Annotated in this window: 91 protein-coding genes; 40 read left to right on the forward strand and 51 right to left on the reverse strand. The window is 72.0% G+C overall.

What is annotated here, in order from left to right; translation table 11 throughout:
- Positions 1-67: 67 nt before the first annotated feature.
- From ACWC1K_RS09030 to ACWC1K_RS09040, 3 genes are read right to left on the reverse strand one after another with little or no spacing between them, the layout of a single operon-like run.
- Positions 68-2,437 carry a glycoside hydrolase family 65 protein gene (locus ACWC1K_RS09030; RefSeq protein WP_450829682.1) on the reverse strand — a complete coding sequence of 790 codons (2,370 nt, stop codon included), beginning with the start codon at positions 2,435-2,437 and terminating at the stop codon, positions 68-70.
- Entirely contained in the window at positions 2,434-3,333 is a 900-nt protein-coding gene (locus tag ACWC1K_RS09035; protein WP_450829684.1) for an HAD family hydrolase, read from the reverse strand. The genes ACWC1K_RS09030 and ACWC1K_RS09035 overlap by 4 nt, the downstream gene beginning before the upstream one ends.
- A complete protein-coding gene (locus ACWC1K_RS09040; protein ID WP_450829686.1) occupies positions 3,330-4,205 on the reverse strand; it encodes a universal stress protein in 876 nt (291 codons plus the stop codon). The genes ACWC1K_RS09035 and ACWC1K_RS09040 overlap by 4 nt, the downstream gene beginning before the upstream one ends.
- 236 nt (positions 4,206-4,441) lie before the next feature.
- Here ACWC1K_RS09040 and ACWC1K_RS09045 point away from each other — a divergent pair, with 236 nt between their 5' ends.
- A complete protein-coding gene (locus ACWC1K_RS09045; protein WP_450829687.1) occupies positions 4,442-4,663 on the forward strand; it encodes a hypothetical protein in 222 nt (73 codons plus the stop codon).
- A gap of 48 nt (positions 4,664-4,711) precedes the next feature.
- Here the strand turns inward: ACWC1K_RS09045 and ACWC1K_RS09050 are convergent, their stop codons facing one another.
- The 5 genes from ACWC1K_RS09050 to ACWC1K_RS09070 form a co-directional block, all read right to left on the reverse strand.
- A complete protein-coding gene (locus tag ACWC1K_RS09050) occupies positions 4,712-5,782 on the reverse strand; it encodes a zinc-dependent alcohol dehydrogenase family protein (RefSeq protein ID WP_450829689.1) in 1,071 nt (356 codons plus the stop codon).
- Between the two features lie 112 nt (positions 5,783-5,894).
- Entirely contained in the window at positions 5,895-7,331 is a 1,437-nt protein-coding gene (locus tag ACWC1K_RS09055) for an MBL fold metallo-hydrolase RNA specificity domain-containing protein (protein WP_450829691.1), read from the reverse strand.
- Positions 7,332-7,475: 144 nt separating this feature from the next.
- The gene (locus ACWC1K_RS09060) at positions 7,476-8,045 is read right to left on the reverse strand and encodes a hydrogenase maturation protease (RefSeq protein WP_450829692.1); all 570 of its coding nucleotides are present in this window, start codon (positions 8,043-8,045) and stop codon (positions 7,476-7,478) included.
- Between the two features lie 89 nt (positions 8,046-8,134).
- A complete protein-coding gene (locus ACWC1K_RS09065) occupies positions 8,135-8,557 on the reverse strand; it encodes an Hsp20/alpha crystallin family protein (RefSeq protein WP_450829694.1) in 423 nt (140 codons plus the stop codon).
- A gap of 139 nt (positions 8,558-8,696) precedes the next feature.
- Positions 8,697-9,419: a CBS domain-containing protein gene (locus ACWC1K_RS09070; protein ID WP_450829695.1), complete on the reverse strand. Its 723-nt coding sequence runs from the start codon at positions 9,417-9,419 to the stop codon at positions 8,697-8,699.
- 285 nt (positions 9,420-9,704) lie between these two features.
- Between ACWC1K_RS09070 and ACWC1K_RS09075 the strand changes: the two genes are divergently transcribed.
- The 5 genes from ACWC1K_RS09075 to ACWC1K_RS09095 are packed head-to-tail and all read left to right on the forward strand — an operon-like array spanning position 9,705 to position 15,070.
- Complete coding sequence (locus ACWC1K_RS09075; RefSeq protein ID WP_450829697.1) at positions 9,705-10,595, forward strand: universal stress protein; 891 nt, start codon at positions 9,705-9,707, stop codon at positions 10,593-10,595.
- Positions 10,596-10,637: 42 nt separating this feature from the next.
- Positions 10,638-11,216: a 2-oxoacid:acceptor oxidoreductase family protein gene (locus tag ACWC1K_RS09080; RefSeq protein ID WP_450829698.1), complete on the forward strand. Its 579-nt coding sequence runs from the start codon at positions 10,638-10,640 to the stop codon at positions 11,214-11,216.
- Positions 11,200-12,441 carry a pyruvate ferredoxin oxidoreductase gene (porA, locus tag ACWC1K_RS09085; protein ID WP_450829699.1) on the forward strand — a complete coding sequence of 414 codons (1,242 nt, stop codon included), beginning with the start codon at positions 11,200-11,202 and terminating at the stop codon, positions 12,439-12,441. Before ACWC1K_RS09080 ends, porA begins: the two co-directional genes overlap by 17 nt.
- Positions 12,438-13,448: a thiamine pyrophosphate-dependent enzyme gene (locus ACWC1K_RS09090; RefSeq protein ID WP_450829701.1), complete on the forward strand. Its 1,011-nt coding sequence runs from the start codon at positions 12,438-12,440 to the stop codon at positions 13,446-13,448. Before porA ends, ACWC1K_RS09090 begins: the two co-directional genes overlap by 4 nt.
- Positions 13,445-15,070 carry an NAD(P)-binding protein gene (locus ACWC1K_RS09095; protein WP_450829702.1) on the forward strand — a complete coding sequence of 542 codons (1,626 nt, stop codon included), beginning with the start codon at positions 13,445-13,447 and terminating at the stop codon, positions 15,068-15,070. The genes ACWC1K_RS09090 and ACWC1K_RS09095 overlap by 4 nt, the downstream gene beginning before the upstream one ends.
- A 78-nt stretch (positions 15,071-15,148) precedes the next feature.
- On the opposite strand, the gene ACWC1K_RS09100 is transcribed toward ACWC1K_RS09095, so the two are convergent.
- The 11 genes from ACWC1K_RS09100 to ACWC1K_RS09150 all read right to left on the reverse strand — a co-directional run bounded on the left by ACWC1K_RS09100 (position 15,149) and on the right by ACWC1K_RS09150 (position 26,413).
- A complete protein-coding gene (locus tag ACWC1K_RS09100; protein ID WP_450829704.1) occupies positions 15,149-15,376 on the reverse strand; it encodes a hypothetical protein in 228 nt (75 codons plus the stop codon).
- 47 nt (positions 15,377-15,423) lie between these two features.
- On the reverse strand, positions 15,424-16,836 hold the full coding sequence (locus ACWC1K_RS09105; protein ID WP_450829852.1) for an NAD(P)(+) transhydrogenase (Re/Si-specific) subunit beta: 1,413 nt from the start codon (positions 16,834-16,836) through the stop codon (positions 15,424-15,426).
- Positions 16,837-16,841: 5 nt separating this feature from the next.
- Positions 16,842-17,162, reverse strand: coding sequence for an NAD(P) transhydrogenase subunit alpha (locus ACWC1K_RS09110; protein WP_450829706.1), 321 nt, complete (start codon positions 17,160-17,162; stop codon positions 16,842-16,844).
- Positions 17,159-18,274 (reverse strand): NAD(P) transhydrogenase subunit alpha, encoded by a 1,116-nt coding sequence (locus tag ACWC1K_RS09115; RefSeq protein WP_450829707.1) that lies wholly within the window; start codon positions 18,272-18,274, stop codon positions 17,159-17,161. The genes ACWC1K_RS09110 and ACWC1K_RS09115 overlap by 4 nt, the downstream gene beginning before the upstream one ends.
- A 40-nt stretch (positions 18,275-18,314) precedes the next feature.
- Positions 18,315-19,328 (reverse strand): zinc-dependent alcohol dehydrogenase, encoded by a 1,014-nt coding sequence (locus ACWC1K_RS09120; RefSeq protein WP_450829708.1) that lies wholly within the window; start codon positions 19,326-19,328, stop codon positions 18,315-18,317.
- Between the two features lie 11 nt (positions 19,329-19,339).
- Positions 19,340-19,708 carry a DUF779 domain-containing protein gene (locus tag ACWC1K_RS09125; protein WP_450829710.1) on the reverse strand — a complete coding sequence of 123 codons (369 nt, stop codon included), beginning with the start codon at positions 19,706-19,708 and terminating at the stop codon, positions 19,340-19,342.
- Between the two features lie 14 nt (positions 19,709-19,722).
- Complete coding sequence (locus ACWC1K_RS09130) at positions 19,723-21,246, reverse strand: aldehyde dehydrogenase family protein (RefSeq protein ID WP_450829854.1); 1,524 nt, start codon at positions 21,244-21,246, stop codon at positions 19,723-19,725.
- A gap of 41 nt (positions 21,247-21,287) precedes the next feature.
- The gene (locus ACWC1K_RS09135; RefSeq protein ID WP_450829711.1) at positions 21,288-22,586 is read right to left on the reverse strand and encodes a GAF domain-containing protein; all 1,299 of its coding nucleotides are present in this window, start codon (positions 22,584-22,586) and stop codon (positions 21,288-21,290) included.
- Positions 22,587-22,730: 144 nt separating this feature from the next.
- Complete coding sequence (locus tag ACWC1K_RS09140; protein WP_450829712.1) at positions 22,731-24,458, reverse strand: GAF domain-containing protein; 1,728 nt, start codon at positions 24,456-24,458, stop codon at positions 22,731-22,733.
- Positions 24,459-24,575: 117 nt separating this feature from the next.
- Positions 24,576-25,604, reverse strand: coding sequence for a type I glyceraldehyde-3-phosphate dehydrogenase (gene gap / locus ACWC1K_RS09145; protein WP_450829713.1), 1,029 nt, complete (start codon positions 25,602-25,604; stop codon positions 24,576-24,578).
- A gap of 119 nt (positions 25,605-25,723) precedes the next feature.
- A complete protein-coding gene (locus ACWC1K_RS09150) occupies positions 25,724-26,413 on the reverse strand; it encodes a response regulator (RefSeq protein ID WP_450829715.1) in 690 nt (229 codons plus the stop codon).
- Between the two features lie 242 nt (positions 26,414-26,655).
- On the opposite strand from ACWC1K_RS09150, the gene ACWC1K_RS09155 reads away from it, so the two are divergent.
- The 4 genes from ACWC1K_RS09155 to ACWC1K_RS09170 all read left to right on the forward strand — a co-directional run bounded on the left by ACWC1K_RS09155 (position 26,656) and on the right by ACWC1K_RS09170 (position 28,343).
- Positions 26,656-27,156 carry a pyridoxamine 5'-phosphate oxidase family protein gene (locus ACWC1K_RS09155; RefSeq protein WP_450829716.1) on the forward strand — a complete coding sequence of 167 codons (501 nt, stop codon included), beginning with the start codon at positions 26,656-26,658 and terminating at the stop codon, positions 27,154-27,156.
- 135 nt (positions 27,157-27,291) lie between these two features.
- Positions 27,292-27,966, forward strand: coding sequence for a DUF4389 domain-containing protein (locus ACWC1K_RS09160; protein WP_450829717.1), 675 nt, complete (start codon positions 27,292-27,294; stop codon positions 27,964-27,966).
- Positions 27,963-28,118, forward strand: a complete 156-nt coding sequence (locus tag ACWC1K_RS09165; RefSeq protein WP_450829719.1) for a hypothetical protein — start codon at positions 27,963-27,965, stop codon at positions 28,116-28,118. Before ACWC1K_RS09160 ends, ACWC1K_RS09165 begins: the two co-directional genes overlap by 4 nt.
- A gap of 12 nt (positions 28,119-28,130) precedes the next feature.
- Entirely contained in the window at positions 28,131-28,343 is a 213-nt protein-coding gene (locus tag ACWC1K_RS09170; RefSeq protein ID WP_450829721.1) for a hypothetical protein, read from the forward strand.
- 22 nt (positions 28,344-28,365) lie between these two features.
- On the opposite strand, the gene ACWC1K_RS09175 is transcribed toward ACWC1K_RS09170, so the two are convergent.
- The 7 genes from ACWC1K_RS09175 to ACWC1K_RS09205 all read right to left on the reverse strand — a co-directional run bounded on the left by ACWC1K_RS09175 (position 28,366) and on the right by ACWC1K_RS09205 (position 34,895).
- Positions 28,366-29,280: a universal stress protein gene (locus ACWC1K_RS09175; RefSeq protein ID WP_450829723.1), complete on the reverse strand. Its 915-nt coding sequence runs from the start codon at positions 29,278-29,280 to the stop codon at positions 28,366-28,368.
- 137 nt (positions 29,281-29,417) lie between these two features.
- Positions 29,418-30,341, reverse strand: coding sequence for a carbamate kinase (locus ACWC1K_RS09180; protein ID WP_450829725.1), 924 nt, complete (start codon positions 30,339-30,341; stop codon positions 29,418-29,420).
- A 3-nt stretch (positions 30,342-30,344) separates the two neighbouring features.
- Complete coding sequence (gene argF, locus ACWC1K_RS09185; RefSeq protein ID WP_450829727.1) at positions 30,345-31,346, reverse strand: ornithine carbamoyltransferase; 1,002 nt, start codon at positions 31,344-31,346, stop codon at positions 30,345-30,347.
- A 23-nt stretch (positions 31,347-31,369) separates the two neighbouring features.
- The gene (locus tag ACWC1K_RS09190) at positions 31,370-32,584 is read right to left on the reverse strand and encodes an arginine deiminase (protein ID WP_450829729.1); all 1,215 of its coding nucleotides are present in this window, start codon (positions 32,582-32,584) and stop codon (positions 31,370-31,372) included.
- Positions 32,585-32,607: 23 nt separating this feature from the next.
- Positions 32,608-34,086 (reverse strand): APC family permease, encoded by a 1,479-nt coding sequence (locus ACWC1K_RS09195; protein ID WP_450829731.1) that lies wholly within the window; start codon positions 34,084-34,086, stop codon positions 32,608-32,610.
- A 204-nt stretch (positions 34,087-34,290) separates the two neighbouring features.
- Complete coding sequence (locus ACWC1K_RS09200) at positions 34,291-34,566, reverse strand: DUF1775 domain-containing protein (RefSeq protein ID WP_450829733.1); 276 nt, start codon at positions 34,564-34,566, stop codon at positions 34,291-34,293.
- Positions 34,563-34,895: a hypothetical protein gene (locus tag ACWC1K_RS09205; RefSeq protein ID WP_450829735.1), complete on the reverse strand. Its 333-nt coding sequence runs from the start codon at positions 34,893-34,895 to the stop codon at positions 34,563-34,565. The genes ACWC1K_RS09200 and ACWC1K_RS09205 overlap by 4 nt, the downstream gene beginning before the upstream one ends.
- 239 nt (positions 34,896-35,134) lie before the next feature.
- On the opposite strand from ACWC1K_RS09205, the gene ACWC1K_RS09210 reads away from it, so the two are divergent.
- The 5 genes from ACWC1K_RS09210 to ACWC1K_RS09230 all read left to right on the forward strand — a co-directional run bounded on the left by ACWC1K_RS09210 (position 35,135) and on the right by ACWC1K_RS09230 (position 40,837).
- Positions 35,135-36,178 carry a YncE family protein gene (locus ACWC1K_RS09210; protein ID WP_450829737.1) on the forward strand — a complete coding sequence of 348 codons (1,044 nt, stop codon included), beginning with the start codon at positions 35,135-35,137 and terminating at the stop codon, positions 36,176-36,178.
- 547 nt (positions 36,179-36,725) lie between these two features.
- Positions 36,726-36,965 carry a hypothetical protein gene (locus ACWC1K_RS09215; RefSeq protein WP_450829739.1) on the forward strand — a complete coding sequence of 80 codons (240 nt, stop codon included), beginning with the start codon at positions 36,726-36,728 and terminating at the stop codon, positions 36,963-36,965.
- 497 nt (positions 36,966-37,462) lie between these two features.
- The gene (locus ACWC1K_RS09220; protein WP_450829740.1) at positions 37,463-38,668 is read left to right on the forward strand and encodes a globin domain-containing protein; all 1,206 of its coding nucleotides are present in this window, start codon (positions 37,463-37,465) and stop codon (positions 38,666-38,668) included.
- Between the two features lie 33 nt (positions 38,669-38,701).
- Positions 38,702-39,079: a hypothetical protein gene (locus tag ACWC1K_RS09225; protein ID WP_450829742.1), complete on the forward strand. Its 378-nt coding sequence runs from the start codon at positions 38,702-38,704 to the stop codon at positions 39,077-39,079.
- A gap of 183 nt (positions 39,080-39,262) precedes the next feature.
- A complete protein-coding gene (locus tag ACWC1K_RS09230) occupies positions 39,263-40,837 on the forward strand; it encodes an oleate hydratase (protein ID WP_450829856.1) in 1,575 nt (524 codons plus the stop codon).
- An 81-nt stretch (positions 40,838-40,918) separates the two neighbouring features.
- Here the strand turns inward: ACWC1K_RS09230 and ACWC1K_RS09235 are convergent, their stop codons facing one another.
- Positions 40,919-41,518: an Rv1733c family protein gene (locus ACWC1K_RS09235; RefSeq protein WP_450829743.1), complete on the reverse strand. Its 600-nt coding sequence runs from the start codon at positions 41,516-41,518 to the stop codon at positions 40,919-40,921.
- Positions 41,519-41,739: 221 nt separating this feature from the next.
- Between ACWC1K_RS09235 and ACWC1K_RS09240 the strand changes: the two genes are divergently transcribed.
- Positions 41,740-42,192, forward strand: coding sequence for a universal stress protein (locus tag ACWC1K_RS09240; RefSeq protein ID WP_450829745.1), 453 nt, complete (start codon positions 41,740-41,742; stop codon positions 42,190-42,192).
- A gap of 8 nt (positions 42,193-42,200) precedes the next feature.
- Here the strand turns inward: ACWC1K_RS09240 and ACWC1K_RS09245 are convergent, their stop codons facing one another.
- From ACWC1K_RS09245 to ACWC1K_RS09265, 5 genes are all read right to left on the reverse strand, one after another.
- Positions 42,201-42,857, reverse strand: coding sequence for a potassium channel family protein (locus ACWC1K_RS09245; protein WP_450829746.1), 657 nt, complete (start codon positions 42,855-42,857; stop codon positions 42,201-42,203).
- On the reverse strand, positions 42,854-43,513 hold the full coding sequence (locus ACWC1K_RS09250; RefSeq protein WP_450829748.1) for a potassium channel family protein: 660 nt from the start codon (positions 43,511-43,513) through the stop codon (positions 42,854-42,856). Before ACWC1K_RS09250 ends, ACWC1K_RS09245 begins: the two co-directional genes overlap by 4 nt.
- Positions 43,510-46,269: a cation-translocating P-type ATPase gene (locus tag ACWC1K_RS09255; RefSeq protein WP_450829750.1), complete on the reverse strand. Its 2,760-nt coding sequence runs from the start codon at positions 46,267-46,269 to the stop codon at positions 43,510-43,512. Before ACWC1K_RS09255 ends, ACWC1K_RS09250 begins: the two co-directional genes overlap by 4 nt.
- A 262-nt stretch (positions 46,270-46,531) precedes the next feature.
- Positions 46,532-47,485: a pyridoxamine 5'-phosphate oxidase family protein gene (locus ACWC1K_RS09260; RefSeq protein WP_450829752.1), complete on the reverse strand. Its 954-nt coding sequence runs from the start codon at positions 47,483-47,485 to the stop codon at positions 46,532-46,534.
- A gap of 24 nt (positions 47,486-47,509) precedes the next feature.
- The gene (locus ACWC1K_RS09265; protein WP_450829754.1) at positions 47,510-48,382 is read right to left on the reverse strand and encodes an alpha/beta fold hydrolase; all 873 of its coding nucleotides are present in this window, start codon (positions 48,380-48,382) and stop codon (positions 47,510-47,512) included.
- A gap of 84 nt (positions 48,383-48,466) precedes the next feature.
- Between ACWC1K_RS09265 and ACWC1K_RS09270 the strand changes: the two genes are divergently transcribed.
- The 8 genes from ACWC1K_RS09270 (at position 48,467) to ACWC1K_RS09305 (ending at position 55,064) form a co-directional block, all read left to right on the forward strand.
- Positions 48,467-49,024, forward strand: a complete 558-nt coding sequence (locus ACWC1K_RS09270) for a CGNR zinc finger domain-containing protein (RefSeq protein WP_450829756.1) — start codon at positions 48,467-48,469, stop codon at positions 49,022-49,024.
- A 274-nt stretch (positions 49,025-49,298) separates the two neighbouring features.
- The gene (locus ACWC1K_RS09275; protein WP_450829758.1) at positions 49,299-50,003 is read left to right on the forward strand and encodes a response regulator transcription factor; all 705 of its coding nucleotides are present in this window, start codon (positions 49,299-49,301) and stop codon (positions 50,001-50,003) included.
- Positions 50,000-51,412, forward strand: a complete 1,413-nt coding sequence (locus tag ACWC1K_RS09280; RefSeq protein ID WP_450829759.1) for a sensor histidine kinase — start codon at positions 50,000-50,002, stop codon at positions 51,410-51,412. Before ACWC1K_RS09275 ends, ACWC1K_RS09280 begins: the two co-directional genes overlap by 4 nt.
- 107 nt (positions 51,413-51,519) lie before the next feature.
- Entirely contained in the window at positions 51,520-51,894 is a 375-nt protein-coding gene (locus tag ACWC1K_RS09285; protein ID WP_450829761.1) for a hypothetical protein, read from the forward strand.
- Positions 51,891-52,850, forward strand: coding sequence for an FAD:protein FMN transferase (locus ACWC1K_RS09290; protein ID WP_450829763.1), 960 nt, complete (start codon positions 51,891-51,893; stop codon positions 52,848-52,850). Before ACWC1K_RS09285 ends, ACWC1K_RS09290 begins: the two co-directional genes overlap by 4 nt.
- Positions 52,847-53,533: a ferric reductase-like transmembrane domain-containing protein gene (locus tag ACWC1K_RS09295; RefSeq protein ID WP_450829765.1), complete on the forward strand. Its 687-nt coding sequence runs from the start codon at positions 52,847-52,849 to the stop codon at positions 53,531-53,533. The genes ACWC1K_RS09290 and ACWC1K_RS09295 overlap by 4 nt, the downstream gene beginning before the upstream one ends.
- Positions 53,530-54,855, forward strand: coding sequence for an NADH-ubiquinone oxidoreductase-F iron-sulfur binding region domain-containing protein (locus ACWC1K_RS09300; protein ID WP_450829767.1), 1,326 nt, complete (start codon positions 53,530-53,532; stop codon positions 54,853-54,855). Before ACWC1K_RS09295 ends, ACWC1K_RS09300 begins: the two co-directional genes overlap by 4 nt.
- Positions 54,852-55,064: a ferredoxin gene (locus tag ACWC1K_RS09305; RefSeq protein WP_450829769.1), complete on the forward strand. Its 213-nt coding sequence runs from the start codon at positions 54,852-54,854 to the stop codon at positions 55,062-55,064. Before ACWC1K_RS09300 ends, ACWC1K_RS09305 begins: the two co-directional genes overlap by 4 nt.
- A gap of 26 nt (positions 55,065-55,090) precedes the next feature.
- Here ACWC1K_RS09305 and ACWC1K_RS09310 read toward each other — a convergent pair whose 3' ends face one another.
- From ACWC1K_RS09310 to ACWC1K_RS09330, 5 genes are all read right to left on the reverse strand, one after another.
- Complete coding sequence (locus ACWC1K_RS09310; protein ID WP_450829770.1) at positions 55,091-55,228, reverse strand: hypothetical protein; 138 nt, start codon at positions 55,226-55,228, stop codon at positions 55,091-55,093.
- 121 nt (positions 55,229-55,349) lie between these two features.
- A complete protein-coding gene (locus ACWC1K_RS09315) occupies positions 55,350-55,790 on the reverse strand; it encodes a pyridoxamine 5'-phosphate oxidase family protein (RefSeq protein WP_450829772.1) in 441 nt (146 codons plus the stop codon).
- A gap of 115 nt (positions 55,791-55,905) precedes the next feature.
- Positions 55,906-56,580, reverse strand: coding sequence for a pyridoxamine 5'-phosphate oxidase family protein (locus ACWC1K_RS09320; RefSeq protein ID WP_450829773.1), 675 nt, complete (start codon positions 56,578-56,580; stop codon positions 55,906-55,908).
- 275 nt (positions 56,581-56,855) lie between these two features.
- Positions 56,856-57,482 carry a hypothetical protein gene (locus ACWC1K_RS09325; RefSeq protein ID WP_450829775.1) on the reverse strand — a complete coding sequence of 209 codons (627 nt, stop codon included), beginning with the start codon at positions 57,480-57,482 and terminating at the stop codon, positions 56,856-56,858.
- 160 nt (positions 57,483-57,642) lie between these two features.
- A complete protein-coding gene (locus ACWC1K_RS09330) occupies positions 57,643-58,473 on the reverse strand; it encodes a universal stress protein (protein ID WP_450829777.1) in 831 nt (276 codons plus the stop codon).
- Between the two features lie 218 nt (positions 58,474-58,691).
- On the opposite strand from ACWC1K_RS09330, the gene ACWC1K_RS09335 reads away from it, so the two are divergent.
- On the forward strand, positions 58,692-59,084 hold the full coding sequence (locus tag ACWC1K_RS09335) for an STAS domain-containing protein (protein ID WP_450829778.1): 393 nt from the start codon (positions 58,692-58,694) through the stop codon (positions 59,082-59,084).
- A 196-nt stretch (positions 59,085-59,280) separates the two neighbouring features.
- On the opposite strand, the gene ACWC1K_RS09340 is transcribed toward ACWC1K_RS09335, so the two are convergent.
- From ACWC1K_RS09340 to ACWC1K_RS09350, 3 genes are read right to left on the reverse strand one after another with little or no spacing between them, the layout of a single operon-like run.
- Positions 59,281-60,240, reverse strand: coding sequence for a hypothetical protein (locus ACWC1K_RS09340; protein WP_450829780.1), 960 nt, complete (start codon positions 60,238-60,240; stop codon positions 59,281-59,283).
- Complete coding sequence (locus tag ACWC1K_RS09345) at positions 60,237-60,890, reverse strand: cytochrome b N-terminal domain-containing protein (protein ID WP_450829781.1); 654 nt, start codon at positions 60,888-60,890, stop codon at positions 60,237-60,239. Before ACWC1K_RS09345 ends, ACWC1K_RS09340 begins: the two co-directional genes overlap by 4 nt.
- On the reverse strand, positions 60,887-61,072 hold the full coding sequence (locus ACWC1K_RS09350; RefSeq protein WP_450829783.1) for a hypothetical protein: 186 nt from the start codon (positions 61,070-61,072) through the stop codon (positions 60,887-60,889). The genes ACWC1K_RS09345 and ACWC1K_RS09350 overlap by 4 nt, the downstream gene beginning before the upstream one ends.
- A 404-nt stretch (positions 61,073-61,476) precedes the next feature.
- On the opposite strand from ACWC1K_RS09350, the gene ACWC1K_RS09355 reads away from it, so the two are divergent.
- On the forward strand, positions 61,477-64,128 hold the full coding sequence (locus tag ACWC1K_RS09355) for a LuxR C-terminal-related transcriptional regulator (protein WP_450829785.1): 2,652 nt from the start codon (positions 61,477-61,479) through the stop codon (positions 64,126-64,128).
- Positions 64,129-64,229: 101 nt separating this feature from the next.
- On the forward strand, positions 64,230-64,427 hold the full coding sequence (locus ACWC1K_RS09360; protein WP_450829786.1) for a hypothetical protein: 198 nt from the start codon (positions 64,230-64,232) through the stop codon (positions 64,425-64,427).
- Positions 64,428-64,476: 49 nt separating this feature from the next.
- Here ACWC1K_RS09360 and ACWC1K_RS09365 read toward each other — a convergent pair whose 3' ends face one another.
- From ACWC1K_RS09365 to ACWC1K_RS09380, 4 genes are all read right to left on the reverse strand, one after another.
- Positions 64,477-64,770 (reverse strand): SHOCT domain-containing protein, encoded by a 294-nt coding sequence (locus ACWC1K_RS09365; protein ID WP_450829788.1) that lies wholly within the window; start codon positions 64,768-64,770, stop codon positions 64,477-64,479.
- Between the two features lie 45 nt (positions 64,771-64,815).
- Entirely contained in the window at positions 64,816-65,265 is a 450-nt protein-coding gene (locus ACWC1K_RS09370) for a DUF6325 family protein (RefSeq protein ID WP_450829790.1), read from the reverse strand.
- Positions 65,266-65,340: 75 nt separating this feature from the next.
- Positions 65,341-66,726 (reverse strand): anaerobic sulfatase maturase, encoded by a 1,386-nt coding sequence (locus ACWC1K_RS09375; protein ID WP_450829791.1) that lies wholly within the window; start codon positions 66,724-66,726, stop codon positions 65,341-65,343.
- Positions 66,727-68,091: 1,365 nt separating this feature from the next.
- Positions 68,092-68,523 (reverse strand): DUF7144 family membrane protein, encoded by a 432-nt coding sequence (locus ACWC1K_RS09380; protein WP_351463879.1) that lies wholly within the window; start codon positions 68,521-68,523, stop codon positions 68,092-68,094.
- 161 nt (positions 68,524-68,684) lie between these two features.
- On the opposite strand from ACWC1K_RS09380, the gene ACWC1K_RS09385 reads away from it, so the two are divergent.
- Together ACWC1K_RS09385 and ACWC1K_RS09390 are read left to right on the forward strand one after the other, a co-directional pair.
- Entirely contained in the window at positions 68,685-71,036 is a 2,352-nt protein-coding gene (locus ACWC1K_RS09385) for an arylsulfatase (protein WP_450829793.1), read from the forward strand.
- 39 nt (positions 71,037-71,075) lie between these two features.
- On the forward strand, positions 71,076-72,386 hold the full coding sequence (locus ACWC1K_RS09390) for a cation:proton antiporter (protein ID WP_450829794.1): 1,311 nt from the start codon (positions 71,076-71,078) through the stop codon (positions 72,384-72,386).
- Here the strand turns inward: ACWC1K_RS09390 and ACWC1K_RS09395 are convergent.
- Positions 72,376-73,788: a DUF2252 domain-containing protein gene (locus ACWC1K_RS09395; RefSeq protein WP_450829796.1), complete on the reverse strand. Its 1,413-nt coding sequence runs from the start codon at positions 73,786-73,788 to the stop codon at positions 72,376-72,378. The genes ACWC1K_RS09390 and ACWC1K_RS09395 overlap by 11 nt on opposite strands.
- Positions 73,789-74,202: 414 nt before the next feature.
- Here ACWC1K_RS09395 and ACWC1K_RS09400 point away from each other — a divergent pair, with 414 nt between their 5' ends.
- Entirely contained in the window at positions 74,203-74,418 is a 216-nt protein-coding gene (locus tag ACWC1K_RS09400; protein ID WP_450829798.1) for a hypothetical protein, read from the forward strand.
- Between the two features lie 27 nt (positions 74,419-74,445).
- Here ACWC1K_RS09400 and ACWC1K_RS09405 read toward each other — a convergent pair whose 3' ends face one another.
- The gene (locus ACWC1K_RS09405) at positions 74,446-75,447 is read right to left on the reverse strand and encodes an Acg family FMN-binding oxidoreductase (RefSeq protein ID WP_450829799.1); all 1,002 of its coding nucleotides are present in this window, start codon (positions 75,445-75,447) and stop codon (positions 74,446-74,448) included.
- A 320-nt stretch (positions 75,448-75,767) separates the two neighbouring features.
- On the opposite strand from ACWC1K_RS09405, the gene ACWC1K_RS09410 reads away from it, so the two are divergent.
- The 5 genes from ACWC1K_RS09410 (at position 75,768) to ACWC1K_RS09430 (ending at position 80,868) form a co-directional block, all read left to right on the forward strand.
- Complete coding sequence (locus ACWC1K_RS09410; protein WP_450829801.1) at positions 75,768-76,340, forward strand: Rv1733c family protein; 573 nt, start codon at positions 75,768-75,770, stop codon at positions 76,338-76,340.
- A 173-nt stretch (positions 76,341-76,513) separates the two neighbouring features.
- The gene (locus tag ACWC1K_RS09415; RefSeq protein ID WP_450829803.1) at positions 76,514-77,968 is read left to right on the forward strand and encodes an MFS transporter; all 1,455 of its coding nucleotides are present in this window, start codon (positions 76,514-76,516) and stop codon (positions 77,966-77,968) included.
- Positions 77,969-78,823: 855 nt separating this feature from the next.
- Positions 78,824-79,816 carry a dihydroxyacetone kinase subunit DhaK gene (dhaK, locus tag ACWC1K_RS09420; protein ID WP_450829805.1) on the forward strand — a complete coding sequence of 331 codons (993 nt, stop codon included), beginning with the start codon at positions 78,824-78,826 and terminating at the stop codon, positions 79,814-79,816.
- Positions 79,817-79,862: 46 nt separating this feature from the next.
- A complete protein-coding gene (dhaL, locus tag ACWC1K_RS09425) occupies positions 79,863-80,465 on the forward strand; it encodes a dihydroxyacetone kinase subunit DhaL (RefSeq protein WP_450829806.1) in 603 nt (200 codons plus the stop codon).
- Positions 80,458-80,868 (forward strand): PTS-dependent dihydroxyacetone kinase phosphotransferase subunit DhaM, encoded by a 411-nt coding sequence (locus tag ACWC1K_RS09430; RefSeq protein WP_450829808.1) that lies wholly within the window; start codon positions 80,458-80,460, stop codon positions 80,866-80,868. Before dhaL ends, ACWC1K_RS09430 begins: the two co-directional genes overlap by 8 nt.
- A 506-nt stretch (positions 80,869-81,374) precedes the next feature.
- Here ACWC1K_RS09430 and ACWC1K_RS09435 read toward each other — a convergent pair.
- A complete protein-coding gene (locus ACWC1K_RS09435; protein WP_450829858.1) occupies positions 81,375-82,070 on the reverse strand; it encodes a glycoside hydrolase family 75 protein in 696 nt (231 codons plus the stop codon).
- A 413-nt stretch (positions 82,071-82,483) separates the two neighbouring features.
- Here ACWC1K_RS09435 and ACWC1K_RS09440 point away from each other — a divergent pair, with 413 nt between their 5' ends.
- Positions 82,484-83,473 (forward strand): fibronectin type III domain-containing protein, encoded by a 990-nt coding sequence (locus tag ACWC1K_RS09440; protein ID WP_450829810.1) that lies wholly within the window; start codon positions 82,484-82,486, stop codon positions 83,471-83,473.
- 176 nt (positions 83,474-83,649) lie between these two features.
- The gene (locus ACWC1K_RS09445; protein ID WP_450829812.1) at positions 83,650-84,219 is read left to right on the forward strand and encodes a hypothetical protein; all 570 of its coding nucleotides are present in this window, start codon (positions 83,650-83,652) and stop codon (positions 84,217-84,219) included.
- A 27-nt stretch (positions 84,220-84,246) separates the two neighbouring features.
- Here ACWC1K_RS09445 and ACWC1K_RS09450 read toward each other — a convergent pair whose 3' ends face one another.
- On the reverse strand, positions 84,247-84,798 hold the full coding sequence (locus ACWC1K_RS09450; RefSeq protein ID WP_450829813.1) for a PadR family transcriptional regulator: 552 nt from the start codon (positions 84,796-84,798) through the stop codon (positions 84,247-84,249).
- Positions 84,799-84,830: 32 nt separating this feature from the next.
- Positions 84,831-86,846, reverse strand: coding sequence for an FAD-dependent oxidoreductase (locus ACWC1K_RS09455; protein WP_450829815.1), 2,016 nt, complete (start codon positions 86,844-86,846; stop codon positions 84,831-84,833).
- A 115-nt stretch (positions 86,847-86,961) separates the two neighbouring features.
- On the opposite strand from ACWC1K_RS09455, the gene ACWC1K_RS09460 reads away from it, so the two are divergent.
- Positions 86,962-88,158 carry a M20 family metallopeptidase gene (locus ACWC1K_RS09460; protein WP_450829817.1) on the forward strand — a complete coding sequence of 399 codons (1,197 nt, stop codon included), beginning with the start codon at positions 86,962-86,964 and terminating at the stop codon, positions 88,156-88,158.
- A gap of 56 nt (positions 88,159-88,214) precedes the next feature.
- Here the strand turns inward: ACWC1K_RS09460 and ACWC1K_RS09465 are convergent, their stop codons facing one another.
- Positions 88,215-88,583 (reverse strand): hypothetical protein, encoded by a 369-nt coding sequence (locus tag ACWC1K_RS09465; RefSeq protein WP_115912086.1) that lies wholly within the window; start codon positions 88,581-88,583, stop codon positions 88,215-88,217.
- Positions 88,584-88,686: 103 nt separating this feature from the next.
- Positions 88,687-89,562 carry a hypothetical protein gene (locus ACWC1K_RS09470; RefSeq protein WP_450829819.1) on the reverse strand — a complete coding sequence of 292 codons (876 nt, stop codon included), beginning with the start codon at positions 89,560-89,562 and terminating at the stop codon, positions 88,687-88,689.
- Positions 89,563-89,834: 272 nt separating this feature from the next.
- Here ACWC1K_RS09470 and ACWC1K_RS09475 point away from each other — a divergent pair, with 272 nt between their 5' ends.
- Positions 89,835-91,901, forward strand: a complete 2,067-nt coding sequence (locus ACWC1K_RS09475) for a SpoIIE family protein phosphatase (protein ID WP_450829821.1) — start codon at positions 89,835-89,837, stop codon at positions 91,899-91,901.
- Positions 91,902-92,029: 128 nt separating this feature from the next.
- Positions 92,030-92,758 carry a hypothetical protein gene (locus ACWC1K_RS09480; protein WP_450829860.1) on the forward strand — a complete coding sequence of 243 codons (729 nt, stop codon included), beginning with the start codon at positions 92,030-92,032 and terminating at the stop codon, positions 92,756-92,758.
- Positions 92,759-92,958 lie beyond the last annotated feature (200 nt).

Raw genomic sequence — 92,958 nt, forward strand, 5'->3', positions numbered from 1 at the left:
CCAGCGGGTATGGGCCGCCCGGTGACGACCCGGGACCATCCGGCCCAAGCCCGGGCCCCGTTCGCCCTCAGTCCCCGAGCAGCAGCCGGGCCGTCTCCCCCGGCTGCAGGCAGACCGCCCGGTCCGGCAGCCGGACGTCGATGGGCGTGCCGTCGGACGACGGCACCGCGATCTCCAGCAGCCCGCGCTCCAGCCTCAGCCGTACGCCCCAGTGCTCGTGGTAGCGCAGCGCGAACCCGTACGAGGACAGCTCGGGCAGCGGCACCGGATCGAGCCACAGCGCGCCGCCCCGCGTCTCCAGGCCGGTCAGTCCGCGCTGGACGAGGTCGAGGGTGCCCGCCATGGCGCCCAGGTGGATCCCCTCACCGGTGGTGCCGCCCTGGACGTCGGCGACGTCGCCGCGGAGGGCTTCCAGGCAGAACTTCCACGCCTCCGCCCGCCGGGCCCGGGCCAGGACCCAGCCGTGGACCAGCCCGCTGAGCGTGGAGCCGTGGCTGGTGCGCTGCAGGTAGTGGTCGACGGTGCGCCGCCACATGTCCTCGTCGAGCCGCAGGCCCAGCCGGCGGAACAGGCCCCGCAGTTCGGCCGGTGCGAAGAGGTAGCCGAGCATCAGGACGTCGGCCTGCTTGGAGGCCCGGTAGCGGTTGACGGTGTCGCCCTCCGCCTCCAGGATCCGGTCGAGGCGCCGGATGTCGCCGTAGCGCTCGCGGTAGCCGTCCCAGTCGAGTTCGGCGAGGTCGCCGTAGCCCTCGAACTGGCTGATGACACCGTCGTGGAAGGGCACGTGAAGGGTGCGGGAGACGTCCTCCCACTGTTCGAGTTCGCCACCGTCGAGCCCGGTGCGTTCGACGAGTTCGCGCCGCCGCGGCTCGGGCAGTGACTGCATCAGTTCGAGCGTGCGCGCGAGCACCCAGGCGGCCGTGACGTTCGTGTAGGCGTTGTCGTCGAGGCCGGGCTGCGAGGCGCCGGGGTAGGCGTCGTGGTACTCGTCGGGGCCGACCACGCCCTTGATGCGGTGCCGTCCGAGCCTCTCGTCGTAGACGGCCGAGTCGGCCCAGAACCGGGCGATCTGCAGCAGCATCTCGGCGCCCTTGGTGGTGCGGAACTCGGCGTCCCCGCTGGCCTCGCAGTACTGCCACACGTTGTACGCGATGGCCGAGCCGACATGGTGCTGGAGCCGGGAGTGGTCGGGCAGCCAGCGTCCCGAGCGGGGGTTGAGGTGCAACTGCTGCGTCTCCTCGCGTCCGTCGCTCCCGCTCTGCCAGGGGTACAGCGCACCCCGGCGACCCACCGACCGCGCGGCGGTGCAGGCCTGTTCGAGGCGGCGGTGGCGGTAGCGGAGCAGGGCGCGGGAGACCTCGGGGAAGTGCAGGTTGAGGTAGGGCAGGACGAACAGTTCGTCCCAGAAGACGTGTCCGCGGTAGGCCTCACCGTGCAGTCCGCGGGCGGGTACGCCGACGTCGAGATCGGCGGTGTGCGGAGAGAGCGTCTGCAGGACGTGGAAGAGGTGCAGCCGCAGGATGCGACCCGCGTCCCCGTCGACCTCCAGGTCGGCGCGGCGCCAGAGCTGGTCCCATACCGTCAGGTGCGATTCGAGGAGTTCGTCGAAGCCGGGCGCCCGGCTCACCCGGTCGACGGCGGCGAACAGCGGGTCGCTGATCGCCGGGTCGCGCGAGGTGTGCAGAGCGACCGTCTTGTCGACGACGGCGGTGTGGCCGGTGGCCAGGTCCAGGGTCAACCGCTGGATGGCGCGCGGCATTTCGTGGCTGATCGTGGCGGGTGTGTCGGCGGTGAGGCGGGCCGCCATGCCGATGCGGATGTCCGACGTGCGGGTACGGCAGCGCAGCCACACGGTGTCGGGGGCGGCGGTTCCCGTGTGGACATGGGTGAGGTGGTGGCCGTCGAGGTCCCGGTAGCGGGGCACGCCGCTGTTGGTGACGCCGCCGTCGAGGGCCGCCTCCACGTCGAGGCGGCCGACCCGTCCTTGGGCGGTGAACTCGGTGCGCAGGGTGGCCAGATGGGGGTCGGCCATGTGCACCAACCTCTGCTGACGCACCGTCAGTGACCGGTCCTCGCCGAGGTCGTACGTCGTCCGGCGCTCCAACAGCCCGGAGGACAGGTGCAGGGTCTCCCGATGGTCGAGCACGGTCGCGCTGTCAGGGGTGAGCCACCGCCCGCCGGGGAGGCGGAAGCGCAGCGGCAGCCAGTTCGGCAGGTTGACCATGTCCTCGTTCTCGACCTGGCGGCCCGCCACGTCGGAGATGAGCCGGTTGTAGCAGCCCGCCACATACGTGCCCGGGTAGTGCACTTCGTCGGCGGCGCATTCGGGCAGCGCTCCACGGGTGGCGAAGTAGCCGTTGCCCAGCGTGCACAGCGCCTCCCTCAGGCGTGCGTCGGCCGGCTCGTAGCCCTCGTACTCCCAGGTCCAGCCCGTCACTTCGGCTCTCCTTGTACGACCAGTTCGGCGAGGTCGGACACGACGATGTCGGCGCCGTGCTGCAGCAGCCGCTGCTCGGTGTCCGGGCCGTCCGTGCGGTCCACACCGATCACCAGGGCGAACCCGCCCCGGCGGCCCGCCTCCACGCCCGCCAGGGCGTCCTCCACGACGGCGGCGCGTGCTGCGGGAACGCCGAGCCGGCGGGCCGCTTCGAGGAAGAGGTCCGGCCGTGGTTTGCCGGGCAGCCCCAGCCGGGCCGCCTCGCCGCCGTCCACGAGCACGTCGAAGAGATCGAGCACCCCCGCCCGGTCGAGCAGCTCACCGGCGTGGCGGGACGCGGAGGCCGCGGCCCGGGGTATCCCGGCGCGGCGGAGGGCCTGCACCAGCCGTACCGTTCCCGGGTACGCGTCGACGCCGTGGGCGCGCAGCCGCTCGGTGAACAGGCGCTCCTTGTCCGCGGCGACGGCACGCACGGTCTCCTCCGACGGGTCGACGCCGCGTGCGCGGAGGAAGGCCGCGGCGCCGTCGAGCCGGGACTTGCCGTCCACGTGGCGCAGGTAGTCCTCGCGCACGTCGAAGGGGCGGCGCAGCGCCGGATCCCGGGGCGGGTGGGCGCGCAGGAAGGCGTCGAAGGCCGTCTTCCAGGCGGCGGCGTGCACCCGCGCCGAGTCGGTGATGACGCCGTCGGTGTCGAAGACGACGGCGCGCACGTCGCGCAGCACCGGTGCGGGGCGCTCCGCGGGGTGCGGCGATGTGCGGCTCCGTCGCGGGGCCCTGTGCCGTCGGTCGTCCGCGGCGTCGTCGTGGCTGGTCGCGCCGTTACCCGCACCCCTGTGGGGCGCTGTCGAGCCGGCGCGGACCTCGTTGAGGTCGCCGAGGGACCGGTGCACGGTCATACCTGCTGGGGCACGACCGCCACCGGGCAGTTGGCGTGGTGCAGCAACGTGTGTGCCACCCTGCCGAGTTGGAGGCCGCCGTGGCCGGTGCGGCGCCGCGCTCCGACGATCACGAGGTCCGCGGCGGCCGAGCGGTGCAGCAGCACCTTGCGGGCCGGCCCCTCGACCGTGACGCGGCGCACCAGGACCCTCGGGTGGTCGGCGATCGCGTCGGCGAGCAGGGCGTCGAGCAGCGCGGCCGCCTGCTCCTCGTGGCGGTGCGCGGGGTCCGCCGCCAGCCGGGGGTCGTCGGCGGTCTCGTGTGCGGGGCAGCGCCAGGTGCGCACGACGTCGAGGGGGCATCCGCGCGCCTCGGCCTCGCGGAAGGCGAACCGCACGGCCGCGCCGCCGGTCGCCGGCTCCCCCGCGCCGAGCAGGATCCGCTCATGGGTGCCCGCGAGGCCGGCCTTGTCGCCGCGGACGACGATCACCGGGCCGTGGGCGCGGGCGGCCACGGCCAGTCCCACCGAGCCGAGCAGCAGGCCCGCCAGCTCACCGCGCCCGCGCGAGCCGGTCACCAGTACGGAGGCGTTGTTGCCCTCGTGCAGGAGCGCTGCGACCGCATCCTCGGGGTACACCTCGGTGGTGACCTTCACGTCGGGGTTACGCCGCCCGGCACGCTCCGCGGCGGAAGCGACGATATGTTCCGCCATCACTTGCTCGGACGGACGTTCCAGGCTGTTGGACGGCACGGTGCCCTCGTAGCGTTCCCACAGCGAGGCGTACACCAGACGCAACGGCAGCCCGTGCCGGGCCGCTTCGTCCACGGCCCAGTCGACCGCGGCGAGGCTCCCGTCGGATCCGTCGACGCCCACGACCAGGGGCAGCTCCATCTTCCCCACCGCCTTTCGTCGGTCTGTGCGGAAGCTCGGCGCGGAGCTCCACTCCCACCGTGGCACTGGCAGCCCGGCCTCAGCAGGGGTGGTTCGGCCCCCGCTCGGGGCCACTCGGCCCAGGCCCGTGCCCTCTCAGCCTCTGGGCCGGTCACCGCCCCTCACGGACACTGAGAGTGACCGGACCGTGTCTCCGGGTCCGGCCGAGGTGCACCGCCGACCGAAGGAAGGCAGTCATGGTCCCTCTCATACTGATCGGTGCGGCCGTACTGGGCGCGTGCCTGATCTTCGGGTACAGCTCGTTCGTCGTCGGCTTCGTCCTGTTGGCGGCCGGTATCCTGGGCCTGATCGTCTTCATGAACACGCCCGGGGCGGTCAGTCGGCCCGGTGAAGGCGAGACGATCATCGAAAAGCACTTCATGGGCGATGCCGATCACCACCGGCACTACCGGACGTGAACCATGAACAGCGTTGCCCCGGCCGGGGCGGCTCCGGCCGGGGCTCCGTCATGCCGCCTGCACGGGGACGACCTCGCGCTGCGGCCCGCCGAGTACCACCTTGAGCGCGCCGGTCTCACCGGCGCGGGCGAAGACCTCGTACGCCTCCTCCATGCGGTCGAGCGGGAAGCCGTGCGTGACCAGTTGTGAGGTGGGCAGTCGTCCGGCTGCCGCCATCCGCAGCAGCGTGGGGGTGGAGCGTGTGTCGACGAGCCCCGTGGTGATGGTCACGTTCTTGATCCACAGGTCTTCCAGGTGCAGGGTCGCGGGCTTGCCGTGCACACCGACGTTGGCCACGTGCCCGCCGGGGCGCACCATGCGCGTGCACAGCTCGAAGCTCTCCGGCACGCCGACCGCCTCGATGACCACGTCAGCACCGAGCCCGTCGGTGAGGTCGGCGATCAGCTGCTCCGGGGCCTCGCTCGCGTCGGCCACCGCTTCGGCACCGAGTTTCCTGGCCGCCTCCAGGCGGGAGGCGGCCAGGTCCACGGCGAGGATGCGCTCCGGGGCGAACAGCCGGGCCGTGGCGATCGCAGCCAGGCCGATCGGCCCCGCCCCGACCACGGCGACGGTGTCTCCGGGACGTACCCGGCCGTTGAGCACGCCCACCTCGTAGGCCGTCGGGAAGATGTCGGCCAGCAGCACGGCGTCCTCGTTGTCCACGGCGCTCGGCAGCGGGTGTACGGAGAGGTCTGCGTAGGGGACCCGGACGTACTCGGCCTGGGTGCCGTTGACCAAGTGGCCGAGGATCCAGCCTCCGCCGCCCCGGCACTGGCCGTACATGGCCTCGCGGCAGTAGCGGCAGCGTCCGCAGGCGCTGATGCAGGAGATCAGGACCCGGTCCCCGGGCCGTACGGTCCGCACGTCGCCGCCGACCTCGACGATCTCACCGACCGCCTCGTGCCCCAGCACCGTGCCCGGGCGCACCTCGGGCACATCGCCCTTGAGGATGTGCAGATCCGTGCCGCAGATGGTGACGGCGTCGACCCGCACGATCGCGTCGGTGGCCTCCTCCAGGCCCGGGTCTGCGACCTCTTCCCAGGCCGCCTGTCCTGGGCCGTGGAACACGTAGCCCTTCATGACCGACCTCACCCTCTTGATGCAAGGATCTTCGAATTGCCGGAAACACCCCACAGCTCCAGCTTGGCCGGAGTTCATGGGATGCGCATGGGCCGGTCGGCCCCGCGGCCTGTCACCGGACGAGTACGCGCTCCCCGGCGCGAGGCACGACGGCGCTCCAGCCCAGGGTGCGGTCGATGCGGTCACGCAGGGCGTTCGCCGCGTCGGGTTCGCCGTGCACCAGGTAGGTGGTGTGCGGGGCGGGGGCGCCGTGCAGCCAGTCGATGATCTGGGCGGCATCGGCGTGTGCCGAGAAGTGGGGTACGTCGGCCACCTGGGCACGCACCGGGACGTATTCGCCGAACATCTTCAGGGCCTTGGCGCCGTCGACGAGGTCCCGGGCACGTGTGCCCCGGGCAGCGAAGCCGACCACGACCACGGCGTTGCGCGGATCGGGCAGCAGGCGCCTGAGGTGGTGCATGACGCGGCCGCCGGTGGCCATACCGGAGGCGGAGACGATGACGGCCGGGCCACCGGACCGGCCGATCTCGACGGACTCCTGGATGGAGCGAGCCGTCAGGAACGGCTCGGGGCTCAGCGCGGCCGTGCCTGCGGCCGTGACCTCGGGGCGCAGTTCGGCTGCTCCGGCCCGCACGGCGTCCCGGTAGACGTCCAGGGCCGCCAGCGCCATCGGGCTGTCGACGTACACCGGCACCGCGGCGGGCAGGCGGCCCTGCCGGCGGAGTTCGGCGAGTTCGTGCAGGACGACCTCGGTGCGGTCGAGGGCGAACGCGGGGATCACGACGGTGCCGCCACGGGCGAGCGTGCGGGTCAGCACGTCCGCGAAGTGGGTCCGTCCTGCCTGTTCCTCGTGGCGCCGGTTGCCGTACGTCGATTCCATCAGCAGCACGTCCGCCCCGGAGAACGGCTCCGCGGGGCGCAGCAGCGGGTGCCCCGGTCGGCCCAGGTCGCCGCTGACGGCGAGGGTGCGGCCGTCCTCCAGGGTGAGCCTGGCCCAGGCCGAGCCGAGGATGTGGCCGGCCGGGTGCAGTGTCAGGGTGGTGCCGGTGGCGATCTCGGCGGGTGTGCCCACGGGTACGGTGTCGACGAGTTTGAGTGTGCGGTCGACCTCCGCGTCGTCGTACAGCGGTTGCGCGGGCCGGTGTTTGGACCAGCCGTGCTCGTTGGCGTGCTGAGCCGCCTCGAGTTGGAGTTTTGCGCTGTCCCGCAGCACGATCTCCATGAGTCGTGCGGTGAACTCGGTCGTCACGATCCGTCCCCGGAACCCGTGGCGCAACAGCCGCGGCAGGTACCCGCAGTGGTCCAGATGTGCGTGAGTGACCACCACCGCCTCGATGTCGGCGGCGTCGCACGGTAGGCCGCGCCAGTTGAGCCGGCGCAGGTCGGCCAGGCCCTGGAAGAGCCCGCAGTCGACGAGGACGCGGGCGTGGTCGCTCTCGACGAGGAACTTGCTGCCGGTGACGGTTCCCGCGCCGCCCAGGAAGGTCAGCAGTGCGGGCCGGGGGTGGCCCGGGGTGGTGTCGGCCGGGCGCGGTTCGTCGGCGGTCATGGCGTCCTTCTCCTCATCGGCATGGGCCGGGATTCGGGGCCGATCGGCCCTGTTGTGTCCGGTGTGCACGTGGTGTGCTGGAGGTGACGGGAAGAGCCCCCCGACAAGACGCGGGGAAGCGGCCGGTGGCCGCGCACCGTGCAATCAGGATCCGCGAGAAGCGGATGGGCCTTCCCGTCCTTCATGGCCGGGCCCGCCCTTGCTGCCGGATGTGCCGGCCAGCTTCTGTGCGGCCTCCGCACGATGGCGAGTGATCTCCCCCTCGACGCAGGTGACGAGCTGCCCGACCGTCGCCGTGACGGGTTCGGAAAGCCCCTGGCCGAGCGAGGTGTCCGCACCGTCCACGGCGTACGCCACCAGGTGGCCGGGCAGTCGCCCGAGCGCCCTGCCCACGTTGACGGCTTCGCCCAGGCCGTGCGAGCGCATCGTGCCGGGCCGCCACAGCGCCGCGGTGTCCAGTTCGAGGCGGTAGATGCGGCCGGGGTGGCTCGGTCGGGCGTGGGCGGGCTCCAGCACGACGGCCAGCTCCGTGTTCTCCCACAGCCGGATCAGACGTGCCGGGTCGGGGTCGCATGCCGCGAGCAGCGTGCCCGGAGGCAGTGGCCTTTCAGTGGCCCGCTCCCGCAGCCGGGAGAGCACCGCTCGGGGCACACCGTCGTCGTGCCGGTCCGGGTCGCCGATGGCGATGATCGCGATACGGGTGGAGACCGTCATGGTTCCTCTCCCTCCACTGCGGGTGCCAAAGGTGTGCGCGGCCGGCGCACCGGCCGCGCACCGCGGGTGTGGCCGAGTGGAACCCGCACTCAGCCTTGCCGCACCGGGATGGTCTTCGTGCCCGTCTTGGTCTCGGGCACCGGGATCGTGACGGTCAGGACGCCGTCCTTGTACTCGGCAGCGGCCTCCTCGCCCTTGGCCCCGGCCGGCAGCCGGACGGAGCGGGCGAAGGTGCCGTAGCGGAACTCCGTGCGGTGCTTCTGTGTCGTCTCCTCACTGCGCTCCGCTCGCAGGGTCAGAACGCCTTCCGCGACGGTGATTTCGACATCCTTGGCGGGGTCGATGCCCGGGAGCTCCGCCCGCAGCACGTACTTCTCGTCCGCCAGGTGTTCTTCGATGCGTATGGCGTGCAGTCCGGGGAGCGTGTGCGCCCCGGGGAAGCCGGATTCGACCCAGCCGAACAGGTCGGGCAGGGTCGGCCAGCCCGGCAGCCGTTCGATCATGCCAGTCATGTCTCCCTCCTCCTTTTCTTCGCCGCTTCCAGCGTCCCGCGCCGGGGCGGGACGCGCGTGGGCCGACCGGACCCGTACCGGGCCCGGTCGGCCCTGGCGCTTCAACGTCCCCCCGGCACTCGCCGGTTGGGGAGCCGCCTCAAGGCGCGCCGCCCACTCCCGACGGCGGCGAGGCCGTCTCGGTGTCCGGCAGGTCCGGGTCGAGGTCCGGACGCCGGCGCGGTCCAAGCAGCGCGCAGTCCACGTCCACGACGCCCTCGACGGCCCGCACCAGCCGTGCGGCGATGGGCACCAGGGCGGTGTCGCCGGTCCTTCCGGTGAGCCTCACGACGCCTTCGCGCACCTCGACCCGGATCGCTTCGGCCTCGTCGGGGAACAGGTGCTCCACGACGTCGCGTCGCACCTCCCCGGCGATGTCCTCGTCGCTGCGCAGGAAGACCTTCAGCAGGTCGGCCCTGCTGACGATGCCCCGCAGCATGTCTTCGTCGTCGACGACCGGCAGCCGTTTCACCTTGTGGAGCGCCATGATCCGGGCGGCCTGTGCGAGCGAGGCGTGTGCCGGGACGGTGACGGCCGGTGCGCTCATCAGTTCCTCGGCGGTCACGGCACCGGCCTTGACCAGGTCGGCCAGCCGGCGCAGTTGGGTGTAGCGGTCCGGGTCGCCGTCGCGGAACTCCTCCTTGGGCAGCAGATCGGCCTCGGAGACGACACCGACCACCCGGCCCTCGCCCTCCACCACGGGCATGGCGCTGACCTTCCACTGCTGCATGGTCTTCACGATCTCCTTGAACGTCGCTCCGCGGCCGAGGGCGACGACGGTGCGGGTCATCACATCGCTGACGATGTGCGGAGTGCCGTGCATGGCGTCCTCCCTGGTGCTCGCGGCGCGCGACGTGCTCGTGTCGCACGACACCTTCAGCGTCGGGCACCTGCCCGATCTCGACATGGGCCGAGTGGCCCCGTACCGAGTTCCGGTGGGCTCTGTTTGTGCTGCGGGCCCGCCCGGCCCGAGCAGCACATCCCAGGGCCGTTCGGCCCGTTCCGCAGGCCACGCAGCCCCTGCCCGGGCGGGCGGCTTCCCGGAGACGCTGGAGATGCAGAGGGCCGCCCGGAGCCAGGCGGCCGACGAGCCGGGGAGGTGGTGACCGTGCTTCGCCCCGTGGTCGTGGGCCTGGACGGTTCACGTGAGAGCCTCGCCGCCGCCGAGTGGGCGGCCGGGGAGGCATTGCGGCGCGGCCTTCCGCTGCGCCTGGTGCACGCGTGGGAGGGACTGGAGCCCGGCACGTCGCAGTTGCCCGAGCTGGAGGCGCCCCGTTACTGGGCGCGGCGGATCCTGCGCGGAGCCATGGACCAGCTCAATGAGCGTCACCCGCAGGTGTATCTCAGCGCCGAGCAGATCGCCCGTCCCGCGGCGGACGCACTCGTCGAGGCGGGCGCCGAGGCCGAGCTGCTGGTCCTGGGCAGCCGGGCGTTCAGCGGGTTCGGCGGCTTCATGGCCGGTTCGGTGGCGCTCGCGACGGTGGCCCGCGTGGCACGGCCCGTGGTGCTCGTGCGGGCCGACCGGACCGCAGAGGACGACCATCTGCCGGACGCGGAGGGCGGGCCGTCGCTGCGCACGCCGTATCGCGACGTCGTGGTCGGTGTGGACATCGCGCACCCGTGCGAGGAACTGCTCGCGTTCGCCTTCGAGAGCGCGGCCCTGCGTTCCGCGCAGCTGCAGGTGCTGCACGCCTGGCACGTGCCGTACGCCCCGCCCGCCGCGGCGGCCACGATGAGTGCCGCCGCACAGCAGGCCGCCGAAACCGCACTGGACGGCGCCCTTCAGCCATGGCGGGAGAAGTACCCGGCGGTGAAGGTCCGGACGCTGCTGGAGAACGGCCGCCCGGCCCAGCAACTGTTGCACGCCACACAGGACGCCGGGCTGCTGGTCGTGGGCCGCAGGAACCGTCCGGCCAGGCTGGGCGCGCACACCGGGCCGGTCACGCACGCGGTGATGCACCACGTGCGCTGCCCGGTGGTGATCGTCCCGCACGACTGACTCGCCCGAAGACACGAGGGCCCGTGTGGAAGGGAAGGTGCCGTGTTCCAGGTTCGCATCCACGGCCGTGGCGGCCAGGGAGCCGTCACGGCCGCCGAGCTGTTGTCGGTGGCGGCGTTCATGGAGGACCGCCACGCGCAGGCGTTCCCGAGCTTCGGGTCGGAGCGGACGGGGGCGCCGGTGGTGGCGTTCTGCCGGATCGACGACCGGCCGATCCGGGTGCGGGAGCCGGTCATGCGGCCCGATGCGCTGGTGGTCCAGGATCCCACGCTGCTGCACCAGGTGAACGTCTTCGAAGGGCTGCGGGCCGGCGGCGCCGTGCTGATCAACTCGCCGCGGTCCGTCGCCGAGCTGGGCCTCGGCGAGCTTGCCGGCCATGCCCTCACCGTCCCGGCCACCGCACTGGCCGTGCGCCACTTCGGCCGACCCGTGCCGAACGCCGTCCTGCTCGGCGGGCTCGCCGCGCTCACCGGCTGCGTGGGCATCGACTCGCTCACCGCCGCCGTCCGCGAGCGTTTCCCCGGAGAGCTGGGGCAGGCCAACGCTGCCGCGGCCCGGGAAGCGTACGACCACGTCCACAAGGCCCAGCGGGAGGAGCGGGCGCATGCTCAAGCAGACTGAGGGGTCGCGTGCGGTCGCCGAAACCGTCGCCTGCTGCCGGCCCGAAGTGATCGCCGCGTATCCGATCTCGCCGCAGACGCACATCGTCGAGGAGCTCAGCCGCCTGGTGAAGTCCGGTGTGCTGAAGCCGTGCGAGTACGTCAACGTCGAGTCGGAGTTCGCCGCGATGTCGATGTGCATCGGGGCCTCGGCCGCGGGCGCCCGCACCTACACGGCGACCGCGAGCCAGGGCCTGCTGTACATGGTGGAGGCGCTCTACAACGCCTCCGGGCTGGGTCTGCCGATCGTGATGACGGTCGCCAACCGGGCCATCGGCGCGCCCATCAACATCTGGAACGACCACAGCGACACCATGTCGCAGCGCGACTCCGGCTGGATCCAGCTGTACGCGCGCGACAACCAGGAGGCCGCCGACCTGCATCCGCAGGCGTTCCGGCTGGCCGAGGAGCTGTCGCTGCCGGTGATGGTGTGCATGGACGGCTTCGTGCTCACCCACGCCTGGGAACGGATCGAGGTACCGGAGCAGGCGCAGGTCGACGCGTTTCTGCCGCCGTACGAACCCCGGCAGGTCCTGGACCCGGACGAGCCGGTGTCGATCGGTGCGATGGTCGGCCCGGACGCCTTCACCGAGGTGCGCTATCTGGCGCACGCCAAACAGATGCAGGCGCTGGACACGATTCCGCGGGTGGCCGACGAGTTCCGGGCGGTCTTCGGGCGGGCCAGCGGTGGCCTGGTCCACCCGTACGCCTGTGAGGACGCCGACACGATCGTCGTGGCCCTGGGCTCGGTGTTCGGAACGGTGTGCGACGTGGTCGACGAGATGCGTGAGTGCGGGGTCCGCATCGGGGCTCTGGCCATCACGTCGTTCCGGCCCTTCCCGCTCAACGCGGTGCGCACCGTGCTCGGCAGGGCACGCCAAGTCGTCGTTCTCGAGCGGGCGTTGGCGGTCGGTATCGGCGGGATCGTGTCGGCGAACGTGCGCACCGCGCTGTCCGGCATCCAGTTGGACGGGCACACCGTGGTCGCCGGGCTCGGCGGTCGCGCGATCACCAAGGAGTCCCTGCACCGGTTGTTCGACGACGCGATCGCCGGGCGGCTGGGGCAGTTGACCTTCCTCGACCTCAACACCGAGCTGGTGGAGCGGGAGTTGGCGCGGATGGCGCAGACCAGGCGGTCCGGGCCGTCCGCGGAGAACATCCTGCGTGATGTGGGGAGCAACCGATGAGTGCCGCGCCGCAGGTCAAGTTCTACCAGGTGGGCAGCTTCGCGGCCGGGAACCGGCTGCTGGGGCCCGAGCAGCAGTCCGACCAGGCCGATCCGGGTCGCGCCAACGCGCTGACCTGCGGCCACCGCGCCTGCCAGGGCTGCGGCGAGGCGCTCGGCGCCCGTTACATCCTGGATGCGGCCCAGCGGGCGGCCGGCGGCAAGGTGATCGCGGTGAACGCGACGGGCTGCCTGGAGGTGTTCTCGACGCCGTATCCGGAGACGTCATGGCAACTGCCCTGGCTGCACTCGCTGTTCGGCAACGCGCCCGCGGTCGCCGCGGGTGTCGCCGCCGCACTGCGCGCCAAGGGCCGCACCGACATCCGCGTGGTCGGGCAGGGCGGCGACGGCGGCACCGTCGACATCGGCCTCGGCTGTCTGTCCGGCATGTTCGAGCGCAATGACGACGTCCTGTATGTCTGTTACGACAACGAGGCCTACATGAACACCGGTGTGCAGCGCTCCGGAGCCACTCCCCCGACCGCGCGCACCGCCACCACCCAGGCGGTGGGCGAGGAGCCCGGCGCCCCCTTCGGGCAGGGCAAGAACCTGCCGCTGATCGCGATGGCGCACGAGATCCCGTACGTCGCCACGGCCACCGTCGCGGGGCTGCGCGACCTGGAGGCCAAGGTGCACCGGGCGATGGGGATGCGCGGCGCCCGCTATCTGCATGTGCTGGTGCCCTGCCCGCTGGGCTGGGGCACGGCGTCCCACGACACGGTACGCATCGCCCGGCTGGCCAAACAGACCGGGCTGTTCCCGGTGTTCGAGGCCCTCGACGGCGAGGTCACCGACGTCACACCGATCCGGCGGCGCCTGCCGGTCGAGGAGTACCTGCGCCCGCAGAAGCGCTACGCGCACCTCTTCCGGCCCGAGCTGCGTACGGATGTCATCGCCCGCCTGCAGCGGACCGCCGACCGCAACATCGCCCGCTTCGGGCTGCTGGCCCCTGAGGAGGTGTCGTCGTGAAGGACAAACCGTTCGCGATCACTCTCAATGTCGGCTCCAGCCTGGCCAACCACACCGGTGCCTGGCGCACCGAACGTCCCGTCTACGTCGACCGGATGCCGCCGTGCAACCAGGCCTGCCCCGCCGGGGAGAACATCCAGCAGTGGCTGTTCCACGCGGAGAGCGGCGACTACGAGTCCGCGTGGCGGCAGCTGATGCGGGACAATCCGCTGCCCGCCGTGATGGGACGCGTCTGCTACCACCCCTGCGAGACCGCCTGCAACCGGGTCCAGGTCGACAACGCGGTCGGCATCAACTCGATCGAGCGGTTCCTGGGCGACGAGGCGATCAGGCGGGGCTGGAGGGTGCCCGTGCCGGAGACGACCTCGGGCAAGCGAGTCCTGGTCGTCGGCTCCGGCCCCGCCGGGCTGTCGGCCGCGTACCACCTGCGGCTGCTCGGCCACGAGGTGACGATCCGCGAGGCACAGGAGCAGCCCGGCGGGATGATGCGCTACGGCATCCCGCGCTACCGGCTGCCGCGTGAGGTACTGGACGCCGAGATCGGCCGGATCACGGCGCTGGGCGTCGGGCTGGAGCTCGGCACGAAGGTCGACGACGTGCTCGCCGCGCAGCGGGACGGCGGTTTCGACGCCGTGTTCCTGGCGGTGGGTGCGGGCATCGGCAAGCGTGCCTACATCCCGGCCGGTGACAGCGCCCGCATCCTCGACGCGGTGACGCTGCTGGGCAGCATGGAGGGCGAGGACCGGCCGCTGCTGGGCCGCAGGGTCGCCGTCTACGGCGGCGGCAACACGGCCATGGACGCGGCCCGCACCGCCCGCAGGCTCGGCGCGACCGACGCCGTGGTGGTCTACCGGCGTACCCGCGACCGTATGCCCGCGCACGACATCGAGGTCGAGGAGGCGCTGGAGGAGGGCGTGCGGATGAAGTGGCTCTCCACGATCAAGCACGCCGACGAGGGACGGCTGACCATCGAGCGGATGGAGCTCGACGAGACCGGATTCCCGCAGCCCACCGGCGAGTTCGAGGAGCTGGAGGCGGACAGCGTGGTGCTGGCGCTCGGCCAGGACTCGGACCTGTCCCTGCTGCGGGACGTGCCGGAGCTGACTGTGGACCACGGCATGGTGCAGGTGGCCGACGGGCTCATGACCGGCCACGAGGGCATCTTCGCGGGCGGCGACATGGTGCCCGCCGAGCGCACGGTCACGGTGGCCGTGGGACACGGCAAGAAGGCTGCCCGGCACATCGACGCGTATCTGCGCGGCACAGCGTACGACCCCGCCCCCAAGCACGGCCTCGCGTCGGCCGACCGGCTCAACACCTGGTACTACTCCGACGCCCCGGCCTCCGTACGGCCGACACTCGAACTCGCCCGCCGCGTCTCGACGTTCGACGAGGTGGTGCAGGGACTCGACGAGTCCACCGCACTGTTCGAGGCCCGGCGCTGCATGTCCTGCGGCAACTGCTTCGAGTGCGACAACTGCTACGGCGTCTGCCCCGACAACGCGATCATCAAGCTGGGGCCGGGCAAGGGGTTCACCATCGACCTCGACTACTGCAAGGGGTGCGGGCTGTGCGCGGCGGAGTGCCCTTGCGGGGCGATCGACATGGTGCCGGAGGAGTGAGCCGGACACACCGGATTACTCACGCAGCACGAGATCGCGGCGTGGCAGCCGTGCGCCTCGACGAACTGGTCGAACTGGTCAGGCTCGGCTGGAGGTCGTGTGCGCCGTGGCCGGCGAGGTGGTCCGCACCGGTCCGCCGAGAGCGGTTTCGACGGTCACCGGATCGGCCGGCGGGAACGCCTCCCGTCGCAGCTCCGCGAGCGTCACCTCCACGGCGCCGGCGAGGGTCGTCACGGTCGTCATCTCCTGCGCGCCCTGGACGATCGCCGACCTGATCCCGCTGCTGCGGGCACCGTGACCGGGCATGCCGGCCGGGGCCGCCCGCAGAGCGGCCCCGGCGTGCGGACCGTGGGTCAGCCGACGAACTCGCCCACGGCCGTCTTCAGTTCGCTCAGTCCCTTCTTCGCGTCGGTGAAGAACATCCCGGTCTTCGGGTCGGTGTAGAGCTCGTTGTCGATGCCGGCGTAGCCGTGGCCCATCGAGCGTTTGATGACGACGACGCTCTTGGCCCGGTCGACGTCGAGGATCGGCATGCCCGAGATCGCGTTGCCGGGACGGCGGGCGATCGGGTTGGTCACGTCGTTGGCGCCGATGACGAGAGCGACGTCCGCCTGCGGGAACTCGGGGTTGACCTCGTCCATCTCCTTCAGCTGGGGGTAGGGGACGTTGGCCTCGGCCAGAAGCACGTTCATGTGTCCGGGCATGCGGCCCGCGACCGGGTGGACGGCGTAACTGACGTCGACGCCGTGGTCGGTGAGCATCTTGGCGAGGTCGCCGAGTTCGTGCTGGGCCTGGGCCGCGGCGAGGCCGTAACCGGGGACGAAGATGACCTTGCTCGCGTACGCCAGCTGGATCGCCACGTCGTCCGCGGAGACCGACCGCACCTGGGCGGGAGCTCCATCGACAGCGACCGGGGCGCTGTCGCCGGTCCCGAAGCCGCCGACCATGATGCCCGCGATCGACCGGTTCATGGCGTCGGCCATCAGCTTGGTGAGGATGCCCCCCGACGCACTGACCAGCATGCCCGCGATGATCAGCGCGGTCTCGTTCAGGACGAAGCCCGCCATGGCGACCGCGGAGCCGGTGAAGGCGTTCAGCAGGGCGATGACCACGGGCATGTCCGCGCCGCCGATGGGCAGCACCATCGTCACGCCGAAGAGCAGGGCGACGGCCACCAGTCCATACAGGGCGACAAGGGAGTCCGGAGCGAGCACCAGCCAGATGGTGCCGATGACGAAGGAGGCCGGCAGCACCACGTTCAGCAGCCGGGCTCCCGGGAAGACCGCCGGCGCCCCGGAGACGACGCCCTGGAGCTTGCCTGCCGCGATCAGCGATCCGGAGAAGGTGACCGCGCCGATGACGATGTCCAGGGCGCCCGGCAGGGAGACCCGTGCCCCGAGTGCGGCCGGCTGGTCGGCCTGGAGGAGGTCGTTGACCGCGATGAGCGCGGCCGCCCCGCCGCCGACCGCGTTGAAGAGGCTGACCAGTTGGGGCATGGCGGTCATCTTGACCTCGCGTGCCGCGTACAGACCGAGCGCGGCGCCGACGAGGCCGCCGGAGGCCAGCACCAGCCAGCCGGTCGTGCTGATGGTGCCCTCGTGGGCCACCAGCCACACCGTGGCGGCGATCGCGACGGCCATGGCCCCGGCGGACAGGGTGTTGCCGCGGCGGGCCGTGCGCGGGTGGTTCATCAGGTGCAGGCCGAGGACGAAACAGGCGGCCGTGGCCAGGAAGACGTAGTGGACGGCGTTGGAGACGGTGTCCATGGTGCTCACACCTCCGCCTTGTCACGCGTGCCGGAAGGGGCGGGCCTGGCCTTGAACATCTCCAGCATGCGGTCGGTGACGACGTATCCACCGACGACGTTCATCGCTCCGAACACCATCGCCGCGAAGGCGAGGACGTAGCCGAGCCAGGTGTGCGACTCGGCCGCGATCAGCATGGCGCCGATGACGACGATGCCGTGCACCGAGTTGGAACCGGACATCAGGGGGGTGTGCAGGGTCGCGGGGACCTTGCTGATGACCTCGACGCCGACCAGGACGCTCAGCACGAAGACGGTGATCGCGGTGAGGAGATCGAGGTTGTTCATGAGAGGGCTCCTCCCGTGAGCGCGGCCGTGATCTCGTCGGCCGGGTCGAAGAGCAGTTCGCCGTCGTGCACGAGGTGGCGCAGCAGCGCGACCAGGTTGCGGGCGTAGGCCGTGGAGGCGGCGGTCGCCATCGCGGACGGCAGGCGTCCGGCGCCGATGACGGTGACGCCGCCCGCCAGGACCTGCGTCTTGTCGGGTTCGGAGACCTCGACGTTTCCGCCGAGTTCGCTCGCGGCGAGGTCGACGACCACCGAACCGGGCTTCATGGCCTCGACGGCGTCGGCGGTGACCAGCAACGGCGGCTTGCGGCCCGGCACCTGGGCCGTGGTGATCACGATGTCGGTACGGCCGATGTGCGCGTCCAGCGCCGCTCGCTGGGCCTGCTGCTCCGCCTCGGTCAACTCCCGTGCGTAGCCGCCCTGTCCGGCGCCCGATCCGGTGCCTGGCGGGTGCTGGATGTCGAGGAATCGGGCGCCGAGCGACTCCACCTCCTCCCGTGCTGCGGGGCGTACGTCGTAGGCCGTGACCACGGCGCCGAGGCGGCGGGCGGTGGCGATCGCCTGCAGTCCGGCCACTCCGGCGCCGAGGACGAGGACCTGCGCGGGGCGCATGGTGCCCGCCGCGGTGGTCAGCATCGGGAAGAACCGGTCGTACGAGTCGGCCGCGAGCACGGCCGCCTTGTAGCCGGCGACGTTGGCCTGGGAGGTCAGCGCGTCCATGGACTGGGCGCGGCTGAGGGTGCGCGGCAGCAGGTCGAGGCTCACGGTGCGCACTCCGCGCTCGGCCAGTTGTCCGGCCAGGGCGGGGTGGCGCGGCAGTTCGAGCAGGCCGATCAGGGCCTGCCCGGCACGCAGCGACTCGGCGGTCTCCGGGTCCGGCGGGCCGACGCACAGGACGGCGTCCGCGCGTGCGTACAGCTCTTCCGGGGGCACGACGGTCGCGCCGGCGGCGGTGTAGTCGGCGTCGGTGAACCAGGCACCGGAGCCTGCCCCGGTTTCGATCAGGACGTCAAGTCCGGCTCGGATCAGGAGCGTTACCGCCTCGGGGACGAGGGCGACACGGCGTTCGCCGGGCGCCCGCTCCCGTACGGCGCCTACGGTGACGGTGGGCATGATCTGCTGCCTCTCCCTGTGGTCCGCTGGGTCGCGGACCTCAGAACTCGAAGACGAGCCGGGCTTCGGCCCGTCCGCCGAGGACCTCGTCGAAGGAGTCGTTGACCTCGTCCAGGCGGCGCGTTTCGGCGATGACCTGGGTGCGTCCGGCCGCATGCAGCGCGAACACTTCGGCGAGGTCCTGGCGGGTGCCGACGATGGAGCCGATGACGGAGATGCCGCCGAGGACGGTCTCGAAGATCGGCACGTTGATCGCGGCGTTGTCGGCGGGCAGGGCGACCATGACCAGGCGTCCGCCGCGGTTGAGTGACCTGTACGCCTGCTCGAACGCCTTCGGGGCGGCGGCGAGTACGACCGCGACGTCCGCTCCGCCGGCCTTCTTGATCTCCTCGACCGGGTCGTGTGTGCGGGCGTTGACGGTCTGGTCGGCGCCGAGCCGGTGGGCCAGGCCCAGCTTCTCGGGTTCCACGTCGACGGCGGTGACCAGGCCGCCGACCAGGCGCGCGTACTGCAGGGCCAGGTGGCCGAGGCCGCCGATGCCGAAGACCGCGACCCGTTCGGCCGGGACCACCTTCGCGACCTTGATCGCCTTGTACGTGGTGACGCCCGCGCAGGTCAGCGGTGCCGCGTCGAAGGAGCTGACACCCTCGGGCACCTGGACCACCGCGCCCGCGTTCGCGAGAGCGTACTCGGCGTAGCAACCGTCCACGGAGTAGCCGGAGTTGACCTGGCTCTCGCACAGGGTCTCCCAGCCCGAGACGCAGTAGCGGCAGGTGCCGCAGGACGAGCCGAGCCACGGTATGGCGACCCGCTTGCCGGCCAGGTCGGCCGACACACCGGCGCCGACGGCCTGTACGGTGCCGATGCCCTCGTGGCCGGGAACGAACGGCGGCTGCGGCTTGACGGGCCAGTCGCCGTGGGCGGCGTGGATGTCGGTGTGGCAGAGGCCGGAGGCCTCCATCTTGACGAGCACCTGGCCGGGGCCGGGCTCGGGGACGGGCAGGTCCTGGATCTCCAGGGGCTTGCCGAAGTCGGTGACCACTGCTGCCTTCATCGATCTGCTCCTCAACTCGTCCTGTTCCCGGGCGCCTTGACCCGGGTCACGAAGTGCAGCCCGTCCCCGGCTGCGAGGGAGAATCCGCCCGGTGTGCCCTCTTCGACGTCCAGGACGTAGAAGGGGCGGCCGAACGCCTCGTACTGTTCGGCGTCCATGTGGAACGTGCAGCCGTCCACGACGCCGACGAGCATGTCGCCGTTTCCCAGGGCGAATTCGCCGCCGCGGAAGCACATCGGGTCGCTTCCGTCGCAGCAGCCGCCCGACTGGACGAACATCACCGGCCCGCCCTGGGCGGCGCACAGGGCCGCGATGGCCCTGCGTGCCGCCCGCGTGGCGGTGACGCGCCCGACGGTGCCGTATTCGACCTTCTCGGACATGTCGCCGCACTCCTCTAGAACAGCCCGAGCGGCTTGGTGCCGTAGCTGACCAGGAGGTTCTTGGTCTGGCTGTAGTGCTCGAGCATCATCTTGTGCGTCTCGCGGCCGATGCCGGAGACCTTGTAGCCGCCGAACGCCGCGCCTGCCGGGTACTGGTGGTAGCAGTTCGTCCAGACCCGGCCCGCCTTGATCGCGCGGCCCATGCGGTAGGCGAGGGCGCCGTCGCGGCTCCACACGCCGGCTCCGAGGCCGTAGAGCGTGTCGTTGGCGATCTCCAGTGCCTCCGCCTCGTCCTTGAACGTGGTGACGGCGAGAACGGGTCCGAAGATCTCCTCCTGGAAGACCCGCATCTTGTTGTGGCCCTTGAGGACGGTCGGCTCGTAGAAGTAGCCGTCCGTGAACTCGCCGCCCAGGGCGGGCCGGTGGCCGCCGGCCAGCAGTTCGGCGCCCTCCTTCAGGCCGATCTCGACGTACGAGGCGATCTTCTCGATCTGCTGCTTCGACACCTGGGGACCGATCATGGTCGCGGTGTCGAGCGGGTCGCCCTGCTGGATGGCGCGGATGCGCTCCAGGCAGCGGCCCATGAACTCCTCGTAGATGTCCTCCTGGATGAGTGCGCGGGAGGGGCAGGTGCAGACCTCGCCCTTGTTGAACGCGTACAGGACGAGTCCCTCGACGGCCTTGTTCAGGAAGTCGTCGTCCTTGGCGGCCACGTCGTTGAAGAAGATGTTCGGCGACTTGCCGCCCAGCTCCAGGGTGACCGGGATGATGTTCTGGGACGCGTACTGCATGATCAGGCGGCCCGTGGTGGTCTCGCCGGTGAAGGCGACCTTGGCGATGCGCTTGTTGGTGGCGAGCGCCTTGCCGATCTCGGCTCCGGGCCCGTTCACGACGTTGACCGCGCCGGGCGGCAGGATGTCGCCGACGACCTCCATCAGCTTCAGGATCGACCACGGGGTCGGCGAGGCGGGCTTGAGCACCGAGGTGTTGCCCGCGGCGAGCGCCGGGGCCAGCTTCCACGCGGCCATCAGCAGCGGGAAGTTGAAGGGGATGATCTGGCCGACCACGCCCAGCGGCTCGTGGAAGTGGTAGGCGATCAGGTCCTTGTCGATCTCGGTGATCTCGCTCTCCTCGGCGCGGATCGCGGACGCGAAGTAGCGGAAGTGGTCGGCGGCCAGGGGGATGTCGGCGGCCAGGGTCTCGCGGACCGGCTTGCCGTTGTCCCAGCTCTCGGCGACGGCGAGTTCCTCGCGGTGGGCGTCGATGGCGTCGGCCACCTTGTTCAGGACGGCGGCGCGCTCGGCCGTGGAGGCCTCTCCCCAGGCGTCCTTGGCGGCGTGGGCGGCGTCCAGGGCGAGTTCGATGTCCTCGGCGCCCGACTTCGGGACCTCGCAGACCGGCTTCGCGGTCGCGGGGCACAGGTTGACGGAGTACTGGCCGGTGCTGGGCGCCTGCCACTTGCCGCCGATGAAGTTCTCGTACCGGGGCGCGACGTCCACGGGACTGCCGGGCCTGCCGGGAGGCTCGTACTTCATGATCGTCCCCTTTCCGGACACGACGATCGGGTCATGCTCGAACGCTAGGAGCGGGAACGCTGCAACCACGCTGCATGCGGCGCGACCTGCGGCGGGACGGCCAGGCGGGAGTCCAGCGCACGGGCGCGGGCCGCGGCGGCCGCACGCTGTGCCGAGCCGCCCGGCAGCCGGTGGGCGAGGGTCAGCCATGCGCGGGCGTCGGCGGCTCCCCATTCGGCGCCCACCCAGCGGCGCAGCAGCGCCGTGTCGCCCGCGGCCAGCACGGCACCACGCAACTGCTGTTCCAGGCACCGCCGTTGCTCCACCACGACGGGTGCGTCGGAACGCGGCAGGAGCGGACCGGGGTAGCGGGTCAGGGCCTCGGCGACCCGTCCCGCCGCGAGCAGGTCGGCGACGTCGCCGAAGTCGGTGTGAGCGGTGCACAGGAGCGCGTACGGGCGTGAGCCGAGCAGGTCGGGGCCGAGGACCGCGCGCAGCCGGGTCATCTCGGCGCGCAGCGTGGAGGCGGGCACCTCGTGCTCGGACAGGTCGACGGCGAGCCGTTCCCCGCTGACGCCGTGACCCGCCAGGGCGAGCGCGACGACGATCTCGCTGTGCCGCGGACTGAGCTGGAGCACGCGTCCGTCGGTCTCGAGCACGGCGCTGTCCCGGCCGAGAGCTCTCAGGCGGGCCCCGGGCATCCCTGCGTCGGTGCCGAGCAGCGCCGACGGCCGGTGCGCGAGCTCCGCCTGTGCCGCCAGCGCGGCCGCGCGCACCGCGGCGAACGCGGGCGGGGTGGCGATGCTCGCGCCGCCGGTGAGGTCGACGACGCCGAGGACGCGGCCGGTGGCGGGGTCCCGCACGGGCGCTGCGGCGCACGACCAGGCGTGTGCGGCGGCGCTGTAGTGCTCGCCGGTGACGATCTGCACGGGGCGCGCCAACTCCAGCGCGGTGCCCGGGGCGTTCGTCCCCGCCTGTGGCTCGGACCACAGGGCGCCCTCGGCGAAGTGCATGGTCTCGGCGCGCCCGAGGGTGGCGCGGTCGCCCTCGACCCACAGCAGGGTCCCGTCCGCGTCCCCGACCGCGAAGATGTGCCCGTCGTCCGCGGCCCCGGTCCCCAGCAGCTCCCGGAACAGGGGCAGCACCCCGGCCAGCGGGTGGGTGCGGCGGTAGGCGGCGAGTTCCTCGGATGTGGTGCGCAGGGACGGGAGCCGGCCGCCGTCGGCCCGTACGTCGGTGGCGGCGCAGCGCCGCCATGACTCGGCCACCAGACCGCGCACGCCCGGCGGCGCCTGGGGCGCGGTGACGAATCGCTCGTGCGCGGCGCGCAGCGCGGGCACCGAGGCCACGGTGGAAGCGTCCATGCCACCTCCTGTATGCCGTCCTCCCGGTCCGGCCCCACCAGCCTCACCCGCGCGGCGGGCAGGGGTGCAGAGGCCGAAGGGCCCCTGTGACAGGGCCTGCTGGGCTCACGTCAGGAGGCAGTCATCGCGAGGAGGTGCGGGCCGCTATTCCCGGGACAGCGGTACGTGCCAGGCCAGTACGGTGCCGCTTCCGTGCCCGGTGCCCAGGTCCAGCGCTCCGCCCAGCTGCTCGGCCCGTTCGGCCATGTTCCGCAGACCGCTGCGGCGGCCCCCGGGCGGGATGCCCACGCCGTTGTCCGTGACCGTCAGCCGGACCTCACGGCCGTCCGTCTCCAGGACGACGTCGGCACGGTCGGCGCCGGCGTGCCGGGCGATGTTGGTCAGGGCCTCGGAGAGGACGGCCTCGACATGGGCGGCGATTTCCTGTGGCACGTCCGTGTCCAGCAGGCCTTCCATCCGCACGCTGGGCGCGAAGCCCAGCACCGGGGCCGCCTCGCCGGCCACACGCACCACCCGCGCCCGCAGCCCGGTTCCGGCACCGCCCTCGCGGGCCCGCAGACCGAAGATCGTCGACCTGATGATCTTGATGGTCTCGTCCAGGTCGTCCACCGCCCGGACCACGCGTTCGGCGGCCTCCTGGTGCTCGATGAAGCGGCCCGCGCTCTGCAGGGTCATGCCGGTGGCGAACAGCCGCTGGATCGCCAGGTCGTGCAGGTCGCGGGCGATCCGGTCACGATCCTCGAGCACCGCGATCTGCTCGGCGTCCTGTCGGCGTTCGGCCAGTTCCATCGCGATGGCGGCCTGCGCGGCGAAGGCCTGCAGGGGCACGGTCTCCATGTCCGTGAACATCGGCTGGCCGGCCTTGCGCGCCAGCAGGACCACGCCGCGCGGTCCTGGCTCGCCCGTGCCGATGGGCACGGCCACAGCGGGGCCCAGCCCCTCGAAACGCGGCGGCTCCCGCGAGATCCTTTCGTCATGAGCGGCATCCTCGCTGGTCACCGGGGCGACCTCGGCGAACGCCAGACCCATCAGGCTCCGGTTCAGGGGCAGTACAAGGCCGCGATGCGCCTCGGCATCCATCCCGACGGCGATCTCCACGGCGAGCGAAGCGGTGTCCTCCATGGGCAGTGCGACGACCGCCAGGGCCGACCCCGTGATCTCCCCGGCCCGCTCCGCGATGAGACGCAGGACGTCGGAGCGCACTCGGCCGGACATCAGGTCGTGGGTGATCTCCGCGTTGGCCTGCAGCCAGCGCTCGCGCAGCCGGGACTCCTCGTACAGGCGGGCGTTGTCGATGGCGACACCGGCCGCCACGGCCAGCGTCGCCAGGACCGACTCGTCCTCCTCGTCGAACTGCACGCCCCCACGCTTCTCGGTCAGGTACAGGTTGCCGAACACCTGGTCGCGCACCCGGATGGGAACCCCGACGAAGGTGTTCATCGGCGGGTGGTGGGCCGGGAAGCCGTAGGACTCGGGATGCTGGGAGATCTTGGCCAGCCGCAGCGGCTCGGGGTGGCGGATGAGCTCCCCGAGGATGCCGTGGCCCTCGGGGAACGGGCCGATCCTGGCGATCTGCTCCTCGGTGACCCCGATCGTGTGGAAGGCCGACAAGCGCTTGCCGTCCGGGCCGATCACGCCGAGGGCGGCGTACTCCGCGTCGACCAGCGTCGCCGCGGCCTCCACGATGCTGCGCAGCGCCTGCTCCAGGTCGAGCTCCCGGCCCACCGAGAGCACGGCCTCCAGGAGGCTGTGCACCCGGTCGCGGGTCCCGCGCGCCGCGTCCAGGCGTGCCTGCAACTCCTCCAGGAGCTCGTCCAGCCTCAGCTGCGGCAGCCGTACCCGCGCAGTCCGGGACTCCTCAGGGCTTCCCACCAGCTCCTCCAGCTCCCCTTGCCGCACCGGCGGCAGACCGCCCGGTCATGTGCCACGGTAACGGTCCAGGGCAGCGGACGGTACGGCATCGGCCAGGTTGGCGGGCGCCGTCGCCGGTCAGGCGCGCGGCAGGCGGGCGGCGACGTACTCGGTCAGGTCGAGGAGCCGGTTGGTGTAACCCCACTCGTTGTCGTACCAGCCGAAGACCTTGACCAGCTCGCCGTTCGCCTGGGTCAGCGGGGCGTCCAGGATGCACGAGGCGGGGTCGCCGACGACGTCGCGGGAGACGATCGGCGCGTCGGAGACCCGCAGGACGCCCTTCAGGGGGCCGTCCGCGGCCTCCCGGTATGCGGCGTTGATCTCGTCCGCGGTCACCGGCCGTTCCAGGACCACGCTCAGGTCGGTCAGCGAGCCGTCCTCCACGGGCACGCGTACGGCGATGCCGTCCAGGGTGCCGGCCAGCTCCGGCAGGACGAGGCCGACGGCCCGTGCGGCCCCGGTGCTGGTGGGGATGATGTTGACGGCGGCGCTGCGGCCGCGGCGCAGGTCCTTGTGCGGGCCGTCCAGGACCACCTGGTCGTTGGTGTAGCCGTGGATGGTGGTCATCAGGCCCTTGACGATGCCGAAGTGCTCGTCGAGCACCTTCACCATGGGGGCCACGCAGTTGGTGGTGCAGGAGGCGTTGGAGACGACGTGGTCGCTGTCGGGGTCGTAGGTGCCTTCGTTGACACCCATCACGAGGGTGGCGTCCACGCCCTTGCCCGGCACGGACAGCAGCACCTTGCGGGCGCCCGCCCTCAGGTGCGCTCCGGCCTGCTCGCGGGTGCGGAAGCGGCCGGTGGACTCGATGACGACGTCCACGCCGTGCTCGCTCCAGGCGAGGGCGGCCGGGTCGCGTTCGGCGGTCACGGCGATGCGGTGGCCGTCGACCGTCAGGGAGCTGTCGTCGTGCTCGACGGTGCGGTGCAGCCGGCCGTACGTGGAGTCGTACTCCAGCAGATGGGCCAGCGCCGCAGGTGAGGTGATGTCGTTGACCGCCACGACCTCGACGGGTGTGCCGGTGCCGCTCTCGGCGCGCTCCAGCACCAGCCGCAGGTAGTTGCGTCCGATGCGGCCGAAGCCGTTGATGCCCACGCGTACGCTCATGTCCGTCGCCCTCCCGGTGGTTGCCCGGCTGTGTCCGGGTCTGCCGCCAGCCTGCTGACGGCGGGCCGGGCGGGGCTTGGGCCGGACGGGGGCGAGCAGGGGACGTTCGGCCCTGGGTTTCAGGGGCCTTGCTGCCGGAGCCGGTCCTGGGCCTGGGTGGCGATGACGGCGGCCTGGATGCGCCGCTCCACACCCAGCTTGGCCAGCAGGCGGGAGATGTGGTTCTTCACCGTCTTCTCGGCGAGGAAGAGCCGCTGGCCGATCTGCCGGTTGGTCAGGCCTTCGCCGATGAGGGAGAGGATCTCCCGCTCCCGGTCGGTCAGGCCCGGCAACGGGTCCGCTTCCTCCTGCTGCCGCCCGCCACGCAGACGGGCCATCAGCCTGGTGGTGGCGCTCGGATCGAGCAGGGACTGGCCGGCGGCGACGGTACGCACCGCGGAGACCAGGTCGGAGCCCTGGATCTGCTTGAGGACGTATCCGGACGCGCCCGCCATGATCGAGTCGAGCAGGGCCTCCTCGTCGTCGAACGAGGTCAGCATGAGGCAGGCCAGCTCGGGCAGGCGTGAGCGCAGCTCCCGGCAGACCGTCACGCCGTCGCCGTCGGGCAGCCGCACGTCCAGTACCGCCACCTGCGGGCGGAGCGCCGGAACACGGACCATGGCCTGCTCGGCGGTGGAGCCCTCACCGACCACGGCGATGTCCGGCTCGTCGTCGAGGAGGTCGCGCACCCCGCGGCGTACCACTTCGTGGTCGTCCAGCAGGAAGACCCGGATCGGGCCGTCGGGGCCCGGCCGCTCGGCGTCCGCCATCGCATGCTCCTTGTCCTGCGCTCCGCGCCGGAGTGTCTGCGCCGGTTTCCGAGATGTTCGCCTCTGACCGTCCGCAGGACCAGGGCCGGTCGGCCCCGATCCCTGCGCCTGTCTGCCTCCCCCGGTACCCGTTCGGCCCGCTGTCAGGCCCGTTCCCCCGGCCTCGGGGCCCACCGGGCATGGAAGAGGGCCGAACGGCCCTTACCCCTGGTGCGGCAGGGCGGTTCCATGGACGGTCAGCAATGAGCCGCCGACCCGTACGGAAACCCGCCATGCGCCTCGACAACTCCCACCCGGTTCCCGTGGGGCCGCGCCTGAGCATCGAGCTGGACAGCGGCGAAGCGCTGCGGCTGCTCGGAAGCGTGTCCGTGGGCCGGATCGTCTTCACACGGCACGCCCTGCCGACCATCCGGCCGGTCAACCACATCCTGGATCACGGTGACATCGTCATCCGCACCCATGAGGGCGCGGCCCTGACCTCCCGAGCACGCGAGTCCGCCCCGTCGGGCGTGGTCGTGGCCTACGAGGCCGACACCATCGACCCGGCCACGCACCTCGGCTGGAGCGTGGTCGCCACGGGCTACGCCCAGCTGGTGACCGACCCCGAGGAGCTGGCCCGCTATCAGCGACTGCTGCATCCATGGGTGCAGCAGACCATGGACTACGCGGTCCGCATCAGGCCTGACCTGGTCACGGGCATCCGTCTCACGGACACCTGGGCAAGCCGGGAGGACGCCGGCTGAGGCGGGCCCCCACGACCGGGACCGACGGCCCCCGCATCGACCCCAACGGCCCTCGCCCGGGCCGGGTTCGGCGCCCACGCTGGAATTGGGCCCAGGTCGCCGCGGCGGCGCCACGGGCCGAAGGAGCTGATCGCCATGACGACCCTGGCGGGAACACCTGACCGTCCTGTGCAGGTGAACGCCGTGCTCGACGCGCCGCTGTCCCGGTGGCTGTGGCTGGTGAAGTGGATCCTGGTCATTCCGCACTACGTGGTGCTGTTCTTCCTCTGGATCGCCTTCACCCTGGTGAGCGTGATCGCGTTCTTCAGCATCCTGTTCACCGAGCGCTATCCACGGTCCCTGTTCGACTTCAACCTGGGGGTGCTGCGCTGGAGCTGGCGGGTGGCGTACTACTCGTACGCCGCCCTGGGCACCGACCGGTACCCGCCGTTCAGCCTGGGCAAGGAGCCCGACTACCCGGCGCGGCTGGACATCGCCTACCCGGAGCGGCTCTCCCGTGGACTGGTGCTGGTGAAATGGTGGCTGCTGGCCATCCCGCACTACATCGTCATCGGGTTCTTCCTCGGCGGCTACCACCTCGGCTGGTGGGACGGCGGACTGGTCGCCGTGCTCGCGGTGATCGCCGCCGTGACCCTGGCCTTCACCGAGAAGTACCCGCGGGCCCTGTTCGACCTGATCCTCGGGCTCAACCGGTGGGTCCTGCGGGTGGCCGCCTATGCCGCCCTGATGACGGACACCTACCCGCCCTTCCGGCTCGACATGGGCGGCACCGAGCCCCACGAACCCGTCGCGCACGAGGACCTGTCGTGACCACCCTGCTGGTGGGAGCGTTCCTGATCGTGCACGGGCTGTTGCACCCCGGCGTGTGGACGGCGCCGCAACAGCCCGGCACGGCGGCCCCGTTCACCCCCGGGCACTCGTGGATGCCGGCGGCCGCGGGCATCCGCCCGACGCCGGCCTGAGCCGCGGCACTCGTGCTGGCCTGGTACACGGCGGTGGTGTACGCCGTCGCAGGCGCCGCAGTGCTGGCGGGCGCCGGTTGGTGGCCCACGGCCGCCCTGGTCGCCGCGTCGAGCGGGCTGGCGCTCAAGGCGGTCTGGTTCGACCCGTGGCTGGGCGTCGGTGTGCTGCTGGACGTGGGCGTGATCACCGCTGTGGCCTGGTCGTGGCCCGCGTCCGAGCACTGACGTGTACTGACGACCTGGGAGATCAGTCGTGCGGCACCACCGCGACCGGCGCGGCGGAATGCTGCAGCACAGCGTGGGCCACGGGCCCAATGTGACCGCCGATCGAAGTGTGGCGTTCGCTGCGGCCCACGACGACCAGGCCCGCATCGCGTGAGGCGTGCACGAGATGACGTCCGGCGCTGCCGATCACGGCCTGTGCATGCACCTCCACGCCGGGGAACTTGTCCCGCCACGGCCGCAGCACATCGGTCAGCGCGTGCCGTACCTGCTCGGCCAGTTCCTCGTTCAGTCCTACGTCCATGGCGCTGCCGTAGCCGTAGGAGGTCGGCAGGCTCCAGCCGTGGATGATCTGCAGGCCGCTTGCACGGCGCAGGGCCGCTTCGAACGCGAAGCCGATCAGCGCGTCGCCGGGATCGTCCAGGTCCAGCCCGAGCAGTACATCGCGGTACGGGGTGGTGGTGGACGTGCCGCCCGAGGCGTCCGGCAGATGCTCGTCCTGGGCACGCTCGCCGGCCCGGACGAGAACGACGGGCCGCGCGGCACGGGCCACCACGGCGAGGGAGACGGAGCCGACCAGGAACCCGGCGACCGTGCCGAGACCCCGGGATCCGAGGACCAGCAGGTCGGTCTCCTCCGCGGCGGCCAGGAGCGCCGTGACGGGCCGGCCCTCGGTCTGCCGTATGCCGATGTCCAGACCGGGGTGGCGGTGTGCGAGCCGGGACTGCGCATCGTGCAGCAGGGTCTTGGCCCACGCGTGCTGCGTGTCGATCGCGCCCGGGGCGGGAACTCCGGCGAGGGCCGGGATCAGGTGGGACTGCTGTTCCCAGGCGTGCAGCAGGCACAGCGCTGCCCCGCGTTGCTCTGCTTCGCGGGCGGCCCAGTCGGCGGCGGCGAGACTCTGCGGTGAGCCGTCGAGGCCGACGGTGATGGTGGGCATGTGCGGACCTCCTTCGGGGTTGCTCTGCCAGTTTCCGGGCGGCGCGGGTGCGGCAGGAGGGGCCTCAAGTCCCCGCCGGGGGCCGGTCGGCCCCCGCCGCTGCGGGTGTCTGACGTCCACTCAGGGCCTGGTGCTTCTCAGACTGCCGGCAGGGCGGGCCGCACCAGCGTGCCGGAGCGGCCGTGCACGATCTCGTAGGCCGCGTCCAGGGCGCCGATCGCGGCCAGGCCCCCGGTGCGTTCGACGAACCGGGCGGCCGCCTCTGCCTTGGGTCCCATCGAGCCGGCGGGGAAGCCGGCCCGGCGCAGCTCGGCGGGGGTGGCGTCGAGCACGGGCCGCTGCTTCGGGGTGCCGAAGTCGGCGTAGACATTCGGCACGTCGGTCAGGATGAGCAGGAAGTCGGCCTTCAGGTCCTCGGCGAGCAGGGCGGCCGTCAGGTCCTTGTCGACGACGGCCTCGACGCCGCTGAGGGCGCCGGTGTCCTGGTCGGCGGTGACGGGGACGCCTCCGCCGCCCGCGCAGATCACCAGTGTGCCGCCGCCGAGGAGATGGTGGATGGTGTCGGTCTCCACGATGCGCTCGGGTGCCGGGGAGGCGACGACGCGCCGCCACCCGCTGGTGTCCTGGGCGATGTGCCAGCCGCGCTCACGGGCGAGCGACCGGGCCGCCTCCAGGGAGTAGACCTGCCCCACGTATTTCGTCGGATGCCGGAAGGCGGGATCGTCGGCCCGTACGAGCGTGTGGGTGACGAGCGCGGCGATCGGGCGCCCCGGCAGGGTGTCGTACAGGGAACGCACCAGCAGGGAGCCGATCATGCCCTGGGTCTGGGCACCGAGCAGGTCGAGCGGGTAGGGGGCGCTCAGGGCGGGGTCGGAGGCGCTCTCCAGGGCGAGCAGGCCGATCTGCGGGCCGTTGCCATGGGTGAGGACCACCTCGTGGTCGTGGGCGAGCGCGGCGATCACGGTGGCGACCCGGTCGATGTTCGCCAACTGGACGTCCGCGTCCGGGCGTTCGCCACGGCGCAACAGCGCGTTGCCGCCGAGGGCGATGACGATGCGCATGGTTCAGTCCTCCAGGGTGGCCACGAGGACGGCCTTGATGGTGTGCAGCCGGTTCTCCGCCTGCTCGAAGACGAGAGAGGCGGGCGAGGAGAAGACGTCATCGGTGACTTCGAGCGCGCTCAGGCCGTAGAGGTCCAGCAGGGAGCGGCCGAGCGCGGTCCGGTCGTCGTGCAGGGACGGCAGGCAGTGCATGAACTTCACGTCCGGGTTGCCGGTGGCGGCCAGGGTCTTCTCGGTGACCTGGTAGGGCAGCAGCAGCTCGATGCGCTCACGCCAGGCCGCGGCGGGCTCGCCCATGGAGACCCAGACGTCGGTGTGCAGGAAGTCGGCGCCGCGTACGGCGGTTTCGGTGTCCTCGGTGAGCGTGATGCGCGCTCCGCTGCCCTCGGCGAGCCTGTGGCATGCGGTGACCAGTTCCGCCTCGGGCCACAGGGCGCGGGGGGCTGCGATCCGTACGTCCATGCCGAGCAGGGCGCCCATCGACAGCAGGGAGTTGCCCATGTTGTTGCGGGCGTCGCCGAGGTAGCAGTAACTGATCTCGGGCAGGGGCTTGGGGCTGTGCTCGCCCATGGTGAAGACGTCGCACAGGCTCTGGGTGGGGTGCGCGGTGTCGGTCAGGCCGTTGTAGACGGGAACGCCGGAGTGGGCGGCGAGTTCGGTGACGAGTGACTGCGCGCAGCCTCGGTACTCGATGCCGTCGAACATCCGGCCGAGGACGCGGGCGGTGTCGGCGATGGACTCCTTGGTGCCGACGTGGGTGTCACCGGGCCCCAGGTAGGTGGTGGCGGCGCCCTGATCGGCCGCGGCGACCTCGAAGGCGCAACGGGTGCGGGTGGAGGTCTTCTCGAAGATCAGCGCGAGCTGCTTTCCGGTCAGCCGGGGCCGTTCGGTGCCGGCGCGGCGGGCCGTCTTGAGGTCGGCGGCGAGGTCGAGGAGATGCTGGATCTCGCGTGCGGTGAAGTCGAGTTCGCTGAGGTAGGAGCGCCCTCGGAGGTCGATGGTCATGTCGGGTCCTTGTGGGTGTGCGCTCAGGCGACCGGGTCGCGTTCGATCGGGCAGCTCATGCAGCGGGGTCCGCCCCGACCGCGGCCGAGTTCGGCGCCGGCGACGGTGACGATCTCGATGCCCTGCTTGCGCAGGTAGGTGTTGGTGGTGACGTTGCGCTCGTATCCGACGACCACTCCGGGAGCCAGCGCGAGGAAGTTGCTGCCGTCGTCCCACTGCTCGCGTTCGGCGTTGCGGATGTCCTGCGGGGCCGAGAGCATCCGCACCTTGTCCAGGTCGAGGGCCTCGGCCAGGGCGGTCGCCAGGTCGGAGTTCGGCGCCACGTCGAAGCCGGCCTCGTGGGCGCTGCTGGGCCGCAGTGTCCAGGAGCGCAGGGAGTCGGCGAGGCCCGGGTAGATGACGAACGCGTCGCGGTCGACCATCGTGAGCACGGTGTCGAGGTGCATATAGGCGCGGGTGGCGGGGAGTTGCACCGCGATCAGCCGGTTCGCCGCGCCGCCGGCGAAGAGCCGTACGGCCAGGTTCTCGACGGCCTGGGCGGTGGTCCGCTCCCCCATGCCGACCAGCACGGCGCCGTTGCCGAGGACGTGGACGTCGCCGCCTTCGAGCGTGCCGACCGGTCCGTCGAGGATCGGTACGGGCGCGACGGCGGCGAACATCGGGTGGAACCGGTAGATGGCTTCGGCGTGCAGGCTCTCGCGGCGCCGGGCGGGTTTGGCCATCGGGTTGACCGACAGCCGGTCGTAGATCCAGCAGGAGTTGTCGCGCGGGAAGAGGTGGTTGGGCAGGGGGGTGAGCGCGAAGTCCTCGGCGTCCAGCGCGTTCCATACCAGGCTGTGCGGGGTGGCGAGCGGCAGGTCGCTCTTGAGCAGACCGCCGATCAGGTAGCCGGCGAGGGTCTCGCCGTCCAGTTCGGCACAGAGCGCGCGCACCGGGTCCACGAGGGCCGGGCCGACGCTTGCGGGGGTGACGACGCGGTCCAGGAGCCAGTCCCGGGCCTCGGTCCGGTCGAGCGTCTGCGCCAGCAGGTCGGCGAAGTAGTGCACGTGGGCGCCGTGGTCGCGCAGTACCTGGGCGAAGGCGTCGTGCTCCTCGCGGGCCCGTTTGGCCCACAGGATGTCGTCGAAGAGCAGGGCGTCGACGTTGCGCGGGGTCAGCCGCGAGAGTTCGAGTCCGGGCCGGTGCAGGATCACCTGGCGGAGTCGGCCGGCCTCGGAGTCGACGTGGAAGGTGTTCATGGCGGGCTTCCTCGCGGTCGGGGTCAGTCGTGGTGGCGGAGGGTGTTCCTGCGGAAGGCGCGGGGCCGGTTCGCCTGGGGCCTGCGGGGGCTCTGCACGGTCGGCGGGGTCTCCGGCGCCCGGACCTCGGCGGCGGGCTCGGGCCGCGTCGCCGCCTGCCCGCCGTACTCGCCGCCGTCGCGCTTGAGCCACACGTAGACGGGCAGGCCGAGCAGCAGCACGAACAGGCCGTAGTAGACGGTCTGGTAGCCGCTGCCCTGGATCGACCAGTACGAGAAGGCCATGGCCAGCGCCGAGACGGTGACGTCCCTGGCCAGCCGCCGGCGGCCGATGCTCTCGCGGCCGCGCACGAGCAGCCAGTACAGCTGGGCGGCGGCGGAGAACAGATACGGGACGACGGCGGTCAGCACACTCAGCAGCAGGATCTTGGTGAAGACGTCCTCGAAGCGGGTGTAGCTGAACACCGTGATCAGCGAGGCCAGCACGGTCGAGGCGACGATGCCGAAGGCGGGGACGCCGCTCTCGCCGCGCAGCTTCGCGAAGGCGCCGGGGAAGAGTCCGTCGCGGGCGGCGGCGTACGGCATCTCGGCGCACAGCATGGTCCAGCCGTTGAGGGCGCCGATGCCGGAGACGATCGCGGCCACGGCGACGGCGTCACCGGCCCAGGAGCCGCCGAAGATGTTGTTCGCGGCGTCGGTGAAGGGCGCGGTGGAGGCGCCGAGTCGGCCGTGCGAGACGGTGCCGAAGACGGCGAGGGTGCCGAGGATGTAGATCACGGCGCAGACCAGGGTGCCGTAGACGGTGGCGCGCGGGACGTTCCGCCCGGGCTCGCGAACCCGCCCGGCGACCACGGAGGCGGCCTCCAGGCCGAGGTAGCTGAACAGGGCGATGGCCGCGGCGGCGGAGATTGCGCCCAGCGCGGACTGGTGGCTCGCGTTGAAGGAGCCGAAGTTGTCCGGGTCGATGAACAACAGGCCCACGGTGGCCATGAAGACCAGCGGCACGAACTTCAGCACGGTGGTGATCACCTGGAAGCCGCCCATGTTCCGCACCCCGCTGAGGTTGACCGCGGCGGGAATCCACAGCCCGACCAGGGCGATGAGCACCGAAATCCCGGTCCTGTGCCCGGTGTTGACGAACACCTCGACATACCCGACCCAGGCGACCACGATCGCGGCGTTCCCGGCCCATGCCGTGATCCAGTACGACCAGGCGTTGAGGAACCCGGTGAACTCGCCGAAGGCCTCACGTGCGTAGACGTACGGTCCGCCGCTCGCCGGCACCCGCTTGGACAGCGCCCCGAAGGTCACCGCGAGCGCGAGTGCGCCGAGGGTGACGGCGACGAACGCCACCAGCGAGATCGGCCCGTAGGGGGCCAGGGCCGAGGGGAGTGCGAAGACTCCGGTGCCGATGATGCTGCCGATCACGAGGGCGGACGCGGCGGGCAGTCCGAGTGCCGCGCGGGGAGCGGACCCTGCCCCGCTCCGTCTGGTGGTGGACATGGGCGGGCTCCTTGTGCGGGTGGCTGCGGTTCGGTCTCTTCGTGATCGATCCTTCTGCGCCACCGGAAGCGTGGTCAGCGGCCACTGGTCCCCGCACGGACCCGTTGGTCCCCTGGCCGGATCCCCACTCGGCCCCTGTTGGGGGATGCGCAGCGGGCGCCTGATGGTCCGACTGCTCCGGTTTGAGAGCCTTCCCGGGTGCGCCTACGGAAGCGTGCGCCCGTCCCGCCGGTGGCCATCCACCTTGCGCGTTGGGGGGGGACAACATGCAGCGTGCCGCGCAGGTGGCCGCACCGCATCCCGACGACGGCAGGCAGCGGGCCCGCCAGGAGCATGTCGCCGAGCTGCTGGCCCGCACAGTTCGATCCAGCGGTCGGTGTGCCCGTCGCCGTAGGTCTGCAGCGTCTTGAAGGCCAGTTCCTCGGCGTCCGGGAGCTGCTTGACGACGACGGAGTACTCGGCGTTGACGCAGGTCTTCACCGCCGGGCCCCGGACGGTGTAGCCGTCGTCGGCGGCCGTGAACTTCCAGCCCTTGGGGCCTCGCCGTAGGACACGTCGGCGGGGGCGATGCCCTCGGGCAGAACCACGCGGATTTCAGTGATGCCGACGGTGTCGGACTCCGACTCGGCGTCGAAGCCGATCCCGACGTTCTCGGCGAGGGCTTGAGCCTTGTCCGACTCGACCTCGACGACCAGGGCGATGACGGTGACGGCCAGGGCGGTGGGCCGCGCGGTGGAGGGGTCTGGAGGCTGGACGTGCGGCGCACCCCAGGGGCGGTCGACTGGGTCCAGGTCCCCAACGACGGCCACCCGGAGCAGACCACGGAGATCGGTTCTTCACCGACGTGCCCGTGGTCGTCTTCCCGGTCAGCCGGCAGGACTCGGGCTCCGGCGTCTTCACCCTTGTTGCCGCGGTCCTCGGCCACGGTCTTCGTCCGCTGGGTACCAGCCGACCCGCGCCAGTGTCCGCTACGGTCTACCGGCCGCTGTCGCAGCCGTGCCCGTCGACGTCTACTAGTACCGAAACAGTGCCTCGGGAAAGCTCTCGTATGCCCCCTCGCCTCAGTCCCCGCACTCTGCTGGTCCTGGCCTCCGGCCTGGTCGTCGCCATCGCCGCCGCGGTGGCCACCGTCCTGCTGATCCCTGGCGACAACCAGCCGCCCGAGGAGGCGCTTCCGCTCCGCGCCGTGACTCAGCTCGCCCTGCCGGGCGACCACTCCCGCTTCGACTACGAGAGCCTCGACACCGGCCGCGGGCTGCTGTTCATCGCCCACCTCGGCGCCGGGGAGATCATCGAGGTGGACGTCCACGCGAACCGTGTCGTGCGGACGATCGGCGGCCTGCCCGGCGTCCACGGCGTTCTCGTGATCCCCGCCCGCCATCGGGTGTACGCCACCGCCACCGACGCCAACGAGATGGCGACCATCGACGAGACCACCGGCAAGGTCCTGCACCACAGTCCCACCGGCGACTACCCCGACGGCCTGGCCTACGACCCGCGGCACGGCACCGTATGGACCACCAACGAGTCCGGCGGCTCGGAGACCGTCATCGACGCCGACAGCGGAGCGGTCCGCGGCACCGTGTCCGTCGGCGGCGAGGCGGGCAACGTCGCCTACGACCCAGCCACCCGGCGGATGCTGGTCGCCGTCCAGACGCGCAACGACCTCGCCCTTGTCGACCCGACCACCCTCCACGTCACCCGCCGCGTCCCGCTCCCCGGCTGCGACCACGACCATGGCCTCACCCTCGCCCCCACCGACCGGCTGGCCTTCGTCGCCTGCGACGGCAACGCCCGGCTGCTCACCGTCGACCTGACCACCTGGCAGGTCACCGGCACCGACCGAGTCGGCCAGGAACCCGACGTCCTCGCCTACGACCCCGCCGCCCGCCGCCTCTACGTCGCCTCGGAGACCGGCTGGGTCACCACCGCCGACAACCACCACCGGCACCTGACGGTCACCGGCCGCGCCCGCCTCGCCGACGGCGCGCACGTCGTCGCAGTCGACCCGGCCACCCACCGCAGCTACTTCCCGGTCCCGCACGGCACGGACGGCCGCCCTGCGCTCCTCGTCTACCGCCAGGCGTCGTAGAAATGTGACCGTGGTTGCACTGATCGGCGACGGTGGAGGCAGGCGTCATGGAGACAAGCGCCTTCGCTCCCGAACACGTCTCGGTGCGGCGCGGTGAAGCGATCCTGCTGGAGGAGATCACCTGTGGCATGCCCGCAACGTTCCAGTCGGGGAGCGGGCGGTTCTGGAAGGTGACGGCGCCCGTCGTCGGTTCTTCCAGACGGTTGAGCAGGCGCAGCAGGGTGCTCTTCACCTGCCAGCCACACCGCCGTGCGCCTCGCCGAACGCGCCCTGTTCGACGACGCCCGCCGCCTGCGCCCGCTCGCCGAACTGCCCGCGACTCCCTGACGTCGCGGGCCTGTCCGGCCAAATCCCCACATTCATCACGCACTGCGCACCGATGCGCCATGATGGACCGGACATGACCAACCGCCAGGCCTCTCTCCGGCCGGCACGGCCGCATGGCCCCCACGGTGCCCTGGGCGGCCCCTCTCCCCGGCCGACTGCGTGGGCAATGCTGGCGGTGACCGCCCGTACCGGCGGAAAGCGTCTTCTCGGGACCGATGTCATGATCACCGCAGCTGCTGTACTCCAACTGCTCATTGTCGCGGGCGCGTTGTACGACACGGCCCGTCTGCAGGCGTCGCCCGGAGGCCGCCGTCGGATGGGTGTCCGGCTTCGGCGGCGTCGCGCCGCACTCGACGCGGCCGAGCGGCGCCTGGTGCGGCAGCGGCTGCTCGGGCGGATCGACGCGGCCATGTACCGGGAGAGGATGCGGACGATCGCGGACGGGCGACGCCCCCGGTAGGTCGCCACCGCCGACTCGGAGGAGGGAGGCCCCTGTGTGGCAAGGACCCGACAGTCCCTCGGACAGGTCCGGTCGCCCCTCTTCCCTGCGCGGCCGCGGAGTGATCATTGAGTTGGGCGCGGACGCCGGGCACTGCATCCGAAGGGGTTCCCCCGTCCCCGCCGGAAACGGCGTCCGTGTCAGGGGGACGGCCCTGCGAGGGGTCGTGGCCGCACGTGGGTCGTCGGCCGCGTGCCCGCGCGATCGCAGCAGCGCGGGCACGTCCCCCGCCTCGGCCGTGGACAGGGCCTGAGGGACAGGTCCGTGGCGCCGCACGGCCCCACGGTCCGGGCGGGCCATGGGGCCGGAATTCCCCAACCCATGGGGTCATGTGGCCCCTCTTGCGCCCAGCGCCCCGAAACGGCACCGAAACACGGCAGGACGACTGCTAGACAGAAGGTCGCCGCGCATTCGACGCGGCGGTCTTCGCACCCCCGTTCCCCCGCCCGGGAGGCTCCATGCTGTCCGCAGAATCCGCCGCCGTGGTACGTGCCACCCTGCCCGCCGTGGACGGAGCGCTCGACGAGATCACGACGCGCTTCTACGGGGCGATGTTCCGGGACCGGCCGGAACTGCTCGACGGGATGTTCAACCGCGGCAACCAGGCCGGCGGAGACCAGCCGCGCGCACTGGCCGGCTCCATAGCCGGGTTCGCGACCGCGCTGCTGGCCGACCCGGAGGCCCCGCCCGACGCCCTGCTGGCCCGGATCGCGCACAAGCACGCGGCCGTCGGGGTCACCGACGACCAGTACACGATCGTGCACAAGTACCTGTTCGGTGCCATGGCCGAGACCCTCGGCGACGCCGTCACCCCGGAGGTGGCGGCAGCCTGGGACGAGGTGTACTGGCTGATGGCCGGCGCCCTGATCGGCCGGGAGGCGCGCCTCTACCAGGACGCGGGCGTCGAGCCCGGCCGGATCTGGCGGCAGTGGACGGTCGTCGAGCGCCGCACCGAAACCGCCGACGTGGTGTCCTTCCTGCTCCGCCCGGCGGACGGCCGGCCGGCGCCGCGGGCGCGGGCGGGCCAGTACGTGAGCGTGCGCATGCTCATGCCGGACGGCGTCCACCAGCTGCGTCAGTACAGCCTGTCCTCGGACCCCGAAAGGGAGCTGCGGCGCATCACCGTCAAACGGGTCACCGGCGAACCGCACGGCGAGGTCTCCAACCTGCTGCACGACCAGGTCCGTGAGGGAGCCGAACTGACCCTCTCCGCACCCTTCGGGGATGTGTTCCTCGACGGCCCGGCCGCCGGCACCGACCCGCTGGTGCTGGTCTCGGCGGGCATCGGCTGCACCCCCATGACGGGCATCCTGGCCCATCTCGAGGCGGGCGGCTCCACCCGCCCGGTGCTGGTCCTGCACGCCGACCTCTCCCCCGCCGACCACGCCCTGCGCGCCGAGACCCGCGAGCTCGTCGGGCAACTGCCGCACGCCCGCGCGTTCTTCTGGTACGAGCGTCCCGGGGCCGAGGAACCCGACGCTTTCGAGGGCCTGATGGACCTCTCCGGAGTCGAACTCCCCGACGGCGCAACGGTGTTCCTGTGCGGCCCGCTGCCCTTCATGCGCGACGTCCGCGCCCAGCTGCTCCGCGCCGGGGTTCCGGCACGACGCATCCGGTACGAGGTCTTCGGCCCCGACCTGTGGCTGCCCGGCAGCGCGGCCTGAACCGCACTGCAACCTTCCAGGAAAGGATCCACGATGACCAGCGACAACTCCCAGGCCGCACCCGCGGTGCGGCTGCGTTTCGACGGCCCGGTGGACCAGGAGACCCTCGCCTACGCCCGTACGAAGATCGACGCCGTCGTCGGCCGTTCCGGCCTGCCCGCCATCACCGGTGAGGTACGGATCGTGCGGGCGGCCATCCGCCATGCCGACCGGCCCTGGCTGGCCACGGCCGATTTGCACGTCGGCGGTCGGCGGGTGGTGGTGGTCGCCGAGGAGTCCAGCGGCCGGGAGGTCGTGGACCTGCTCCAGGACCGGCTGCGCCGCCAGACCGACAAGGCCGCCCACGCCGGGCATCCCGGCCACCGGACCGATGCGCCGCCGTGGCGCGGCGGCGGTCAGCAGTCGGCGTAAGGCCTCCGTGGGAACGGCCCGATCGGTGACGGTCCACCGGTCGGGCCGCTGTCCTGTGCTGCCCCGCCGGGACGCGGGCCGACCGGCCCGCACAGGTGACCAACGGCCCACTGACCGGGCCCACGCGCGCACGAAAACGTGGGCGTCGTGGTTCCCGATCGGCAGGCGAGCACGAGGAGTTGTGTGATGGCGAAGGCGTATCTGGTGGGCAGCGGGATCGCGGCGCTCGCCGCGGCCACGTTCCTGATCCGTGACGGCGGATTCGACGGGGCGGACATCCACCTCTTCGAGGAACAACACACCCTCGGTGGCAGCCTGGACGCGGGCGGCAGCGTGGACGCCGGCTACAGCATGCGCGGGGGGCGGATGTTCGAGGCCGAGTTCCGCTGCACGTACGACCTGCTGTCCGCGATCCCCACGCTCGACGACCCCGCGGTGTCCGTGACCGAGGAGATCCTGGCCGGGCATGAGGAGTTCGCCTGGGACGACGTGGCACGTCTCGTCGACGGGGACGGAAAGATCGTCGACACCGCCTCCATGGGGTTCTCCGAGCGCGACCGGCTGGACCTGGTCCGGTGCCTGGCGAGCCCCGAGGGACACCTGGACGGCAAACGCATCACGGACTGCTTCGGCGAGCACTTCTTCACCACGAAGTTCTGGTTCATGTGGTGCACCACGTTCGCCTTCCAGCCCTGGCACAGCGCGATCGAGTTCCGCCGCTACCTGAGGCGGTTCATCCATCTCTTCCCGGAGTTCGCGTCGATGTCGGGCATCCACCGGACCCGCTACAACCAGTACGACTCGATCGTGCGTCCCCTGGCGGCCTGGCTGCGGGAGCGCGGCGTCACCGTGCACACCGGAAGCCGGGTCACCGACCTCGGCTTCGCACCGGGGCACGACGCCACCACGGTCGAGACCCTCTACGTCTCCCGGGGCGGCCGCGACGAGAAGATCGCCGTGGCCCCCGAGGACCTGGTCCTGGTCACCAACGGATCCATGACCGACGCCTCCAGCCTCGGCTCGCACACCACGGCGCCGCCCCCGCCCGGCCACCGCTCGCCGGCGTGGCTGCTGTGGCACCGCATCGCCCGCGGGCGCGAGGACTTCGGCAACCCGGCGGCCTTCGACAAGCACGTCAAGGAGTCCCGCTGGGAGTCGTTCACGGTCACCGCCAAGGATCCCGTCTTCCTGGACGCGCTGGCCGAGTTCGCGGGCCGTGAGACCGGCAGGGGCGGGCTGATGACCTTCACCGACTCCAACTGGCTGCTGACGATCGTCGCCAACCGCCAGCCGGTCTACCGCGACCAGCCCGAGGGCGTGTCCGTGTGGTGGGGCTACGGTCTGTTCCCCGGCCGCGCGGGCAACCACATCCCCAAGCCGATGACGATGTGCTCCGGCCGGGAGATCCTCGAGGAGGTGCTGCACCATCTCCACTTCGACGAGTCGGCGGCTGCCCGGGTCCTGGAGACCTCCACCGTCGTGCCCTGCCTGATGCCGTTCATCACCAGCCAGTTCCTGGTGCGCCGCCGCGAGGACCGGCCCCGTGTCGTGCCCGAGGGGTCGGTGAACCTCGCCTTCATCGGACAGTTCGCGGAGGTGCCCGACGACGTCGTCTTCACCGTCGAGTACTCGGTACGCACCGCGTGGACCGCGGTGGCCCGGCTCCTGAACCTCGACCGACAGCCTCCCGCGGTCTACAAGGGGCACCACGACCCCCGTGTCCTGGCCGCGGCTCTGGAGACGATGCACCGCAGGTGACCGGGTGCGGCTCGGCCGGTGGAAGGCGTGTGCGCGGCCACGCGGGCCGGCCGGCCTCGGCTGGGATTGGGCCGGCTTCCGTCAGCCGAGCATCCGCTTCCTCCACTGGGGGCCGACCTGCGCCCACTGCGCGTCCCACTCCGCAAGGCGCCGCCGGTCCAGCCGTCCGCGCGCGAGCCGCTCGCCGGCCAGGACCACGGCCCCGGCTCCCATGGCGGCCGCGGCGCTGAACAGCGCCGTCTGCAGCCATGCCTCGGTCGGGCTCGCGGGTTCGAGGACCAGCCTGCCCGTGTGATCGGTCCAGGCGGTGATCCGGGCGCCGACGGCGGTGCCGGGCTCGACCCTCGTGGTGCCGGTGTGCGTCGTACCGTCGGCAGCTGTCCAGCGCACCTTCGCCCACACCTTGTCGTCGCTGTACCCCGACGTCGAAACGGCCGGGATCCGTGGCGCGTCCTCGGTCAGCACCGCCGAGACGGAGTGCACCTCCGCGCGTCGTGCGGCGAGGCCGTCCTGCACCGCCCCGTGCGTCACCAGCGCGGCGAGCAGACCGCCGAGCAGGGCGAGTGTCCAGGCGGCGAGCACGATCCACGCTTCCAGCCGGTCGCTGCGGCGCCGCAGGGGATTGCGCCGCCACCGCCAGAACCTGACCCTCTTCGCCTTCGCACGGTGTGTCTTCATCATCGGTCGACACCCCATTTGCTGTACGTGCCGACGTCCTCACTGACGTCCTCCACCTGGAACGTCCCACGTCACGGCGGGCGGACGGGAGGGGCCGATCAGGCAGACCGCTGGGCCGACCGGCCCGCGTCATGGCGCCCGCCCGCCCGGTGCCTCCCGGCTGGCGGGGCCGCGCCGGGCCGGGCAGCGTGTACGTAGCGAGAGGGACGGTGAATGAGGTGGCCATGCAATCAGCTGAGCCGGTACCCCGGGTCGTCGTGGGGGTGGACGGTTCTCCGTCCTCGTTTGCAGCACTGCGCTGGGCGGCACGGTACGCGCAGGGCGTCGGCGGTGTGGTGGAGGCTGTCCATGCGTGGGAGACACCGTCGGAGGTGGGCTGGAGCGGCCCTGCGATCGACCCCGACTTCGACCTCGCGCAGGCGAGGGAGCGCTTCGCGGCGGAGCTGCACGCCGTCTTCCCGGACGAGCGCCCGCCCGGGCTGCAGGAGCGCCTGGTCGAGGGCGATCCCTCCGAGGTGCTGATCCGGGCCTCGGAGGAGGCGGAACTCCTGGTTGTGGGCCGTCGGGGGCGCGGCGGGTTCGCCCGGGCGATGCTGGGGTCGGTCAGCCAGCGCTGCGCCCAGCACGCGGCCTGCCCGGTCGTCGTGGTGCGGCAGGCCGACGATCCGTCGCGCTGACACTGCCGTCACTGGAAGGCGGCGTGGATCTCCTGTTCGGTGGCCGCGTGCGAGACGACCAGGATTTCGTCGCCGGGCTGGAGCCGCATCCCGGGTGCGGGCACGGTGGGTTGGCCGTCGCGGATGACGGTGGCGACGACCGTGCCCGCCGGAAGGGTGATCTCTGCGAGTGCGCGTCCCGCGGCGCGTGACTGCGGTGTGATGGCGGTTTCGATGACGTCGACGCCCGCCTTGCTCAACCGCAGCAGGGCGACGGTGTCCGTGGCGCCGGTGGCTTCTTCGATGAGGGAGATCAGCGGAGTGGCGGCGGGGACCGCGGTGTCGACGCCCCAGTTCCGGTCGAACAGCCAGGCGTTCTCGGTGTCGTTGACGCGTGCCGCGACCCGGGGCACCTCGAACTGCCGCTTGGCGAGCAGGCTGATGACGAGGTTGTCCTCGTCGTCGCCGGTGGCCGCGATGACGAGGTCGGCGGTCAGCACGCCCGAGTGTTCCAGGATCGCGGGTTCGCAGGCGTCCCCGGCCACGAGACGCACGGGCAGGTGGCCCTTGAGTCCGGCGACGCGGTCCTCGTCGATGTCGACGAGTGTGACGTCGCCGCGGGCCGCGGCGAGCACCTGGGCGATCTGGGTGCCCAGGCGTCCCGCACCGGCGATGAGAGCCTTCATGTCCCCAGCTCCTTGTCCAGAAAGCCGCGCAGGCGGCCGAGCGCGGTCGCCGCGACGGCGAAGGTGACCAGGTCGCCGGGTTCGGCGCGGGTGCTGTGGGCGGGCACCAGCGAACGGCCCCCACGGGTGACCTCGACGACGCGGATCTCGCCGTCCACGTCGAACTCGGCCAGCCGGCGCCCGCTGACGTAGGAGGGCAGCTCGGAGCGGACCAGCAGGGTCTCGCCGTTGCCGAAGGTGAGTTCCGGTGTGAGGTGGCGGTGCAGGAGCATCTGGTGGATCTGGTGCACCGTCCAGCGCACGCTGGCGATGGTGGGGATGCCGAGGTCGCGGTAGATGTCGGCGCGCCGTGGGTCGTAGATACGGGCCAGGACGACGGGCACCCGGTAGGTCTCCTTGGCGGTGCGCGCGCTGACGATGTTGCTGTTGTCGCCCGAGGTGGCGGCCACGAACGCGTCGGCGTGCTCGATCCCGGCGGCCTCGAGCACGGACCGGCTGTAGGCGTTGCCCTCGTGGAACCGGCCCGGGAAGCCGGCCGGCAGCAGTCTGCGGGTCCTGGCGCTGCGGTCGATGAGCTCCACGTCGTGGCCTTCGGCGACGAGCTGGACGGCGAGTGCGGATCCCACCCGGCCGCAGCCCGCGATGATCACCCTCATCGCACTCCTTCCTTCCGGCCGGCAGGCCGACGATGTCGCAGCCACCCCTTGCGGGCCTCTTCGGCCGCCAGCAGCAGCACGCCGAAGCCGACGAGAACGGCCCAGTCGGCGGCGGCGAGCGGGGCGGTGTGGAACAGGGCCTGCAGGGGCGGTGCGTAGCTGATGGCCGCCATCAGCGCGATGCCGAAGCAGCCGGCCGCCAGCAGCCAGGGATTGGACAGCAGGCCGATCCGGAACACGCTCTGCCGGTCGGTGCGCACGGCGAGCGCGTTGAAGAACTGACTGACCACGATCCCGGCCTGGACCATGGTGATCGCCTCCCGGTAGACGTGGTTGTCCTTGGTGAAGTCGGCGTACGGGATGCCGGAGGCGTGGATGTGCCAGAAGAACACGGCGCACACGCCGAGGGACTGAATGCCGCCGAGGAACAGGATCCGTCCCATCACGGCGGTGGAGAACAGCCGTTCGCGCCGGGAGCGCGGCGGGCGGTCCATGACGTCGGACTCCGGGGGCTCGGCGCCCAGGGCCAGGGCGGGAAGGACGTCGGAGCCGAGGTCGATCGCGAGGATCTGCACGGCGGTGATCGGCACCAGGGGGAATCCCGCGAAGGTGGCGGCGAGGATCGGCGTGAGCTCGGCGATGTTGTGGCTGAAGAGGTAGATCAGGAACTTGCGGATGTTCTGGTAGACGGAGCGGCCCAGGCGTACCGCGGCGGTGATGGAGGCGAAGGAGTCGTCCAGCAGCACCATGACAGCGGCCTCCCGGGCGACGTCGGTGCCGGAGGCTCCCATGGCGATGCCGATGTCCGCGTGCTTGAGGGCCGGTGCGTCGTTGGCGCCGTCGCCGGTGACGGCGACGGTCTCGCCCCGCTGCTGCAGGGCGGCGACCACGCGCATCTTGTGCTCGGGGCTGACGCGGCACAGCAGCAGTTCGCCCGAGTCGGCGAGCAGGGTGTCCAGAGCCTCGTCGTCGAGCATGTCCAGCCGGGCGCCGGTGACGACGGTGGGATCGGGCCGGCGGACGATGCCGACGCGGCGGGCGACTGCTTCCGCGGTCAGCGGGTGATCGCCGGTGACCATCACGATGCGGATGCCTGCGTGCCGGCAGGCGTCGACGGCGTCACTGACCTCCGGCCGGGGCGGATCCTGCATGCCGACGAGGCCCAGCAGGGCAAGGTCCGACTCGGTCTCGTCCTGGGTGGGACGGCCGCCGGGCAGGGACCGCGACGCCACCGCCAATACCCGCAGGCCCTGGGCGGCCAGTTCGTCATTGGCGCCGATCACCGCCGCCCGGAGGTTCTCGGTCAGCGGCCGCCGCTCGCCCTTCCATTCGACGGCGCTGCAGCGGGCGAGCAGTTCCTGCGGCGCGCCCTTGATGCAGGCGCGGAGATCGCCGTGCGGCTCGCGGTGCACGGTGCTCATCAGCTTGCGGGTCGAGTCGAAGGGGAACTCCGTCACGCGCGGCGTCGATGCCTCCTCGGCCGCCAGGTCGATCCCGGCCTTGGCGGCGGCGACGAGGATGGCTCCCTCCGTGGTGTCGCCGAGGACACGCCAGCCGTCGTGGTCCGATGGCGGGACCATCCGGGCGTCGCAGCACAGTGCCGCCGTACGCAGCAGCTCGCGCACCGGCTGCGGGTCGGTCACCTCACCGACGGGCGCGTATCCCACGCCGGAGACGGGGTGGCGGACACCGCCCGCCCACACCTGGACGACGGTCATCTCGGCCTGGGTGAGGGTGCCGGTCTTGTCCGTGCACACGACGGTGGTGGAGCCCAGCGCCTCCACCGCCAGCAGCTTCTTGACCAGGGCGTGCCGGCGGGCCATGCGCCGTACGCCGATGGCCAGCGACACCGACAGCGTCGCGGGCAGGCCCTCGGGCACCAGGGCGACCATCACGCCGAGGGCGAAGACGAAGGTCTCGACGAGGGGCCGCCCGGCGGGCAGCCGCACCGCGAACAGGAGGGCTCCGATGGCCAGGGCCGCGCCCGCCACCCTGCGGGCCATGGAGGCCACTTGGCGCTGCAGGGGGGTCTTCTGACGCGGTGCGGCGGACGCGAGCCGGAAGATGCGCCCGAACTCGGTTGCCGCGCCCGTCGCGAACACCACGGCCTTTGCGGACCCTGCCACGACGTCGGTCCCCATGAACACGCAGTTACGGGCCTCGAGCACCGGCCCGGCCGCCACCGGCTGGCGGGTGCGGCCGACGGGGTCGCTCTCCCCCGTCAGCGCCGCGTTGTTCACCGCGAGTTCGTGCGCCTCCACGAGACGGCAGTCCGCCGAGACCGCGTCACCGGCCTCCAGGACCACGACGTCCCCGGGGACCAGGTCACGCGCGGGCAGTTCCTGCCGCTCCCCGCCGCGCAGCACCCGGCACGTGTGGGGCACCATCGCCTGCAGCGACTCGGCGGTCCGTTCGGCGGAGTACTCCTGGGCGAAGCCGATGGCCGCGTTCAGCAGCACCACGCAGAGAATCGCGACGGCGAGCTGCAGGGTCCCCGCGTCCCGGGGGTCCTGAAGACCGTAGGCCAGGAAGGTGATCGCGGACGCGACGAGGAGTACGACCGCGAACAGGTCCGTGAACTGGCCGGCGAGGTCCCGCCACCAGCCTCTGCGCCGGGCCCTGGGCAGCTCGTTGGGGCCATGGCGCTCCCGCCGTGAGGTCACGTCGGCCGGTGCCAGCCCGCGGGGTGAGCTGTCCAGGGCGGCGAAGACGTCCCGGGTGGCGAGGGTCTGCACCGCGGGACCGCTCGCCGTCACAGCGTGACCACATGACGGGCGACGGCCTCGGACACCGCGACGGGAAGTGCCCGGACGGCGTCGCGGTGGTCGGCGTGGCGAGCAGCCATGTCCTCATCGTGGAGTCCCTCATTACGGCCCGCAATCGCGGAACCGGGCATCGCGTCCGGTGCCCGCGGCGACGCATGCACAGCGTTCATCCGTCGAGGATTCATCGCGTCGGGCCTCGCGGGCGCGGGGCCGTACGGACTCCGTACGAGAGCCGTTCGGCCCCGAACCGATGTCACGGCTGCCGGCGGGCGGACACGGTTGGTTCGGTGGGCCGGTCATCGGCGCGCGCAGGCGGATTGACCCGCGAGTAGCCGTGAAACTCCCACCTCAGGGAGCTGGCGTGGTCGATCTGCACCACCTTGGCGATGTCGAACTCGACCACCCGCAGGGCCCCGGGGTACTTCTGGGTGCGGGCGGGGTCCCAGTCGATGCGTCCCTGTCCGGTCAGCTGCAACGTGTGACCGTTTTCCCAGTCCAGGAAGAGCAGACCGGTCGCCGGGTTGAGATGCATGTTGCCGAGCGTCATGTAGAACTGATTACCGGTGTAGTCCGGCCAGACGATGGTGCGCGGGCCGGCGACCGTGACGAATCCCGGCATGCCGCCGCGGTGCGAGGAGTCGGCGCCGTGCTCGGGCGAGAGGCTCGCGATGAAGAACGTGTCGGCGCCCTCGATCCACCGCTGCTGGTCTTCACTGAGCTCTTCGCCGGTCACGGCCGGTCCGGCCCGGCCGGGTACGGTCTCCTTGACGGTGCGTGCCTGAAGGTACTTCGGGCAGTTGCCCAGCACCTGCTCGGTCCGTATGACGAGGCGGTTCCCGTCGCGCCTGGCGACTCCGTTCATCCGGATCCGACGTCGTGTCTGCGGCTGGAGGGCGAGCACACCGATGTCCCGTTCGGTCTGAAAGGCCTGGCGGAGCGGATCACCGGGCGCGGGCAACGCGTCGATGACGACGGTCCGTTCGTCCACCACTTCGGCGAAGCCGGGCGGCCCGTCGACGATGGTCGACCAGATCGCACCCTCGTCGTCGGCCCCGGCGATGACGAGCATGCGCTGGTCCCGGATGAACGGGACGAACCCATGGGGGATCTCCGGACCGAACATCGGAGAGCCCCATCCTGGCCCGCCCTCGCCCGCCTGCCGCTGGATCGCCTGCTCGCCCTCGTGCTCGACGTTCCTGATGTCCATCAGTCCTCCTTTGCGCCGGCCTGATCACTTCCAGGCGCGGTCGAGAAAGTCGGCGATCAGTGGGGCGATCTCCGGCAGATGGGTTTCCAGGGCGAAGTGGCCGGTGTCGAAGAGGTGGAGTTCGGCGTCGGGCACGTCGCGGAGGTAGGCCCGGGCGCCGGGCTCGGGGAAGAAGGGGTCGTTGCTTCCCCAGGTGATGAGGGTGGGCGGGGTGTGCCGGCGCAGCCATGCGTGCCAGTGGTCGTAGTGCTCGACGTTGGTGTGGTAGTCGAAGATCAGTGCCCGCTGGGCCTCCTTGCGGCCGGGCAGGTCGAGGAAGTGCTGGTCGAGCGTGTAGCCGTCCGGGGCGATGAGTCCGGGGTCGGGGACGCCGGTCTCGTACTGGCTGCGGGTGCCGTCGAGGGTGAGCAGGCCCTGGACTGCGTCCTCGGCGCCGGGGGTGTCGGGGGTCAGGCCGATGAGGCCGCGGGCCGCGTCGGAGAGCCCCTCTTCATAGGCGTTGCCGTTCTGCACGACCAGCCCCGCGATCCATTCCGGGTGGCGTTCGGCGACACGGAAGCCGATGGGCGCGCCGAAGTCGAAGACGTACATCACGAACCGGTCGAGGCCGAGGCGCCGGACGAAGCCTTCGGTGATGTCGGCGAGCCGGTCGAAGGAGTAGGTGAAGTCGTCCGGGGCCCGGGTGTGGCCGAAGCCGGGGTAGTCCGGGGCGATCAGCCGGTAGTGCGAGCCGAGCGCGTCGATGAGGCCGCGGTATTGGTGAGAACCGGACGGGAAGCCGTGCAGGAGCAGCAGTACCGGCGCGTCGGCCTGGTCCGGGAGGGACTCCCGGTAGAAGACGCGGACGCCGTCGACATCGATGTGGCGGTGGACGGTGCGGGCGACTGCGACACACACGCTAATCCCTTTCACTTTGATTCATGCATTAGGTATAGCCCCGGTCTGACTAACGCGTCAACCCGGCGATGTATCATTAGGCACATGAGTGATCTTGTGCCGCTGACCGGAGAACCGCTGGCGCTGGACCTGGTCAACACCCGTCCGACCGCGGGCGACCTGCTCGCGACTCCGGACGACCTGCGGGCCTGGTGGACCCTTCAGGCCGACCGTCTGCCGGACGAGGTGCCACAGGCGGTCACCGCTGCGGACCTGGCGGCCGTGCGGGCCGTACGGGAGCACACCGCCAGCGCCCTCGATCACCTGCGCCGGGGCGACGAGCCCCTGGCGGCCGACCTGGACGCGCTCAACCAGGCGCAGCGCGCCGCACCGGCGATCAAAGAGCTGGCATGGAACGGGTCGGCGGTGGCCGCCACGCGCCGGCGCGACGGCTCACCGGGCCTGCGGCTGGCCGCCTGCCTCGCGGAGGCCGCCGCCGAACTGCTGGCAGATCCGGCGGTCACCAGGATCCGGACCTGCGAGGCGGACGACTGCGTGATGCTGTTCCTGGCCGCCCATCCGCGCCGCCGCTGGTGCTCGGCCACCCGCTGCGGCAACCGGGTGCGCGTCGCCCGCCACTATCAGCGCAACAAGGCCAGATGACCCGCGCGTCCCATGCCCTTGGGTCCCCGTAGTCGCTCCCGGCACCCGGAGCCGGGGACGGCGGGCTCACCGCCGTGCCAGCCCGAAGACCGCCAGCCGCCTTCGTGGCGATATACCCCGCCGGGTGTTCATCGAGGGGGCTGACGGCTGGTCCGGCCCCGGCGATTGTGTCCAAAGGCGGGACGAACGGCCCTGCCCCCGAGCCGGGCGAGGACGCAGGCTGGGAGGCGAGACGACGTAGTCGATCCCCTCGTCAGGGAGACGGGCGCCGGGCATGAACCCCGAAGCCACGGGCGCAACCGACCAGACGCGGGTGCTGGTCGTGGAGGACGACCGTGGCATCGCGGAGTCCCTGGTACGTGGTCTGCGGCAGGCCGGCTATGCCGTCGAGGACGTGCGGACCGGGCGGGCCGCGCTGGCCGCGCCCTCCCCCGATGTGGTGCTGCTCGATCTGGGGCTGCCGGACATCGACGGGGTCGAGGTGTGCCGGCGGCTGCGGGCCCGGTCCACCGCGGCGATCATCGCCGTGACCGCCCGGGGTGAGGAGGCGGACCGGGTGGTCGCCCTGGACGAAGGCGCCGACGACTATCTGGTCAAGCCGTTCGGGCTGGCCGAACTGCTGGCGCGGATACGGGCCGTGCTGCGCCGTCGGCGTCCGGCGCAGCCGGAGATCCTGCGGCACGGGCCGCTGGCGCTCGACCTGCGCACCCGGCAGGTCTCCGTCGACGGCCGCACGGTGGCTCTGACACCGAAGGAGTTCTCCCTCCTTGAGTGCCTGGCCGCCGACCCGGGCCGGGTGGTGAGCCGGCGGCAGATCCTGGAGCGGGCGTGGGACGCCCATTGGTACGGGCCCACGAAGGTGCTCGACGTGCATGTCGCGGCGCTGCGCCGCAAGCTGGGCGTGCCGGGACTGATCGAGACGGTGTACGGGCACGGCTTCCGGCTCGGAGTGGTCCAGGAGTCCCAGGAGCAGCCGTGACCCGCCGGATCGCCTGGACGCTGCTGGCTCTGACCTCCGTGTTGCTGGTGCTGGCGGTCGTGCCGCTGGCGGTGTCGATGACGGCGCGCGAGCGCGTCTCCTACCGCGACAACCAGCGGGCGGCCACCCGCGTGATCGCCGCGGCCGCCGAGGAACACCTCTCGGACCACAAACCGGCGACCGCCATGCGCAAGGAACTCGACACTGCGGCCCGGGCCGGGGACTGCGCCGCGGTGTACGACGCCTCGGCGCGCCTGGTGGCCAGTACGCCCTGTACGGCGGCGCAGGGCGAGGAGGCGGCGGAACTGGTGGGAAAGGTGCTGGCCGGGCACGAGCCGGAACCGCCGGAGAACGAGGGCCGGCTGCTGGCCGCGGAACCGGCCGGTGAGGTGCGACGGCCCGCCGGAGCCGTCGTCCTGGCCCGCTCCGCGGCCCCGCTCGACGCCCGTGTCGCCGCGATCTGGGGCTGGTCCGCCGCGATCGGCGCCGCGGGACTGGCCGCGTCCGTGCTGCTGTCCGTCCGCCTGGCCCGCTGGGTAGGCCGTCCCCTCTCGACGCTGGACGCCAGTGCCCGGCGGCTGGGCGAGGGGGCCCTCGACGAACGGACCGACGTCGGCGACGGACCCCCGGAAGTGCGCCGGCTGGCCGCCACCTTCAACACCATGGCGGCCCGCACGGAAGCCCTGGTGCACGGCCACCGGGCGGTGATCGCCGATGTGTCCCACCAACTGCGCACTCCGCTGGCCGCGTTGCGGCTTCGGCTCGACGTCCTCGCCGCCGGCGCCGAGGAAGGCACCGCGACGGAACTGGCCGCCGCCCAGGAGGAGATCGCCCGGCTGTCCCGGCTGGTCGACGGGTTGCTGGCGGTCGCCCGCGCCGAACAGGCCACACCCCGCCCGACCGCGGTGCGCGTCGACGAGGTGGTGGCCGAGCGGGTGGCTGCCTGGTCGCCCGTGGCGGAGGAGCGCGGAGTGGGGCTGAGCGCCGTGTCCGCGGGACCCGCGGTGACCGTCGCGCTGGGCGCGGGCCACCTGGAGCAGATCCTCGACAACCTGATCGCCAACGCGGTGGAGGCCGTGCCCGCCGGCGGGAGCATCACCCTCGACGGCCGCGAGGCGGGCGGACGGGCCCGGGTGCTCGTGCGGGACGACGGGCCGGGGATGACGCCCGAGGCGAAGGGGGTCGCATTCCACCGGTTCGGGAACCCGGAAGCCCGGGGCAGCGGCCTGGGGCTGGCCATCGTCCACCGGCTGGTCACCGCCAACGGCGGTACCGCACGTCTGGAGGACACGCCGGGCAGCGGGCTGACCGTCGTACTGGATCTGCCCCTGTGGCCGGAGCGCGGGCACGAGCGGGGGGTCGCGTCGCGGTCCTTACCGGTGGACCGGACGGCGGATCGGAACCGGTAGATCTTTACGGGTTCTGAAGAAGACGCGAACCAGTTCCCGAGTGCCGTCAGCACAGCCTGGAGAAGCACGCACCCGACGCGGGCCGCCGATTCACCAGGAGCGCTGCGATGGCACCCTCACCCGACGACTTCCACCGGACTCCCTCCCCGGCCGGTTCCCCGCACGCGCGCGACCACGGCCTACGGCGCAGCCGCCGCATCACCCGGTGGATCGCCGTCACCGCCGTGGCCGGCGCCGCGGCCCTGGGCAGCCTCTACACCCACCTGCTGCCGGGCACCTCGGCCTCCCCCGCGCCGCCGGGCCCGCCCGTGCAGCACTCCGCCCCTTCCACCGTCACCACCACGGCGAGAGGGGACGACCACGAGCAGGGCGAGGACGACGACGAGGGCGCAAGCCCGGTCACGCGGTCGGCACCGCAGCCCCCCGCCCAGCCGCCGGCCCCCTCCCAGGCACAGCCGCACACCACGACGGGGGCGTCATGACCACGCGCGCCCAGACCCCGGCCCAGACCGTCTTCCCTGCTCTGGGCACCACGGCCGCCCTGCTCGTGACCGACCCGGGCGCCCTGCCCGCCGCGACGGCGGTCCTGCGCGCCGAGCTGGTCACCGTCGACCTCACGTGCAGCCGCTTCCGGCCCGACTCCGAACTCACCCGCGTGAACCTGGGCGCGGGCACCTCGATGACCGTCAGCGCATACTTCGCCGAAGCGCTCCAAGTCGCCCTATGTGCCGCCCGGATCACCGACGGCGCCGTGGACCCGACCGTGGGCAGGGCGGTGATCGCGCTCGGCTACGACCGCACCTTCGCCTCCGTGCGCCCCGACGACGCCCGTCCGCTGCCCGTGTCCCGTCCCGCGGCGGGTTGGCAGCGGATCGTCTTCGACCCGCACACCCGCCGGCTGCGGCTGCCTCCGCACACCCGCCTGGACCTGGGCGCCACCGCGAAGGCCCTCGCCGCGGACCGCGCCGCCCGCACAGCCGCTGCCGTCACCGGCAGCGGGGTCCTCGTCAGCCTCGGCGGCGACCTGGCGACGGCCGGGCCGACACCCGAGGGCGGCTGGCGGATCGCGCTCGCCGACGACCACGCACGGCCCGTCACGGAGCCGGGCCCCACCGTTGCCGTGACGGCCGGAGCGCTGGCGACCTCCGGTATCCGGGTGCGCACCTGGCGGCGCGACGGGCGCACCCTGCACCACATCGTCGACCCGGCCACCGGTGAGCCCGCCGCACCCGTCTGGCGCACCGTCACCGTCGCGGCTGCCACCTGCGTGGACGCCAACACCGCGAGCACCGCGGCGATCGTGCTGGGCGACCGGGCCCTTGACTGGCTGCGTGGCACCGCCCTGCCCGTGCGGCTGGTCGGCGTCGACGGCGCCGTCGTACGCCTCGGGGACTGGCCGGCCGATTCCCGCGTTCCCGACCAGGGAGGCAGGCGATGACGGCCCTGGCCCTGACCGGCAGCCCCCTGTGGTACGCCAGCCGTGCGAGCGGCACCCTCTCCCTGATCCTGCTCACCGCCACCCTGGTGCTCGGGATCGCCTCCGGCGGGCGCTCCGTACCGCGCCGGATCGGCCGGTTCGAGGTCGGCCTCGTGCACCGCAACCTGTCCCTGCTCACCCTGGTGTTCCTCGCCGTGCACGTGGTGACCGCAGTGCTCGATCCGTTCGTGCACCTGGGATGGGCGGTGTCCGTGGTGCCGTTCGGCGCGCCCTACCGTCCGCTGTGGCTCGGGCTGGGTACGGCCGCGCTCGATCTGCTGCTGGCGGTGCTGGTGACCAGCGCGCTGCGGCTGCGGCTGGGGGTGCGGCGCTGGAAGGCGGTGCACTGGCTGGCGTATGCGGCGTGGCCGTTCGCTCTCTTCCACGGCGTGGGCACCGGCACCGACACGCGGCTTCCCCTCCAGCTGTGGCTGTACGCCGGGTGTCTGGCCTCGGTGGTCGGTGCCGTGTGGTGGCGCCTGGCGAAGGCGGGCCCGGGACGGGTGGCCGGGCGTCTGGTGGCCGCCGTGACTGCGACCGCCGTACCGGTGGTGCTCGCGGCGTTCCTCGCCGCGGGGCCGCTGCAGCCCGGCTGGGCCCAGCGTGCCGCCGCGTCCACGATCCTGCTCGGAGGTGGACGATGAACTCCTCGACCGCGGAGGCCTTCGCAGCCGGTCACCCCTGGGCCGAGCCGGGCGATCCCGCCGCGGCCCGTCTGCTCGCCGGGTGGCACTCCACCGGGCGACCGGCCACACTCACCGATCATCTGGGGCGCTACGGTCCGCCTCCCGAGAGCCGTACGCCGATGTCCCTGGTGGAGGCAGTCGAGGCGGCGGGGCTCACCGGACGCGGCGGCGCAGGGTTTCCCACCGCCCGGAAACTGCGTGCCGTCGCCGCGCGCCGTCGCCGCGCGGTGGTCGTCGTCAACGCCATGGAGAGCGAACCCGCCAGCCGCAAGGACCAGTTCCTGCTCGCCGTCGCACCCCATCTTGTCCTCGACGGTGCCGTGCTGGCCGCCGCCGCGGTCGGCGCCGACACCGTCCATCTGTGCCTGCCCCGCGACCGCACGGCCCAGTACAGGCAACTCGGGGCGGCTCTGGCCGAGCGCCGGCGCGCCCGCCTCGACCGGGTGCGGGTGCGCCTGCACGCCCTTCCGCACGCCTACGTCTCCAGCGAGTCGACCTCGCTGGTCCGCTGGCTCAACGGAGGTCCGGCCCGTCCGCAGGGCGGCCCGCGCACCCACGAAAGGGGCGTCGCCCGGCGCCCCACGCTCGTGCACAACGCCGAGACTCTCGCCCATCTCGCCCTCATCGCCCGACACGGCCCCCGCTGGTTCCGGCAGGCCGGCGCCCCGGACGAGCCCGGCACCACGCTCGTCACCGTCTCCGGCGCCGTCGCGGCTTCGGCTGTCCTCGAGGTCGCGCTCGGCACGCCTCTCGCCGTGCTCCTCGACCGTGCCGGAGGCCCGACGGAACCTGTGCAGGCGGCCTTGCTGGGGGGCTTCGCCGGCACCTGGCTCCCGGCGGAGCATCTGCACACGCCCCTCACCCGCCGCGATCTGGCGCCGCTGGGTGCCGCGCCCGGTGCGGGCGTGCTCGTCGCGCTGGCGCACTCGGCCTGCGGGCTGAGCGAAACTGCGCGGATGCTCTCCTATCTGGCCGCCCAGGGCGCCCGCCAGTGCGGTCCCTGCCATTTCGGCCTGCCCGCCGTGGCCGAGGACTTCGCCGCCCTCGCCGCCGGACGGGCCGACGCGGATCTGCTGTCCCGCCTGCATCGCCGGACCGCTCTGCTGCCGGACAGGGGCGCCTGCCGCCACCCGGACGGTGCCGCCCGCCTCGCGGCCTCCGCGCTGCACACCTTCGCCGAGGACGTCGAGCGGCACCTCAGCCGCGGCGCCTGCGAAGCAGCCCGTCGCGCACCCCGGATACCCGTACCGCCTGCCACACCCCCGGAGGGATGGCGATGACCCGCACCCGGAGCCTGCACATCGACCGCATCGCCTGTACGGGCCAGGGCCTGTGCGCGGAACTGCTGCCCGAGCTGATCGACCTCGACGAATGGGGCTACCCCGTGGTCAGGGACCGGGCTGTCCCCGAAAGGCTGCGCGCGCACGCCCACCGGGCCGTCGGCGCCTGCCCCCGCCTGGCTCTCCGCGTCGAGGACGCCGAGCCGTGACGAGGCCGCGACCACCGCTGGTCAGGTCAGCGGCAACGGCTCCGACACGGCCGTACCGACCCGGGCGCGTACCCGTCCTCCAGGGCGGCGATCCTCTCGGCGGAGATCTCGCGGGCGAGCTCCGCCGTGTACGCGATCTTGCCGTCGCGGTGAGCGTCGCGCACCCGGCTGATGAGCGGTCAGGAGTCCTCGTCGCCGGGCCCGGGGGTCCTCGTCCAGGGGAATGCGGTCGGGGCGGACGGCCCTGTCGGGTTCGTGCTTCGCCGGCATCGGACGCGGCGGTGCTCAGGGCGACAGATGGACCCCGTACAGGCTACGACCGCCCACGAGTTCGCGGCCGGTGATCAGTTCTGGCTCGATGCGGACGAAGACCTGCTCCGGCGAGGGCGCCCAGGAGCGTGGGCCGGTCCGGGTCAGACGCTCTTGCTCGTCGGGGTCGCGCACCACGGTGGCCGCCCCGGTGACGACGACGCTCCAGCCGGAGTGCGCCACCGCGTCGACCTCGTCGACCTCGAAGGCGACCACGGTGCCGTCGACGGCACGGGCCAGTTCGGAGGCCGCCGAGGTGCACAGCAGCACCGCGCCGTCACTGTCGAGGGAGAAGTTGACGGGCAGCACCGCGGGCAGGGCCTGCCTGGTGTGGACGATGCGGCCGAGGGGCACCTTCGCCAGGAGACGCAGGCACTCCTGCCGTTCGAGTTCGCGGAAACCGTCGTTGGGATACATGAGCCAGCCCGTCTCTCACCTGGATGCGACGCTGGAGCGTCCGGTCCATCGTCCGTCGGGTCGCGGCGGTGGGTGAGGGTCCATCGGCCCCGGCCCGGCCGCAGAACGTCCTGCGTTACACCGTGATGCGGCGCCCGGTGATGGCGAGGGGATCGATGCGCACCCACTGGTCACGGTGGCCGCCGGCCCAGGGCTCGCTGCGGGCGCCCTCAGTGAGCCGGCGCACCTCGTCGGGGTCCGTCACGGTCCGGGCGTGTCCCCGCACCAGCACGCTCCAGCCCCTGCTGAACGCGTCGTCGATGCGGTCGACCTCGAAGGCGACCTGGCAGCCGGATGCCTGCGCCGGTGTGCTGCCGGGTTCGGTCCGGAAGACGATCGCACCCTCGACGACGCTGTAGTTCACGGGCACGACGACGGGCCCCGACATCGTGGGCACCGCGATCCGCCCCACGCCATGGGTGGAGAGCAGAGTCCGGCACTCCGGGACGCTCAGGGATGTGAACTGGGGACTGCGGGAGGCCCGACCCAGGCCGCTCGGCAGTTCGGTGTCGCCGCCGGTGAGGTCCCGCACGGTGGTCTCGAGGACCTGGGACAGCCGGAGCAGGACGCCCGGGCCCGGTGCGGCGCCGGAGTACTCCTCGAGGTACTGGAGGTAGCCCGGCGCCATCCCGGCGCGGGTGGCCGCCTCCCTCCGGCTCAGTCCCAGTTCCGCGCGCCGTGCGGCGAGACGGCGTCCGAGATCGCCCAGCGCATGTTCCTCGGCCGTCCGAGACGGTGCCTTGTCAGCCATGGCCCCTCACTCCCTTTCGCCCGCCGGGCCGCACCCAACACCCGGATTGACCCTTAGATCCAGCATGTCCGGATCCGATGGGGCGGACTTGGGCCGGTAGGCCCTCACCGCCAGGCCGGACGGGACCGCTTTCGAGCGCCCCGGTGTCGGCGCTCATCTCGATGAACCGGGTTTGATCATGTCCCGCTCCTCCGGGAGATGAGGCGCCGTGAGGGGGCATAGGGAACGGGGCACCACCGCATCGTTGCGGCGGTGCCCCCATCGGGACGCAGCGGTCACATCAGCCAGCGGTTCCGGCTGACGAAGGGCAGTCGCGCCCAGGCCTTGCCCAGGCCCCAGGTGGCACCCGCGCCGGCCGCCGCGAGGGCGATGACGACGACGGCGTAGATGACGTGGTAGTCGGCGAACGGGTTGGTCGACATGCTCAGCGTCCCGTCGGACAGGTGCTTGGCGGGCGGCCATTCCGCGATCCACATCAGCGCCATCAGCGCGGTGCCGGCCACGGCCGCGAGCCGCAGGCCGATGCCCGCGATCAGGGCGAGGCCGATGCCGAGCAGACCGAGCATGAACAGCCAGTCCGCCCAGCCGGCGCCGGCCCAGTCGTGGAAGGTGGACTCCATCGGTCCGGCGGCGACGGAGCTGAGGAATCCCTTGGTCGGCGAGCCGCCGTCGATCCAGCCCTTGCCGGACGGGGTGGCGTAGCCGAAGCCGAACGTCTTGTCGAGGAAGGCCCACAGGAAGACGAACCCGGTCAGCAGGCGAAGCCCGGCGAGGACGTGTGCGCCGGTCGCCGTGAGCGCGACGGAGCCGGTCTCGTCGACGGGCCGCTGAGCCGTCGCCGGCCTGCGCACGGACGGGAGATGGAACCGCACATGCCGGTGCGGTTGGTCGTGGACTGCCATGGTGCTCATCCCTCTCTGGGGGTGATGCGCGGGTTGACGACTCTCGTTGCGCTTCGAATGTCCCGCTCCGGCAGTCGGCGCCGCAGGGGCTGCGCGGCCCGTGTGCGGGGCCGAACGTCCTTGCTGTGAAGGCCTGTTCAGCGGCCCGCTGCGGTCCCGGTCATCCGGTGGGCACGAGGACCACCGGGCAGTGCGAACGGTGCAGCAGGCTGTGTACGACGGGGCCGAGGTGCGGGCCGGGCCGGTCTGCGTGGCGGTGGACGCCGATGACGACGACACCGGCTTCGCGGGTGGCTTCCGGCAGCGCGTGTGCCGGCCCGGTGGGGACGGTGTGTGCCTCGACGCCGACCTCGGGGTGTTGCTCCCGCAGCTCGGAGAGGGCGAAGCGGGGCACCGCCTCCTCCGTGGCGCGGCGTTGGGCAAGTTCCCGCTGTCCGGGGCTGGTTGCGGGCACCGGCGACGGCACCTCGGGGGTGACGTGCGGGTGGGACCAGGAATGCAGGACGCGCAACCGGGTGCCTCGCCGCTCCGCCTCCTGGAAGGCGTAGGCCGCGGCGTCCGCATCGGCGCCGCTCGCCAGGCCCAGCAGCACCTCGCGGCCGTCGTCGCACCGGTGATCACCGCGCACGACCAGCAGCGGACTGCGGATGTGCGCGGCCAGGCGCAGGCTCACCGAGCCGAAGAGCAGCCCGGTGAATCCGCCCAGCCCGCGGTTGCCCACGACGGTGAGGGCCGCGCCGTCGCTCTCCCGCATCAGGGCCTCCACCGCGCCGCCCACGGGTGACGCGGTCTCGACCAGCAGGCCGGGATGGTGGGCGCGGATGCGTGCGGCGGCCGACTCGAGGACCGGTCCGGCCTCGTCCTGGTCGCGGACCGCATGGACGATGCGCAGGGCTGCATGACGGCGTACTGCCTCCCGCGCCGCCCAGTCCAGCGCCCGTACGGCGGTCAGTGTGCCGTCGAATCCGACGACGACGTACTGGACAGTCATGTCGCTGTTCCCTTCTGTGCTCCCGTTCCGTGCTCCCGTACGGCTCTCATGCTCCGGCGGACCGTCGGGCAGGAAATGGGCCATCGGTCCCGCCCCTGCCGGAGAGCGACGCCCGGTCCGCGGCGCGCGATGGCATGGAGCCGCCCGACCCCCGCCGGACGTGCGCAAAGGGCCGACCGGCCCTACCGCCGTACCTGACATCCCGCTTTGCTCTGTCTATGGCCGAAATCCGCACCGGACCGGCGTCCTGCCACACGGAGCGCGTCATCGGGGGCACGACGGTGGTGGAGATGCGCGGCGAGATCGACATACTCACGGCGACGCCGCTGTCGGCACGCCTCGACACACTGACCGCGGGCCCGCGCCCCCACCTGGTGCTCGACCTGCGCCCCGTGACCTTCATCGACGGCAGCGGCCTGCGGCTGCTGTGCCGCGCAAGGAACCGGGTGCTGACACGGCGGGGCAGGCTCCGGCTGGTGGCCGACAGCGGCCGCCTCCTGCGTATCCTGCGGGTCGCCCTGCTGGCAGACGCCTTCGAGATCCTCCCCGACCTGCACACGGCTGTCTTCGACGCTCCCGAACAGGACGCCGTCTCCGCGGCTACGGGCTGACCGCTGCCGCCTGCGTCTGCTTCCCCGGCCTCGGCGCGCCACTCGACGCCCGGGTGCTCACCAAGACGGAGGCGACCGCGATCGCTTCACCGCCCTGCGATCACCCGGAGCCGACGCTCGCCACCGCCGCGAGTTCACCTGCGAGGAGTTGCCGCCCGCCGAGGGCCGGGCAGAGCGCCACGTCGGGCGGCAGGGATCACTCCCGCCGGTCCCGCTCCAGGGCCGCCTGCTCTCGGTAGTACGTGCGCCAGATCAACCGGTGCACCCGCGTCCAACGCGGTACGGACCGCACGCCGGGGATGAAGGGCACCAGCATCAGACCCAGGCTGAGCAGGGCCATCAGACCCCAGATCAGGGCGTCGGCGTTGCCGGAGGACTTGAAGGGCTCGATCTGATACCAGAAGGTGTACAGCCACAGCCATGCCTGGCCCGGGTAGTTCCCGGTCTCGTTCATCATCCCCCACTGGTCACCGCCGAGGTGCTGGGCACGGGCCAGGGACTCCAGGTAGGAACCGTCGGAGAGGAAGAGCAGCGGACGGGTGTAGTCCGTCTGATAGAACTTGCCCTCCGCTTGAAGTTCGCCGTCCAGCGCGCCGCTGCGAGCCAGACCGAGAAGGCGCGCGGTGAGGACCGGCACCGGACCGTAATCGCCCTTCGCGGGAGCGCCGCCGCCGGCCTTGTCCAGGGCGGCGGCATAGGCCGCGGTCCATGCCTGCTGCCGGGCGCCCGGGGCGGCGGCCCAGGTGGCGAGGGCCGCGGTGACGGCGGGCGGTTCCGGGGCATCGCGCAGTGGGCGAAGCACGAAGTCGGTCGCCGTGTCCACCGGGATGCGGACCCCCGCGGCGCTCTGCAGCCCGACCGGCCCGATCTTCTGCGCCGCGCCAGGCGTGTGGTTGTACGGCGGCCCGTACTCGGCCGTTGCGCTGGTGCCGCCGAGCTCGGACACGGCGGTCGCCCTGAAGTCGGCGCCGTCGGCCCGCGACCAGGATGCGAGCGTCACCGGCTTGACGTCGGGCGAGGAGAAGACGGCGGCCAGGCCCGCGGTGAGCAGCGCGACCACGACCAGAGCGATCGTGAACTCCTTGATCAGGTCGTATGACCTGGTGGGGAAGGTGGCCGGGTCCGGCACGGTGGGCCTCCGGGAGCGTCTGTTCACCGCGCTGCCTCCTGCGTGGTCACGGCCGCGGGATCGGCGGGAGCGTCGATCGGCGGTACGATCCCGTGCCTCCGGACCAGCAGGATGTGCCAGGCCGTCAGCAGGCCGAGGACGAAGGGCAGTAGCACGATGTGCCACATCAGCATCTGCCCGAAGTCCAGCACGTTGAAGAACGCGCCGATGCCGACCGAGTTGAGCCCGTCCTTGGCCTGCCCGGCGATCCACTGGGAGTCGAAGTTCTGCTGGACCAGATAGCCGGTGAAGGCAGTACCGATCGAGGCGAAGAAGCACACGGCACCGGTGACCCAGGTCAGCCCCCGCCGACCGCGCCAGGCCGCCATGAAGAACTTGCCCCACAAGTGGATGACCATGAAGAACATGAACAGCTCGACACTCCACAGGTGCAGGCCGTTCACGTACTTGCCGGTACCCGAGACATGCCACCACGCGGGCCCCTTGAGGGCCAGCACTCCGCCCGTGGCCAGGACGACGAGCAGCGCGGCCAGGGTGAGCGCACCGAAGACGTAGATCCATGAGGCCATGTACGCCGGCTGGGTGTCCGGCAACAGCCTGTCCGGAGGCAGCGCCCGCACCACCCGGCGCCGGACCGCTCCGGTCCAGCCTCCGCCGGCCCCGCCCATCTCGCTCATCGCCGGCCTCGTCCCCGGGGGAAGGGCAGCAGCACAGCCGCCGCGAAAACGACCAGCATCACGCCGATCACCACGAGGTTGGCGACGGACAGTTGCACCACGCCCCAGTGCACATAATGCCCGGTGCCGTTGAGGTCGACAGGTGCCGCGAGCAGGCGCCCGCCGGAGTGATGTTCCGTCATGAGGTGACCCCACTCAGTGTCCGAGAGCAAGAAGAGCCCTGGTAAGTCCCTCGGTCTGCCGGCCCGCCCGGACCATAGGCCGAACGACTCAATCCGCAGCCAAGATCCACCATCGTCATGATCCGTCCCCGCGTGCTTCCCAGGTCACGTTGTGCACAGCGGGTGACCGGCCGGCGGCAGGAAGAGGTGGCGACCCGGGCCATGCTGGTCGGCGTCGTCGAGAACCGGACGCCGTCTCCGCCACGGTGACCGGCCGAATCGCTGGGTGTGGCGGAGTCCTCGCTTGCGAGTGGTCTCGCCCGGGACGACTATCGGAGAGCGGGAGTTTTGCCGCTCCGTTACCACTGAGGCAAGTGATGGGTCCCACATCACACACCGGTGCAGGCGGTCGTCCGGATCCCCCCGTGGAGGCGCTGACCCCCACCGGTGACCCGGTGCTTGCCGCAAGGTTCAGCGTGCCGATGGTCCCGAGGACGTTCGTGCACAGGCCCCGGCTCACAGAGCAGCTGGATGCAGGAGCCAAGGGGCCGCTGACCCTGGTCGACGGGCCCGCCGGCGCGGGCAAGACCCTGCTGGTCGCCGACTGGGTCACGGCGGGGGGCCTGCCGGGGCCCGCCGCCTGGCTGACGGTGGAGCCCGAGGACAGCAGGCCCGGTGTCTTCTGGACCTATGTGCTGCAGGCCTTCCGGCACCATGGGATCGCCCTGCCCGACCAGATCGGCAGCCCGGCCGGCCCCGGCACGGTGGACCACTCGCTGCTGACCCGTCTCGCGGCCTGGCTGGACGGGCGGGACGTGCCGGTGATCCTCGTCCTGGACGACTTCGACGGGACGTCCGGGTCCGCCGAGGTCGCCGACGAGCTGCAGTTCGTGCTCCGCCACGCGGGCGAGGGCCTGCGCCTGGTGGTCATCTGCCGTGCGGAGCCGTTGCTGCCCCTGCACCGCTATCGTGCCGCCGGTGAACTCGTCGACATCCGCAGCGCCGACCTGGCATTCCGTGCCGAGGAGACGGCCGCCCTGGTCGATCGCCACGGGCTGCCGCTGTCGGCGGAGATGGCGCGTGCGCTGACCGAGCGCACAGGCGGCTGGGCGGCCGGACTACGGCTGTCCGCCCTGGCGGCCGAGCACACCGATGACCCGGAAGGCTTCCTGACGGACTTCGAGGCCGGACAGAGCACCCTCGCGGACTTCCTGCTGGCCGAAGTGCTCCGCACCCACCCGGCGGAGACCCAGGACCTGCTGCTGCGCACCAGCATCGTCGAGGAAACCCATCCGGATCTGGCCAATGCCCTCACCGGCCGGAACGACGCGGAAGCCATTCTGGCGGAGCTGCAGCGCGCGAACGCGTTCGTCGAGCCCATCGGACATTCCTGGTACCGGCTGCACCCGCTGTTCGCCGAGATCCTGCGGGCCCATCTGCGCGTCCGCCACCCCGGTCTCGAGCCGGAGTTGCACCGTGCGGCAGCCAAGTGGCTGAGCGGGGCGGGCCTGCTGAGCGAGGCCCTGCCGCATGCGGCGGACGCGGGCGACTGGGATCTGGCCGCCGCCGAGCTCATCGACGATCTGGCGATCGGCCGGATGCTCACCGGCCTGGACGCCGAGCGCCTGGACGGTCTCTTCGCCCCCATGACCACGGACGCCTCCGGGCCTGCGACCGATCTCGTGCGGGCGGCGCGCGAGCTGACCCGCCACGACGTGGAGCGGGGTGTCGCCTACCTGCGTGATGCGCAGGAGAAGCTGCCCGACGACCCGCGCGAGGCACCGGCCGCACAGTTCAGCTGTGCCGTGTTGCGGGTTCTCGCCGCTCGGGTCGCGGGCTCGGCGGACATGGCCGAGACGGCGGCCGAGGCGGCGGCGGAAGCCGCGCGTGCGCTGCCCGCCGAGCGGCTGGAGCAGCGCCCGGAGCTGACGGCCCTCATGCTCACCGACCTCGGATCGGCCCAGCTGTGGGCCGGCCGCTTCGATGCCGCTCGTGCGACGCTGTCCGCCGCCGTGAAGGCCGCCCAGGGGCCCTCGACGGCCTTCCCGCGGCATGAATCCCTCGGCCGGCTGGCGCTGATCGACTATCTGCACGGCTGGCCCGGCCACGCCGAGTCGCACGCCAGGGCGGCGATCTCCGAGGCCGACCACTCCGGTCTGCCGGCGTCTGCGCGAACAGGGGTGGCCCAGCTCGTACTCGCCGCCGTCGCCATCGACCGGGGCGAGCTCGCGGCGGCGCGGGACCACCTCCAGCAGGCCGTCGCCTCGTCCGCCGCGTCCCGCGATCCCCTCGTGGCCGTCGAACTGGCACTGCTGAATTCCCGTCTGCGGCTTGCGAAGGGGGATGCCCGGGGGGCGCTCCGAGATCTCGACGCGATGGCGGAGAAGCCTCTGGTCTCTGCGAACCCTTCCCCTTGGGTGAAGGACCGGATCGCGATGGCCCGGGCCGCCGTACGGCTGGCCGAGGACGACGCCCAGGCCGCGGTGCAGGTCTTCCAGGACGAGCCGCCGCGGACCCCGGAGGGTCTGGTGGCCGAGGCCCGGGCGTACCTGGCTGCCGGTGAGGTCCGGCGGGCACTGGGCATCCTCGACACACTCGCCGACGACCCCGGTCGTGGACCGGGCATCACGGCCTGGGCTCTGGTGGCTCGGGCACAGGCCGTCGACGCGATGGGCGCCGCCGCCACCGCGGAGAGCCTGGTGCTGCGTGCTCTCGCGGTCTCCCGCCCTCATCAGCTGAGGAGGCCCTTCCTGGAAGCCGGGCCGTGGCTGGGTCGGCTGCTGAGCCGTCGGCCCGCGCTCACGCAGGGACATGACTGGCTGGCCGCCGCGCCGGAGGGGCGCCCCGCCCCGCATACGAAGCAGGCATCCGTGATCCCGTCCCGGGAGCCCCTCAGCGAGCGGGAGCGGGACGTGCTGGGGCGGGTGGCGCAGCTGATGTCCACCGACGAGATCGCTGACGATCTCCATCTGTCGGTCAACACGGTCAAGACGCATCTGAAGAGCATCTACCGCAAGCTGGCCGTGAGTCGGCGTGGCGAGGCGGTCCGCCGGGCCCGGGAACTGGGTCTGCTGTGACACCCGTTCACCTGCCCGGGGTGATGTCCCCCGCCTCCGGCCGCCGCAGCATGAAGACATAGAGACACGAAGGACCGGACGACGTCGAGAGAAGCCTGCGCATGCGCTATGAGATCCGCGTCGACGGGCAGATGCCGGACAAGCTGGCTGCGGCGTTCCCCGAGTTGGACAGCTTCGTCGCATCCCGCCAGACCGTGCTGTTCGGCGAGGTCACCGACGAGGCGCATCTGTACGGCCTGTTGGCGCGGTTCCAGTCGCTCGGTCTGCACGTGGTGGAGATGCGCCGGCTCCCGGCGTGAGAAGCGTGAGAAGCAGGACCCCGTACGCACGGCCGGGCCCCGGCTGCCGTCACATGCCCAGCAGCCGCGACTTGGCGGCGGCGAACTCCGCCTCCGTCAGCACTCCTTGGTCCCGCAGCTCTCCGAGCCGCGTGAGCTCGTCGAGCAGGCCGGTGCCCGCAGACGGCTGGGCGGCGGCAGCGGGTGCGGCCGGTGCGGCGGCCTGCTGCGCCCGGAGCTGGTCGATGGCCGCCTGCTGGTCCGCTTCGTGCTGCTGGGCCGCCGCGGCCCGCCGTCCGGCGGCGTATGCGGTCCCGCCGACCAGAGCGCCGCGCAGCAAGGGACGGCGTCGTCCGAGAGGCATCGTCATATCCTTTCTGTTCCGCGGTTGTGCCGCCGCGTGCGGGCGTCACGTCAGTGTCTGCGGCGTGGCTGTGCCGCTCAGCTCTGCCTCCACCTCGGCGATCTGCTCATGAGGGATGCGCACCGTGGCCAGCAGGCGGCCGTTGTGACGACGGACCTCCTCGGCGGCCTCCCGGGCCCATACGTTCTCCACCAGCAGGGCGAGGACGGTGGTGTCGGGATCCATCACCATGGCGATCTCGTTGACGTCGTCGAGGCCGACCATCCCGAGCGTGCGGCGCGCGGCGATGTCGGCGGCCACGTCGCCCAGGTTCGCGATGTCCGACAACTCGGTCCTGCCGATGCGCCCGTCCGGGCTCTTCGTCACCACCAGCGCATCGAGGATGCGGACGTCCTTGCGGCGTTCGACCTGTTCCACAGCGGCCAGGAAGGAGTCGGGAGGCTGACCGGCCGGGAACGAAAGAATGATCAGGTCGATCGGTCCGAGAATGCTCATGCCGGCGCTCCGTTCTTCCTCGGGCCCGGTGCCTCGGGGACGGCTCCAGGCTGCGCCCGCGGGCCGCGGCCCACATCACCCGGCGTGGGTGATGTGCGGCCGGCGCCCGTGGCAGCGCGCCCACTTGCGCCCGCCGCCGCAGGGGCAGGGGGCGTTGTGGGGTCGCCGTGCGTCGGCGGCCGCGTACTGCCGCATGATCAGGGCGGGCGGCAGATTCTGGCGCAGGAGCGCGGCCATGGTGCGCATCGGCAGGTCGACGTGGTGGAAGAAGTCCTTGAAGCCGGGGCACAGATGGTTGAGGCCCGGCTCGCCGTCCGGCGTCACGTCGAAGCGGTCCTTGGGGCAGCCGCCGTGACAGGCGAACCGGACGTCGCACTCGCGGCAGAAGCGCGGCAGACCGTCCCGTTTGTGCTGCCCGAACTCCTGCTGCTCGGGCGAGTCCACCAGCTCCAGCAGGTGCCGCTGCCCGATGTTGCCCAGCAGGTACCGCGGTTCGACGAAGTGGTCACAGGAGTAGACGTCCCCGTTGTGCTCCAGGGCGAGCGCGCGGCCGCAGGTCTCGGAGTGCACGCACAACGAGGGGGGCGCGCCGTACCAGTTGGCCAGGGCCACATCGAACAACTGGACGTAGACGGTGCCGACGTCGCGTCGCACCCAGTCCTCGAAGACATCGACGAGGAAGCGGCCGTACTGCTCCCCGGTGATCGAACGCCGGGTGACCTGCTCACCCTCCTGCCGGTACAGCGGCCGGCCCTTGGCGCGGGCGCCCCAGCCCGCGTCGGCGGCCGGCAGGTGCTGCGCGGTGGTGCCCTCCACGATCGGGATGAACTGCAGGTGCCGGGCGCCGCAGTCGTCGCGCAGGAAGGCGTACACCTCGCGGGCATGGCCGGCGTTGGCGTCGTGCAGCGTGGTGAGCACGTTCCAGTCCACGCCCGCCGCACGCAGATGGTCCAGCCCTCGCATGACCCGGTCGAAGGTCGGCTTGCCGCCCTTGTCGACGCGGTAGGCGTCGTGCATCGCGCGCGGCCCGTCGACGGACAGCCCGACGAGGAAGTCGTTGTCGCGGAAGAACCGCGCCCATTCGGCGTCGATCAACGTGCCGTTGGTCTGGACGGTGTTGACGACGCGTTGTCCCGGGCGGGCGTAGCGGCGTTCGTACTCCAGGGAGCGGCGGAAGAAATCGAGTCCCATGAGCGTGGGTTCGCCGCCCTGCCAGGCCACCGTGACCTCCGGTGCCGGACCGTGCGCCTCGATCAGCTGACGGATGTACTCCTGCAGCAGTTCGTCGGCCATCCGGAACCTGCTGCCCTCGTACAGCAGTTCCTTGGAGAGGAAGAAGCAGTACGTGCAGTCCAGATTGCAGATCGCTCCCGTGGGCTTGGCCAGCAGGTGGAAGGGGCTGCGCGGGGCCACGGCATCGGGACGCCGGACGGTGGGGGCGGGCAGCCGGACGGTGCTCATGGTTCCCAGCGTGTCGGCGCGGTCCGGTCGGGGGGTCACCCGTGGCGGGTGACGCCGTGATCGGCGGCTTGGGCCCCGGATGAGCGTACCCGGCCACTTGGGCGGTGGTGGGGTCTCCCGCCGCACCCGGTTCTTGATCGCGGTCGGGGCCGGCGAGCCGACCAGCGCGTATTGGATGATGCTGCCGCTCGATCCGAGTCGCCGGAATCACCCGGGTCGAAAGCCTAGGCGGCGGAGAGATGGCCGCGCCGGCCGTCCTGGCGAGCGCGACGCCGGCGAGGAAACCGGCCGGCAGCCGGACGGCTCGGGGCCGGTGACGAAGATGATCGCCGACATGATCTGGGACCGGCCGTCATCGTCACGGCCAGGAGCAGGACGTCTCCCCGGCCGGCTGCACTGCCAGGGGCTGCCGCCGTGGGCCACCGCCACCGTACGAGGGCTCGGACCGCAGATCGAGTCCGCCACCGACAACGCGGTCATGAAGATCGCCACACGGGTGGTGGCTCCGCGGCGGCCTGTGCGCCGTCTGCCCGTCCGCCGCCTTGGGGATCCGGTGGACGGCCGCGTCCTGGACGGCCGGGTCGGTGGCCGGCGGGGGGCCGGCCGAGCGCCCTGCCCGCTCCGGACACGCCACCGCGGTGATCGGCTCCACCGGCCGGCATCGTCACCCGCTCGGGCCTGCCCGAAGTGCGCCCGGCCGGCCGCGCAGCGGCAGAGTCGACGGGCCGGGCGCAACGCCGGCGCCACGGCGCACTTCGCACCTCCGAACAGTCGGCATCCAGGCATGGTTCCAGGCGGGCCGGGTGCGGTTCGGCAGCGCCCCCATAGGGGCGCGAGGCTGTCTCGATATGCGGCTCCGCCGCGCGGGCGCGACCAGCCACGACGGCGCCGCAGACGATCGAAGGCAATCGCGGCCCCGCGGCGGAGCCGCACATCGGCACCGCAGGCGGAGCGCCCCCGTCACCGCGGCTCGGGCGGCCGCTGACGCGGCACACCAGCCACAGGCCCAGCAGTCGGGCGAGCGCGACGGCCGGCTCGGCCGGGTGGCCCGGTACGACGATGCCGGCGACGACACCGAGGGCCCCGTGCCGAAGGTGAGGCCGTGGTGGGCCCGGACCCGGTCCGCGTCGCGGTGTACACCCTCACCAGCCCCGACAGCGGCCGGAGCTCCCCGACCACGAGGGAGGGCACGTCGACGGTCTGTGGCGGATGGCGCAGGCACACCACTCCGCCGGCACGGAACCGACGGCCAGCAGGACCCGCATCAGCCGGCTGCCGCCGTCCCGGTACGAAGGGTTGTCGCCTGCGCCGTCGGGTGTCGGACGGCCGCCCGGCCCGTGATCACCCGCGCCGGGTGAGGGCACCTCACATCCGCTGATCGGTGACGTCGTCACGCCGCACGACGCACAGCCCCCAGATGATGAACGCGTACATCGCGATCAGCGTCAGCGACCACATCGGGTAGTAGGGGACGGACAGGAAGTTGGCGATGATCAGCAGCGAGGCTATGGCCACACCCCCGACCCTGGCCCAGGTGGCCGCGGTGAACAGGCCGAGGCTCACGATCACCCCGACCACCCCGAGGGCCAGGTGGATCCAGCCCCAACTGGTCAGGTCGAACTTGAAGACGTAGTTCGGGGTGTTGACGAAGACGTCGTCATTGGCGATCGCCATGATGCCGCGGAAGATGTCGAGGACACCGGCGATCATCAGCAACACCGCGGCGAACACGGTAAGGCCGGAAGCGGCGGCCATTGTGCCTGCCGAATGGCGACGAGGAGTTACGGTGCTGGCCATGGCCGGCCTCCATTCCTCACGGGGGCTGCTGCGCGCAGCCGCTCACCACCGAGCTTCCCCCGCGACGCGCCGCGCTGTGATCACCCGGAGAGGGTGAGGTCGCGCCGGTCGCCCACCTGCTGTGCTGGGAGTGCACTCCCACCAGCCCGGAGGAGGCTGACATGGCCGCTGAGTTCCGGGGGAGGATCGCGCAGGACATCCGCGACTCGGTGCCCGACTGGGAGCCGTACCGGGAGCCGCAGGCACCGGACGGCGCGCCCAACGTCCTCTACATCGTCTGGGACGATGTGGGCTTCGGAACCTTCGACTTCTTCGGCGGCCTGGTCAGGGCCCCGGCGATGCGCCGTATCGCGGACGCTGGTGTGCGCTTCACGAACTTCCACACCACCGCCCTGTGCTCGCCCACCCGGTCGTGCCTGATGACCGGCCGGAACGCCACCAGCAACGGCATGGCCTGCGTCACCGAGGTCACCAACGGGTTCCCCAACAGCAACGGGCGCATCCCGATGGAGAACGCCAACATCGCCGAGGTACTGGTGGAGCGCGGCTGGAACACCTACTGCGTCGGCAAGTGGCATCTGTGCCCCTCGGAAGAGGCCAACATGGCCTCCTCCAAGCGCCACTGGCCGCTCTCCCGCGGCTTCGAGAGGTTCTACGGCTTCCTCGGCGGCGAGAGCGACCAGTACTACCCGGACCTGGTGTACGACAACCACCCGCACGAGGTGCAGCAGACCCCGGACCAGGGCTACCACCTGTCGAAGGACCTGGCCGACCGGGCGATCGAGTTCATCCGCGACGCCAAGGTCATCGCCCCGGACAAACCGTGGTTCACCTACCTGTGCCCCGGCGCCGGACACGCCCCGCACCACGTCCCGCGCGAGTGGGCCGACAAGTACCGGGGCGTCTTCGACGACGGCTACGAGGTCTACCGCGAGCTGGCCCTGCGGCGTGAGATCGAGTTGGGCATCATGCCCGAGGGGACCGAACTCACCCCGATCAATCCGCACGGCGAACCGTACGCACTCGGGCCCGGCGGGAAGCCGTGGCCGGCGGGCGAGTTCGTCCGCCCCTGGCAGACCCTGAACGAGGACGAGCGGCGCCTGTTCGTCCGTATGGCGGAGGTCTTCGCCGGGTTCGTCTCCTACACCGACGCCCAACTCGGCCGTGTCCTGGACTACTTGACGGAGTCGGGGCAGCTCGACAACACCATCACGGTGGTGGTGTCCGACAACGGAGCAAGCGGTGAGGGCGGACCGAACGGCTCCCTGAACGAGAACAACTTCTTCAACGGCGTGCCCGACGACATGGCGGACAACCTGCGGCACCTGGACGATCTGGGAAGCCCCGACACGTACAACCACTATCCGACCGGGTGGGCCTGGGCATTCGACACGCCCTTCAAGTACTGGAAGCGGTGGGCCTCCTACGAGGGCGGCGTCGCGGACCCGATGTTCCTGTCCTGGCCGGCCGGCATCGGGGCCGCGGGCGGCATCCGGCACCAGTACGTGCATGCCATCGACATTGTGCCGACCCTGTACGACCTGCTCGGTGTCGACCCGCCCGAGACGGTCAAGGGCTACCGGCAGACCCCGCTGCACGGCGCGAGCCTGCGCGGCGTCCTGGAGAACCCCGAGGCACCCGACCCCCGGGACACACAGTTCTACGTCATGCTGGGCACCCGCGGCACCTGGCACGACGGCTGGCACGCCTCGGCTCTGCACCCGCCGGCACCGTCCGGCTGGAGCAGCTTCGACGACGACACCTGGGAGCTGTACCACCTGCGGGAGGACCGCGCCGAGGCCCGCGACCTGGCGGCCGAGCACCCGCAGAAGCTGGAGGAACTCAAGCGGCTGTGGGCGCAGGAGGCCGAACGCCTGAGCGGGCTGCCGCTGGATGACCGGACGGCGATCGAGATCTTCAGCACGCCACGGCCCCGGCTCTCCGAGCCCCGCGACCAGTACGTGTACTACCCCGACTGCGCCGACGTGCCCGAGTCGGTGGCGGTCAACATCCGCGGCCGGTCCTACGCCCTCGCCGCCGACGTCCGCCTCGACACCCCGGAGGCCCGCGGTGTGCTGTTCGCGCAGGGCGGCCGGTTCGGCGGACACAGTCTCTACCTCCTCGACGGACGGCTGCACTACGTCTACAACTGGCTGGGCCGGATGGAGCAGAAGGTCGCCTCGCCCGGCCGGGTGCCCGTCGGCGACCACATCCTGTCGGCCGCCTTCCGCGCCGACGACCGCAAGGACAACGGCCTCACGGTCGGGACCCTGATCCTGCGCGTCGACGACCGTGAGGTGGGAGCGATCCGGATCAGGACCCAGCCCGGCATGTTCGCCTGCGACGGCGAGGGCCTGTGCGTGGGCCGCGACAGCGGCCAGGCCGTCTCCGCCGACTACGCCCCGCCCTTCCACTTCCTCGGCGGCACGATCCGCCGCGTGCTGGTCGACGTCAGCGGTCAGCCCTTCGCCGATCTGGAGAAGGAGGCCGCCGGCGCCTTCATGCGCGACTGACGGGGGCAACGCAACGGCAGCCGGAGGGAGGACGGCGCAATGAGCAGCGGCGCCTGGACCGTGGCGGCCGTGGCGGGCGTCATCGGCGCGTATGCCCTGGGATCGCGTCGGTTGTCGACCACGCCCGTCTCGTCGGCGATCGTGTTCACGGGATGCGGCATCCTCATCGGCCCCGCCGTCCTCGACATCGTCGGGCTCGAACACGACGCCGCACCGCTCACCGCCCTGCTGGAAGCCGCACTGACCCTGGTGCTGTTCACCGACGCCATGACCGTACGGCGACGCGACCTGGCCACGGGCGGCTTCCTGCCCGGCCGGCTGCTGGGCATCGGGCTGCCGCTGAGCATCGCGGCGGGCTGGCTGCTGGCCTGGCCGCTGTTGCCGGGGCTGACCGCTTGGGAGCTGGCCCTGGTGGGCGCGATCCTCGCCCCCACCGACGCCGCCCTCGGCAAGAGCGCCATGTCCGATCCCCGGGTGCCGGCGCTCGTGCGCGAGGGTCTCAATGTGGAGAGCGGCCTCAACGACGGCATGGTGCTGCCGTTCTTCGTCGTCTTCCTCGCGGCCATCCCCGGCACGTCCTACGCGCACGAGGGCGTGGCGGGCACCTTCTGGCGTGCCCTGCTGCTCAGCACCGCCCTGGGCCTGCTGGTCGGCGGCTGCGGCGGGTGGCTGCTGCAGGCGGCCCGGGCCCGCGGGTGGGTCACCGTGGAGTGGCGACAGCTCCATGTCCTCGCCGTTGCCGCAGCCTCGTACGAACTGGCCGTGATCACCGACGGCAGCGGCTTCATCGCGGCCTGGGTCGCCGGGTTCGCCTTCGGATACGCCCTTCGGCGCTTCCCCGCCCCCTCCGACAGCGAGGCGGAGAACGAGGACCGCACGTCCGAGTTCGCCGAGAACCTCGGGGGCCTGCTGGCGTCCGTCAGCCTGATGCTCTTCGGCGCGGTGCTGCTGGGACCGGCCCTGCAGCAGCTGACCTGGAAAATCGTGCTGTACGCCGTGCTCAGCCTGACCGTCGTGAGGATGCTCCCCGTGGCGCTCTCGTTGATCGGCAGCGGGCTGCGTCCGCCGACGGTCGCATACATCGGATGGTTCGGGCCACGGGGTCTCGCCTCGGTCGTGCTGGCCCTGCTCGTGGTGGAGGAACACGTGCCGGGGACGGAGACGATGGGCCGGGTGTTCGCCGTAACCGTTGGACTCAGCGTCCTGCTGCACGGCGTCTCGTCCGTGGCACTGGCCGAACGGTACGGCGCCTGGTACCGGCGCACGGGCGCCGCTGGGCGGCAGCTGCGTGAGGCCGGCGCGGTGCAGCAGAGCCCTGCGCTGTCTGCCGGACCCGCTCCTACGCGGTGAGGTCGGTCCTCGCCGACACGTGTCCGGCGGCCACCGCATCGGCCAGCGCCTGGTGATCGCGCTCGTTCTGATCGGCGTAGGCCTGCGCGAACCGAGCCAGCGCCCGGTCGAAGGTGTCGCCGCCGCCGAGATAGGCGGCGATGGCGATCGGATCGCCCGAGCGGGCATGGGCACGAGCCAGTGAAGCGCCGCAGAGCCGGCCGAAGAGCGCCAGGGCCGCGGGATCCATGGTCTCCGGCCGGGCGATGCCCTTCCAGTCCCGCAGCTGCCGTACATAGAAGTCGCGTTCGCGGCCGTCGATACCCGTCACGTGCTTCCAGCCGAGGAAGATGTCGCTGGCGGCCTGCATCAGCCGCTGCCCTGCCACCACCCGCTCGCCCTGGTTCTCGTACGCGCTCGCGCCGCTGTACGGGGCGAGGACCGAGTCGCCTGCCTCCTTGGCCTGCAACAGCAGCGGGTCCTCGTCGTCGCGGCCCAGCAGCAGCACGATCCAGCAGCGGGTGCCCACACTGCCGACACCCACCACCTTGCGAGCCATGTCGACCACATGGAACCGGCTCAGGAGGTGCTGCCGTTCCGAAGACAGGGTGCGCGCGTAGTCGGCGACCAGGGCGCGCAGAGTCCGCTCCAGCTCGTCGCGTTCGGTGTCGTGCAGGAGCTCGTCGAGCGGTGTGATCAACGGCGGGTCGGAGATGATCCGGGGGCGGCCGTCGACCAGCCGGGTCAGCTTCCCCGCGGCCTGTCGGCTGGTCCGCGTACGGGCCTTGGCCGATGCCGTGTCGACCCGTCGGCGTTCGCTCGGGCTGAGCCTCTCGGACAGGATCGCTTCGACCTGGGCGGCGTCGTCGCGGGCGTACCAGATGTCGAGGGTGCGCATCCCCGCGAACTCCCGCATCCGCTCGCGGTAGGCCCGGACACTCTCGCGCACGACCGTGGCGCAGTCCGATGCTGGGAACGAGTTGGCGCGACCGGCGATCACCAGGCTCGCGGCGAGCCGTTTGACGTCCCACTCGAAGGGGCCGGGCAAGGTCTCGTCGAAGTCGTTGATGTCGAAGACCAGATGCCGCTCGGGGGAGGCGAGCAGCCGGAAGTTCAGCAGATGGGCGTCACCGCACAGTTGCGCCATGAGCCCGGTGTGCGGGGACGCCCCCAGATCGGACGCCATGATCGCCGCCGCCCCACGGTAGAAGCGGAACGGCGACTCGAGCATGCGGCCGTAACGGATCGGGACGAGTTCCGGGACCCGGGCTGCGGACTGCCGCTCGATGATGTCGACGGGATCGGGCCGCTTGGCGTCCGGCTCGAAAACGGCATGGGCGGAGCGCGGCAGCACGGCCCGCGATGCCTTTCCCTGGGCCGCACGCTCGGACGGGGACGCAGCTGTCTCGTTCATCGTGATCATGACCGTCCCTCCTTTCTCGCATCGTCGCCGCTCGGTGCCCGCGTGGGATCACCCCGGACAGGTGATGTGCGGCCGTGACCGCCGGGGTGTGATCCCTCCGTGCGCAGCACGGAGGGATCCGGCTCGGACGGCCGGCACGTACGGTCGCCGGCCTGAGACCGCTCAGCAGTGGACGGTTCGTGCGGGGCCGCTGTGGGCCGCCCTGTGAGTGCTCGCCCTGGGGGCCGTGCCGACGGTGACCGGACGAGCCGCCCTCCGCGCGGAGGTACGTCCTGCGGGGCCGCGGCCGCAGCAGACTCCGCCGCCGAAATCGCCGTTCGTCGTCATGAATCCCCGCTCCGGGATGCGGCCCAGGCGGCCGATCCGCCGCGCGGCCCGCACTCCCGCGGACTCACCACGCTGACCGCGGATCAGATGGTCGTCGACGCCGATGCCCCGGAGATCGCGGTCGGCGTCGACGGCGAGGCCCTCCTGCCGGCCACCCCGGTCGTCTGCGGGATCCCGCCCGGCCCGCTGCACGTTCGCGGCCCTCGCGGCCGACCGGGAGTGCCCCGGGCGAATCCGCCGACGGACTGGCCGACCCTGCGGCGACCGGCGCTCGCACGCCGTGCCGGGGCCGCGGCGGGCTGACCGCAGCCACCTGACGGCGGGCACCGGCTAACGGGGCGGCCGTTGCTCGTCCAGCACGACAGGCTGGGCATGACGCGGGCTGGCCGGGCCCTCCGGGCCGTAGCCGAGCCGGATCAGCATCTGGGCGTGGCCGGTGTGGTGTGGGTCCTGGCTGAGGGCGCGGCGCAGGTCGGGCCATTCCATGGGCTGGTGCAGCAACGACGCACGCAGCCCCAGGGCGGTGGCCACGAGCAGGACGTGTTCGAGTGCCTCCCCCGCCCGCAGCCAGTCCGTACGACGGTCGTGCTCGGTCCTCAGCAGGGCGATGGCAGGGGCGGTCTCGAAGTCCTGGGCGGGCAACCGGCCGGGGTGGCGTGCGGCGGTGAAGTCCCGCATGGGGATGCGTTCGCGGGCGTCCTGCGGGCCGAGTGCGGTGTGGGGAAGGCCGACGTCGAACGGACCGTCCGTGTCCCGGTGCACCCAGCGGCGGCTCTCCGTGCCGCGGTCGGCGTCGGCGTGGTTGCGCTGCTCGGCCTCGGCGGTCACCCGCAGCAGCCGGACCGTCTCGGCGTCCTCGGGAAAGTTCAGTGAGGCGCCTTCCGCGTGGGCGGCCTCGGCGAGTTCGGCGCGTGCCTGCGGCGGCAGGGACCTGGCGGAGAACGGGAAGCGGCTGCTGTGCCTGCGCCAGATCGCCGGGTAGAGGTCGCCGCGGTGTTCCGTGCCGTGCCCGCCCTTGGCTCCGGTGGGCCGGACGACGGCGAGCAGGTCGGGCTCGTCGGGGCGGGGCAGCAGCCGCACGACGGGTGCCCAGCCGAAGTGGGACACCGCGACGCGGAGGTTGAAGACGGACGCGCCCACGGACAGATGCAGCGCGCGGCCGGCCGGATCGGCATGCCGAAGGCCGCGCTGCGGGTCCGCGCGCACCTCGAAGGCGACGGTGTCGGGGTCCAGCCTGAAGCGCCAGGGCTGCGTGTTGAAGAACGAGGGCGCGGCCACGGCGGCCGCCACGCAGGCTTCCAGGGTCGCGGCGTCGAGAGGCACGGATGGCATGGTGCCCTCCTCCGGCACGGGTTTCGGAACAGGTGGTTGTCCCACGAGGGTGGGCGCCCGGCGGCCTTTCGGGTGAGGGGCCGATGGTCCCCGGCGGGTGGCCGGTCAGGCCACCGATGACGACGGCAGTGGAGGGCGGGGCGCTCCGCCCTCGGGCGGACGGCTGCTGCGGGCCGGCGGGCGGCGGGCAGGGCTGAAGGGCCCTCCCCGTCGCAGACTTTTGGTCCCGGTCGGCCCCACGACTCCCTCTGCCAGGCCCATGCCACGACACGCGCCCGGCTGTCACCTTGCTCGAAGTGACGACCAGGAGGTGCGGACCGATGCGGACGTGCAGGCGAACCAAGAGGTGGCTGTGGCGGTGGCGGGCCAACCCGCTGCGCAGGCGCGACGATGTTCTCGAGGCCTGGCTCGGGCTGGCGCTCTGGATGCTTGTGGGCGTGGGCGGAACGCTCGCCGGTGTGCTGACGGCCGGGGCCGCCGACGACGCCTTCATGCAGCAGCGTGCCGAGCGCACCCCCGTAAGGGCCGTGCTCCTCACGGACACCCCACCCGCGGAGGCGACGAGCTACCGGGCGTTTGCCCAGGTCCGCTGGACCGCGGGGGACGGATCCACCCGGACCGGCAGGACGCTGGTGGACGGCGGACTCAAGGCCGGATCCACGACGGTGCTCTGGACCGACACGCAGGGACGCCTCACCACCCGACCGCCGAGCCGCACGGATGCGGCCGTGGAAGCGGGACTCCTGGGATCCGCATCGGCGCTCGCCGTGACCGGCATCGCGTTCGGGGCCGCGGGTACCGCTCGCTGGTGGCTGGACCGGCGGCGCATCGAGGGGTGGGGCAGGGAGTGGGACGTGATCGGCCCGCAGTGGGGGCAGCACAAGACGGGCTGATCGGCCGTGTCGGTGCCGGCACGCCAAGGAGCGCGCCCGGGATACGGCTCACTTCCGCCACGTCTTGGGCGCGTCCCCGGGCATGGACCGGTCCTCCTCGTGTCCTGGTGGTGCCACCACCAGGACAAGCTGTCACTCCCCACGGCTGTTCCGCCGGCCGCAGGCTCTTGCCCATGGCCATTGACTCCACTTCCGACCCCGCACCGCTCGGCACACCACGCTTGTCGACGCGTGACAAACTCGTCCTGTTCGTGCTGTGCGCCGCCCAGTTCATGGTGGCCCTCGACTTCTCCGTGCTGAACGTGGCGCTGCCCGTCCTCGGCTCCGACCTCGGCATGAGCCGGTGGGCGTTGCAGTGGGCGGTCACCGCGTTCGCGCTGCCGTCCGGCGGCTTCCTGCTCCTGTTCGGCCGTATCGGCGACCTGTACGGCCGACGACGGCTGTTCCTGACCGGACTCGCCCTGTTCGGGGCGGCCTCACTTCTTGCGGCCTTCGCCTGGGACCCGGTGTCGTTCCTGGCGGGGCGGGCGTTGCAGGGGATCGGCGTGGCGGCCATCGTGCCGACCGGGATGTCCCTGCTCACCACGACGTTCGCGGAGGGACCGGCCCGCGACCGCGCTCTGGGTGTCTCGGGCACGTTGCTCTCGCTCGGCTTCACCGTGGGCATGGTGGCCGGCGGTGTCATGACCGATGTACTGGGCTGGCGCTCCACCATGGGCGGGCTCGCCCTCTTCGCGCTGATCGTCCTGCCCCTGGCCCCCGGTCTGCTCCCGGAATCCCGCACCCCTGAGCGCCCGCGCCTGGACGTGCCCGGCGCGGTCACCGTCACCGCGGGTCTGCTGTCGGTGATCTACGCCCTGTCGACGGCCGCCGACCGCGGTTTCGGCCACGTGGACGTCATCGCCACCTTGGCCGCGGGCCTCGCGCTGCTCACCGCGTTCGTGCTCGTCGAATCCCGCACCGAGGCGCCGCTGGTCTCCCTGCCGATGCTGCGCCGCCGCACCGTGGCATGGGGCAACGTGGGCGGTCTGGTCACCTTCTCGACGATGTCGACGCTGGTGTTCGTGCTGACCCTGTACTTCGAGGAGACGCTGGGCCTGTCGGCCTTCCGGACCGGGCTGGTCTTCGGCGTGGCAGGCGTGCTGTCGGCCGTCGCCGGAGCCTACGCCTCCAAGGTCATCGGCCGCTTCGGCGCCCGCCGCACGCTCGTCGGCTCGCTCGTCGGGCAGGGCGTGCTGACCGGGGCGCTGCTGGGCGTGGACGCCGACGTCTGCTCGGTGTGGCTCGCCACGGCCGCCGTCTCCCTGGCGTGCGTGTGCCACCTCGGCGTGATCGTCTCCTACGGTCTGACGGTCACGTCCGGTGTACCGAACGAGGAGCAGGGCCTGGCGACCGGCCTGGTCACCTCCACGCAGCAGGTCGGCGTCACCATCGGCATTCCGCTGCTCGGCGTCCTCGCCACCACCTCCTCGGACCTGCTGACGGGCCTTCACACGGTCCTTGCCGTGGAAACGACGATCGTGCTCGCGGCCGCCGTTCTCGTCGCCCTCGGACTCCGGAGCCGTGGGACGGACGCGGACGCGACGGATTCAGCAGCGGCCGAGGCGGAGGCGCTCGACGCACGGTAGGACTGCCGCGACCAGGTCTCAGGCGCTCTCTCCGAGGTGGCGGTACCGGGTGGTACGGAACGGAGTTCGCGTCTGGGGGCCGGTGGCGGCGGGCGATGCCGGCCCGGCTGTGTCCTGGCACCGTCGAACAGGGGCTGAAGAAGATGGTCGTGTTCGCTCGGCATGGCTGCGCGCCGTAGTGCGTAGGGCGGGCCAGCCGCTTCATCCCCTGTAGGCGTGGACGAACACTCCCCCGTTCCTGCCACCAACCAGGCGACACGCGCAGGTTCAGCGGTTACCCCCTCCAAGAGTCCGCAGCCTCGCGTGCTTCGACACGATCCCGGCCCTTGATCCGAGCAGGCGGCGGCGCGGGGGCTGCGCGGGGATCAACGGCAAGCGGCACCCTTTCACCAATGATCACTTCACACGGCCGCCGGACTCACGATCGAAGTTCCATCAGAGCCGAGATTTCCAGTTCGGCCTCCGCGAGCCGGCCAAGGCCACGCTGATGCCGACGCCGAGGAACGGCAGGACCGCGGCACCCCGGATGCCGGCTTCCCAGGTCAGCAAGGGTGCAGCTCCCACGCTCACGGAGGCACCTCCGACACACGCTGTCCTACATCGCGCCGTCGTCCGGCGTGACCTTCACTGCCGCAAGGTCGATACTGCCAAAAGGGGCACCCTCCGCCCGCTCGCATCCGACCACGCCCTACACCTGACGCTCTGTCACCAAAGTCAGCACTAAGTCAGCATCAGTACCGCAGGAACCCGCTTCCGATCACCATGGACGCCAAGATCGACAACCAGTCAAACCCACACTGACCTGCACAAACAGAGGTCATGGGGCTCATCTGCCAATCCCACCAGGAGGTACCCATGAAGATGTTGATCAATGTGCCGGAAAGCGTGGTCGCGGACGCCCTGCGGGGCATGGCGGCCGCCCATCCCGAGCTGACCGTCGACGTGGAGAACCGGGTGATCGTACGGCGGGACGCCCCGGTCGCCGGGAAGGTCGCCCTGATCTCCGGGGGTGGCTCGGGGCACGAGCCCCTGCACGGCGGATTCGTGGGTCCCGGCATGCTGTCGGCGGCCTGTCCGGGTGAGGTCTTCACCTCGCCGGTTCCCGATCAGATGGCGCGCGCCGCGGCGGCCGTGGACAGCGGCGCGGGCGTGCTGTTCATCGTGAAGAACTACACCGGTGACGTGCTGAACTTCGACATGGCGGCCGAGCTCGCCGAGGACGAGGGCATCCAGGTCGCCAAGGTGCTGGTCAACGATGACGTGGCGGTCACCGACAGCCTCTACACGGCCGGGCGGCGCGGCGTCGGCGGCACGCTGTTCGTGGAGAAGATCGCGGGCGCGGCGGCGGACGAGGGGCAGCCCCTGGAGCGGGTGAAGGCGATCGGCCATCAGGTCAACGAGAACTCCCGCAGCTTCGGCGTCGCGCTCAGCGCCTGCACCACACCCGCCAAGGGCAGCCCCACCTTCGATCTGCCCTCGGGCGAGCTGGAGTTGGGCATCGGTATCCACGGCGAGCCCGGCCGGGAGCGACGGGCGATGATGACCTCGGGTGAGATCGCCGAGTTCGCGGTGAACGCGATCCTGGAGGACATGCCCCCGCGCAATCCGGTCCTCGTCCTGGTCAACGGCATGGGTGGGACGCCGCTGCTCGAGCTGTACGGGTTCAACGCCGAGGTGCAGCGGGTGCTCGCCCAGCGCGGTGTCGCGGTCGCCCGGACTCTGGTGGGCAACTACGTCACCTCGCTGGACATGGCCGGTGCCTCGGTCACCCTGTGCCAGATCGACGAGGAGCTGCTGCGGCTGTGGGACGCGCCGGTGAAGACGCCCGGACTGCGCTGGGGCATGTAGACCGACGGGCCGCGGTGTCAACGTACCTACCACGCAAGGAGATCCAGTGCTCGACGCCGACTTCTTCCGCCGTTGGATGACGGCGACCGCCGCGTCCGTGGACCGCGAGGCGGAACGGCTCACCGCCCTCGACTCGCCCATCGGGGACGCCGACCACGGCAGCAATCTGCAGCGCGGGTTCCGGGCCGTGGCCGCCACGCTGGAGAAGGAGGCGCCGGACACGCCCGGTGCGGTCCTGACGCTGGCCGGGCGGCAGCTGATCTCGACCGTCGGTGGCGCGTCGGGGCCCCTCTACGGCACGCTGCTGCGCCGTACGGGCAAGACGCTCGGGGACGCCGGCGAGGTCAGCGAGGCGCAGTTCGCCCAGGCGCTGCGGACCGGGGTGGAGGCGGTCATGACGCTCGGCGGTGCCGCACCGGGCGACAAGACGATGATCGACGCGCTGGTGCCGGCCGTGGACGCGCTCGACGAGGGCGGGTTCGCCGCGGCCCGCACCGCCGCCGAGGAGGGCGCCCTTGCGACCACGCCGTTGCAGGCCCGCAAGGGCCGGGCCAGTTATCTCGGGGAGCGCAGCATCGGGCACCAGGATCCCGGCGCCACCTCCTCGGCGCTGCTCGTCGCCGCTCTCGCGGAGGCCGACGGTGAGTGACGGGAAACAGGTCGGGATCGTGCTGGTGTCGCACAGCGCCGAAGTGGCTGCCTCCGTGGCCGAGTTGGCGAAGGGGCTCGCGGGCGGCGGGGTCTCGGTGCCCGTCGCCCCGGCGGGCGGCACCGAGGGTGGCGGGCTCGGCACGAGCGCGGAGCTGATCGCCGCGGCGGCCGCGTCAGTGGACCGGGGTGCCGGCGTCGCCGTGCTCACCGACCTCGGCAGCGCCGTGCTCACCGTGAAGGCGCTGCTCGCCGAGGGCGACGAACTCCCCGACCGCACACGCCTGGTGGACGCCCCGTTCGTGGAGGGGGCGGTGGCCGCGGTGGTCACGGCGGCCACGGGCGCCGACCTCGCGGCCGTGGAGGCGGCAGCGGCGGAGGCGTACACCTACCGGAAGGTCTGACGCCGCCGCCCGAGTCCCTCCGCGGCGGCGGTGAGGGCCGAGCGCACGGCTGCCGTCGCCCTGGCCTCACCCGCCGTCGCGGTCCGGCTCCGCGCCGACGGCGGGTGAGGCGTACCGGTCGACAGCCGCGCGCAGGGCCGCCTTGAGCAGCACCGCGTGGTGGCGGGCCGCAGGTGCCCGCCACCACGCGCGCGCTCGTGGAGGGCGCGGGCGAATGCCGCTTCCGCCTCGCCGTACGTCCGGCCGGACGGCACGCAAGCGCGGCTCGACGCAGCTCAGCCGGGTCGGGGCACCGGCCGTCGCGCGGTCGTACCGGCGAAGACACCCAGGTCCGTAGTCGGCTCGGGCGCGAAGACGGCTTCGACAGGCTGCGCGGTTGCCCGGTCCCGCCGCCGGACGGTGGGCATGTCGGTCCGGCCATGGACAGCGCCGAGCCGTCGGCGGCCCGGCCGTCTCACGTCAAGGCGTGATCCTGCCCGTCGACAACGGGTCAGCGCCCCGGGCGTTCATCCGCCCCGCACGAACTGCTGCGCCAGCCGCCGCCCCACCGCGACGGCCGCGGCGTGGCTCTCGATCGGTTTGACCTGCGAGTACTTGAAGACGATGTAGGTGACGCCGGAGGGTGTGCCGCCGCCGTTCGGGCCCGGGCGGATGCGCAGGCCCTTGGCGGTGGCGTAGGACGCCTCGCCGATGATGCCTTCCGGGCCGATGTCGCCCACGACCGCGTACTGCACACGGCCCCGGTAGACGACGGCGGCGACCGATCCGCCGCGGACGCCGTCGTCCAGGGGGTCCCAGATGCGGCTCGCGGCGGGCACGACGATGTACGGGAGGCGTTCGGCGCTCAGATAGCGTCCGTCGGACTGCTGGTAAGCGGTGGCCTGGGAGAACGAGGGATCGGTGCCGCGGTTGCAGCGCGGGCCGGGCTGTCCGTCGCAGTCGATGTCCATGTCGGCCTTCCAGAAGACGGCGCGCCGGGTGCCGCACACGGCAATCGCGGCCGGTCTGCCGGCGTCGCTGCGGAAGCGGCCGTGGGAGATCTGGGTGCAGTCACGCACCTTGGCCAGCAGATCGGCGGCGCGGACGTCGCCCTCGCGCCAGGCCGCCGGCTCCGCCCGGCCGCTTGCCGCGGCGTCGGACAGCATCGGCGGGAGGAGTAAAGCGGCGCCGGCCACGGCCAGGGTCAGCGACTGGACACGCACCATGAGAAGCCCTTTCCGGAAGGGGCACTGACGGGCATTCAGCCCGGCCCGGTGCCGTAGCGATCATGGGGCCACCGTAGGCGGACAGGACGGCGCACCGGTCCAGGCGGGGCACGGCGTGGCGTGTCTTCGGACCTCCGGCAGGGGCCGGGGCGCCCGAGCCCGTGTCGGCTCCGGCGGCCCGGCCGCCCGCGTCCGGCGCGGGAACAGCGACGACAGCGACCCGCGCCACCGGCATGAACTCACCAGCCCTCAGGGAGGGTTCAGCCGCGAGGAGCTTCAGCATACGTAACTCCGGCGGGCGGTCTGCAACGCCGTGCCGCCGACCTGCCACCGCCCTCTTGATGCCATCACGTCAGCCACGTCATATTGGTCCGTACCAATTCCGCCGGGTCGTTCGGGGAGGCAGAGCCGTGCGTCGCGACACCGGGCTCGTGTACCGATCACTCGCCCTCTGTGCCGCACTCGCCCTGGTCGGATCCTGCGGCAGAAACGGCGCCGGGGACGAGGACGGCGGGCTGCCGGCGGCTCCCACGGGAGTGACCGCGGCGGCGGGCAGTTCCAGCAGCGTGCACGTGATGTGGAACGCGGTGGCCTCGAAGCCCCGCGTCAGCGGCTACGAGGTGTATCGCGGCACCACCGAGGTCGAGGAAGTGCCCGGTTCCCAGCACATGGTGGACGTCACCAGGCTCAGGCCGTCCACCTCGTACGTCTTCACCGTGCGGGCCCGGAACACCGAGGGCCGGCTGGGGCCGCCCAGCCGCCAGGTGCGGGCGGCGACTCCGGCGGCCGTGGCGGCGGACGACACGGCCCCGACCCGCCCGGGCAAGATGCGCGGCCGGGCGGTCGGCAGCAGGGCCGTCGAGCTGTCCTGGTCCGCGTCCAGGGACGACCGGGCCGTGGTCTCGTACGACGTCTACCAGGGCACCGCCAAGATCCACAGTGTGGGCGGGGCACAGACGGCGACCGTGGTCACCGGGCTGCGGCCGGGCTCCCGCTACGCCTTCAGCGTCCGCGCCCGCGACGCGGCCGACAACCTCTCGCCTCCCGGCACCACCGTCCGCCTCAACACGCCGGGCTCCGACGACGGGCGCAGCACGGCACCCACCGCCTTCCGGGCCACCAGTCACCGCGCCGACGGGGCGTACTACCTGGACCTGAGCTGGACCCCGCCGCGCACCGACGGCGTGGTGACGGAGTACCAGATCGGCCTCGACGGCCGGGTGGCCACCTCCCTGGTCTACGGCGGGGACGCGCCGCGCGACCGGGCCTCGTACTCCTTCTACGCCGGCCGGGATGCCGGCGTGCGCCACCGCGTGCGGATCCGGGCCAGACTGCCCGACGGCACCTGGGGCGGCTACTCGGCGGAGCGGACGGTGATCACCGGGGCGCCCGGCGGCTGACGGCGGTGGCGGCCCTGTGGCATGGGCCGGACGGAGGAATCCGTCACCTGCCCGGAGGCGGTCCGCATGCGGGCGGGGCCGCGGGGACGTTGGCTGCCCCTGAGGCAGCACGGGCGTTTCCCGACTTCGGCGGCGCAAGGGATGTTCCGCCAACCGTGCCGTCGGAGGGCAGTCCAATGCGCAACTCTCAGCCATTCGTTCGCTCCGCCCTGACCGCGGCCGCCGCCGCCGCGCTCCCACTCGTCCTGGCCGCCGTGCCGGCCGCGGCGCAGGGGTCGGGGATCTCCGTGAGCACCAGCGGGTCCACCGTTTCGGTGACCACGAGCGCGTGCTCCCAGCGCAGCACCAGCGGGGCGTTGGGCACCGCCACGCTGCTCAGCAGCAGCCGGCCGGCCCGTCAGGCGGCACTGACGGGCACCGCTGCCCTGCAGTCGGCGGCCTGGTCGAACGTGAGTCCCGGCACCTATACCGTGACGGTCGTCTGCGCCTCCAACAACGCCACCGCGGGCACCCAGAGCGTCGTCGTCCCCGGCTCCACTCCCACCGCCACGCCCAGCACCACTCCCGCCGCCACCATCTCGGCCACCACCAGGCCCTCGCCCTCGCTCGGCGTCAGGGGCGGGGTCGGCGGCGCCATCCAGGACTACGGACCGCTGACGGTCGGGGTGGGCGCCGCCCTGGTGGGCACGGGTGTCATCGCGACGGGCTGGTACCTGCGCAGGCGTGCGCGGCCGAACCGGCTCTGAGGGCGGCGGGCCCGCCGGCCGCAGAGCTCACGCCGGTTCCGGACCGGGCAGTTCGGCCAACTCCTCCAAAGCGTGCGTGAGCCACTGCGTCCAGAAGGTCTCCAGGTCGATGCCGGCCCGCAGCACCAGGTGCCGCAGCCGGTCCTGGGGGGCGTCCTTGCCGGGCGGGAAGTCGCGCTGCTCGATCTCCTGGTACTCGGCCAACTGCAGCCGGTGCAGGTCCAGATGGCGGCGCAGATCGGCCTCGAGCCCGGCCGTGCCCACCACGGCCGCCGCCCGCAGCCGCAGCAGCATCACATCGCGGTGCGGCTTGGGGTCCTGGGACGCGGCGGTCCAGCGAGCCAGTTCGGCGCGGCCCGCGGGCAGGACCTCGTAGCTCTTCTTCTGCCCGCGGGCCGGCTGCTCGGACGGCAGCGCCCGGATGTGCCCTTCGGCCTCCAGCCTTCCCAGCTCGCGATAGATCTGCTGATGCGTCGCCGACCAGAAGTAGCCGATCGACTTGTCGAACCGGCGGGTCAGCTCCAGCCCCGAGGACGGCTTTTCGAGCAGGGCGGTGAGGATCGCGTGCGGGAGTGACATGGGAGTCATCCTAGGGACGGCGGCAGGGCCCCCTAGAGGGCCGCAGCCAGCTCCGTGCCCTGCTTGATGGCACGCTTGGCGTCCAGTTCGGCGGCCACGTCCGCGCCGCCGATCAGGTGCGCGCCGACACCGGCGGCGACCAGCTCCTCGTACAGGCCGCGGCGCGGTTCCTGTCCGGTGCACAGCACGATGGTGTCGACCGGCAGGACGGTGCTCTCCTCACCGACCGTGACGTGCAGTCCGGCGTCGTCGATACGGTCGTAGCGGACGCCCGGGACCATGGTGACGCCCCGGTGCTTGAGCTCGGTGCGGTGGATCCAGCCGGTCGTCTTGCCGAGGCCCGCGCCGACCTTGCTGGTCTTGCGCTGCAGCAGGTGGACGGTGCGCGGCGCGGCGGGCCGCTCCGGGGCGGCGAGCCCGCCGGGCGCCTGGTAGTCCATGTCGACGCCCCACTGGCGGAAGTACGTCTCGGGGTCCTCGCTCGCCTTGTCCCCGCCGTCGGTGAGGAACTCGGCGACGTCGAAGCCGATGCCGCCCGCGCCGAGGATCGCCACCCGGTCGCCGACGGGGGCGTTGTCGCGCAGCACGTCGAGGTAGCCGACGACGCTCGGGTGGTCGACGCCCGGGATGTCGGGGGTGCGGGGGCTGACGCCGGTCGCGACGACCACCTCGTCGTAGCCCTTCAAGTCCCCTGCTTCCACCAGCGTGTTGAGGCGTACGTCCACGCCGTGCGCGTCGAGCTGGTGGCGGAAGTAGCGCAGGGTCTCGTCGAACTCCTGCTTGCCGGGGACCTTGCGGGCCACGTTGAGCTGGCCGCCGACCTCGCTCGCGGCGTCGTACAGGGTGACCTCGTGGCCGCGCTCGGCCGCCGAGACCGCGCAGGCGAGTCCGGCCGGCCCGGCACCGACGACGGCGACGCGCTTCTTGTGCCGGGTGGGCGAGAGGACCAGTTCGGTCTCGTGGCAGGCGCGCGGGTTGACCAGGCAGGAGGTGATCTTGAGGCTGAAGGTGTGGTCGAGGCAGGCCTGGTTGCAGCCGATGCAGGTGTTGATGGCCTCCGGCTTGCCCTCGGCGGCCTTGTTGACGAAGTCGGGGTCGGCGAGCATCGGGCGGGCCATGGAGACCATGTCCGCATAGCCCTCGGCGAGCAACTCCTCGGCCAGTTCCGGGGTGTTGATGCGGTTGGTGGTCACGAGCGGGACGGACACCTCGCCCATGAGCTTCTTGGTGACCCAGGTGTAGGCGCCGCGCGGCACGGAGGTGGCGATGGTGGGGATGCGCGCCTCGTGCCAGCCGATGCCGGTGTTGATGATCGTGGCACCGGCCGCCTCGACGGCCTTGGCGAGCGTGATCACCTCGTCGAGGGTGGAGCCACCGGGGACCAGGTCCAGCATGGACAGCCGGTAGACGATGATGAAGTCCTCACCGGCGGCCTCGCGCACCCGCCGCACGATCTCGACGGGGAAGCGCATGCGGTTCTCGTACGAGCCGCCCCAGCGGTCGGTGCGCTGGTTGGTCGGGGCGGCGATGAACTCGTTGATGAGGTAGCCCTCGGAGCCCATGATCTCGACACCGTCGTAGCCGGCCTGCCAGGCGAGGCGGGCGGCGCGGGCGTAGTCGTCGATGGTCCGCTCGATGTCGGCGTCGGTGAGTTCGCGGGGCGGGAAGGGGCTGATCGGCGCCTGGAGGGGGCTCGGGGCGACCAGGTGCTGGTGGTAGGCGTACCGGCCGAAGTGCAGGATCTGCAGGGCGATCCGGCCGCCCTCACGGTGCACGGCCTCGGTGATCTGCCGGTGCTGCTCGGCCTCCGCGTCGGTGGTGAGCTTGGCGCCGCCCTCGTACGGGCGCCCCTCGTCGTTGGGGGCGATGCCGCCGGTGACGATGAGCCCCACTCCCCCGCGCGCCCGGGCGGCGTAGAACTCCGCCATCCGCTCGAAGCCGCGCTCGGCCTCCTCCAGGCCGACGTGCATGGAGCCCATGAGGACGCGGTTGGGCAGCGTGGTGAAGCCCAGGTCGAGCGGGTTCAGCAGATGCGGGTATCGGCTCATCGGGCCCTCCATGCGCGGTGTGGTGCCTCTGTTGTAGAGGACGCCGCCCATGTTTTGCAACTAGTTGCATAAGGAGGGAGGGGTGACGCGGACCACCCACGGGCACAGTGGCCTCATGAGTCCCGAAGACACCGAGGTGGTCGAGCTCGCGCAGGCACTGGTCCGCCGTCCGAGCCGGGCCGGGATCGACGACTACGGGCCCGTCCTCGCCGTCCTCCAGGACTGGCTCGGCGCCCGTGACCTGCCCTGTCGCGGCCTCCACGACGAGGAGGGCCGGCCCGTCGCCCTGCTGGTGGAGGTGGCGGGCGGCCGGCCGGGGCCCTGGTGGGCGCTGGATGCCTGCGTGGACACCGCTCCCTATGGCGACGAGGGTGCCTGGTCGTTCCCGCCGGACTGCGGGGACGTCGTGGACGGATGGCTGCGGGGGCGCGGCACGGCCGACTCCAAGCTGGCGGCGGCGATGTTCTGCCGGATCGCGGCGGATCTGCACGCCCGGGCGGAGGAGCTGCACGGCGGGCTCGCGGTCCTGCTGGACGCCGACGAGCACACCGGCGGTTTCGGCGGGGCCCGGGCCTACCTCGCGGATACGACGGCGGTGCGGCCGGCGGGGGTGATGATCGGCTATCCCGGCCGGGACGAGGTGGTGGTCGGCGGGCGGGGGCTTTGGCGGGCCACGATCGCGGTGCACGCGGAGGCGGGACACTCCGGGTCCAGGCGTACGGCGCTCGGCGCCGTATCCCGGGCAGCGCGTCTTGTGCAGCTGATGGAGGAGGCCGAACTCCCGGGCGCCGAGGGCGAGTTCCCCCTGCCGCCGAAGTTGACGGTGACCTCCTGCCACGGCGGCGAAGGCTTCTCAGTCGTACCCGGCCTGTGCGAGCTGGGCGTCGACATCCGCACCACTCCGGCCTTCGACGCCCGCGCGGCGGAGCACCTGGTTCGCACGGCGGCGGCGGAGCTGGACCGTCGGCTGCCCGGCCCGACTCCGACCGTGATCACCGAGGTGGCCGCGTGGCCGCCGTACCGTCTGGCCGAGGACGAGCAACCCGCCGCCGCCCTGTTGGACGCGGCCGCCCACGAGGGCCTCACCGTCATGGCGAAGACCGCGGGCCCGTCGAACATCGGCAATCTGCTGGCCCGGGAGGGCATCCCGGCGACGGCAGGCTTCGGCGTGCGTTACGAGGGCCTGCACGGCACAGACGAGCGCGCGTACCTGGCGGACCTGCCCGCAGTCCACACCATCTACCGCCAGACCGTCCTGCGCCTCCTGACCACCGGGTCCGCACTGCCGGGAAGGGGCGCGGGGCCGTCTTGATGGGCGGCTCCGCCGCGTGGGCGCGACCAGCCCCCACAGCGCCGCAGACGAAATCCTCACCGACTCTCGAGAATGACGTGCAACTCCCGTTCCTGATCACCCGACGCCGAAGAGAGATCACGCACCGTAAAGAGAGGATCCAAGGTGCTGCGCAACCGCTCGATCGCCCAGTACCCACCCTGCGCGTCGACCTCGACGGTGGACGACAACCGCCCCGGCGCCGGGCACTGATGCGCATCGGTGACCTCGAACGTGCCGAGCCACACCATCGGCCGCGTCTCGTGGAGCTGCTGCGGCACCTCCTCCGGCCCCCGGTCGGACTCGAAGCACGCACACAGCGTGTCGAACACGATCCGGGCGTCCTCCTTGCTGCATCCGCTGATCTCGAGGGAGACCGGCTCCTCGTGCGAGCGCTGACGATCCATCGTGACCGCTCCTCTCGTGGCTGTGGCGCGGTACCGCGAGTTCCCCGCGAATCGCGCCACACCCCAAGAAAAGCACCACTGGCCGCACCGGACCAGCGAGGAATCAGCTCCGCTTGAAGCGGTACGTCTTGCTGTCCGTCAGAACGCAGAAGCCCGGCGACACGACGATCACCCGCAGGGTGCCGTCCCGCCGGTCGTAGTCGATGCCCTCGACCTCGAAGGTGCCCGAACAGGAGCTGCGCAGCGGAAGCTGCCGCAGGGCCGTGACATGGCCCAGGACGTCCGACGTGCCGTTCGGCGCGGCGGACAGGTCGACCTGGAGGAGCGGCTTGGTGATGCCGAACAGCGTTCCGGCCGGGTCGTCGGAGGAGCACAGCAGCGTCGTCGGGCCGGAGAAGTCGCAGCCCTGGACGTCGCGGACGGCGTGGTCGAGGTTGACCGTGGAGGCCTGCGGGAGGTTCGCCGAGGGCGAGGTGCCCGCGTTGGCGCCCGGGGTCGGGAACACCAGGAAGCGGCTCATGGTGCCGTACTCACCGGCCAGCATCCACTGCCCGTCGGGCGAGATCGCGACCCAGGAGTTGTTGAGGGCCTCACCGGAGCTGAGCGTGTGGACGTACTCGGACCAGCCCCCGCCCGGCGCCTGCACGCGGAACATCTTCGCGTTGCCCGAGTCCTCCTGGTAGGGCTCGACGTAGTAGCCGTTGTAGGAGGCGTCGGGGTCACCGACGTGGTTCCAGCCGCGGCTGGAGACCGCGGCGGGGATCGTGCCGATGCCGGTGTACCGGTTGGGGCTGCCGGCCGGGACCTCGACGGAGGTCAGGCCCTGGCTCTCGGTCAGTGGGTCGGCCCGGTCCGAGCCCACTTCCGTCCAGGTGTCGGCCGCCGACGCGGGGGGAGCGGCGGACAGGACCGCGGCGGCCGCGAGGGCGAGGGCCGCGGTCAGGGCCGCGTGACAACGTTGCCGGACGCGCAGGGGCATGGGAGCTCCTCTATGGGGGCGGGGCGTGCTCGGCGGACAGTCTGGCCCGGCGACGTAGTCATGTACAGACCAAATCGGTAACGGGGACTGTCGGCTCGGTGACGGTCCGTGCCGGGTACTGTCGTCACCGCGCCGGGGGACGGCCCCCGCCGTGTTGAGGGATGGTGGAGGTGGGCGACGGGGTCGTCACAGGGACGGTTGAGCGCGGTAGAACATGGGGAGTCGGCACGGGGGACGGCGTGCCGCGCGAACGGGCGAAGGCGGTGCGTGCAATGAGTGCACCCGGGTTTCCGGTGGCCGAGGGCGAGGGGTCGGTACGGCCGAGCGGGCTGCTCGACGTACTGGGCGTGGCCTCGGTGGTCCTGGATGCCGAGGGACGCGTCGTGCTGTGGAGCCCGCAGGCCGAGGAGCTGTTCGGCTATCCGGCGCAGGAGGCCCTCGGCCAGTACGCGGCCCGGATCATGGTGCACGAGCAGCATCTCGATCTGGTGGTCAAACTGTTCGCCGATGTCATGGTCACCGGTCAGAGCTGGGCCGGTGCCTTCCCCATTCGGCGCAAGGACGGCAGCACGCGTCTGGTGGAGTTCCGCAACATGCGCCTGCTGGACGACCACGGCGACGTCTACGCGCTGGGGCTGTGCGCCGACCGGTCGACCGTACGGCGGCTGGAGCGGGACGTGGCGCTGTCCACCCGGATGATCGCGCAGTCCCCCATCGGGCTGGCCGTCCTGGACACCGATCTGCGGTACGTGTCGGTCAATCCGGCCCTGGAGCGCCTCAACGGGATTGCCGCGGAGGAGCACATCGGCCGGTCCATCCGCGAGGTCCTGCCGCACCTCGACGTCGAGGCCATCGAAAGCGCGGCGCGCCACGTGCTGGAGACGGGGCGTCCCCTCGTGGACCAGAAGGCGACCGGCTGGACCCCGGCCGATCCGGACGAGGAGCGTGCCTGGTCGCTCTCGCTGTACCGGCTGGAGGACGCCGTCGGGACGGTGCTCGGCGTGGCGGGTTCGGTCGTGGACATCACCGAGCAGGAGCGGGCGAGCGTCGAGGCGGAGGCCGCGCGCCGGCGGCTGCAGGTGATCGCGGACGCCTCCGCCCGCATCGGCACCACCCTGGAGCTGGACCGCACCGCGCGCGAACTGGCCGACGTCGCCGTGCCGGAACTCGCCGACATAGCCGCCGTGGATCTGCTCGAGGCGGTGGTGGCGGGCAGGCGCAGCAGCCTGGGGCCCACCGAGCCGGCGGTGATCCGGGCCCTCGCCGTGCAGGCGGACGGCGCCCCGGAGGCGCTGCGGGCGGCCGACCCGCCCGGGCAGGTCACCCGCTACGGCCCCGACCGCCTGGTCACCGAGTGCGTGCGCACCGGCCGGCCGGTGCTGGTGCGGGAGGTCGCGCCCGCGGACCTGCCGCGCATCGCCCGCTCCCCCGAGGCGGCCGAGCTGCTGGCCGCGGCGGGCGTCCACTCGTATCTGGCGGTGCCGCTGATCGCCCGCGGCGAGGTGCTGGGCGCCCTGGACCTCAAGCGCACGCACAACCCGGAGCCGTTCAGCGAGGACGACCTGCTGCTCGCCCGCGAGCTGGCGTCCCGCGCGGCCGTGCAGATCGACAACGCCCGCTGGTACCAGAACGCCCGTGACACCGCCCTCACCCTCCAGCGCAGCCTGCTGCCCAGCCACCCGGCCGTGACCGGCGGACTGGAGGTCGCCTCCCGCTACCAGCCCGCCGGAGCCACCAGCGAGGTCGGCGGCGACTGGTTCGACGTGATTCCGCTGGACGGCGGCAAGACGGCGCTGGTGGTGGGCGATGTGATGGGCAGCGGCATCAACGCGGCCGCGACCATGGGCCGACTGCGCACCGCGACCAACACCCTCGCCTCCCTCGACCTCGATCCGGCGCGGCTCCTCGAACACCTCGACAAGATCACCGAGGGCCTGGACCACTCGATCGCCACCTGTGTGTACGCCGTCCACGACCCTCAGCTGCGACAGTGCCGGATCGCCAATGCCGGGCATCTGCCGCCGGTCCGGCTGCGGCCCGGGCACCCCCCGGAGCTGCTGGAACTGCCCACGGGCGTACCGCTGGGCGTGGGCGGGGTCGCCTTCTCCACCACCACGGTCGACCTGGAGCCCGGCGACCGTCTCGTGTTCTACACCGACGGGCTGGTCGAAACCCGGCAGCATCCCCTCGACGAGCGTCTGGATGCCCTGCTCTCCCTCCTCGAAGGGCCCGACCGCCCCCTGGAGGAGGTCTGCGACCTCCTGCTGCGCACCCTGCACCAGCCCGACAACTCCGACGACGTGGCACTTCTCATCGCGCGCGTCCAGAAGCCGGGCTGACCGCCCGAGGCGGCCAGGGCGGGCTCTCACAGCTACTGATTACGGGCTCCTTATCGCCCGCATCCGACAATCACAGCAAGGCATGACATGCGGATGCGGCCTGCCGTGGCCGATGGGAGCGAGCCGTGATGCACGAACCGGACCAGGAACCCACCGCCGGGGGCGAGCCGCCTGACGGGCGCTTCGGGACGCCCCCGGGCAGGGAAGTGATGACCGGTCCGGGCGGCCCGGACCGTGAGGCGGGGCCTTGGCGGCGCCACTCCCGCCGGGCGCGCGCCGTGGCCGCCGCGGCGACGGTCGCCGTGCTGGCCCTCGGCGGCACGGTCGCCTACGCCGCCACCTCGGGCGGCTCCGGTCAGGGTGCCACGCCCTCCGCTTCCGGATCCGCCTCTCCGTCACCCGACCGCCCCGGCGGCCGGCACGGTGACGGCCCCTGGTTCGGTTTCGGCTTCGGCGGCATGGGCGTGCACGGCGAGACGACGGTCAAGGACCAGGACACCGGCAAGTGGGTCGTACGGATCTGGCAGCGCGGCACCGTCGAGAAGATCGAGGGCGACCAGGTCACGCTCAAGAGCGAGGACGGCGCCGACTGGACATGGACCGTGAACTCCGACACCACCGTCTTCCGTGACGGTACGAAGGGTTCGGGCGCCGGCGACCTCAAGAAGGGCGAGACGGCCCTTCTGGCCGGCACCCGCTCCGACGACGGCACCCGGACCGCCACCCGCGCGATCTCCGGCACCTTCGACCGCCACGGGCCCGGCGACCGGCACGACAGGTTCCCGGGCCACGGCAACAGGGACTGGCGGGGCCACCCCCGGTCCCCGAGCCCTTCGGGCAGCGGCGCGACGACCTGAGGCACCGATAGCCTGCGTCGTCATGAGACGTCCTTGGATCCTGCCGCTTCTGCTGGTGCTCGGCGGCACGGTCGTTGCGGCCGGGCTGCTCTTCAGAGGCAGCCCCCTCGACCGCGCCCAGACCGACGGCCCCCGTCTCGTCCTCACCGGCACCCTCGACCGCAAGCTGTACCTGGACACCGCCAAGGTACTGGAGGCGG

This window comes from Streptomyces sp. NPDC001492, from assembly GCF_053597275.1.

Bases quoted from the DNA above. Each gene is read 5' to 3' on its own strand.
- ACWC1K_RS09035 (WP_450829684.1), bottom strand. From the start codon at position 3,333: ATGACCGTGCACCGGTCCCTCGGCGACCTCAACGAGGTCCGCGCCGGC.
- ACWC1K_RS09040 (WP_450829686.1), bottom strand. From the start codon at position 4,205: ATGGAGCTGCCCCTGGTCGTGGGCGTCGACGGATCCGACGGGAGCCTC.
- ACWC1K_RS09045 (WP_450829687.1), top strand. From the start codon at position 4,442: ATGGTCCCTCTCATACTGATCGGTGCGGCCGTACTGGGCGCGTGCCTG.
- ACWC1K_RS09050 (WP_450829689.1), bottom strand. From the start codon at position 5,782: ATGAAGGGCTACGTGTTCCACGGCCCAGGACAGGCGGCCTGGGAAGAG.
- ACWC1K_RS09055 (WP_450829691.1), bottom strand. From the start codon at position 7,331: ATGACCGCCGACGAACCGCGCCCGGCCGACACCACCCCGGGCCACCCC.
- ACWC1K_RS09060 (WP_450829692.1), bottom strand. From the start codon at position 8,045: ATGACGGTCTCCACCCGTATCGCGATCATCGCCATCGGCGACCCGGAC.
- ACWC1K_RS09065 (WP_450829694.1), bottom strand. From the start codon at position 8,557: ATGACTGGCATGATCGAACGGCTGCCGGGCTGGCCGACCCTGCCCGAC.
- ACWC1K_RS09070 (WP_450829695.1), bottom strand. From the start codon at position 9,419: ATGCACGGCACTCCGCACATCGTCAGCGATGTGATGACCCGCACCGTC.
- porA (WP_450829699.1), top strand. From the start codon at position 11,200: ATGCTCAAGCAGACTGAGGGGTCGCGTGCGGTCGCCGAAACCGTCGCC.
- ACWC1K_RS09090 (WP_450829701.1), top strand. From the start codon at position 12,438: ATGAGTGCCGCGCCGCAGGTCAAGTTCTACCAGGTGGGCAGCTTCGCG.
- ACWC1K_RS09100 (WP_450829704.1), bottom strand. From the start codon at position 15,376: ATGCCCGGTCACGGTGCCCGCAGCAGCGGGATCAGGTCGGCGATCGTC.
- ACWC1K_RS09105 (WP_450829852.1), bottom strand. From the start codon at position 16,836: ATGGACACCGTCTCCAACGCCGTCCACTACGTCTTCCTGGCCACGGCC.
- ACWC1K_RS09110 (WP_450829706.1), bottom strand. From the start codon at position 17,162: ATGAACAACCTCGATCTCCTCACCGCGATCACCGTCTTCGTGCTGAGC.
- ACWC1K_RS09115 (WP_450829707.1), bottom strand. From the start codon at position 18,274: ATGCCCACCGTCACCGTAGGCGCCGTACGGGAGCGGGCGCCCGGCGAA.
- ACWC1K_RS09120 (WP_450829708.1), bottom strand. From the start codon at position 19,328: ATGAAGGCAGCAGTGGTCACCGACTTCGGCAAGCCCCTGGAGATCCAG.
- ACWC1K_RS09125 (WP_450829710.1), bottom strand. From the start codon at position 19,708: ATGTCCGAGAAGGTCGAATACGGCACCGTCGGGCGCGTCACCGCCACG.
- ACWC1K_RS09135 (WP_450829711.1), bottom strand. From the start codon at position 22,586: ATGGACGCTTCCACCGTGGCCTCGGTGCCCGCGCTGCGCGCCGCGCAC.
- gap (WP_450829713.1), bottom strand. From the start codon at position 25,604: ATGAGCGTACGCGTGGGCATCAACGGCTTCGGCCGCATCGGACGCAAC.
- ACWC1K_RS09150 (WP_450829715.1), bottom strand. From the start codon at position 26,413: ATGGCGGACGCCGAGCGGCCGGGCCCCGACGGCCCGATCCGGGTCTTC.
- ACWC1K_RS09155 (WP_450829716.1), top strand. From the start codon at position 26,656: ATGAGCCGCCGACCCGTACGGAAACCCGCCATGCGCCTCGACAACTCC.
- ACWC1K_RS09160 (WP_450829717.1), top strand. From the start codon at position 27,292: ATGACGACCCTGGCGGGAACACCTGACCGTCCTGTGCAGGTGAACGCC.
- ACWC1K_RS09175 (WP_450829723.1), bottom strand. From the start codon at position 29,280: ATGCCCACCATCACCGTCGGCCTCGACGGCTCACCGCAGAGTCTCGCC.
- ACWC1K_RS09180 (WP_450829725.1), bottom strand. From the start codon at position 30,341: ATGCGCATCGTCATCGCCCTCGGCGGCAACGCGCTGTTGCGCCGTGGC.
- argF (WP_450829727.1), bottom strand. From the start codon at position 31,346: ATGACCATCGACCTCCGAGGGCGCTCCTACCTCAGCGAACTCGACTTC.
- ACWC1K_RS09190 (WP_450829729.1), bottom strand. From the start codon at position 32,584: ATGAACACCTTCCACGTCGACTCCGAGGCCGGCCGACTCCGCCAGGTG.
- ACWC1K_RS09195 (WP_450829731.1), bottom strand. From the start codon at position 34,086: ATGTCCACCACCAGACGGAGCGGGGCAGGGTCCGCTCCCCGCGCGGCA.
- ACWC1K_RS09210 (WP_450829737.1), top strand. From the start codon at position 35,135: ATGCCCCCTCGCCTCAGTCCCCGCACTCTGCTGGTCCTGGCCTCCGGC.
- ACWC1K_RS09215 (WP_450829739.1), top strand. From the start codon at position 36,726: ATGATCACCGCAGCTGCTGTACTCCAACTGCTCATTGTCGCGGGCGCG.
- ACWC1K_RS09220 (WP_450829740.1), top strand. From the start codon at position 37,463: ATGCTGTCCGCAGAATCCGCCGCCGTGGTACGTGCCACCCTGCCCGCC.
- ACWC1K_RS09225 (WP_450829742.1), top strand. From the start codon at position 38,702: ATGACCAGCGACAACTCCCAGGCCGCACCCGCGGTGCGGCTGCGTTTC.
- ACWC1K_RS09235 (WP_450829743.1), bottom strand. From the start codon at position 41,518: ATGATGAAGACACACCGTGCGAAGGCGAAGAGGGTCAGGTTCTGGCGG.
- ACWC1K_RS09240 (WP_450829745.1), top strand. From the start codon at position 41,740: ATGCAATCAGCTGAGCCGGTACCCCGGGTCGTCGTGGGGGTGGACGGT.
- ACWC1K_RS09245 (WP_450829746.1), bottom strand. From the start codon at position 42,857: ATGAAGGCTCTCATCGCCGGTGCGGGACGCCTGGGCACCCAGATCGCC.
- ACWC1K_RS09250 (WP_450829748.1), bottom strand. From the start codon at position 43,513: ATGAGGGTGATCATCGCGGGCTGCGGCCGGGTGGGATCCGCACTCGCC.
- ACWC1K_RS09260 (WP_450829752.1), bottom strand. From the start codon at position 47,485: ATGGACATCAGGAACGTCGAGCACGAGGGCGAGCAGGCGATCCAGCGG.
- ACWC1K_RS09270 (WP_450829756.1), top strand. From the start codon at position 48,467: ATGAGTGATCTTGTGCCGCTGACCGGAGAACCGCTGGCGCTGGACCTG.
- ACWC1K_RS09275 (WP_450829758.1), top strand. From the start codon at position 49,299: ATGAACCCCGAAGCCACGGGCGCAACCGACCAGACGCGGGTGCTGGTC.
- ACWC1K_RS09285 (WP_450829761.1), top strand. From the start codon at position 51,520: ATGGCACCCTCACCCGACGACTTCCACCGGACTCCCTCCCCGGCCGGT.
- ACWC1K_RS09290 (WP_450829763.1), top strand. From the start codon at position 51,891: ATGACCACGCGCGCCCAGACCCCGGCCCAGACCGTCTTCCCTGCTCTG.
- ACWC1K_RS09295 (WP_450829765.1), top strand. From the start codon at position 52,847: ATGACGGCCCTGGCCCTGACCGGCAGCCCCCTGTGGTACGCCAGCCGT.
- ACWC1K_RS09300 (WP_450829767.1), top strand. From the start codon at position 53,530: ATGAACTCCTCGACCGCGGAGGCCTTCGCAGCCGGTCACCCCTGGGCC.
- ACWC1K_RS09305 (WP_450829769.1), top strand. From the start codon at position 54,852: ATGACCCGCACCCGGAGCCTGCACATCGACCGCATCGCCTGTACGGGC.
- ACWC1K_RS09315 (WP_450829772.1), bottom strand. From the start codon at position 55,790: ATGTATCCCAACGACGGTTTCCGCGAACTCGAACGGCAGGAGTGCCTG.
- ACWC1K_RS09320 (WP_450829773.1), bottom strand. From the start codon at position 56,580: ATGGCTGACAAGGCACCGTCTCGGACGGCCGAGGAACATGCGCTGGGC.
- ACWC1K_RS09325 (WP_450829775.1), bottom strand. From the start codon at position 57,482: ATGGCAGTCCACGACCAACCGCACCGGCATGTGCGGTTCCATCTCCCG.
- ACWC1K_RS09330 (WP_450829777.1), bottom strand. From the start codon at position 58,473: ATGACTGTCCAGTACGTCGTCGTCGGATTCGACGGCACACTGACCGCC.
- ACWC1K_RS09335 (WP_450829778.1), top strand. From the start codon at position 58,692: ATGGCCGAAATCCGCACCGGACCGGCGTCCTGCCACACGGAGCGCGTC.
- ACWC1K_RS09345 (WP_450829781.1), bottom strand. From the start codon at position 60,890: ATGAGCGAGATGGGCGGGGCCGGCGGAGGCTGGACCGGAGCGGTCCGG.
- ACWC1K_RS09350 (WP_450829783.1), bottom strand. From the start codon at position 61,072: ATGACGGAACATCACTCCGGCGGGCGCCTGCTCGCGGCACCTGTCGAC.
- ACWC1K_RS09360 (WP_450829786.1), top strand. From the start codon at position 64,230: ATGCGCTATGAGATCCGCGTCGACGGGCAGATGCCGGACAAGCTGGCT.
- ACWC1K_RS09365 (WP_450829788.1), bottom strand. From the start codon at position 64,770: ATGCCTCTCGGACGACGCCGTCCCTTGCTGCGCGGCGCTCTGGTCGGC.
- ACWC1K_RS09370 (WP_450829790.1), bottom strand. From the start codon at position 65,265: ATGAGCATTCTCGGACCGATCGACCTGATCATTCTTTCGTTCCCGGCC.
- ACWC1K_RS09375 (WP_450829791.1), bottom strand. From the start codon at position 66,726: ATGAGCACCGTCCGGCTGCCCGCCCCCACCGTCCGGCGTCCCGATGCC.
- ACWC1K_RS09380 (WP_351463879.1), bottom strand. From the start codon at position 68,523: ATGGCCAGCACCGTAACTCCTCGTCGCCATTCGGCAGGCACAATGGCC.
- ACWC1K_RS09385 (WP_450829793.1), top strand. From the start codon at position 68,685: ATGGCCGCTGAGTTCCGGGGGAGGATCGCGCAGGACATCCGCGACTCG.
- ACWC1K_RS09390 (WP_450829794.1), top strand. From the start codon at position 71,076: ATGAGCAGCGGCGCCTGGACCGTGGCGGCCGTGGCGGGCGTCATCGGC.
- ACWC1K_RS09395 (WP_450829796.1), bottom strand. From the start codon at position 73,788: ATGATCACGATGAACGAGACAGCTGCGTCCCCGTCCGAGCGTGCGGCC.
- ACWC1K_RS09400 (WP_450829798.1), top strand. From the start codon at position 74,203: ATGGTCGTCGACGCCGATGCCCCGGAGATCGCGGTCGGCGTCGACGGC.
- ACWC1K_RS09405 (WP_450829799.1), bottom strand. From the start codon at position 75,447: ATGCCATCCGTGCCTCTCGACGCCGCGACCCTGGAAGCCTGCGTGGCG.
- ACWC1K_RS09410 (WP_450829801.1), top strand. From the start codon at position 75,768: ATGCGGACGTGCAGGCGAACCAAGAGGTGGCTGTGGCGGTGGCGGGCC.
- ACWC1K_RS09415 (WP_450829803.1), top strand. From the start codon at position 76,514: ATGGCCATTGACTCCACTTCCGACCCCGCACCGCTCGGCACACCACGC.
- dhaK (WP_450829805.1), top strand. From the start codon at position 78,824: ATGAAGATGTTGATCAATGTGCCGGAAAGCGTGGTCGCGGACGCCCTG.
- ACWC1K_RS09445 (WP_450829812.1), top strand. From the start codon at position 83,650: ATGCGCAACTCTCAGCCATTCGTTCGCTCCGCCCTGACCGCGGCCGCC.
- ACWC1K_RS09450 (WP_450829813.1), bottom strand. From the start codon at position 84,798: ATGTCACTCCCGCACGCGATCCTCACCGCCCTGCTCGAAAAGCCGTCC.
- ACWC1K_RS09455 (WP_450829815.1), bottom strand. From the start codon at position 86,846: ATGAGCCGATACCCGCATCTGCTGAACCCGCTCGACCTGGGCTTCACC.
- ACWC1K_RS09460 (WP_450829817.1), top strand. From the start codon at position 86,962: ATGAGTCCCGAAGACACCGAGGTGGTCGAGCTCGCGCAGGCACTGGTC.
- ACWC1K_RS09465 (WP_115912086.1), bottom strand. From the start codon at position 88,583: ATGGATCGTCAGCGCTCGCACGAGGAGCCGGTCTCCCTCGAGATCAGC.
- ACWC1K_RS09470 (WP_450829819.1), bottom strand. From the start codon at position 89,562: ATGCCCCTGCGCGTCCGGCAACGTTGTCACGCGGCCCTGACCGCGGCC.
- ACWC1K_RS09475 (WP_450829821.1), top strand. From the start codon at position 89,835: ATGAGTGCACCCGGGTTTCCGGTGGCCGAGGGCGAGGGGTCGGTACGG.
- ACWC1K_RS09480 (WP_450829860.1), top strand. From the start codon at position 92,030: ATGCACGAACCGGACCAGGAACCCACCGCCGGGGGCGAGCCGCCTGAC.